This window comes from Paenibacillus solani, from assembly GCF_050475945.1.
Taxonomy (GTDB): Bacteria; Bacillota; Bacilli; order Paenibacillales; family Paenibacillaceae; genus Paenibacillus_AQ; species Paenibacillus_AQ solani_A.
Window position 1 is genome coordinate 1 of sequence record NZ_JBCMXJ010000007.1, and the last position, 115,343, is coordinate 115,343.

At 46.3% G+C, this 115,343-nt stretch carries 113 protein-coding genes, 1 tRNA gene, 1 rRNA gene and 4 pseudogenes (1 of these 119 running past the window's edge); 78 read left to right on the plus strand and 41 right to left on the minus strand.

Annotated elements, in window-relative coordinates; genetic code table 11:
• From ABEQ74_RS08175 to gyrA, 3 genes are all read right to left on the minus strand, one after another.
• Window positions 1-105, minus strand: a 16S ribosomal RNA gene (locus ABEQ74_RS08175); the annotation flags it as partial.
• Between the two features lie 297 nt (window positions 106-402).
• Entirely contained in the window at window positions 403-1,515 is a 1,113-nt protein-coding gene (locus ABEQ74_RS08180) for an HD-GYP domain-containing protein (RefSeq protein ID WP_430121325.1), read from the minus strand.
• Window positions 1,516-1,687: 172 nt separating this feature from the next.
• Window positions 1,688-4,198, minus strand: a complete 2,511-nt coding sequence (gyrA, locus tag ABEQ74_RS08185) for a DNA gyrase subunit A (protein WP_430121327.1) — start codon at window positions 4,196-4,198, stop codon at window positions 1,688-1,690.
• Between the two features lie 408 nt (window positions 4,199-4,606).
• Here gyrA and ABEQ74_RS08190 point away from each other — a divergent pair, with 408 nt between their 5' ends.
• On the plus strand, window positions 4,607-5,419 hold the full coding sequence (locus tag ABEQ74_RS08190; protein ID WP_430121329.1) for a YheC/YheD family protein: 813 nt from the start codon (window positions 4,607-4,609) through the stop codon (window positions 5,417-5,419).
• 131 nt (window positions 5,420-5,550) lie between these two features.
• On the opposite strand, the gene gyrB is transcribed toward ABEQ74_RS08190, so the two are convergent.
• The 6 genes from gyrB to dnaA all read right to left on the minus strand — a co-directional run bounded on the left by gyrB (window position 5,551) and on the right by dnaA (window position 11,869).
• Window positions 5,551-7,461: a DNA topoisomerase (ATP-hydrolyzing) subunit B gene (gene gyrB, locus ABEQ74_RS08195; RefSeq protein ID WP_430121331.1), complete on the minus strand. Its 1,911-nt coding sequence runs from the start codon at window positions 7,459-7,461 to the stop codon at window positions 5,551-5,553.
• Window positions 7,462-7,488: 27 nt separating this feature from the next.
• Window positions 7,489-7,740: an extracellular matrix regulator RemB gene (remB, locus tag ABEQ74_RS08200; protein WP_430121333.1), complete on the minus strand. Its 252-nt coding sequence runs from the start codon at window positions 7,738-7,740 to the stop codon at window positions 7,489-7,491.
• Between the two features lie 14 nt (window positions 7,741-7,754).
• Window positions 7,755-8,867, minus strand: a complete 1,113-nt coding sequence (gene recF, locus ABEQ74_RS08205) for a DNA replication/repair protein RecF (RefSeq protein ID WP_430121335.1) — start codon at window positions 8,865-8,867, stop codon at window positions 7,755-7,757.
• A 56-nt stretch (window positions 8,868-8,923) separates the two neighbouring features.
• On the minus strand, window positions 8,924-9,139 hold the full coding sequence (gene yaaA / locus ABEQ74_RS08210) for a S4 domain-containing protein YaaA (RefSeq protein ID WP_076326305.1): 216 nt from the start codon (window positions 9,137-9,139) through the stop codon (window positions 8,924-8,926).
• Between the two features lie 38 nt (window positions 9,140-9,177).
• A complete protein-coding gene (dnaN, locus tag ABEQ74_RS08215) occupies window positions 9,178-10,320 on the minus strand; it encodes a DNA polymerase III subunit beta (protein ID WP_430121338.1) in 1,143 nt (380 codons plus the stop codon).
• Window positions 10,321-10,522: 202 nt separating this feature from the next.
• Window positions 10,523-11,869 (minus strand): chromosomal replication initiator protein DnaA, encoded by a 1,347-nt coding sequence (dnaA, locus tag ABEQ74_RS08220; RefSeq protein WP_053490739.1) that lies wholly within the window; start codon window positions 11,867-11,869, stop codon window positions 10,523-10,525.
• An 828-nt stretch (window positions 11,870-12,697) separates the two neighbouring features.
• On the opposite strand from dnaA, the gene ABEQ74_RS08225 reads away from it, so the two are divergent.
• On the plus strand, window positions 12,698-13,435 hold the full coding sequence (locus ABEQ74_RS08225; protein WP_430121340.1) for a hypothetical protein: 738 nt from the start codon (window positions 12,698-12,700) through the stop codon (window positions 13,433-13,435).
• Window positions 13,436-13,512: 77 nt separating this feature from the next.
• Here ABEQ74_RS08225 and gntK read toward each other — a convergent pair whose 3' ends face one another.
• From gntK to gnd, 4 genes are all read right to left on the minus strand, one after another.
• Complete coding sequence (gntK, locus tag ABEQ74_RS08230; protein WP_430122139.1) at window positions 13,513-15,042, minus strand: gluconokinase; 1,530 nt, start codon at window positions 15,040-15,042, stop codon at window positions 13,513-13,515.
• A 101-nt stretch (window positions 15,043-15,143) separates the two neighbouring features.
• The gene (locus ABEQ74_RS08235; RefSeq protein ID WP_430121342.1) at window positions 15,144-16,505 is read right to left on the minus strand and encodes a GntP family permease; all 1,362 of its coding nucleotides are present in this window, start codon (window positions 16,503-16,505) and stop codon (window positions 15,144-15,146) included.
• A gap of 167 nt (window positions 16,506-16,672) precedes the next feature.
• Complete coding sequence (locus tag ABEQ74_RS08240; protein ID WP_430121344.1) at window positions 16,673-17,350, minus strand: GntR family transcriptional regulator; 678 nt, start codon at window positions 17,348-17,350, stop codon at window positions 16,673-16,675.
• Window positions 17,351-17,396: 46 nt separating this feature from the next.
• Window positions 17,397-18,296, minus strand: coding sequence for a phosphogluconate dehydrogenase (NAD(+)-dependent, decarboxylating) (gene gnd / locus ABEQ74_RS08245; RefSeq protein WP_430121346.1), 900 nt, complete (start codon window positions 18,294-18,296; stop codon window positions 17,397-17,399).
• 454 nt (window positions 18,297-18,750) lie between these two features.
• Here gnd and rpmH point away from each other — a divergent pair, with 454 nt between their 5' ends.
• The 12 genes from rpmH (at window position 18,751) to ABEQ74_RS08305 (ending at window position 31,313) form a co-directional block, all read left to right on the plus strand.
• Entirely contained in the window at window positions 18,751-18,885 is a 135-nt protein-coding gene (rpmH, locus tag ABEQ74_RS08250) for a 50S ribosomal protein L34 (RefSeq protein ID WP_007129231.1), read from the plus strand.
• 227 nt (window positions 18,886-19,112) lie between these two features.
• Entirely contained in the window at window positions 19,113-19,463 is a 351-nt protein-coding gene (gene rnpA, locus ABEQ74_RS08255) for a ribonuclease P protein component (RefSeq protein WP_009591465.1), read from the plus strand.
• 75 nt (window positions 19,464-19,538) lie between these two features.
• The gene (locus tag ABEQ74_RS08260; protein WP_430121349.1) at window positions 19,539-20,423 is read left to right on the plus strand and encodes a YidC/Oxa1 family membrane protein insertase; all 885 of its coding nucleotides are present in this window, start codon (window positions 19,539-19,541) and stop codon (window positions 20,421-20,423) included.
• On the plus strand, window positions 20,420-21,211 hold the full coding sequence (gene jag / locus ABEQ74_RS08265) for an RNA-binding cell elongation regulator Jag/EloR (protein ID WP_430121351.1): 792 nt from the start codon (window positions 20,420-20,422) through the stop codon (window positions 21,209-21,211). Before ABEQ74_RS08260 ends, jag begins: the two co-directional genes overlap by 4 nt.
• A gap of 200 nt (window positions 21,212-21,411) precedes the next feature.
• Entirely contained in the window at window positions 21,412-22,788 is a 1,377-nt protein-coding gene (gene mnmE / locus ABEQ74_RS08270; RefSeq protein ID WP_430121353.1) for a tRNA uridine-5-carboxymethylaminomethyl(34) synthesis GTPase MnmE, read from the plus strand.
• 115 nt (window positions 22,789-22,903) lie between these two features.
• The gene (mnmG, locus tag ABEQ74_RS08275) at window positions 22,904-24,790 is read left to right on the plus strand and encodes a tRNA uridine-5-carboxymethylaminomethyl(34) synthesis enzyme MnmG (protein ID WP_430121355.1); all 1,887 of its coding nucleotides are present in this window, start codon (window positions 22,904-22,906) and stop codon (window positions 24,788-24,790) included.
• Between the two features lie 3 nt (window positions 24,791-24,793).
• The gene (gene rsmG, locus ABEQ74_RS08280) at window positions 24,794-25,516 is read left to right on the plus strand and encodes a 16S rRNA (guanine(527)-N(7))-methyltransferase RsmG (protein WP_430121357.1); all 723 of its coding nucleotides are present in this window, start codon (window positions 24,794-24,796) and stop codon (window positions 25,514-25,516) included.
• 1,193 nt (window positions 25,517-26,709) lie between these two features.
• The gene (gene noc / locus ABEQ74_RS08285; protein ID WP_430121359.1) at window positions 26,710-27,528 is read left to right on the plus strand and encodes a nucleoid occlusion protein; all 819 of its coding nucleotides are present in this window, start codon (window positions 26,710-26,712) and stop codon (window positions 27,526-27,528) included.
• A 271-nt stretch (window positions 27,529-27,799) separates the two neighbouring features.
• Entirely contained in the window at window positions 27,800-28,561 is a 762-nt protein-coding gene (locus ABEQ74_RS08290; protein ID WP_430121361.1) for a ParA family protein, read from the plus strand.
• Entirely contained in the window at window positions 28,554-29,393 is an 840-nt protein-coding gene (locus ABEQ74_RS08295) for a ParB/RepB/Spo0J family partition protein (protein WP_430121363.1), read from the plus strand. Before ABEQ74_RS08290 ends, ABEQ74_RS08295 begins: the two co-directional genes overlap by 8 nt.
• A gap of 232 nt (window positions 29,394-29,625) precedes the next feature.
• A complete protein-coding gene (locus ABEQ74_RS08300) occupies window positions 29,626-30,774 on the plus strand; it encodes an aminotransferase class V-fold PLP-dependent enzyme (RefSeq protein WP_430121365.1) in 1,149 nt (382 codons plus the stop codon).
• Window positions 30,775-30,812: 38 nt separating this feature from the next.
• On the plus strand, window positions 30,813-31,313 hold the full coding sequence (locus tag ABEQ74_RS08305) for a DUF4446 family protein (protein WP_430121367.1): 501 nt from the start codon (window positions 30,813-30,815) through the stop codon (window positions 31,311-31,313).
• On the opposite strand, the gene yyaC is transcribed toward ABEQ74_RS08305, so the two are convergent.
• Window positions 31,288-31,893: a spore protease YyaC gene (gene yyaC / locus ABEQ74_RS08310; RefSeq protein ID WP_430121369.1), complete on the minus strand. Its 606-nt coding sequence runs from the start codon at window positions 31,891-31,893 to the stop codon at window positions 31,288-31,290. The two genes, ABEQ74_RS08305 and yyaC, sit on opposite strands and share 26 nt — an antisense overlap.
• Before the next feature lie 208 nt (window positions 31,894-32,101).
• Here yyaC and ABEQ74_RS08315 point away from each other — a divergent pair, with 208 nt between their 5' ends.
• From ABEQ74_RS08315 to ABEQ74_RS08330, 4 genes are all read left to right on the plus strand, one after another.
• Window positions 32,102-32,344, plus strand: coding sequence for a DUF3343 domain-containing protein (locus tag ABEQ74_RS08315; RefSeq protein WP_430122140.1), 243 nt, complete (start codon window positions 32,102-32,104; stop codon window positions 32,342-32,344).
• Window positions 32,345-32,359: 15 nt separating this feature from the next.
• The gene (locus ABEQ74_RS08320) at window positions 32,360-33,256 is read left to right on the plus strand and encodes a mechanosensitive ion channel family protein (RefSeq protein ID WP_430121371.1); all 897 of its coding nucleotides are present in this window, start codon (window positions 32,360-32,362) and stop codon (window positions 33,254-33,256) included.
• A gap of 65 nt (window positions 33,257-33,321) precedes the next feature.
• Window positions 33,322-33,543, plus strand: coding sequence for a DUF951 domain-containing protein (locus ABEQ74_RS08325; protein ID WP_053490754.1), 222 nt, complete (start codon window positions 33,322-33,324; stop codon window positions 33,541-33,543).
• 218 nt (window positions 33,544-33,761) lie between these two features.
• A tRNA-Ser gene (locus ABEQ74_RS08330) sits at window positions 33,762-33,852 on the plus strand.
• A 583-nt stretch (window positions 33,853-34,435) separates the two neighbouring features.
• Here the strand turns inward: ABEQ74_RS08330 and ABEQ74_RS08335 are convergent.
• Entirely contained in the window at window positions 34,436-34,630 is a 195-nt protein-coding gene (locus ABEQ74_RS08335; protein WP_015738119.1) for a YjzC family protein, read from the minus strand.
• 239 nt (window positions 34,631-34,869) lie between these two features.
• Between ABEQ74_RS08335 and rpsF the strand changes: the two genes are divergently transcribed.
• The 18 genes from rpsF to ABEQ74_RS08425 all read left to right on the plus strand — a co-directional run bounded on the left by rpsF (window position 34,870) and on the right by ABEQ74_RS08425 (window position 53,839).
• Window positions 34,870-35,154 (plus strand): 30S ribosomal protein S6, encoded by a 285-nt coding sequence (gene rpsF / locus ABEQ74_RS08340; protein WP_009591503.1) that lies wholly within the window; start codon window positions 34,870-34,872, stop codon window positions 35,152-35,154.
• A gap of 47 nt (window positions 35,155-35,201) precedes the next feature.
• On the plus strand, window positions 35,202-35,696 hold the full coding sequence (gene ssb, locus ABEQ74_RS08345) for a single-stranded DNA-binding protein (protein WP_430121374.1): 495 nt from the start codon (window positions 35,202-35,204) through the stop codon (window positions 35,694-35,696).
• Between the two features lie 21 nt (window positions 35,697-35,717).
• The gene (gene rpsR, locus ABEQ74_RS08350) at window positions 35,718-35,990 is read left to right on the plus strand and encodes a 30S ribosomal protein S18 (protein ID WP_006207333.1); all 273 of its coding nucleotides are present in this window, start codon (window positions 35,718-35,720) and stop codon (window positions 35,988-35,990) included.
• Window positions 35,991-36,648: 658 nt separating this feature from the next.
• On the plus strand, window positions 36,649-37,323 hold the full coding sequence (locus tag ABEQ74_RS08355) for an SOS response-associated peptidase (protein WP_430121376.1): 675 nt from the start codon (window positions 36,649-36,651) through the stop codon (window positions 37,321-37,323).
• Window positions 37,324-38,149: 826 nt separating this feature from the next.
• A complete protein-coding gene (locus ABEQ74_RS08360; RefSeq protein ID WP_430121378.1) occupies window positions 38,150-39,919 on the plus strand; it encodes an ABC transporter substrate-binding protein in 1,770 nt (589 codons plus the stop codon).
• A gap of 66 nt (window positions 39,920-39,985) precedes the next feature.
• Window positions 39,986-40,948, plus strand: coding sequence for an ABC transporter permease (locus tag ABEQ74_RS08365; RefSeq protein WP_430121380.1), 963 nt, complete (start codon window positions 39,986-39,988; stop codon window positions 40,946-40,948).
• A 12-nt stretch (window positions 40,949-40,960) separates the two neighbouring features.
• On the plus strand, window positions 40,961-41,884 hold the full coding sequence (gene opp4C / locus ABEQ74_RS08370; protein ID WP_430121382.1) for an oligopeptide ABC transporter permease: 924 nt from the start codon (window positions 40,961-40,963) through the stop codon (window positions 41,882-41,884).
• A gap of 11 nt (window positions 41,885-41,895) precedes the next feature.
• On the plus strand, window positions 41,896-42,870 hold the full coding sequence (locus tag ABEQ74_RS08375; RefSeq protein ID WP_430121384.1) for an ABC transporter ATP-binding protein: 975 nt from the start codon (window positions 41,896-41,898) through the stop codon (window positions 42,868-42,870).
• Window positions 42,870-43,835 (plus strand): ABC transporter ATP-binding protein, encoded by a 966-nt coding sequence (locus ABEQ74_RS08380; protein WP_430121386.1) that lies wholly within the window; start codon window positions 42,870-42,872, stop codon window positions 43,833-43,835. The genes ABEQ74_RS08375 and ABEQ74_RS08380 overlap by 1 nt, the downstream gene beginning before the upstream one ends.
• 217 nt (window positions 43,836-44,052) lie before the next feature.
• Window positions 44,053-45,012, plus strand: a complete 960-nt coding sequence (locus ABEQ74_RS08385) for a D-alanyl-D-alanine carboxypeptidase family protein (RefSeq protein WP_430121388.1) — start codon at window positions 44,053-44,055, stop codon at window positions 45,010-45,012.
• Between the two features lie 255 nt (window positions 45,013-45,267).
• Window positions 45,268-46,254, plus strand: coding sequence for an LCP family protein (locus tag ABEQ74_RS08390; RefSeq protein WP_430121390.1), 987 nt, complete (start codon window positions 45,268-45,270; stop codon window positions 46,252-46,254).
• Window positions 46,255-46,485: 231 nt separating this feature from the next.
• On the plus strand, window positions 46,486-46,920 hold the full coding sequence (locus ABEQ74_RS08395; protein WP_053490767.1) for a CBS domain-containing protein: 435 nt from the start codon (window positions 46,486-46,488) through the stop codon (window positions 46,918-46,920).
• Window positions 46,921-47,152: 232 nt separating this feature from the next.
• Window positions 47,153-47,455, plus strand: coding sequence for a MazG-like family protein (locus ABEQ74_RS08400; RefSeq protein ID WP_174819218.1), 303 nt, complete (start codon window positions 47,153-47,155; stop codon window positions 47,453-47,455).
• Window positions 47,452-48,378 (plus strand): DUF2232 domain-containing protein, encoded by a 927-nt coding sequence (locus tag ABEQ74_RS08405; RefSeq protein WP_430121392.1) that lies wholly within the window; start codon window positions 47,452-47,454, stop codon window positions 48,376-48,378. Before ABEQ74_RS08400 ends, ABEQ74_RS08405 begins: the two co-directional genes overlap by 4 nt.
• Window positions 48,379-48,389: 11 nt before the next feature.
• A complete protein-coding gene (locus ABEQ74_RS08410; protein WP_430121394.1) occupies window positions 48,390-50,390 on the plus strand; it encodes a DHH family phosphoesterase in 2,001 nt (666 codons plus the stop codon).
• Entirely contained in the window at window positions 50,387-50,830 is a 444-nt protein-coding gene (gene rplI, locus ABEQ74_RS08415; RefSeq protein WP_053490770.1) for a 50S ribosomal protein L9, read from the plus strand. Before ABEQ74_RS08410 ends, rplI begins: the two co-directional genes overlap by 4 nt.
• 1 nt (window position 50,831) lies before the next feature.
• A complete protein-coding gene (gene dnaB, locus ABEQ74_RS08420) occupies window positions 50,832-52,196 on the plus strand; it encodes a replicative DNA helicase (RefSeq protein WP_430121396.1) in 1,365 nt (454 codons plus the stop codon).
• 353 nt (window positions 52,197-52,549) lie between these two features.
• The gene (locus ABEQ74_RS08425; RefSeq protein WP_430121398.1) at window positions 52,550-53,839 is read left to right on the plus strand and encodes an adenylosuccinate synthase; all 1,290 of its coding nucleotides are present in this window, start codon (window positions 52,550-52,552) and stop codon (window positions 53,837-53,839) included.
• 406 nt (window positions 53,840-54,245) lie between these two features.
• On the opposite strand, the gene ABEQ74_RS08430 is transcribed toward ABEQ74_RS08425, so the two are convergent.
• The 4 genes from ABEQ74_RS08430 to ABEQ74_RS08445 all read right to left on the minus strand — a co-directional run bounded on the left by ABEQ74_RS08430 (window position 54,246) and on the right by ABEQ74_RS08445 (window position 58,215).
• A complete protein-coding gene (locus ABEQ74_RS08430) occupies window positions 54,246-54,944 on the minus strand; it encodes an ABC transporter ATP-binding protein (protein WP_430121400.1) in 699 nt (232 codons plus the stop codon).
• The gene (locus tag ABEQ74_RS08435) at window positions 54,944-56,044 is read right to left on the minus strand and encodes an ABC transporter permease (RefSeq protein ID WP_430121402.1); all 1,101 of its coding nucleotides are present in this window, start codon (window positions 56,042-56,044) and stop codon (window positions 54,944-54,946) included. Before ABEQ74_RS08435 ends, ABEQ74_RS08430 begins: the two co-directional genes overlap by 1 nt.
• A gap of 117 nt (window positions 56,045-56,161) precedes the next feature.
• Window positions 56,162-57,541: a sensor histidine kinase gene (locus tag ABEQ74_RS08440; RefSeq protein WP_430121404.1), complete on the minus strand. Its 1,380-nt coding sequence runs from the start codon at window positions 57,539-57,541 to the stop codon at window positions 56,162-56,164.
• The gene (locus tag ABEQ74_RS08445; RefSeq protein ID WP_430121406.1) at window positions 57,538-58,215 is read right to left on the minus strand and encodes a response regulator transcription factor; all 678 of its coding nucleotides are present in this window, start codon (window positions 58,213-58,215) and stop codon (window positions 57,538-57,540) included. The genes ABEQ74_RS08440 and ABEQ74_RS08445 overlap by 4 nt, the downstream gene beginning before the upstream one ends.
• A 257-nt stretch (window positions 58,216-58,472) precedes the next feature.
• Here ABEQ74_RS08445 and ABEQ74_RS08450 point away from each other — a divergent pair, with 257 nt between their 5' ends.
• Window positions 58,473-59,147 carry a hypothetical protein gene (locus ABEQ74_RS08450; protein WP_430121408.1) on the plus strand — a complete coding sequence of 225 codons (675 nt, stop codon included), beginning with the start codon at window positions 58,473-58,475 and terminating at the stop codon, window positions 59,145-59,147.
• Between the two features lie 269 nt (window positions 59,148-59,416).
• The gene (locus ABEQ74_RS08455; RefSeq protein ID WP_430121410.1) at window positions 59,417-60,991 is read left to right on the plus strand and encodes a peptidoglycan DD-metalloendopeptidase family protein; all 1,575 of its coding nucleotides are present in this window, start codon (window positions 59,417-59,419) and stop codon (window positions 60,989-60,991) included.
• Between the two features lie 214 nt (window positions 60,992-61,205).
• On the opposite strand, the gene ABEQ74_RS08460 is transcribed toward ABEQ74_RS08455, so the two are convergent.
• Window positions 61,206-61,502, minus strand: a complete 297-nt coding sequence (locus tag ABEQ74_RS08460; RefSeq protein ID WP_430121412.1) for a hypothetical protein — start codon at window positions 61,500-61,502, stop codon at window positions 61,206-61,208.
• A 416-nt stretch (window positions 61,503-61,918) separates the two neighbouring features.
• Between ABEQ74_RS08460 and yycF the strand changes: the two genes are divergently transcribed.
• From yycF to ABEQ74_RS08485, 5 genes are read left to right on the plus strand one after another with little or no spacing between them, the layout of a single operon-like run.
• Window positions 61,919-62,650 (plus strand): response regulator YycF, encoded by a 732-nt coding sequence (yycF, locus tag ABEQ74_RS08465; protein WP_430121414.1) that lies wholly within the window; start codon window positions 61,919-61,921, stop codon window positions 62,648-62,650.
• Entirely contained in the window at window positions 62,650-64,479 is a 1,830-nt protein-coding gene (gene walK, locus ABEQ74_RS08470) for a cell wall metabolism sensor histidine kinase WalK (RefSeq protein WP_430121416.1), read from the plus strand. Before yycF ends, walK begins: the two co-directional genes overlap by 1 nt.
• On the plus strand, window positions 64,476-65,753 hold the full coding sequence (locus ABEQ74_RS08475) for a YycH family regulatory protein (protein ID WP_430121418.1): 1,278 nt from the start codon (window positions 64,476-64,478) through the stop codon (window positions 65,751-65,753). Before walK ends, ABEQ74_RS08475 begins: the two co-directional genes overlap by 4 nt.
• Before the next feature lie 44 nt (window positions 65,754-65,797).
• On the plus strand, window positions 65,798-66,547 hold the full coding sequence (yycI, locus tag ABEQ74_RS08480; protein WP_430121420.1) for a two-component system regulatory protein YycI: 750 nt from the start codon (window positions 65,798-65,800) through the stop codon (window positions 66,545-66,547).
• Between the two features lie 7 nt (window positions 66,548-66,554).
• Window positions 66,555-67,358 (plus strand): MBL fold metallo-hydrolase, encoded by an 804-nt coding sequence (locus ABEQ74_RS08485; RefSeq protein ID WP_430121422.1) that lies wholly within the window; start codon window positions 66,555-66,557, stop codon window positions 67,356-67,358.
• 125 nt (window positions 67,359-67,483) lie between these two features.
• Here ABEQ74_RS08485 and ABEQ74_RS08490 read toward each other — a convergent pair whose 3' ends face one another.
• Window positions 67,484-67,747 carry an alpha/beta-type small acid-soluble spore protein gene (locus ABEQ74_RS08490; protein ID WP_430121424.1) on the minus strand — a complete coding sequence of 88 codons (264 nt, stop codon included), beginning with the start codon at window positions 67,745-67,747 and terminating at the stop codon, window positions 67,484-67,486.
• Window positions 67,748-68,031: 284 nt separating this feature from the next.
• Complete coding sequence (locus ABEQ74_RS08495) at window positions 68,032-68,787, minus strand: helix-turn-helix domain-containing protein (RefSeq protein WP_430121426.1); 756 nt, start codon at window positions 68,785-68,787, stop codon at window positions 68,032-68,034.
• Between the two features lie 274 nt (window positions 68,788-69,061).
• Here ABEQ74_RS08495 and ABEQ74_RS08500 point away from each other — a divergent pair, with 274 nt between their 5' ends.
• From ABEQ74_RS08500 to ABEQ74_RS08535, 8 genes are all read left to right on the plus strand, one after another.
• The gene (locus tag ABEQ74_RS08500) at window positions 69,062-70,387 is read left to right on the plus strand and encodes an ABC transporter substrate-binding protein (protein WP_430121428.1); all 1,326 of its coding nucleotides are present in this window, start codon (window positions 69,062-69,064) and stop codon (window positions 70,385-70,387) included.
• A 97-nt stretch (window positions 70,388-70,484) separates the two neighbouring features.
• Window positions 70,485-71,366: a carbohydrate ABC transporter permease gene (locus tag ABEQ74_RS08505; protein ID WP_430121430.1), complete on the plus strand. Its 882-nt coding sequence runs from the start codon at window positions 70,485-70,487 to the stop codon at window positions 71,364-71,366.
• Window positions 71,363-72,196 (plus strand): carbohydrate ABC transporter permease, encoded by an 834-nt coding sequence (locus ABEQ74_RS08510; RefSeq protein WP_430121432.1) that lies wholly within the window; start codon window positions 71,363-71,365, stop codon window positions 72,194-72,196. Before ABEQ74_RS08505 ends, ABEQ74_RS08510 begins: the two co-directional genes overlap by 4 nt.
• A 33-nt stretch (window positions 72,197-72,229) precedes the next feature.
• Complete coding sequence (locus ABEQ74_RS08515; protein WP_430121434.1) at window positions 72,230-73,177, plus strand: nucleoside hydrolase; 948 nt, start codon at window positions 72,230-72,232, stop codon at window positions 73,175-73,177.
• A 185-nt stretch (window positions 73,178-73,362) separates the two neighbouring features.
• Entirely contained in the window at window positions 73,363-73,488 is a 126-nt protein-coding gene (locus ABEQ74_RS08520) for a hypothetical protein (protein WP_430121436.1), read from the plus strand.
• Window positions 73,489-74,062: 574 nt separating this feature from the next.
• Window positions 74,063-75,430 carry a S1C family serine protease gene (locus tag ABEQ74_RS08525; RefSeq protein ID WP_430122141.1) on the plus strand — a complete coding sequence of 456 codons (1,368 nt, stop codon included), beginning with the start codon at window positions 74,063-74,065 and terminating at the stop codon, window positions 75,428-75,430.
• A 440-nt stretch (window positions 75,431-75,870) separates the two neighbouring features.
• A complete protein-coding gene (locus ABEQ74_RS08530) occupies window positions 75,871-76,038 on the plus strand; it encodes a CxxH/CxxC protein (protein ID WP_007129186.1) in 168 nt (55 codons plus the stop codon).
• Between the two features lie 187 nt (window positions 76,039-76,225).
• Window positions 76,226-77,266 carry a GTPase gene (locus tag ABEQ74_RS08535; protein ID WP_430121438.1) on the plus strand — a complete coding sequence of 347 codons (1,041 nt, stop codon included), beginning with the start codon at window positions 76,226-76,228 and terminating at the stop codon, window positions 77,264-77,266.
• A gap of 93 nt (window positions 77,267-77,359) precedes the next feature.
• Here ABEQ74_RS08535 and ABEQ74_RS08540 read toward each other — a convergent pair whose 3' ends face one another.
• From ABEQ74_RS08540 to ABEQ74_RS08550, 3 genes are all read right to left on the minus strand, one after another.
• Window positions 77,360-77,653 (minus strand): hypothetical protein, encoded by a 294-nt coding sequence (locus ABEQ74_RS08540; protein WP_054405102.1) that lies wholly within the window; start codon window positions 77,651-77,653, stop codon window positions 77,360-77,362.
• Between the two features lie 111 nt (window positions 77,654-77,764).
• Window positions 77,765-78,208 carry a HEAT repeat domain-containing protein gene (locus ABEQ74_RS08545; protein WP_430121441.1) on the minus strand — a complete coding sequence of 148 codons (444 nt, stop codon included), beginning with the start codon at window positions 78,206-78,208 and terminating at the stop codon, window positions 77,765-77,767.
• Between the two features lie 50 nt (window positions 78,209-78,258).
• On the minus strand, window positions 78,259-78,432 hold the full coding sequence (locus tag ABEQ74_RS08550; protein WP_430121443.1) for a DUF3934 family protein: 174 nt from the start codon (window positions 78,430-78,432) through the stop codon (window positions 78,259-78,261).
• Between the two features lie 292 nt (window positions 78,433-78,724).
• Here ABEQ74_RS08550 and ABEQ74_RS08555 point away from each other — a divergent pair, with 292 nt between their 5' ends.
• From ABEQ74_RS08555 to ABEQ74_RS08575, 5 genes are all read left to right on the plus strand, one after another.
• Window positions 78,725-79,306, plus strand: coding sequence for a TetR/AcrR family transcriptional regulator (locus ABEQ74_RS08555; protein ID WP_430121445.1), 582 nt, complete (start codon window positions 78,725-78,727; stop codon window positions 79,304-79,306).
• Between the two features lie 75 nt (window positions 79,307-79,381).
• Window positions 79,382-80,506, plus strand: coding sequence for a cytochrome P450 (locus ABEQ74_RS08560; protein WP_430121447.1), 1,125 nt, complete (start codon window positions 79,382-79,384; stop codon window positions 80,504-80,506).
• 211 nt (window positions 80,507-80,717) lie between these two features.
• Window positions 80,718-81,197, plus strand: a complete 480-nt coding sequence (gene rlmH / locus ABEQ74_RS08565) for a 23S rRNA (pseudouridine(1915)-N(3))-methyltransferase RlmH (protein ID WP_430122142.1) — start codon at window positions 80,718-80,720, stop codon at window positions 81,195-81,197.
• A gap of 409 nt (window positions 81,198-81,606) precedes the next feature.
• Entirely contained in the window at window positions 81,607-84,765 is a 3,159-nt protein-coding gene (locus tag ABEQ74_RS08570; RefSeq protein ID WP_430121449.1) for an ATP-binding protein, read from the plus strand.
• Window positions 84,766-85,078: 313 nt separating this feature from the next.
• A complete protein-coding gene (locus ABEQ74_RS08575) occupies window positions 85,079-85,501 on the plus strand; it encodes a hypothetical protein (RefSeq protein WP_430121451.1) in 423 nt (140 codons plus the stop codon).
• Between the two features lie 100 nt (window positions 85,502-85,601).
• Here the strand turns inward: ABEQ74_RS08575 and ABEQ74_RS08580 are convergent, their stop codons facing one another.
• The gene (locus ABEQ74_RS08580) at window positions 85,602-85,733 is read right to left on the minus strand and encodes a hypothetical protein (RefSeq protein ID WP_430121453.1); all 132 of its coding nucleotides are present in this window, start codon (window positions 85,731-85,733) and stop codon (window positions 85,602-85,604) included.
• A 19-nt stretch (window positions 85,734-85,752) separates the two neighbouring features.
• Here ABEQ74_RS08580 and ABEQ74_RS08585 point away from each other — a divergent pair, with 19 nt between their 5' ends.
• Together ABEQ74_RS08585 and ABEQ74_RS08590 are read left to right on the plus strand one after the other, a co-directional pair.
• Window positions 85,753-85,842 (plus strand): hypothetical protein, encoded by a 90-nt coding sequence (locus tag ABEQ74_RS08585; protein ID WP_430121455.1) that lies wholly within the window; start codon window positions 85,753-85,755, stop codon window positions 85,840-85,842.
• Window positions 85,843-85,928: 86 nt separating this feature from the next.
• Window positions 85,929-86,099, plus strand: coding sequence for a hypothetical protein (locus ABEQ74_RS08590; RefSeq protein ID WP_430121457.1), 171 nt, complete (start codon window positions 85,929-85,931; stop codon window positions 86,097-86,099).
• A 528-nt stretch (window positions 86,100-86,627) separates the two neighbouring features.
• Here the strand turns inward: ABEQ74_RS08590 and ABEQ74_RS08595 are convergent.
• The 3 genes and pseudogenes from ABEQ74_RS08595 to ABEQ74_RS08605 form a co-directional block, all read right to left on the minus strand.
• Window positions 86,628-86,741 carry a recombinase zinc beta ribbon domain-containing protein gene (locus tag ABEQ74_RS08595; RefSeq protein WP_430122143.1) on the minus strand — a complete coding sequence of 38 codons (114 nt, stop codon included), beginning with the start codon at window positions 86,739-86,741 and terminating at the stop codon, window positions 86,628-86,630.
• Window positions 86,742-86,792: 51 nt separating this feature from the next.
• Window positions 86,793-86,903: pseudogene (locus ABEQ74_RS08600) on the minus strand (recombinase family protein); the annotation flags it as partial.
• Window positions 86,904-86,924: 21 nt separating this feature from the next.
• A complete protein-coding gene (locus ABEQ74_RS08605) occupies window positions 86,925-87,854 on the minus strand; it encodes a ketopantoate reductase family protein (RefSeq protein ID WP_430121459.1) in 930 nt (309 codons plus the stop codon).
• Between the two features lie 149 nt (window positions 87,855-88,003).
• On the opposite strand from ABEQ74_RS08605, the gene ABEQ74_RS08610 reads away from it, so the two are divergent.
• The 3 genes and pseudogenes from ABEQ74_RS08610 (at window position 88,004) to ABEQ74_RS08620 (ending at window position 90,078) form a co-directional block, all read left to right on the plus strand.
• On the plus strand, window positions 88,004-88,564 hold the full coding sequence (locus ABEQ74_RS08610; protein WP_430121461.1) for a TetR/AcrR family transcriptional regulator: 561 nt from the start codon (window positions 88,004-88,006) through the stop codon (window positions 88,562-88,564).
• A gap of 1 nt (window position 88,565) precedes the next feature.
• Window positions 88,566-89,388: pseudogene (locus ABEQ74_RS08615) on the plus strand (hypothetical protein); the annotation flags it as partial.
• A gap of 246 nt (window positions 89,389-89,634) precedes the next feature.
• Complete coding sequence (locus ABEQ74_RS08620) at window positions 89,635-90,078, plus strand: GNAT family N-acetyltransferase (RefSeq protein WP_430121463.1); 444 nt, start codon at window positions 89,635-89,637, stop codon at window positions 90,076-90,078.
• 220 nt (window positions 90,079-90,298) lie between these two features.
• Here the strand turns inward: ABEQ74_RS08620 and ABEQ74_RS08625 are convergent.
• The 3 genes and pseudogenes from ABEQ74_RS08625 to ABEQ74_RS08635 all read right to left on the minus strand — a co-directional run.
• A pseudogene (locus ABEQ74_RS08625) lies at window positions 90,299-90,607 on the minus strand (hypothetical protein); the annotation flags it as partial.
• 77 nt (window positions 90,608-90,684) lie between these two features.
• Window positions 90,685-91,356 carry a type A chloramphenicol O-acetyltransferase gene (gene catA, locus ABEQ74_RS08630; RefSeq protein ID WP_430121465.1) on the minus strand — a complete coding sequence of 224 codons (672 nt, stop codon included), beginning with the start codon at window positions 91,354-91,356 and terminating at the stop codon, window positions 90,685-90,687.
• A gap of 850 nt (window positions 91,357-92,206) precedes the next feature.
• Complete coding sequence (locus tag ABEQ74_RS08635) at window positions 92,207-92,845, minus strand: nitroreductase family protein (protein WP_430121467.1); 639 nt, start codon at window positions 92,843-92,845, stop codon at window positions 92,207-92,209.
• A gap of 119 nt (window positions 92,846-92,964) precedes the next feature.
• Between ABEQ74_RS08635 and ABEQ74_RS08640 the strand changes: the two genes are divergently transcribed.
• The 9 genes and pseudogenes from ABEQ74_RS08640 (at window position 92,965) to ABEQ74_RS08680 (ending at window position 98,773) form a co-directional block, all read left to right on the plus strand.
• On the plus strand, window positions 92,965-93,324 hold the full coding sequence (locus tag ABEQ74_RS08640; RefSeq protein ID WP_430121469.1) for a MerR family DNA-binding transcriptional regulator: 360 nt from the start codon (window positions 92,965-92,967) through the stop codon (window positions 93,322-93,324).
• Window positions 93,325-93,366: 42 nt separating this feature from the next.
• Window positions 93,367-94,002 carry a hypothetical protein gene (locus ABEQ74_RS08645; RefSeq protein WP_430121471.1) on the plus strand — a complete coding sequence of 212 codons (636 nt, stop codon included), beginning with the start codon at window positions 93,367-93,369 and terminating at the stop codon, window positions 94,000-94,002.
• Window positions 94,003-94,471: 469 nt separating this feature from the next.
• Entirely contained in the window at window positions 94,472-94,978 is a 507-nt protein-coding gene (locus ABEQ74_RS08650) for a MerR family transcriptional regulator (protein WP_430121473.1), read from the plus strand.
• The gene (locus tag ABEQ74_RS08655; RefSeq protein ID WP_430121475.1) at window positions 94,975-95,424 is read left to right on the plus strand and encodes an SRPBCC family protein; all 450 of its coding nucleotides are present in this window, start codon (window positions 94,975-94,977) and stop codon (window positions 95,422-95,424) included. The genes ABEQ74_RS08650 and ABEQ74_RS08655 overlap by 4 nt, the downstream gene beginning before the upstream one ends.
• Window positions 95,421-95,546 carry a hypothetical protein gene (locus ABEQ74_RS08660; protein ID WP_430121477.1) on the plus strand — a complete coding sequence of 42 codons (126 nt, stop codon included), beginning with the start codon at window positions 95,421-95,423 and terminating at the stop codon, window positions 95,544-95,546. Before ABEQ74_RS08655 ends, ABEQ74_RS08660 begins: the two co-directional genes overlap by 4 nt.
• Window positions 95,492-95,995 (plus strand): dihydrofolate reductase family protein, encoded by a 504-nt coding sequence (locus tag ABEQ74_RS08665; protein WP_430121479.1) that lies wholly within the window; start codon window positions 95,492-95,494, stop codon window positions 95,993-95,995. Before ABEQ74_RS08660 ends, ABEQ74_RS08665 begins: the two co-directional genes overlap by 55 nt.
• A gap of 358 nt (window positions 95,996-96,353) precedes the next feature.
• Window positions 96,354-96,832 (plus strand): annotated as a pseudogene (locus ABEQ74_RS08670) (GyrI-like domain-containing protein).
• Window positions 96,833-96,856: 24 nt separating this feature from the next.
• Window positions 96,857-97,279: a DoxX family protein gene (locus ABEQ74_RS08675; protein WP_430121481.1), complete on the plus strand. Its 423-nt coding sequence runs from the start codon at window positions 96,857-96,859 to the stop codon at window positions 97,277-97,279.
• A gap of 480 nt (window positions 97,280-97,759) precedes the next feature.
• Entirely contained in the window at window positions 97,760-98,773 is a 1,014-nt protein-coding gene (locus tag ABEQ74_RS08680; protein ID WP_430121483.1) for a carbohydrate-binding protein, read from the plus strand.
• Window positions 98,774-99,062: 289 nt separating this feature from the next.
• On the opposite strand, the gene ABEQ74_RS08685 is transcribed toward ABEQ74_RS08680, so the two are convergent.
• On the minus strand, window positions 99,063-100,253 hold the full coding sequence (locus ABEQ74_RS08685; protein ID WP_430121485.1) for a coenzyme F420-0:L-glutamate ligase: 1,191 nt from the start codon (window positions 100,251-100,253) through the stop codon (window positions 99,063-99,065).
• A gap of 289 nt (window positions 100,254-100,542) precedes the next feature.
• On the opposite strand from ABEQ74_RS08685, the gene ABEQ74_RS08690 reads away from it, so the two are divergent.
• From ABEQ74_RS08690 to splB, 5 genes are all read left to right on the plus strand, one after another.
• The gene (locus tag ABEQ74_RS08690) at window positions 100,543-101,739 is read left to right on the plus strand and encodes a winged helix-turn-helix domain-containing protein (RefSeq protein WP_430121487.1); all 1,197 of its coding nucleotides are present in this window, start codon (window positions 100,543-100,545) and stop codon (window positions 101,737-101,739) included.
• A 51-nt stretch (window positions 101,740-101,790) separates the two neighbouring features.
• Complete coding sequence (locus ABEQ74_RS08695; protein ID WP_430121489.1) at window positions 101,791-102,651, plus strand: DUF4261 domain-containing protein; 861 nt, start codon at window positions 101,791-101,793, stop codon at window positions 102,649-102,651.
• 19 nt (window positions 102,652-102,670) lie between these two features.
• Window positions 102,671-103,078: a DUF7668 domain-containing protein gene (locus ABEQ74_RS08700; protein WP_430121491.1), complete on the plus strand. Its 408-nt coding sequence runs from the start codon at window positions 102,671-102,673 to the stop codon at window positions 103,076-103,078.
• A 99-nt stretch (window positions 103,079-103,177) separates the two neighbouring features.
• Window positions 103,178-103,426: a transcriptional regulator SplA domain-containing protein gene (locus ABEQ74_RS08705; protein WP_430121493.1), complete on the plus strand. Its 249-nt coding sequence runs from the start codon at window positions 103,178-103,180 to the stop codon at window positions 103,424-103,426.
• Window positions 103,419-104,447 (plus strand): spore photoproduct lyase, encoded by a 1,029-nt coding sequence (gene splB / locus ABEQ74_RS08710; protein ID WP_430121495.1) that lies wholly within the window; start codon window positions 103,419-103,421, stop codon window positions 104,445-104,447. Before ABEQ74_RS08705 ends, splB begins: the two co-directional genes overlap by 8 nt.
• Before the next feature lie 85 nt (window positions 104,448-104,532).
• On the opposite strand, the gene ABEQ74_RS08715 is transcribed toward splB, so the two are convergent.
• A complete protein-coding gene (locus ABEQ74_RS08715; protein WP_430121497.1) occupies window positions 104,533-104,892 on the minus strand; it encodes a hypothetical protein in 360 nt (119 codons plus the stop codon).
• 239 nt (window positions 104,893-105,131) lie between these two features.
• Here ABEQ74_RS08715 and ABEQ74_RS08720 point away from each other — a divergent pair, with 239 nt between their 5' ends.
• Window positions 105,132-105,380 (plus strand): hypothetical protein, encoded by a 249-nt coding sequence (locus tag ABEQ74_RS08720; RefSeq protein ID WP_430121499.1) that lies wholly within the window; start codon window positions 105,132-105,134, stop codon window positions 105,378-105,380.
• Window positions 105,381-105,609: 229 nt separating this feature from the next.
• On the opposite strand, the gene ABEQ74_RS08725 is transcribed toward ABEQ74_RS08720, so the two are convergent.
• The 6 genes from ABEQ74_RS08725 to ABEQ74_RS08750 all read right to left on the minus strand — a co-directional run bounded on the left by ABEQ74_RS08725 (window position 105,610) and on the right by ABEQ74_RS08750 (window position 112,434).
• Entirely contained in the window at window positions 105,610-105,984 is a 375-nt protein-coding gene (locus ABEQ74_RS08725) for a hypothetical protein (protein ID WP_430121501.1), read from the minus strand.
• A 280-nt stretch (window positions 105,985-106,264) separates the two neighbouring features.
• Complete coding sequence (locus ABEQ74_RS08730; RefSeq protein WP_430121503.1) at window positions 106,265-107,407, minus strand: ABC transporter permease; 1,143 nt, start codon at window positions 107,405-107,407, stop codon at window positions 106,265-106,267.
• Between the two features lie 19 nt (window positions 107,408-107,426).
• Complete coding sequence (locus ABEQ74_RS08735) at window positions 107,427-108,206, minus strand: ABC transporter ATP-binding protein (protein ID WP_430121505.1); 780 nt, start codon at window positions 108,204-108,206, stop codon at window positions 107,427-107,429.
• A gap of 32 nt (window positions 108,207-108,238) precedes the next feature.
• On the minus strand, window positions 108,239-109,033 hold the full coding sequence (locus ABEQ74_RS08740; protein WP_430121507.1) for an HlyD family secretion protein: 795 nt from the start codon (window positions 109,031-109,033) through the stop codon (window positions 108,239-108,241).
• Window positions 109,030-111,819, minus strand: coding sequence for a PEP/pyruvate-binding domain-containing protein (locus ABEQ74_RS08745; RefSeq protein ID WP_430121509.1), 2,790 nt, complete (start codon window positions 111,817-111,819; stop codon window positions 109,030-109,032). The genes ABEQ74_RS08740 and ABEQ74_RS08745 overlap by 4 nt, the downstream gene beginning before the upstream one ends.
• 27 nt (window positions 111,820-111,846) lie before the next feature.
• A complete protein-coding gene (locus ABEQ74_RS08750) occupies window positions 111,847-112,434 on the minus strand; it encodes a TetR/AcrR family transcriptional regulator (protein ID WP_430121511.1) in 588 nt (195 codons plus the stop codon).
• A gap of 228 nt (window positions 112,435-112,662) precedes the next feature.
• Between ABEQ74_RS08750 and ABEQ74_RS08755 the strand changes: the two genes are divergently transcribed.
• Window positions 112,663-113,658 carry a beta-ketoacyl-ACP synthase III gene (locus ABEQ74_RS08755; RefSeq protein ID WP_430121513.1) on the plus strand — a complete coding sequence of 332 codons (996 nt, stop codon included), beginning with the start codon at window positions 112,663-112,665 and terminating at the stop codon, window positions 113,656-113,658.
• A 207-nt stretch (window positions 113,659-113,865) separates the two neighbouring features.
• Here ABEQ74_RS08755 and ABEQ74_RS08760 read toward each other — a convergent pair whose 3' ends face one another.
• The gene (locus tag ABEQ74_RS08760; RefSeq protein WP_430121515.1) at window positions 113,866-114,975 is read right to left on the minus strand and encodes a PRK06851 family protein; all 1,110 of its coding nucleotides are present in this window, start codon (window positions 114,973-114,975) and stop codon (window positions 113,866-113,868) included.
• A 329-nt stretch (window positions 114,976-115,304) separates the two neighbouring features.
• Between ABEQ74_RS08760 and ABEQ74_RS08765 the strand changes: the two genes are divergently transcribed.
• Window positions 115,305-115,343, plus strand: the 5' portion of a protein-coding gene (locus ABEQ74_RS08765) for a sensor domain-containing diguanylate cyclase (RefSeq protein ID WP_430121517.1). The gene runs 2,103 nt beyond the window's last position; 39 of the gene's 2,142 nt are visible here — the first part of the coding sequence; its start codon is at window positions 115,305-115,307; its stop codon lies off the right edge, out of view.

Genomic DNA, 115,343 nt, shown 5'->3' on the forward strand with positions numbered 1-115,343 from the left:
CCGCTAACTCTCAGGAGAGCAAGCTCTCCATCAAGTCCGCTCGACTTGCATGTATTAGGCACGCCGCCAGCGTTCGTCCTGAGCCAGGATCAAACTCTCCAATAAAGTGTTTGACTTGCTCATTTCAAAACTGACGAGAATGTGTTCATTCTCTATTTCAACGTCCCGCCTAAGCGGTCCGTTTTACTCACTCGTTGTTCAGTTTTCAAAGATCAACTTCTTCGTCGCTAGCGAATCTCGTTCGCATCAGCAACTCTTATAATATAACACACTCTCAATTACTTAGCAAGCTTTATTTTTCAAAAACTATTTTTTAATTGAAAGCTGTGATATATTCGCCTCCAAGAAGCGACAAGAAATAATATATCACAGCTATCTAGCTTAAGTCAATCCTTTTTTGAATTAAGAAATGACTTCTTCTATATAGAGTTGTCGCTGCTGCATTAAATTGATGATCTCACCTTGTACAGACACCATCGGCCTGGTGGGATGCTGGCTGTCAGTAAATATAATCTCCCCTGAAGTGCCGTTATTTAATCGCACCCGTGTACCCGAGTGGAGGGCCGTCACTTTCTGGATGAAAGTCTGAACAATCTTGGGGTCCAGTTTGCCAAAAGCCTCTAACTGAATCTGTTCCAACACCACATAAGGAGACTGGGCGCTGCGATAGAACTTGTCCAGTGTCATGGCATGAAAGATATCGGTAATGGCGACGATCTTGGCGTAAATGTGGATTTTGTTCCCTTCCAGTCGCAATGGGTACCCTGAACCGTCCACCTTCTCATGATGCTGCAGTGCCGCAAGACGAACGCCTTCATTGACTGCCGCTACATTCTTAAGTATCTGATAACCATAGGTCGTATGCTGACGTACCTCTTCATTCTCTTCTTCTGTCAGTTTGGAAGGTTTGTTTAGCAGAATCGGATCGATCTTGGCATTACCGATATCATGAAGCAGCCCGGCAAAAGCTACCTGCATCCAATCCTTCTGCGGAAGTCCCACCCACTGCGCCAGCTTATATGAAGACAGAGCACACAGCACTGCATTATGATAGCGATAATCGTGGCGATTCGTCATACGGGGATTAAATTTAAGCACATGATACTCTTGTTGATGCTCTAACAATTTATTCAGTTGATTACGAACCTCATACATCCGAAGCTCGCCTGTTATGGCAGCTTGATAACAGTTCTTAATTAAGATCATGGTTTTATCGTATTCTTCGTGCAGGACTAAGTCTTTTCGGGCAGGGACCTCTTCGCTTCCACTTCCTTGTTGACTCCCTGCAAAAATAAGTGATGGCTTCTCGCCGGCAGATTTTATGGTCGGTATTCTCGTGCTGTCTGCTTCAACGACTTCTATAGTAACATGCTCGACCATGAACGCTTTCAGCACTTCCAGATCGCGCGGAAGCAAGACCTTCCCTTTTTGGAACAAAAGGCCTCCAAGAGACGTTCGCACATCTTTGGCCAACTTCACACCGGCCTCCATTTCATTCACGGCTTTGATCGTCATGATCAACCCTCTCCATCTATAGGCTGTACTAAGACAGCAAGCTCCTTGTAATATACATATTATAGTTCGACTTCGTCAGCCTGTACAATACCATTTCCCTGAATTTGTAATCTGAGTGAAACAAAAATAGGGCACGGATGAAAATCCTCATCCATGCCCCTCTTTAACTTCTCTACTCTTCCGTTGGCTCTGTTGGCTCCGACGATTCTATTGAGTCTACGCCTTCCTGGCCTTCTTCCTCTTCATCCGTTTCCGGCTCATCACTCTTATCCGCCCGGCACACGGTACCTACGGAATCATCCTCACGGATGTTGATCAGCTTGACGCCTTGAGCATAGCGGCCCATGGTAGAAATTCCTTCCATGCTCGTACGGATGATTGTGCCGCTTGCCGTAATGATCATCAGATCTTCTTCGGACTTCACGACCTTCAGCGCCACGACAGGCCCATTCTTCTCGGTGATATTAATGGTCTTAATCCCTTTACCGCCGCGAGTCTGGCTCCGGTAGTCGCTAGCAGGCGTCCGTTTGCCATAGCCTTTCGTGGTTACAATCAGGATGTCGAGCTCTTGATCGACCACATCCATCCCGATCACTTCATCATTATCATCCAGCGTAATCCCTTTTACCCCCGTCGCGCTTCTTCCCATGGAGCGAACATCGCTCTCCTTGAAGCGGATGGACATGCCTTGAGCCGTTCCCATGATGATCTCTTGCTGACCATCTGTCAGCTTCACCTCGATCAGGGAATCGTCCTCACGCAGATTAATCGCAATCAGACCACCCTTGCGGATATTTACATAATCCTCAAGCGGAGTCTTCTTCACGACACCTTGGCGTGTGGCAAAGAACAGGAAATTATCGCTGTCAAAATTCTCTACCGGAATCACGGCGTTGATCGATTCACCCTGTTCAATCTGAATCAGGTTGATAATCGGCGTGCCTCGGGCCGTACGGCTGAGCTCTGGAATCTCATAAGCTTTCAACCGGTACGCTTTCCCTTTGTCCGTAAAGAACATGAGATAGTGGTGTGAGTTCGTGACGAAGAGATGTTCGACAAAGTCTTCACTCTTCGTATCCATCCCCACAACGCCGCGTCCACCGCGCTTCTGGCTGCGATAGGTGTTCGCAGGCAGACGCTTGATGTATCCCGTATGCGTAATGGTGATGATCACTTCTTCACGCGGAATCAGATCCTCATCGAGGATGCTGTCTTCCCCGACCGTAATTTCGGTGCGGCGTTCATCCGCGAAGCGCTCCTTGATCTCTTGCAGCTCATCATTGATGATCTGCAGCACAAGATGCTCATTAGCCAAGATTTCACGAAGTTCCGCGATTCTGGCAAGCAACTCCTGGTATTCGTTCTCGATCTTCTCTCGTTCGAGTCCGGTCAGGCGCTGCAGACGCATATCCAGAATGGCCTGTGCCTGCTCATGACTGAGACCGAAGCGCTCCATCAAGCCCTCGCGAGCAGCTTCTGTCGTCTGGGAAGCACGAATGAGGGCAATAACCTCATCGAGATGATCCAGTGCGACACGCAAACCTTCGAGAATATGAGCGCGAGCCTCTGCCTTCCTCAGTTCAAACTCGGTCCGGCGACGGATAACGGTAACCTGATGCTCCAAATAGTAGAACAGTACGTCGCGCAGATTTAATATTTTCGGCTCGTTGTTCACGATAGCCAGCATATTAATACCGAAATTAGACTGCATAGCTGTATGCTTGTACAGGTTATTCAGCACGACATTCGGGTTAACGTCCCGGCGCAGTTCGATGACAATCCGCATACCGTTACGGTCGGACTCATCTCGAAGATCCGTAATACCGTCAATCCGCTTATCGCGTACCAATTCCGCGATTTTCTCAACCAAACGAGCCTTGTTCACCTGATATGGAATCTCGTGAACGACGATGCGCGCTTTATTGTTGTTCTCTTCAATCGTTGCCTTCGCCCGCATCGTGACAGATCCACGGCCTGTACGATAAGCCTGGCGAATGCCTTCGCGTCCCAGAATATAACCCGCTGTCGGGAAATCCGGTCCTTGAATATATTCCATCAGCTCCATCGGTGTGATGTCGGGGTTGCGGATCATAGCCTGAACTCCATCAATGACCTCACCCAGATTGTGTGGCGGAATATTGGTCGCCATTCCTACCGCGATCCCGGAAACGCCGTTGACCAGCAAGTTGGGATAACGCGCAGGTAGAACGACCGGTTCCTGTTCCTCACCGTCATAGTTTGGAGCAAAATCGATCGTCTCTTTATTAATATCACGCAGCATTTCCATGGCAATCTTCGATAAACGAGCCTCGGTATACCGCATAGCCGCTGCCATATCGCCGTCAATGGAGCCGAAGTTTCCGTGTCCATCCACAAGCATATAGCGCATGGAGAAGTCCTGCGCCATCCGAACCATGGATTCATAAACTGCGGAATCACCATGAGGATGGTACTTACCGATAACTTCGCCAACGATTCTTGCCGATTTCTTATGCGGTTTATCCGGAGCCATTCCGAGTTCGGACATCGCATATAAAATACGACGGTGTACTGGCTTCATTCCGTCCCGTACATCCGGCAAAGCCCGGCTGACAATGATGCTCATCGCGTAATCCATAAAGGATTCGCGCATCTCAGTACCAATGTCCCGATCTTTGATTTGGGAGAAATTTTCTTCAGCCATGCTGGACCTCCTTCATTTTCCTATCAACCATGCCTTGATCTATGTGAAAAAAGCAGAATAGTGATCAGAAACCTAGAAATGCACTAACCTTAATTATATTACTTTCACAAACCGCGCACAATTAAACACGCGTAAAATGAGTGAAAGCATGATTTTTGCCCGAAAGCCGGGACATACGCCCTGTCCTCCGTGCCCCTTTTCACATACAATGCATTGCAAGAGTTTTTCGTATCATCACATCTTTATATTATACCACTGTTTGTCATACTTGTCCTATGTTTTCGGGGCACAGCCTCCGCTATCAGGGTGTACCGAATCTTTCGAATCCACCGGAACCTCATGGATTGATGTTACGAGACAGGCATCGCCCTGTCATTCCCATCATACCGCTGGAAAGGATGAAAATGGTTGACTATCCAACGCGTTGCAAGCAAATGGGCGAAAACGAAAATTTTGCTGAAAAATAAAGGCCTCGCCTCTTATGTTCCTCCAACCCGTGAGTATACGTTTGAAGCGCTGCAAGACATGCTTAGTACCTATACGCTTGTGTATATTAAGCCTGATCGAGGGACCTACGGCATCGGCGTTATGTCGGTCGAGCAGTTCCATCCTCCAACTACCGATCCGACGGAGACCCCTGCTGCTTCCTACAAACTTCGTTATGAGCAAGAGACCCGAGTGTTTACCTCAGTTGAGAGCCTCCATAAAACACTGAGCACATTATTCCAGAATCAGCAATATCTGATCCAGCAAGGCATTAATCTGCTGCATTATAAGGGTCATCCCTTTGATCTTCGGGTACTAACTCAGAAGAGCCCCTCCGGTCAGTGGGTGAGCACAGGCATTATTGGCCGGGTCGCAGCCAAAAATAAAATTATTACGAATCATCACAGCGGCGGCACAGTTAAGCACTATAAACCGCTCATGCTTGAGCATATGACAGCACAGGAAGCCGAAAACATCCGTAAAGAATTGAATACGCTAGGAGTAAATGTTGCATCCCAGCTACAAAAGTCATATCCCAATCTGAAAGAAATCGGCTTGGATGTAGCCATTGATGAACGCTGGAGTATTTGGATCCTAGAGGTAAATACCAAGCCTGCCTTATTTCCATTCAAGAAATTCTTCAAAGATCCCAGCATCTATAAACAGGTGAAAAAATATGCTTCTGCCTATGGACGCAATTTGTCGAGTAAGAAAAAAGCCAAGAAAACGGGTTAACCAGCCATGAGCTGTCTTCCTCTCAATCGAGGTGAAGCCCACACCCTGCATTTGCCGCAAAAAAATAAAGGGGCATCCCTGAGGCCTTCTCAGGCCTAGGAATGCTCCCTGCTTGGCTTTACTCGAATTGATTACACATCCAAATTGCGGACCGTCTTCGCATGCTCTTGAATAAAATCACGTCTTGGCTCTACATTGTCACCCATGAGGGTATCAAATAACGTATCTGCCAGGATGGCGTCTTCAATCGTCACTTGAAGCATGGTCCGGCTCTCCGGATCCATGGTCGTCTCCCACAATTGCCCAGCATTCATCTCGCCAAGACCTTTGTAGCGCTGTACATTGATTTTGACGTTCTCACCGAATTCCTTGATGATCTCATCGCGCTCTCTCTCACTGCCTGCATAACGGACCACTTTATTGCGCTCGATCTTAAAGAGCGGCGGCTGAGCGATATAGATATATCCCGCTTCTACCAACTTGCGCATGTAACGATAGAAGAACGTCAGCAGCAAGGTCCGAATATGTGCACCATCCACATCGGCATCGGTCATGATGATGATTTTGTGATACCGTGCTTTGGACAAGTCGAAATCTTCGGCTATCCCTGTACCCAAAGCTGTAATGATCGCCCGGATCTCCGCGTTGGAGAGAATACGGTCAAGCCGTGCCTTCTCCACGTTGAGGATCTTACCTCTAAGCGGCAAAATAGCCTGGAAATGCCGGTCGCGTCCCTGCTTGGCAGAACCGCCAGCAGAGTCACCTTCGACGATGTACAATTCACTGATGGAGGCATCCTTGGAGGAGCAATCCGCCAGTTTACCTGGCAGAGCGCTGACTTCAAGCGCGCTCTTCCGGCGCGTCATCTCGCGGGCTTTACGCGCAGCTTCACGAGCACGCGACGCCTGGAGTGCTTTCTCCAGGATGCGGCGAGAAACTGATGGATTCTCCTGCAGGAATTCCTGCAGCTTCTCAGCAAACAAGGATTCCACGATGCCGCGCACTTCACTGTTTCCGAGCTTGGTTTTGGTCTGGCCTTCAAACTGCGGCTCTGGTACCTTAACGGAGATAATGGCCGTCAAGCCTTCACGCACATCGTCACCCGACAGATTGCTACTATTATCTTTGATCATTCCCGTTTTACGGGCATAGTCGTTAATAATCCGAGTGAGCGCACTCTTAAAGCCGGATTCATGCGTTCCGCCTTCATGCGTGTTGATATTATTGGCAAAGGAATAGATATTCTCGGTATAGCTGTCGTTATACTGAAGCGATACTTCAACCTGAATATTATCGCGGGAACCCTCGACATAGATCGGGTCTTCATGCAAAGCTTCCTTCTTCTCATTCAGGAACTTAACGTATTCGATGATGCCGCCCTCGTATTTGAAATAGTCGGAGGCTCCTGTACGTTCATCGGTCAATGTAAGGGCTATGCCCTTGTTTAGAAACGCCAGCTCACGGATCCGCGTAAGCAGCGTGGTGTAATCATACTCTGTCGTTTCCGTGAAAATTTCCGGATCGGGCAGGAAGGTTACCGTTGTTCCATGATCATCGGAATCGCCGATGATTTTGATGTCATACTGAGGAACACCACGGTGATACTCCTGTTGATAAATATGTCCGTCACGACGGACTTGAACTACTACTTTAGCAGACAGTGCATTCACAACCGAAACGCCGACACCATGCAGACCACCGGATACTTTATACCCGCCGCCGCCGAATTTACCGCCGGCATGCAGAACGGTCATAACGACTTCCAGCGTCGATTTCTTCAGCTTGGTGTTCTCGCCTACCGGTATTCCACGACCGTTATCGACAACGGTTATACTGTTATCCTTATGGACAACGATCTCAATATGGTCGCATATTCCCGCCATCGCTTCGTCAATACTATTGTCCACAACTTCCCATACCAAATGATGCAGACCCTTGGCACTGGTAGATCCGATGTACATCCCCGGACGCTTACGAACGGCTTCCAATCCTTCCAGTACCTGAATCTGATTCTCATCATATGCCGGTTGATTCATAGACATGCGTTCACCTACTTCTACAGATTCTGTTTATGCCTGAGCTACAAAATGATTTGCTCGTTTCTTAAGCGTTGCAGAGGAGATTGGAGAATAATACACGATCGATTTTGTCACCACGATAGATTTGGGATCCTCTTCCCCTATCAACTCCACGACTTTATGCTGCAGGGCATGCGTGACGAACTGCTTGGAGATTTTTGAAGACTTCTCAATCGAAATATCGAAAATCCCTACCAGCTCTGATGAACGGATGATCTTTTCTCCGCCCAAGTGTATATACATTATGGATTCACTCCTTAAGAGCCCACCTGTCCGTCATGGACATGAAAAATGCTGGCACCCTTCAATTTGTCGGTATTCAAACTCTCAATGCCCGTCGCCGTGATGAATGTCTGCACTTTGCTCTGGAATGTTTCGATCAACTGTGTCTGCCGGTACGGATCCAATTCAGAGAGCACATCATCCAGAAGCAGCACCGGATATTCACCGATCTCTTCCTGTATCAGCTCGATTTCAGCCAGTTTCAAAGATAGCGCCGTTGTCCGCTGCTGACCTTGGGACCCATACGTTTGGACTTCTTTGCCATTAATATAAAAAGCCAGATCATCTCGATGAGGACCTGCCAATGTCATACCACGCCGTATTTCTTGCTCTTTCATTTGTGATAATTTTATCATAAATGTCTCAAATAAGACAGCTTCATCTTCTTCCTCCGCTTCCGCAAAGGACGGAAGGTAATGTAAAGAGAGCTGTTCCAGGCCATTGGTGATCCCCTGATGGATGCCTTCAGCCCACTTTTGCAGTTTTTTTATAAATTGTTTCCTCTTCTTGACGATTTTAACACCATGCTCTACCAATTGGCTGTTCCATATGTCCAGCATCGCTAACTCCGCGCTGTCTTTTCCCCATAGCTGCTTCAGCAGATTGTTGCGCTGCACAAGCACCTTCTGGTATTGCTGCAGGTGAAACAGGTAGCTTGGCGCTACCTGCCCGATCTCCATGTCAAGGAACCGGCGGCGAACCCCCGGCGTTCCTTTGACAATCTCCAGATCCTCAGGCGCAAACATCACGACATTGAGCGAACCGATAAAATCGCTAAGTTTACGCTGCTCAAGTCCATTGATTTTAGCCTTCTTCCCCTGTTGAGACAAACTCAGCTCCAGCTTTAAGGCACCGTACTTGCGATCGACCTCAGCTGATATATAGGCACTGGACCGATCGAAGCCAATCAATTCGCGATCCTTGGAGGTCCGGTGGCTCTTCGTTAAGGCGAGCACAAAGAGCGCCTCCATCAGATTCGTCTTGCCCTGGGCATTGCGTCCAATAATCAAATTAACATCGCCAAACGACTCAAGCTGCAGATTTTCATAGTTTCGGTAATGCTGCAGACTGACATTTTTGACAAACAAGCTTATCCTCTCCCTCGTCTTCCGCGCTTAGCGCCAAAGCGGCTGCGGGAGGCTGTCTATTGGGCTGCTACCTGAAATGTCCCGCAGTCCTCCACCTTCACGATATCACCAGGAACCAGCTTGCGTCCCCGACGCTCTTCCTTCTCATCATTGACCAGAACGGCTCCTTCTTGCAGCAGTGCCTTCGCCATTCCACCTGTGGATACGCAATCTGAAAGCTTCAAGAACTGATCCAGCTTGATATATTCACTGTGGATAAATATTTGTTTCATGACTTCATCCTTTCATCCCTATCAACATGGGGATAACTTTAATTGGCCGTACGATACGGCAGAATAATATATTGGCTCTTGCTGTCGTCGAGCGGTTTCAGAATGATCGGGCTCATGACGCCCATGAATGCAATCATCAGCTGTTCACTTTCAACCACCTTCAGCACATCCAGCATATATTTCGAGTTAAACGAGATACGCAGCGGCTCTCCTTTGAAATCAACCAGATCCAATTCTTCGCGCACTTTACCAAGCTCGGAAGAGCTGGAAGAGATCTCGATGCCGCCATGCTCCATCGTTTGCAGGAGAACAATATTCGTTTTCTCCTCCTTGGAGAGCAAATAGGCGCGGTCGATCGACTCGCTTAATTTTTTTGTGTCCAAAACAAGTTCTGTTTTATGCGTTGTTGGAATAATTCTAGAAGTATCGGGATAAATGCCGTCCAATATACGGGAATAGAACAGAACACGATCGATTTTAAATAATACCTGATTATCGGCAACAACGATATCAACAAGCGTATTTTGGTCCGGAATGATTTTGCTGAGCTCATTCAGCGTTTTACCGGCAATAACCACATTGTTAAACGAGACATCCTGCGTATTGTCAATCTGCGCAGAGCGGGTAGCCAGACGATGGCGGTCCGTAGCGGTAAATTTCAGTTCATTGTCGTTCAGACTCCACAAAACTCCTGTCAGTATAGGTGTTGTTTCATGAGTGGAGATGGAGAACACCGTTTGCTTGATCATGTTCTTCAGCAGATCTCCCGGTAAGGAAACGGTTTGGCTATCTTCGATATTCGGCAGCACCGGGAATTCTTCGGGATCCAAGCCAACCATTTGGATTTCCGTAGCTCCTGAAGAAATAAAGGTCTGGAAGTTCTCTTTAACCTCCATCTGGATTTCTTGGGAAGGGAGCTTCTTGATGATTTCAACGAAAAACTTCGCCGGAAGGACAACACTGCCAGGCTGTTCTACCTGAACAATGGTATGCTTCTCATCTTCCGCAGGAATAAACGATTGAATGGAAATATCGGTATCGCTGGCTGTTAAGGTGACACCTGAATAGGTGACATCCAGTTTAATGCCGCTGAGGATCGGAATTGTTGTTCGACTGGAGATCGCCTTCGATACGTGTTGGATGGATTCGTTTAATACATTTTTTAATATGCTGATTTTCATCAATGTCACTCCTTACGGAAAAATGAGAGGGTTATTTCAACTTGGCGAAAGCCAAGAGAATGCCCCTCTTTATGGTTAAATTACTTATTAATTATTTATAGTAATAGTAATAGGGGCACTGAATATGTGGATAAGCCCCTGAAAAGGCATAAAATTAAGCCTATCCACATGTGTATAGATTGTGCATAGGCTTTGAACTTGTTCAGGTTGGATTTTTGATTTTCTCTGTAAGATTATTGACCACTTTGAAAAGCTCTTGGTCATTTTTCAGAGATTGGGTAATCTTCTCATGAGCATGAATGACCGTAGTATGATCCCGGCCTCCGAATGCCTCTCCGATCTTGGGCAGGGAGTAATCGGTTAATTCGCGGGATAAATACATGGCAATTTGCCGCGGAAACGCGACGGCCTTGGTCCGTTTGCGGGCTTTGAAGTCTTCCAATCTCAGATTGTAATACTCGCCGACTTTCTGCTGGATATCCTGAATCGTAATAATTCTCGGCCGGCTGGACGGGATGATATCCTTCAGGGCTTCGGCTGCCAAATGTGTTGTAACGTCCTGATTGGTCAGGGAGGAATAAGCGACGACACGGATAAGGGCACCTTCGAGCTCACGAATATTCGTATCGATCTGATTGGCGATATACATCATGGCTTCGTTCGGGATATCGAGATTCTCGGCCTTGGCCTTCTTGCGAAGGATGGCGATCCTTGTCTCCAGATCCGGCGGTTGAATATCGGTGATCAAACCCCATTCGAACCGGGAACGCAGCCGTTCTTCCAGCGTTGGTATCTCCTTAGGAGGACGGTCACTGGAAATAATAATCTGCTTTCGTTCTTCGTGCAGGGCATTAAACGTATGGAAGAACTCTTCCTGCGTTGACTCCTTGCCTGCCAAGAACTGAATATCGTCAATCAGCAGAATATCGACGCTGCGGTACTTGTTGCGGAAGCTTTCAGCGCGGTTGTCCCGGATCGAATTAATGAACTCGTTGGTGAATTTCTCGGAGGAAATGTACACGACTTTGCTGCTGGGATTGTGCTCTAAAATGTAATGACCGATGGCATGCATCAAGTGCGTTTTTCCAAGCCCTACTCCACCATATAAGAATAATGGGTTATACGCTTTAGCTGGTGCTTCAGCGACAGCGAGTGAGGCGGCATGGGCAAAACGGTTGCCTGAACCGATGACAAACGTGTCGAACGTGTACTTGGGATTCAGCATATGGGATTGAATTTCTTCCCCGGATATTTCAAGCGGCGGCGATGGCTGCTGCGGAGCAGGTTCTTGTCCTTTCGCCTCCTCAATCACGAAGCGAACATCAACCTGCTTGCCCACCACTTCCAATACCGTTGCGCTAACCAGCTTGGTGTATCGGCTCTCCAGCCATTCCACAGCAAACGTGGTCGGTGCGGAAATGACGACGGAGTGATCGTTGATGGTCAATGCCTTGGTAGCTTTGAACCAAGTGTCAAAACTCGGTTTACTCAGCTTGGTTTGTATGATCGATAAAATTTCTTGCCATAATTCGGAAGTATGGCTTTCCAAAACTGTCACTCCTTTAAATCTTCCAAATGTGGCTAGAGCCATGTGTGGAATGTCGAAAAAAAATGAATGGTGTCTAAATTATCCCCAGAACTCACGCCCGTGGAAACAAAAAAATATGGATAAATTGAAATTGTTCACAACTTTATCCACAGCCTGTTGATAATTTTATAACATCATTCACATATTCACAACCAAAAGTAATATCATCATAGCAAAAGAAGGCCTTATTTTCAATGTATGTCGCTAATTTATCCACAAATTCAATACGTTGTGCATAATTATTATTCACACCACTAGATATTGTTTATAATTTGTTCGACATTCGACATCATCGGTCTTATTACGAGAAAAACTATTCACAGGTTGTCCGATTCGCCAGCAGAATTTTCTTCTCTCACCAGCTGTTCATAACTTCTGGTTGAATGTTCTAGCAGCCGATTCTTCGGCTGAAGCTAAATATGAGCTGTGGATAGTTCTCCTTTGGAGCCGGTCGGCTTCCAAATGGAGGACTTTTTTGGATGCAATGTTACCGGCCGAACCTTATTCAATTTTCCTTCCTCGCAACCCCATACGGCCCACCAGCCATCCAAATAAGCTGAACCACGCATGGTGGAGCAGGGCTCACGATGAAGAAGATGTTAATAAGAGGTCATACTTAGATATCAGTACGATCAGGAAAATGATTGTCAGCAGGGTCTAGATCGATCATTAAAGTCGTATTAGGACTGAGACCGAATAATGAATTCAAGGCATAACCGGTATGCCTGAGCTGCAACCTTCCTAGAACGGGTCCGTATTATAAGAAAACTCGGAACGGGGGAATGGTGGATGAGGACAGAAGGGAAGGCCTTGTCATGGAAAACCATAGGGGGGCTGTTCGCACTGATTGCCGTACTCGTTCTGGTCACGGTTTGGGCGCAAGCCTATTATTCGAAGAAAGTGTTCTATGTGGAGGGGATAAAATACACCCAATATGCCGATTTCGGACAGGGAAAGCTCGAATACAGAGCCTTTCTTAACCGCGGAGAGCCCATTTATGTTCAGACTGGGGAAGACGTTAAGCGCATTGTGATTTCTGGTGAAGTGTTTGACATTCGGCCACGTGGAGTCGATTCAGGGCAGCGGTCTTCATATGAAGTCATTTTTCCTGAAGGCAAGACCTACCTTGTAAAGCCGTTTGGGGACCGGGAATTTCTCACTTATGATGAGAAGGGGGAAATGGTGCTTCCCGGCTTCAGATTCAGCAGCGGGGGTATAGGACAAGATGGCCGCTCCGATCCAGCGGAACCTCGTTATGATCCCTCAGAGCTTGTTCAGGCAGCCGATGCGTGGTTTCATGTTCCAAACGGCAGTATTGGATTCTTCCTGTTGGCACTTGGGATCGGGATCATGAACGGGTGCTTTTTCAAATATGAGCCTTTCCAGCGTTTTATGTTTCATATGTTGCCCTCGAATCTGATGATTGATAATCCAGAGCCCAGCGATTTCTACTTCTTTATGTGCAAAGTAGGGGGGATATTCGGTATGGGATTCTCGCTGTGGATATTTTTTGCGCATGCACTATAACAAAAAAAGCCCGTTTTCGCCGTGGATCGGATCCATCGAAAACGGGATTTTCTCTACTGTTTTCTTCTATAGTAAGTTTACGATTGCTCAAAACGCTGCTGGAAAGCGGTAATGGCTTCATAATCCTCTTCCAGCTTTCTTGAGATGCGGATGAAAATAGGCAGCAGTGCTTTATAAATATCCGCGCTTTCCTCTACCGGATGGTGTTCATAGGTTCCGCCGACCATTGTTTCGACAATGTCGAGCGATTCCGCTCTGCCAGTGGCATACAATCCCAGTACAACAGCGCCTAGGCAAGAGCTCTCATAGCTCTCGGGAACGATTACCTGCTGGTCAAAAATATCCGCCATCATCTGTCGCCAAATCGGAGAACGGGCGAAGCCGCCAGTGGCGTGGATTTTGGCCGGTCGGCCGATCTGTTCCTCCATCGCCAGCAATACGGTATACATATTAAAGATCACGCCCTCTAATACCGAGCGGATCATATGCTCTTTTTTATGGTTGAGGGTCAACCCAAAGAACGATCCGCGGGCATTTGGATCCCACAGCGGCGCACGTTCTCCGGTCAGGTACGGATGGAATAGAAGGCCGTTCGAGCCTGGCGGAATACGGTCCGCAATTTTGGTCAGGACATCATAAGGATTGATTCCAAGCCGCTTGGCCGTTTCAATCTCGGAAGCGGCAAATTCATCGCGAACCCAGCGGAAAATCATACCGCCGTTGTTGACGGCCCCGCCGATGACCCAGTGTTTCTCGGTTAACGCGTAGCAGAAAATGCGGCCTTTCGGATCGGTCATCGGCTTGTCGACGACCGTACGGATCGCGCCGCTCGTACCGATCGTAGCGGCAACGACGCCCGGCTTTATAGCGTTCACTCCGAGATTGGAGAGAACGCCGTCGGCAGCCCCAAGCACGAATGGCGTCGAGGCGGAGAGTCCCATGGCCGCGGCATATTCGCTTTTTAACCCTTCCATGATATGCGTAGTGGGCACAATGGTCGATAGATGGTCCTCGGTGATGCCGGCAAGCTCCAGCGCCTGTGGATCCCATGCCAGTGTGTTAAGGTTCATCATTCCAGTGCTGGAGGCAATGGAATGGTCTACAACATAGGTGCCGAACAGCTTGAAATAGACATATTCTTTGATGGAAATGAACTTGGCTGTTTGTTGAAATACAGACGGCAGCTCATGACGCATCCACATCAGCTTGGTAACAGGTGACATCGGATGAATCGGGGTTCCGGTTCGGAGATACAATTCCATGCCGCCGAGTTCCTTTTTGAGCTTGGCAGACCATGCCGCACTGCGGTTGTCCGCCCAGGTAATACAGCGAGTCAGTGGGATGCCGCTGCTGTCTACAGCAATGACGCTGTGCATGGCCGCGCTGAATGAAACGAACAGCACTTGAGCCGGATCAATTCCGCTCTCCACCATGACCCCTTGGACCGAGGCAATGACGGTCTGAAAGATCTGCTCGGGATCTTGTTCAGCCGTAGAGGGAGTAGGGGTAAGGAGGGGGTATTCCCCGCCCGCTTTGGCTACAACCTCGCCATTCTCTTTAAACAGCACCGCCTTGGTGCTTGTGGTTCCGATATCCACACCGATCATATAATTTTGTGTACTCAAGAGACCTACCTTCTTTCTACGTAAAGGCACCCGGTTGCTGACAAGGTCAACTTTCGGGGGCCTTCATGTGTCCTATGGCTATATTATACAATTACGTTCAGAACCAGAGCCAACACCAGTCCGGTTACGGACAGGAGTGTCTCCAGCACAGTCCATGATTTCAGTGTTTGGGCTACGCTCATATTAAAAAATTCCTTAACCATCCAGAAGCCGGCATCGTTGACATGAGACAAAACGATGGAGCCTGCGCCGGTAGCGAGTACGACCAGCTCTACATTAGCGCCTGGCGTCATGGCCAGTACAGGAGCGACAATACCTGCCGCGGTGGTCATTGCTACGGTTGCAGAGCCTGTTGCGACCCGAATTAGCGCAGCGACAAGCCATGCAAACAGGATCACGTTAATATGGGCACCAGTGGCGATTTCGGCAATCGCATTCCCTACGCCGCTGTTGATGAGAACCTGTTTGAATGCACCGCCTGCCCCGATGATCAGTACGATCGTAGCAATTGGAGCGAGACATTCACTGGTGAAGCGAGAGATATCATGTTTATTGAAACCGCGGGCAAATCCCAGCGAGAAGAAGGAGAAGACCGCAGCAATGAGCAGAGCAATAATTTCATGGCCGATGAACTTGCAGAACACCGACAACGGGCTGGTGGATTCGGGATCAATGATATCCGCTGCAGATCCAATGAGCATCAAGATGACGGGCAGCAAGATCGTAAACAGTGTGATGCCGAAGCCGGGCAATCCACGCTCGGCTTTGCTGGAGAACTGTTCAGCTAGTTCCTCAGGCGGCTCGGTTTTGATACGCTTACCGATGAATTTACCGAACACGGGGCCAGCTAGTATCGCAGCGGGAATCCCAATCAGGAACGAGTAGAACAGAGTCTTGCCCAGATTTGCATCATAAGCTTCGATGGCAATCATCGGAGCGGGATGCGGTGGCACTAATCCGTGCACGGTAGACAATCCAGCCAGAATAGGAATGCCGATGTGCAGTAGAGACATCTTGGTTTTGCGGGCGACGGTAAATACGATAGGAATCAACAGGATGACGCCAACCTCGAAAAATACGGGAATGCCGACAATAAAGCCGACAATCATCATCGCCCAGTGGACGCGCTTCTCGCCAAAGCGATCAACAAGAGTTGTGGCAATCTGCTCAGCTCCGCCTGATTCGGCCATCATTTTTCCGAGCATGGTTCCCAGAGCGATTACGATGGCTATCGTTCCAAGTGTTCCACCCAAGCCGGTAGTAATGGAAGTGATAACATCTGCGGGCTGCATGCCTGTCAACAGACCAAGGATCAGCGCAGAGATCAACAGGGTTACGAAAGGATTCCATTTATATTTAGATATCAGTACGATCAGGAAAACGATCGTCAGCAGGGTCCAGATCATTAAAGTTGCATTAGGACTGAGACCGAATAATGAATTCATATGTGTAGCTTCCTCCTATACATGTACCCGTTTTTGTGTGGGGAGAATGGTAAATATCTGCTGTTCTGCGGTAGTATGCCCAAAACAAAAGCGAATTTCATAGTATACTTGTCGACAACTTAGAGCGTGCATAGGCCGCTTATAAGACAGAGGAAGGGAGGATTGTACTAACCCTCCGGAAAACTAAGATGCAGCGTCTGACGGGAATCATCGAAATAACGCTGTACAGCCGTTTGAATCCTTGCCTCATCCAGAGATTCCATCTCCCCAATGAGCTGCAGATGCTTGTCCATCACATGGCGGACTCTGGTGCCTCCGCCACTGAACACCTGCTTTGTTGTAATAAACATAACCGTGATAACAATGGGACGAATGCTCTTCCATAAATGAAGAATTCGTTTATGCTTCGCTTCCGTGATGATTCGTTCATGAAACGTTAAATCCTGATAAGAAAATTCAATTGGATCCCCATGCTTGGCAGCAAGCTCCATCCGATCGACAATTTGTCTTAAATGCTGGATGAGTTCCGGCTGCGGATTCATAAATACATACCCCTGCACAAAGCTCTCAATCAGATAACGTACATCGTACAATTCCTCAACATCTTTGAGCGACAAGCCCATGACAACAGCTCCCATGCGCTCCAATTGAATCAATCCTTCTCCGGACAGCGTTTTCATCGCCTCGCGCACAGGGGATCGGCTGGTGCCGAATTCACCTGCGATCCGATTCTCGGAGAGGATTTCTCCCCGTTTTATGGTGCCGCTAATAATCTGCAATCTCAATTCACTGGCGATGGCTTCTCCAAGAGAAGCCCCCTGAAGCCAGATTGATGGAAATTTCATAGCTTAATTCTCCCATCCGGGGTACGGATTCCCCGATTCGTTGTGCTTATTCCGATTTATTCACTTCGTGGCCGCCGAATTCATTACGAAGCGCAGCCACGACTTTGCCATGGAACGTATCCTGGTCAAGGGAGCGATAACGCATGAACAGCGACATGGCGATGACTGGTGCGCTGGCTTGAACCTCTAGTGCCGTTTCGACGGTCCATTTTCCCTCTCCGGAGGAATTCATCACACCTTTGATGCCTTCGAGCTTCGGATCTTTGGAAAAAGCATTCTGCGTCAGTTCCATGAGCCAGCTGCGAATGACCGAACCATTGGACCATACTCTTGCTACGTCCTCATAGTTAAAATCAAATGCGCTTTTCTCCAATACTTCGAATCCTTCCGCAATGGATTGCATCATGCCGTACTCGATTCCGTTATGAACCATCTTCAGAAAATGACCGCTGCCGTTTGCGCCGGCATACAAATAACCGTTCTCAACCGCCATATCCTTAAACAGAGGCTCGATGGTGTTAAAGATGTCGCGGTTGCCACCGATCATGAAGCAGCCTCCGTTGTGCGCGCCCTCCATGCCGCCGGAAGTACCGGCATCGAAATAATGAATACCTTGCTCTGTCAAGCGTGCTGCACGGGCGATGGAATCTTTATAATGTGAATTCCCCCCGTCGATCAATATATCACCCGGCTCAAGCAAAGGGGTAAGCGAGTCAATGACTGAATCCACGATTTTGCCGGCAGGCACCATCATCCATACGATGCGGGGTTTATCCAGTTTAGCAACGAGCTCCTCCGTTGATGTTGCTGCCTCGGCACCAGATGCAGCAGCTTGAGCGACCAATTCCGAATTTAAATCGTAAGCTACGACCTGATGTTCATGATGAATCAAATTCTGGACGAGATTAAGACCCATCTTCCCTAGTCCGATCATGCCTATTTTCATAACATAATGCAGCTCCTTCATAGATGTATACTTGTATACAAGTTAAATTCAATTTTTATACTACTCTTTTATAAGGCTGGTGTAAATACGAGGGGTTCTAATGGGCTGAATGGGCTAGAATACAGTGAAAAAAGACATCCACAGACTGTATCAATAGGTTATCCCCATGTGGATAATTCAAAACTTGCAATAATGACTACTTGTGGAAAACTTATGAGGCGAGTAGAGTGAAGTTTGGATTGACTTTTGGGCTTGAACGTGATTAAATGTATAAAGGCATTTTCTGTGAAGATGAGAACATTATCCGCTGGACATTAGCGGTCTGTTTACAAGAGATACGTCCGTAGACGTCGGTTCAACAAATCGCGGTCTATTCTTCCGTGAAAGTGCGTCGATTGACGTTTCGTCTTAAAATACGAGTAAGCGAGATTCCTGTAAGGGGGTGCATTAATTCATGAGACCGACTTTCAAACCGAATGTGAGCAAACGCAAAAAGGTACATGGCTTCCGTAAAAGAATGAGCACGAAGAACGGACGCAAAGTATTGGCTAGCCGCCGTCAAAAAGGCAGAAAAGTACTGAGCGCTTAATATTGTGCCACGAAGACCACCGAGGTGGTCTTTTTTTCGTAATATCTCCTGGGAGTGTGAGGGGTTTCCTATAAAATGGCGGTTTAAGCGTGCATGATGATCTTATAAAATCATCCCCAATTGAGGTGTTTATCGCAGTTTCGGCATGACTATACTATTATAATGGAAGAGATGCCAGGCATGCGTAGGAGTATTGAACTTGATTAACGGCAGGGCGGGAGAAACTTGTGCATAGAAAACTTCGTTTACGGAATCGTGCTGACTTCAGCCGAGTATATCGACACGGCAAATCCTTCGCCAATCATCAGTTTGTTGTCTACTGGTCACGCAAAAAAGAGGTAGAGCAATTTCGCGTTGGCGTTTCATGCAGCAAAAAGATCGGCAATGCGGTGGTCCGCAACCGAATGAGAAGGCTTGTTAAGGAGATTGTCAGGCATCACCAGCATCAAATTATCGAGCATATCGATCTGATCTTTATCGTCAGAAAAGGAGCGCTCGATAAGTCCTATCAGGAGCTGGAGAAAAGCGTGCTGCATGTATTGAGAAAATCGTCTCTTTTGAAAGCGAAGAGGGGCTGAACCATGTGTTTATTTGTCCATATAAATATGTTATGATTTACCGTGGAATGGAATGGCGAAGAGAGGGGTTTTGAAGTGTCGTTCATGAAGACAAGACGAGGAAAATGGTTCCTCCTCGCCGCTGTAATTCTTGCAGTGGCCGTTATATCAGGTTGTGCGCCTGGAGCCGACCAAACGCGCACCATTGAAGATTTGAAAAATGGGGGCTTTTGGCAGAGCAACGTTGTTTATTATTTTACTTTGGCACTTGATACCTTTGCTACATGGTTCAACGGGGAATACGGATTGTCCGTACTCGTCATGGTGCTTATCGTTCGTACCTTAATTTTACCGCTGACTCTGAAACAGGTCAGAAGTTCTAAGGCAATGCAGGCCATTCAGCCTGAAATTCAGAAAATCCGCGAGAAATATAAAGACCAACCCGAGAAAGTTCAAATGGAGACGATGAAGCTCTTCCAGGAGAACAAGGTTAATCCGATGGCGGGATGTTTGCCGCTGATCGTACAAATGCCAATATTTATCGCACTCTATCATTCGATTTACTACAACGGACTCCTTCGTGAGCATGAGTTCCTGTGGCTGCAATTAGGCCAACCGGACAAGCTGTTTATCTTGCCGGTGCTGGCTGCTATTACCACGTTCTTGCAAACGAAGATGATGATGAAGATGAATCCATCTCCGCAAATGGGGATGATGCAGTTCATGATGTTCGTTTACCCGATTTTGATCTTTGTAATGGCCTTCCAGTTCCCATCCGCACTTCCGTTGTACTGGTTCTACAGTAACCTGTACACAATCGTGCAGAACTACTTCTTGTACCGCAACAATGACAAGACTGCTGTCGTAGCGAACGTAGCAAGTGCAACCGATAGTCAGAAGGGGAATAAAAGCGGTAATAAGAGCGGGAAGAAGAGCAAAGGCGGGAAAAAAGGTTCGAAGGGAGCCAAAAAATCGAGATGAGTAAAATCGTCGCAACAGGAAAAACCATTGAAGATGCTGTCGCACAAGGGCTGGCCCGATGGGGTGTAAGTCAAGACCGTGTATCGGTTCAAGTATTGAGTCAGCCATCAAGAGGATTCCTGGGCCTGTTCGGGGTCAAGGAAGCGAAAGTTGAACTAACGCTCCTGCCTGACGGTGCTGGCGGCGAACCACCTGGCAAGGAAGTTCCACCTGCAGGCATGCATGGTGCCCCCGCTAAAGAGGTTCAGATCGCTCATGCTCCTATAATGACTCAGGAGCCTGCAGCTACGAGCATGGAAGCGGTGGATGCTGAAGTAGATGCCTTGGAAGGTAAGGACCCTTACCAGGAAGCCATCGCCTTTCTTATTGAAACCGGACAAGCCATGGGGCTTGATATCTCCGTGGAGATCGAGAAGGGAAAAGATTTTACGACGCTTCAAATATCCGGTGCTGGACTTGGCCTAATGATCGGCCGCAGAGGTCAGACCCTGGATGCATTACAGTATTTAACGAATATCGTAGCGAATCGGTATTCTAACAGCTATCTTCGTATTATCCTTGATGCTGAGAACTTCCGTGACCGCCGTAGGAAGACGCTGGAGGATCTGGCGGACCGCTTGGCGGGACGGGTGCAGAAGACCCGGAAAGAGATTGTGCTGGAGCCTATGCCTGCTGCTGAACGGAAGGTGATTCACGCCAAACTCCAATCCCATGGAGCCGTGAAGACTTACAGCAAGGGCGAAGAGCCGAATCGCCGGGTTGTCATTACGCCAAGCCGCGCTAAATGAGTTGAAGAGATAAATAATCAATGACTCCTTATGTTTCAAGAGGGAGTCATTGTTTTTTACAAAGACCTATAGATCTATCCGATATAATGTTTGGATGAAATGTCTTTTAATATAGTCACACGAAAAGTTACATCAGCGCCTTATGTTTTTGAGCGATTATATATCCACGGTGGTTTTTAATGAAAGAGGTGAATGAACCCATGTTTAGTGATACAATTGCTGCGATTTCAACGGCTGTCGGTGAAGGCGGAATAGCGATCATTCGCGTGAGTGGTCCCGATGCTGTTCAGGAAGTGGAGCGTATATTTAAAAGTAAAAACAAATTAACACAAGTGCCTTCGCATACCGTTCATTATGGACATATTGTTGATCCGGACACTAGAGAGAATTTGGAGGAAGTACTTGTCACCGTGATGCGTGCCCCTCGTTCCTTCACAACGGAGGATGTGGTCGAGATTAGCGCCCATGGCGGCGTTATCTCTGTGAAGCGGGTCATGGATCTGCTGCTTCAATTGAACATTCGCCTCGCGGAGCCGGGGGAATTTACGAAGCGCGCCTTCTTGAATGGCCGTATCGATCTGTCCCAGGCCGAAGGCGTCATGGACTTGATCCGCTCGAAATCCGATCGGGCCTTCTCTGTTGCCCTCAAGCAAGTGGAGGGTTCGTTATCCCGCAAGATCAACGAGCTTCGTCATATTTTGGTGGAAACCCTGGCTCATATCGAAGTCAACATTGATTATCCCGAGCATGATGTGGAATCACTGACCTCAGCTTTTATTCGCGAGAAAAGCAAGCTTGTGATGGATGAGATCGATAAGCTGTTAAAGACGGCCCAAGAAGGGAAAATTCTTCGTGAAGGGATTACAACCGCCATTGTCGGTCGGCCTAACGTGGGTAAATCCTCGTTGCTTAATACGCTCGCTCAGGATAACCGGGCCATTGTTACGGATATTCCCGGGACAACACGCGATGTGATTGAGGAATTTGTCACGATTAATAATATTCCATTAAAGCTGCTTGATACTGCAGGCATCCGGGAGACGATGGATGTGGTCGAACAGATCGGTGTTGAGCGATCAAAACATGCCGTAAATGAGGCAGATCTGATTCTTCTGGTGCTCAATGCCAGCGAGCCGCTGCATCAGGACGAATTGGAATTGATGGAACAAATACGCGGTAGACAATGCATCGTCATAATGAATAAAATGGACTTACCGTCCCAGCTCGATCTGGATATTCTGCATCGGTATTACCCCGATGAATTGATCGTTCCGATGTCAGTGAAAGCTGAGGAAGGTATTGATCGGCTGGAAGAGGCGATATCGAACTTGTTCTTCAGCGGCCAGATCGAAGGCGGAGATTTAACCTATGTGAGTAATGTCCGGCATATCGCCCTCCTGAAGAAATCCAAGCAGTCGCTTCAAGATGCTTACGATGCGGCTGAGCAGTTCATTCCGATCGATATGATCCAAATCGATGTGAGATTGGCTTGGGAACAGCTAAGTGAGATTTTGGGCGAAGCGGTTGGCGATTCGCTGATCGATCAGATTTTTTCACAATTTTGCTTGGGTAAATAAGCTCAAGGGATTACTATATATAGTAGGAACCAGTTTGCAATGACAAGGTTATCCCAAGAAGAGGGATGCCTTATGGTGACATATAGAACATAATAATAGAACAGGATGGTGAGCTATGAGTTATATGGGTGGCACTTATGACGTCATTGTCGTCGGTGCAGGTCATGCCGGCTGCGAAGCGGCGCTTGCATCAGCACGTATGGGTGCCGAGACGTTAATGGTAACAATCAATCTGGATATGGTCGCTTTTATGCCATGTAATCCGTCAATCGGAGGTCCGGCAAAAGGACATGTTGTACGGGAAATTGACGCATTAGGCGGAGAAATGGGACGTAATATCGATAAAACCTTTATCCAGATGCGGATGCTGAATACGGGTAAAGGACCAGCCGTTCATGCGCTGCGCGCCCAAGCCGATAAGTTCTTGTACCAACATACAATGAAGGAAATGCTGGAGAAGGAAGATAAGCTGACGCTGCGCCAAGGGATGGTTGATGAGATTATCGTTGAGGATGGCGTATGCGTAGGGATTGTCACACAGACAGGTGCAGAATATCGTGCCAAAGCGGTCGTGCTTACGACAGGTACCTACTTGCGCGGCAAGATTATTATGGGTGAACTCACCTATGAGAGCGGTCCGAACAATCAGCAGCCATCGGTCAAACTGGCACAAAATCTGCGTGAGCTTGGTTTTGATCTGGTTCGCTTCAAGACTGGCACGCCGCCGCGTGTGCATAAGGATACCATTGATTTTTCCAAAACGGAGATTCAGCCTGGGGATGAACATCCTAAGTTTTTCTCTTATGAAACCAAATCATCAGATAATGAGCAGCTTCCATGCTGGTTGACTTATACATCGATCGATACACATCAGATTATTAATGATAATCTTCATCGTGCACCGATGTTCTCCGGTATTATTGAAGGTACAGGGCCGCGCTACTGCCCATCCATCGAGGATAAAATCGTTCGTTTTGCCGACAAGCCGAAACATCAGATTTTCCTTGAACCTGAAGGTAAAGATACGAAAGAGTATTATGTACAGGGGCTGTCTACCAGCATGCCTGAGGACGTTCAGATCAAGATGCTTCGCTCCATTCCAGGCCTTGAAAAGGTTGAAATGATGCGTAACGGCTATGCGATCGAGTATGATGCGATGATGCCAACCCAGTTGTGGCCTTCTCTGGAAACAAAGAAACTGCCAGGACTATTCACAGCGGGTCAGATTAATGGTACCTCGGGTTACGAAGAAGCAGCTGCTCAAGGGATTATGGCAGGAATTAATGCAGCACGTAAAGTACAGAACAAAGAGATGGTGGTTCTTGACCGTTCCCAGGGTTATATTGGAGTATTGATTGATGACCTGGTAACGAAGGGAACGAATGAGCCTTATCGTCTGCTTACCTCCCGTGCAGAATACCGTCTGCTCCTTCGCCATGACAATGCCGATCTGCGTCTTACGGAAATTGGTCATGACATCGGACTGATCTCGGAAGAGCGCTATGCCAAATTCGTTCTGAAAAAGCAGCTCGTCGAGCAGGAGATCGAACGTCTTCGCCAAGCGAAGGTGAAACCCGTTGAGGTCAATCCTATGCTTGAAGCAGCAGGCTCTGCACCGATCGTGGATGGAAGCAATCTGCTGACGATTCTACGCCGTCCGGAAGTTACGTTTGCGATGATTGATGCATTCTCGCCTTCCCCTTATGATCTGGATGAGGATATGAGAGAACAGGTTGAAATTCAAATCAAATATGCGGGATATATCGAGAAACAGCTGGGGCATGTAGAGAAGCTCCAGAAGATGGAGAAGAAGCGGATTCCGGAAGATATCGTGTATGACGGGATCAACGGGCTGGCCATGGAAGCGCGGCAGAAGCTGAATAAAATCCGCCCGATCTCGATCGGTCAAGCATCGCGTATCGCTGGGGTAACACCAGCTGACATTTCAATACTTCTCGTGTACTTGGAACACTATAACCGGGTGACCGCAGCGAAAGGATAAGGAATGGATAACATTCAGAAGGCTTTTGTAGACAGGCTTCAAGAACATGGGATAACCGTGACTGAGGAGCAGCTCCACCAATTCGAGTCGTATTATGAAATCCTGGTGGAGTGGAATGAGAAGATGAATCTGACCGGTATTACCGAGCGTGAACAGGTGTATACAAAGCATTTTTACGACTCGATCACACTTGCCTTTTACGTTGATATGGCAGAGGTCAGTACGATGGCTGATATCGGTTCCGGTGCTGGGTTTCCAGGAATTCCGCTGAAAATATGCTTTCCTCACTTGAAATTAACAATTGTCGATTCACTCAATAAGCGGATTAACTTTCTAAAGCATGTCGTCGATTCCATCGGGCTTTCGGGTGTTGAGCTGATTCATGGACGTGCAGAAGAGGTAGCTCGCAAACAAGGCTATCGTGACGGCTTTGATTTGGTTACCGCAAGAGCAGTTGCGAGGATGGCAGTGCTGAACGAGTTCTGTCTGCCTTTTACCAAAGTAGGAGGGAGATTCGCTGCTATGAAAGGCAGTGACCCTGCGCCAGAGGTGAAAGAGGCGGGTCGGAGCTTGAAGGAGCTGCGCGGAGAATTGGACACCATTCATTCCTTCTCTTTGCCTATTGAGGAATCTGACCGACATATTGTGATTATTGGCAAAAAGGGAGCTACACCTTCCAAGTATCCTCGCAAAGCAGGTACAGCGACTAAAACTCCAATTATATAAACATTTGAACAGGACTCTACGGAGTCCTTTTTTTATTTGGGTAGAAAATATTAGGAAGCAGTGAAGAGCAAAAAGTAGACTGAACCTCTCTGATCTGAAAAATAGCATGTATATGTTCATCTCTAACTTGTTATATAGCCATATATGCTTTGTTCTATTTTATTCTTATGCGCCAGTTACGTTATAACCGAATCCACTTTTATTTTATCTACATAATAATAGATTTGTCTTAAAGGATGAGCTGATCTGTTAAGTTGAAATGTTTCACGTGAAACATTTGATGCTTGTCAGAGATTAATCATAAAGAGAGAGGCTGCCGATGTGTGATTATTTTTCTGGACGAACTTCTCTAATATGTGAAGAATTATTACCTGTCATAAACATAGTGGAGTAAAGGCTTCATGCTGTATAAACGAGATATTTTACAAGGTTCAATTGCTGCTTCAGCACATTCGCATGGATAATCAATGAATTGGCATTTTCCACAACGATTGGACATGCTTATCTATATTGATTGAGAAAACGATGCTTATTCCTGATATTTAAGGCAATAACTTTGGAGCTATGCACAAATCAGATATAAACCAAGCGAGAAATGCAGGAAAAAAGGTGATATTGGAGAATAGAGTTATAGGACAAAAAGTGGTAGAATAGAAACGTAGTATCCACTCGAATCTATCGGGCATTACACCCGGATCTTTCAGGGAATTAGAGAGAGGATACATCTTGGCAAGGCGACCTGTTCACCCTTGCTTCATGACAGTCAACCACTAGATTTATTGGGTGGGGTGCTGTTGGTGGAGGATGCCATGCTTAACAGAGGTTGTGGCTCTTGCAAGAAATTGCAAACATATATACCACTTGTGAGATATCGATGTTTATTAAACATCATGATAGGATCTCCAGTTATATCTCTCAAGAAGCAACCGTTTCATGCAGCGGTTTATAAAATTAGAGAAGATACGATGATCATCAACGGGTGATGTTCTCTAACTGCATGAATATGTTTTTGCAGGGAAATGCCTGGCCCCACAGAGGATTTCAGCACGAATGCTGCTTAATATATTTGGATTTTATTGGATGACGATATATCCATGAAATACTCCTCTTGTGGTCAGCCAATCGCTGATACCGATTCCGGGCATTCCGGAGGCTTATCCGTGCTATCATGAAATTAGGTGGTAATATACGGAATGAAAGAACAATTTTCGAGATTGTTTGGCTTAGCTGCAGAGCGGAACCAAGGGGATGAAGTGAAACAGATCCCCGTAGACGAGGTTGTCAGCAGCCCATACCAGCCACGAACGATATTTGATGATGAGAAGATTGATGAACTGCTCCAGACGATTAAAACGCATGGAGTCATTCAACCGATCGTCGTTCGTGTCCGCAATGGCGTATATGAGATCATTGCAGGGGAGCGTCGCTGGCGTGCGGTTAAGAAGCTGGGTCTGGACACGATTCCGGCCATTGTTCGGGAATTCAATGATTCACAGGCAGCTTCGATTGCATTGATCGAGAATTTGCAGCGTGAAGGCCTTACTTCGATAGAAGAGGCTGTAGCTTATCAGAAGCTGATCGATCTTCACCAGTTAACACAGGAAAGTTTGGCACAGAGACTAGGCAAAAGCCAGTCAACAATAGCTAATAAAATCCGTCTGCTGCAGCTGCCTGAAGCTGCCAAGGTTGCATTGATGGAACGCAAAGTGACAGAACGACATGCTCGTGCACTCCTTTCATTGGATAATGAGGAAACTCAGCTCAAGGTGCTGGATGAGATTATTACCAAAGAATTGAATGTGAAACAGACGGAAGCACGTATTGCCTTCTATAAAGAAGTAACAACCATGAAGAAGTCCAAACGAATCTCTTACAGCAAGGATGTTCGGTTGGCTCTGAATACGATTCGTCAATCCATTGATATGGTATCCGGTTCGGGAATGGCTATCAAAACCACGGAGAATGATCACGAAGACCATTATGAAATCGTTATAAAGATACCTAAACGTTAACACATGGTGTAAAGCGGTATACATCGTACCGCTTTTTCTGATGAGTATGAGATGAGAATGCACGTATTCTATAGTCTTGATTCTTAAGCTGCAGGAATCGCTTGGAATAGAGAAAAAGCATGTAATTGTAAGATTACTCATTTTCATCGGCGGTAATCCTGGTCATCCCATTCATATTCCAGGAATCTTACTTAAATTCATACACAGATCATCGCTGTATGTCATCTATTGCGACTACTTAGAAGAGTCTTCCTACATTGAGGTGAAATGAGTGTCAAAGATAATTGCCATAGCTAATCAAAAGGGCGGGGTCGGGAAAACAACGACATCCGTCAATCTGGGAGCTGGATTGGCTTCGCTAGGCAAACGGGTGCTTTTGGTGGATATAGACCCCCAAGGAAACACGACGAGCGGGGTAGGCATTAACAAAGCAGATGTTGCAAATTGCATTTATGATATTATCATCAACGAGGTGCACCCGAAAGACGCCATTTGCGGGACAAAAGTGGACGGACTGGATATCATTCCGGCAACCATTCAATTGGCGGGAGCTGAGATTGAATTGGTTCCTACGATTTCCCGTGAGGTGCGATTGAAAAAATCACTCCAATTAATCAAGCCCCAGTACGATTATATTTTGATTGACTGTCCTCCATCGCTTGGTATTTTAACCATCAACTCATTGACTGCCGCCGATTCGGTTATTATTCCAATTCAATGCGAATATTACGCTCTCGAAGGTTTGAGTCAGCTGTTGAATACGGTTCGGCTCGTTCAGAAACACCTGAACACCTCTCTCAAAATTGAGGGTGTGCTGCTGACGATGCTGGATGCGCGTACCAATCTTGGCATACAGGTGATTGAGGAAGTGAAGAAGTATTTTCAGGAAAAGGTATACCGAACGATTATCCCAAGAAATGTTCGTTTAAGTGAAGCACCATCCCATGGACAGTCGATTATTACATATGATCCTCGTTCCAAGGGAGCGGAAGTATACTTGGAGTTGGCAAAGGAAGTGATCTCGTATGAGTAAACGTTTGGGAAAAGGGCTTGATGCGCTTATTCCTTCTTTGTCTATTCATGATGATGACAAGGTAGTGGAAATTCCGCTCAGCCAATTGCGAGCGAATCCGTATCAGCCGCGTAAGACCTTTAATGATGAGGCGATTCAGGAGTTGGCCGAATCGATCCGCCAGCATGGAGTTATTCAGCCGATTATCGTCCGTAGTGTGCTGAAAGGCTATGAAATCATTGCCGGGGAGCGTCGATTCCGGGCATCTCAATATTGTGGCAAAGCAACTGTTCCAGCGGTGGTTCGCTCATTCAGCGATCAACAAGTGATGGAAATCGCCCTTATTGAGAACCTTCAGCGTGAAAATCTCAATGCTATGGAAATCGCTGTAGCTTATCAAGGGTTGATGGAACAATTTTCCTTAACCCAGGAAGAGTTATCTCTGAAGGTGGGTAAGTCTCGATCCCATATCGCTAATTTTCTACGGCTCTTGTCTCTGCCGGAAGAAGTGAAGGAAAATGTTTCACGTGGAACATTGTCTATGGGACATGCCCGTGCCATCGTAGGGATTAAAGATCCAATTCTTGTGAAGCAACTGGCTAAGCAATGTGTAGAACAAGAATGGAGCGTTCGCGAGTTGGAGGAAGCGGTCAAGAATCTTGATCGCAAGCCGGCCGATAAAGCCAAGGTGAAGGTTAAGAAAAGAGACCCTTATATCGACCATCTGGAAGAGGACCTGAGGGAACGTTTCAAAACGACCGTGAAGATTAAGCACAATAAAGACAAGGGTAAAATTGAGCTTAACTACTATAGTAAACAGGATTTGGAGCGGTTGTTGGAACTTCTTCAATGAGTTTTTTGGAAGGTTGATGGATCATAGAAGAGCTAATTGGAATGAAGGGTTGGATAGTAAGTTTCAGTAATTAAAAACAAAAGACATGTCGACGTCCTTGTAAAAGGAATAAGATATGTCTTTATTTAACTGGATAGACTTGGATCCTCCAGGAATGGGAGTTACAACAGACGTTATTCACCTGGAATTCATTAGACCATATTCATTACGAAGAAGATGAAGGGGAAACAACATGGAACCGATCATTTATCTGGACCACGCAGCTACTTCATGGCCAAAGCCGCCCAAGGTATTGGAAGCTATGAGGAAGGCGATGGATGAGGCAGGGGCGAACCCTGGTCGTGGGAGTCATCGAATGGCTGTGGAAGCATCCCGTGTCCTCTATGGCACTCGAAAGGTACTCGCCGATTTGTTCGGAGTGAATAATCCTAATGATATCGCCCTGACGTCCAATACAACCGAAGCTCTCAATTTAGCGATCAAAGGGTATCTGCGTGAGGGAGATCATGTGATTGCCACGATGATTGAACATAATTCAGTGCGCAGGCCTTTGGAATACTTGAAACGCACACGAGGAATCCAGGTGGAGTATGTGGCAGTGGATGAAGAGGGACAGCTTGATTTGGAACTCATTGAGCGTGCTTTTTGTCCTAACACCAGATTGGTTGTGTGTAGTCATAGTTCCAATCTGCTAGGCTCGATTATCCCGCTTATGGAGTTGGGGAGAATCGTCAAGGAGAAGGGGGCTGTGCTGCTCGTAGATGCTGCTCAGAGTGCCGGTATGCTGGATGTTCACGTAGAAGATATGCATGTGGGTATGCTGGCTTTTCCCGGTCATAAAGGTCTCTTGGGGCCTCAGGGGACTGGTGGTTTATATATCTCACCCCATATAGAACTGGAACCTCTCATGCATGGAGGCACAGGAAGTCAATCAGAGGCGATTGAACAGCCTACAGTTCGTCCTGATCGATACGAGGCAGGAACGCCGAATACGGTTGGGTTTGCGGGGCTTCGGGCCGGAGTTGAGCAGGTGCTTGAATGGACACCGCAGCAGATCTACCAGCATGAATGGGAACTGACGCAATATTTGATGGAGGGTCTGCAACAGATAAGAGACCTTCGGTTGCTCGGACCAGGACTTGGAGTAGCTCGGACGGGCATCGTGGCTTTTGTGTCAGAGAGATATAACGCATCGGAACTGGCTTTCCGATTAGACCGGGAATATGGAATTGCCGTAAGGGCAGGGTTTCATTGTACGCCGCTTGCGCATATGGCTTCAGGAACGGCGCAGACAGGTGCAGTGAGAGCAAGCGTAGGAATGTCTACTCGCCGTGATGAAGTTGAACGGATGATAGAGGCGATGGTAGAAATTCATAGTTAAACAAACTGATCAAGATGGGGAAGAGAAAGGAAGAAAGCATGACTGAATTAAATGAATTGATCATGGAACAGCTTCATTGGTTTGTCGTCGGAATGGTCATTATCATCTTGATCTTATGGTTAACATTGATAGTTCAAGGGGCTAAACTTCGCAAAATGAGACGTCGTTACGATGCGATGATGGCAGGCAGCGGGGTAGAGGATATCGAATCGCTGTTGGTTCAGCTAAAGCTTCAAATGGATGAGATTGAAGAAGGGCATGCCAATCATCAACAAATGCTGGACAATATCAGCGGCCGTTTAAAAGGAATGAAATCAAAGGTTGGTATTGTCCGTTATAATGCGTTTGGTGAGCGGGGGAATGAAATGAGCTTCTCCCTGGCTATTCTTAGTGAACAAGAGGAAGGGGTCATTCTAACCGGTCTTCATAACCGGGAGAGCTCTTATGTGTATGCGAAACCGCTGAAGGATGGTCAATCGAAATATCCGTTGTCTCCAGAAGAAAAAGAAGCTGTTACTCTTGCGCTGCAAGAAGGGTAGAACGATTCCATTCTTTTATGCCTGCGAATAGACAGGTTGCAATAATATCAGATAACCGCATGACCAAGCTCAAGCGAGTGTTCTGCAATACAAAGTATTCCATAAAGCCGCCGACATTGACGATACCTGTTACATGGATATCGCCGACCGGCGGTAATTCTTTATGTACGCCAGCTCCAGGCTTTAGAGGTCCATCAGAAACTTGAATAGAACCTACACTTGATGATTGGCCCAGACAAGCATCAATCCCGATGACAAAAGGATTATCGAATGTTTCATTTATAGTAGTTAACGTATCTTTAAGATTCATGGCGTGGACAGGCTCGTCCAGTGTTCCGTAGAGATGAAACAGGGAACTGTTATAACGAGCAAGTGAGGTGCCAACCAGTGGACCCAGACAGTCGCCCGTAGAACGGTCGGTACCGATGCAGACAATGACAAGCGGCCGATGCTGAATACGAGCGTCAGATAGATGGAAGAGCAGGCGATGTATAATAGCAGAATGGATATTCGGATCGGTGTGTGGTAATTTTAAGCTTGAGGCTTCAGGACGCGACGTGATTTTAGTTAGACGGTTCATAGAATCTTCCTTTCGTCTGCATTTGGTAGTATCAGTATATGGATGAAAGACTGTTTTTATACTCGGGGATTTGCCTAAATAGCGATGAAACATTTATTACAAAGGAATATTTGATATAAAACTCAGAGTTGATAGTTAGGAAATGAATAGAGATAGATATAAAAGGATGATAGGCATGTTAGAGGAGGATGGAGCAGTGGAGGGAGCGATGCTAATCGCATTTGATTCAACCCAGCAGGCGCTGCGTGCAGAGATGCTGCTGGAGTACGCGGATATCGAAATTGATCTTTTTCCTACACCGAAGGAGATTACCGCAGGTTGTGCATTATCGATTCAATTCCCACCTGATGCGTTAAAAGATGTTCAAGGGATTATCCGGCAGGAACAAGTGGAGATCCGTGGCATCTTTGCGCTAGACCACAACAAGAGATATATCAGCATCGAAGAGTAAGGGAGGGCAATAGGAATGATAGGTTTTGGCTACTTATCCGGCGATACGGACCCGGGTAATTTGAGTGATTTGCCGAAGGAGGCTAAAGAGGTGAAGGACAAGTTCTGGGGCTGGTTCACGAATGAAGATATGTGGATGAACGTCCTGAGTTCTGGCATTCGGGTTATCATTATTTTTATCCTGACGCGAATCGTTATACGAGTTGTGTATAAAATGATTGATCAGTTTCTGGGCCGGGAGGAGAAGAGCCGGGTTCAAGTTAATGTGCGACGGGCTGCTACTTTAGGCGGATTGTTAAAAAATGTAACATCTGTCACATGTAACTTTGTCATGCTCTTGATCATTCTGTCTGAGCTCGACTTTGACCTAGGACCCTTGCTGGCCAGTGCGGGAGTTCTTGGGCTGGCGATTGGTTTTGGGGCGCAGAGCTTGGTAAAGGACGTGATTACCGGTTTCTTCATTATATTTGAAGATCAGTTTGCCGTAGGCGACGTCATCAAGAGTGGCGAGTACCGGGGGACAGTCGAGATGATCGGGATTCGCACATCGCGTATCAGAGGATTGAATGGGGAAATTTACATTGTTCCTAACGGAATGATTACCAGTGTCACTAACTATTCTCTTTCAAATTCCATAGCCATCGTGGATCTGCCCGTAAAAAATGATCAGCAGGTCAAGGACACGGTAGCGCTGATTCAATCGGCCCTTAGTGATATACAAGAACGTCGGCCGGAGGTAAACCGGACACCTGATGTGTTGGGAGTTCAAACCCTGAATACATCGGAGTATACGGTACGCATCGTGGCTGAATGCAATCCGAATGCAAGGGAAGATGTGGAGCGTCAAATTTTTACGGATATCAAACAAGCCTTAGAAGCGCAGCAAGCGCTCAAAGAACAAGCTGAGGGTTGATCTTACCTTAGACGCAATGATATATAATAGGTAAGAGGAAGCGATTAGGAAAAGGGAGCGGTCACATGGAACGCAAGGTATTTCAGTTAGGGGACATCGTGCAGATGAAGAAACCCCATCCTTGTGGGAATAATGAAATGGAAATTATCCGCATGGGGATGGATATTCGGATTAAGTGCACCAAATGCCAGCATAGCGTGTTGATTCCAAGGTTGAAATTTGAGAAGAACATGAAAAAGGTGCTGCGATCGGCTCAGGAATCGGAAGGGGCAGGAGATGTACAATAATATCTCCTCTCCGGAAGGTTAGAGAAGGCGGCAGGCATTAGAAGGCTCAAGAAAGACAGCTTTTCTTTTTCTTACGATCTGAAGATGATGTATTGATGGGTCATTAACCAGAGCAAGTGGGGGATTGAACGTTAGAAGTTCACCTGAATGCCAAGAGCAGACGAGTAGGGCAAGCTATTGACTGAATAGCTTATTCGTGCTATAATCAATTCTGCTGTGGAAAGGTACCCAAGAGGTCCAAGGGGGCTGACTCGAAATCAGTTAGGCGTCGCAAGGCGTGCGTGGGTTCGAATCCCACCCTTTCCGCCACCAATCGTTTAAAGTTCCGCTGTTATGGATATAGACGATATCGTTACATAGCATAAGCTAAGGCACTCCATAGTGCCCGGAATAAGACACCCTCATGGCAGACAATCTCTGCGGGGGTGTTTTTGTTTGTTATAAGATTGAATGGATCAGCAAGAAACACCAATAGCAGCACATAAATAAAGAAGGACCCAATCGGGTCCTTCCTTCTGGTTAGGCGGTGCTTGTGAATTGGAATCATTTTATCAACACTTCTGCGAACCTTGTCAAAAGCTTCACTTGTCCTAGAGGTCAAGCATTCGGCTCATTCCTCAGCTTGCAATTCGTGTGATGATCTGAAACCTCATGCGTCGTTCAACTATAACGTTCAACGGAACCACACCTCTCTCATGCACCGCCTAATTATAATGTGCGCATTAAGGTCTGTTTATATACATGCTAATTTTAATGGATGACGTATCCAAGGTTAAATGAAATGAAGCATTCATTGGACGGCAACCATTTTAGCAATACTTGGACCTATGCACAGAGTACAGCAGATACGCAGAACGCCAAATAATCTATGGAGCCCAGATTGCTTCACACTTTATTTAGGTTGCACCCGCCGCTTATTCAACCACACACGATCATCATTCTGAGTTTCGGGGAAAGTATCGCCCTTGCTCATCTTAATTTGCCTTGGGTTCTCGATGCCCATAATATGATCTCGGACGCCCACTTCCATATAAATGCCGTTGTTGGGCGCTTTGTCGCCTGCACGAAATTCGGTTTGTTCTCCCATTGTCGAATGCCTCCTCAGGATGATGGATGGATTGCATGTATTATCGTGCCCTATGGGACCTTAAATCATCGCAGGAAATGTGAGAAAGGCACGGGAATAAAGGGAAGAGGGACATTTCGATCAAGGAAAAGAAACTTGCATCGGATCACCCGTTCTGATATAGTATTATGGTGCGAGTTAGACTCGCTCCTTGCTCTCAACTGAGATTGAGGGCCGAAGTCCATAAGGAGGTGAAACATATGCGCAAATATGAAGTGATGTACATTATTCGTCCTGACATTGAACAAGAAGCTGTTCAAGCTGCAGTCGATAAATTCCAAGGCATCATCTCCAACGGCGGAGAAATTACAAAGCATGACGTAATGGGTAAACGCCGTCTTGCGTATGAGATCAAGAAATTCCGTGATGGCGTCTACGTTCTGGTAAACTTCAACGCAACACCTGAAGTTGTAGCTGAACTTGAGCGTCTCATGAAGATTTCTGACGAAGTTATTCGTTATCTCATCACGAACGACGTTGCTTAATACAGTCTAAACTTTGTAATTGATTTCGTTCTAAGGAGGGGATTGGATTGTTGAACCGTGTCATTTTGATTGGCCGACTGACTAAGGATCCCGAGCTGCGATATACTCCTTCTGGTGTTGCTGTAACGCAATTCACACTTGCTGTCGATCGTCCGTTTACTGGACAAGGCGGGGAGCGCGAAGCGGATTTCATTCCGGTCGTGACCTGGAGACAGCTTGCGGAGACATGTGCGAACTATCTGCGTAAAGGCCGTCTGACGGCTGTAGAAGGGCGCATTCAAGTGCGGAATTACGAGAATAACGAAGGTAAACGTGTATACGTCACCGAAGTCATTGCCGATAATGTTCGTTTCTTGGAGTCAAACCGTGATTCAAGCGGTGGCGGAGGAAATCGTGAGGAATCATCATTCAGCGGAGGAAGCAACAGCAATAACAGTGGCGGAAACCGTGGAAATAATAACTACTCGCGAAACAACAATCAGGATCCTTTTTCCGACGAAGGAAAACCGATCGATATATCGGATGATGATTTGCCATTTTAATACGGAAAGGACTGACAACGCATGGCTTTTAAACAAAGAGAAGGCGGAGACAACGACAAAAGACCGGCACGCCGTGGCGGCCGCAACAAGCGTCGTAAAGTATGTTTCTTCACTGTGAACAAAATTACTCACATTGACTATAAAGATACAGATCTGCTCAAAAAATTCATCAGCGAGCGCGGAAAAATCTTGCCTCGTCGTGTAACAGGTACTAGCGCGAAATATCAGCGTGCTCTGACGATTGCGATCAAACGCTCCCGTCAAATTGCATTGCTTCCATACACAACGGAGTAATCCTTGTGTGCAAGCAGCCCAGCCTTTTATGGCTGGGCTGTTTTTTGTTTCATTCCAATGCTGAATTGGAGTGTCTCTACAGAAGAATCATGTCTCCTCCTATTGGACAATTACAGAGCTTATAAATCATACATAATACGATATTAGAGTAAAGCTTTCCAGTTTTAAAGTCATGAATTCTTGTCTGTATAAAGTGGACATTGTCTATTGTAAGCAATACAAGAGGGAATTTTATGCAGGGCATTTTTGAGTTGAAAATAATGCTAACTCGATCTTAAAACGAGGTGGCTTAAAATAGTTTCTTCTATTATATATAGGTACTTATTAGAAAGGCCTTGGAAGGAAGGAAGGGCTGTTCCTTCTATAATCAATATAGATGAAGTAAGCATTTAATAATAAGATGGTTTGCCTAGCCTGAACGATCCTTTCCTTAAGAAAGACGATGTCTATCTGATACACACATAATGAACGGCCGCGATAATGCCAGAGGCACCACAGAGAACAAGCAAATAAGAAAAAAGGATAAAATTCTGAAAAGTAGTTGTGTCCACCCCTGACATACATTTATTAACCTAATCTCACTCTGACAGTTGGACTTCATATGATGCATATTCCTCATCCATTATCCAAACGATAAAGGGAAAAGGAGGAAGTTTGTATGTGCAGAAGATTCTCGCTGTCCGCACCACTCGAGGAAGTAAATGAGCGTTTTCAAATTAACCGGGTGATGTATTACTATAAGAGCCGGTACAACATCAGTCCAACTCAAACCATGCCTGTAATCATTCAGCAACAGGGAGAGCGAGTACTCGATGAATATCGCTGGGGGCTTGTTCCCTATTGGGGAAAAAATTCGGTTAATGCGGATATTACAACAGTTGATCAGAATCCTACCTACCGAAAAGCGATTGACAGAAGACGCTGTGTAATTCCTTGTAACGGTCTTTACTACTGGAGAACGGTTGGTAAACGGAGTTATGCTGTAAGGACCATGATTGGAGATAATGAAATATTCGGGATGGCGGGATTGTATGAGACTTGGCGGGATGCCAGAGGAAACGAGATGAGAACCTGTACCGTGCTTATGACAGAAGCGAATGAGGCGATTCGGGAATTCGAAACTCGGATGCCAGCCATTCTGTCCGAAGACCAGGTGAATAAATGGCTGGACCCTGAGCTTCAGGGGATAGGATCGCTTTATTCACTGCTTAACCCTTACCAGGGGCAAATGAAGATCTATCCGGTGACCCCGTTAGTAGCAGATGACTCTCATGATCATCAGCAGTGCATTGAAGAAATGGATTTAAAACTTGCCTGGGTCAAGAGTCTGTAGCCCACCGCAGTTAAGGGAACCTGATTGATCATTATGAGATGAATCGAACAAGAAAGCAATCCGGAACGGTAATCTGGATTGCTTTTTTTGTTGGAGTGAGAAGAGAGGAGAGTTCTGCAGAGGACTCTGTTTTCTCCTGGGAAGAACAGCAAAACGAGGCGATCGACTTATTTTAAAAAATGCAGCAGCAAGTGATATGGGGCTGTAGATAGAACCTGCAAAAAACAGGTATAGCAGAAAATACGTCATCTCTGAACTAGAGCAGGCATATGGTTAAGATAATATATTACATTAATAAAACGATCCGACTCCTAATCAAGGAATCAGGCAGTCTTCGCGTTATGTTTTATTACATGGATGCTGCGTTTTAAGCCGTTTTGAGATGAAATCCAAACAAAATGCTTGTATAATGTGATTGATTATTACATAATTGTGGCAATGGATTGAGCCTTTATGGAAATAAATTGTTAATATTTATGAATATTACATACATTTTCAGTAAACAGTGGATATCCCACGGAAAGAAACTAAATAATTAACCACGAAAACGATATTAAAAACATAATTTTTGAGAAAAACGAAAAAAAGTAATTGACGTTACCTAAATTTACACGTATCATAACATTAATTTTATAGGCAAGTAGATAATGCTAGAGACTTTGGCACTAATTGACCAATGGTATATTTTCTGTAAAACTTTCAAGTTCTTTCATCATGCGATGACACCCGAGAAGTTTTAGAACAAGTACCGAAATTATTTAAGGATGATTTCAATATTCGTCCTGATAATTTATATGCAACAACACTTTTTAAGAGGAGGATTTGCATGAAGAAAAGAATGTCACTCCTGCTGGCTCTCATGCTTCTGACCATCACGGTTCTAGCAGCATGCGGCGGCGGGAAAACAGCAGAACAGCCACCAAGTCAAGGGGAACAGCAAGAAACAACACCACCAGCTGAAGGCAATGGCGAAGAGACTACAGAACCGCCGGCTGAAGGCCAAGACGAAAGCCAAGGTTATTTCGAAGCAGAAGATCCATCTGCTAACCCATCAGCAGCGTTAAATCGTAAAGATACGCTCGTTGTGGGTATGACAGCACCTAAAGGGGTATTTAACCCATTCTACTGGCAGACAGCATATGATCGTTTTGTTGTAGACGCTATCTTTGATTCTTTCTTCTCTCTGAACGGGGATGGAACTTACAATAATCGCCTCGCTGAGAGTGTAGAAGTATCGGAAGACAAATTGAAGTACACGTTCAAACTGAAGCCGGGTGTGACTTATTCTAACGGTGATCCAGTTACTGTAAAAGACTATGCTTTTGCAATGAAAGTTTTACATGACAAGAGCTATGACGGTCAATCCGACATTATGTCCGTCAACATTAAAGGCGGAAAAGAATACCACGATGGTAAAGCTAACGAGATTTCCGGTATTAAAGTTATCGACGACAATACCATTGAAATTGAAGTTACTGAAGCGAATGCTATGACTAAGGATAATCTGGGTACTATCTTCTTCGTTCCAGAATCCGTTTATGGCAAAGACTACAAGCAGGGCGACCTGGAGTACATGAAAAATCTGCATGCTAAACCTATCGGCAGCGGTCAATATGTGCTGAAGAGCTTCTCTCCTGGACAAGAGGTAGTATTGGAAGCTAATCCTAACTATTTCTTGGGCGCACCAAAAATCAAGAACGTCATCTACAAGACTACAACCGATGAAACCAAATTGGCGATGTTCCAATCCGGTGAAATCGATATGGATATGGTTACCGTGAACGAAGATAACGTAGAAGCTTTGAAAGAGATGGGCTTCCTGGATATTAACATCTTCCCAACGAATGGTTACGGCTATGTTGCACTGAACCATAAAGATCCTAAATTCCAAGATGTTAAAGTTCGTCAGGCTCTGCTCTACGGTTTGAACCGTGCTGAAATTGTTGAAATCATTTATGGTCCATATGCGAACGTAATCAATGTTCCACAATCCAGTGAATCATGGGCTTACACGAACGAAGGTATTGAACCGTATGAATTTGATATCGAGAAAGCAAAGCAGCTTCTTGATGAAGCAGGCTGGGTACCAGGTGCTGACGGCATTCGCGAGAAAGACGGCAAGAAACTCGATATTCACTTCTCTGCAACGGCTGACAACCCGGTAATTGATGCGTTGATTCCAATTATGACGCAGAACTATCAAGAACTGGGTATTAAATTGACAACAGAGACTCTGGACTTTAATGCGATCATGGATAAGAAGGATAAAGGCGAGTTTGAAATGTTCTTTGCTGCTTGGGGCTTGACTCCAGATCCAGACTCCACCGTATACATTACGGACGGACAGCAAAACGACATCGGATTCTCCAATCCAGAATATGATGCAGCTATGAAAAAAGGTCTGAATGCCTTTGATTTGGAAGAGCGTAAAGCAGCTTATGCTGAAGCATATCAAGCGTTGAACAAGAACGTTCCGGATCTTCCGATCTATCAAAGACGTGACGCATGGGCGATCAACTCCAGATTGAACGGTGTTGACATCACACCTTACAAAAACTTTGCAATTGATCTGTACAAAGCAGAAATTCAACAATAGCATCAGGAACCATATGCTCAGCTCACAAGAGCTGGGCATATGCACTTATAAGCCGGGAGGAATATTATGAAGCAGTACATTATCCGGAGGCTGCTGCAGATCATCCCGACCTTGATCGGGATTTCGATTATCATATTTGCTATATCATCTTTAGTGCCAGGTGATTATATCACTGCAGTGGATAACCCGACGATGACTGCTGAAAAAGCAGCTCAGCTTCGGGAAATTTATGGTTTAGATAAGCCCCCTGTAGAGCGTTACCTTACATGGGTCGGCAATATGTTAAAGGGCAATCTCGGAGATTCCCTTGTGCACAAGCAACCAGTTACAACCGTAATGAATAATTACGTATGGAATTCATTTTTTGTTGCGATTTTCGCTTTAATATTCAGTTGGATTATAGCTACTTTTGCTGGTGTCTTCTCAGCGAAGTTCCAGTACTCATTATTCGATAAGATCGTAACCCTGGTCATCTTCTTGTGTATGTCACTGCCTTCTTTCTTTATCGGACTCCTCTTCATCAAGTTTTTTGCCTTGGATTTAGGATGGTTCCCTGTTGGCAGCATGAAGACTTCAGGATTGAATGGAAGCACATGGGATCAACTGGTTGATATTGCATGGCATATGGTCATGCCAGTTACCGTGCTTACGATGCTGAGCACAGGCAGTTTGACACGATATTTCCGAACAAGCATGCTGGAGGTTATCCGTCAGGATTACATCCGTACAGCGCGTGCAAAGGGATTGAAAGAACGTACGGTAATATTCAAGCATGCACTTCGTAATGCGATGCTGCCTGCTATAACTCTCATGGGCTTTGAGCTCCCGTCCCTGTTTGGCGGAGCCATTATCATGGAGAAGATTTTCATCTGGCCCGGGGTCGGTCAAGTTTATCTGGAATCGATCAATATGCGGGACTATCCGTTCATGCTTGGTTTCACAGTATTCATATCCGTACTGACACTTCTGGGCAACCTGTTGTCTGACGTTCTGTATGGAGCTGCTGATCCAAGAATTCGCTTAAAGTAGGAGGAGATTCAATTGTCCGCAGAGACTGCACCATTAAAAACGAATCTACCAGTTCCGAAGAAGCGGCCGGATTCCCCGTGGCGAATTGCGATTCGCCGTTTTGCCAGAAACCGTCTTGCTGTTATCGGACTTTTTATTGTTGTATTTATGTTTTTGCTCTGTTTTATTGGCCCACATTTTTCACCTTATGATCTGTACGATTACAATAAGCTCGATAAGAACTTGCCTCCTAGCTCGAAATATTGGCTGGGCACCGATAAGCTGGGGCGCGACATCCTGCTGCGCATGATGCTTGCAGGCCAGATATCTCTTTTGGTTGGACTAGTTGCGACAAGCATTTCGGTCATCATCGGAGCAACCATGGGAGCTCTAGCAGGATTTTATCGTAAATGGGTGGACACGCTGATTATGCGTATTGCTGATATTTTTATGGCACTGCCTACACTGCCGATCCTGATCATTCTTGGTGCGATTTTGTCGGACCTGAAGGTAGAGCCATCGGATCGTATCTATTACCTAATGTTAATCATCGGGATACTCGGCTGGAGTAGTATATCCCGTCTCGTTCGCGGTCAAATCCTGGGACTCCGCGAGCAGGAATTCATGCAAGCGACCGAAGCTTTAGGGCTCAAAGATCGCCGGAAAATCTTCCGTCATCTGCTTCCTAACACGATTCCGATCATTATCGTATCGGCAACATTAGGGGTAGCAGGGGCCATTATCTTTGAATCTTCACTAAGCTTTCTTGGAATCGGTGTGGTTCCACCGACGCCGTCATGGGGAAATATGATCTCTGCCGCCAACAATCTCATTGACTTCCGCAAACGGCCATGGCTATGGATTCCGCCAGGGACGTGTATTCTGGTGACCGTTGTTGCGATTAACTTAATCGGTGACGGGCTTCGCGACGCACTTGACCCGAAAATGAAGAAGTAGGAGATGCGAATATGGCAAAAGATTTAGTAGAATTCCGCAACTTAAAAACGCATTTTCAAACCTCCGCAGGCACCGTAAAAGCCGTCGACGATGTAAGCTTCACCATTCGTGAAGGTGAGACACTGTGCGTGGTAGGCGAGTCAGGCTGTGGTAAGAGTGTGACAGCCATGTCTCTTATGCGTTTAATTGATACGCCTCCGGTAGGAGGAGAGATACTGTACGAAGGCAAAGACCTGCTCAAGATGAGTAAGCGCGAGATGAGTTTTATCCGCGGTAATGATATTGCTATGATATTCCAGGAGCCAATGACCTCGCTCAACCCGGTATTAACGATCGGAGAGCAGATTGTTGAGCCTATTCTGCTGCATCAGCTTGTCGATCGGAAAGAGGCCAAAAAACGCGCCATCGAATTGATCAATATGGTCGGCATTCCGCGTGCAGAGAAGATTTTCGATTCTTATCCGCATGAGCTCAGTGGCGGTATGCGCCAACGGATCATGATCGCCATCGCGCTCAGCTGTAATCCAAAGCTTCTGATTGCCGACGAGCCGACGACAGCGCTTGATGTTACGATTCAGGCTCAGATTCTGGATTTGATGCGTGATATTAAGGAAAAGCTGAATACGTCCATCATGCTGATTACGCATGATCTCGGTGTGGTAGCCGAGATGGCGGATTATGTAGTTGTTATGTATGCAGGGAAGGTTATTGAAGAAGCACCTGTTATTGAGCTCTTCAAGCAGCCGAAGCATCCATACACGAAAGGACTATTAAAAGCGAAGCCGGTTATTAATCAGACGCAGGAACGACTGTATTCCATTCCCGGTCAGGTACCAAACCCGGTGGATCTTGGAGACAACTGTCATTTCCATGATCGCTGCGAGTTCTGTATGCAGATCTGTAAAGAGAAAACGCCTCCGCTCGGTACTGATCCTAACGGCCACAAGGTCGCTTGCTGGTTGTATGAAGAGGAGGGGAAAGCATAATGAGTCAGGCATTAATCGAAGTTGACGGTTTGAAAAAATACTTTCCCATCACTGGCGGCGTCTTTCAACGGACGGTTGGGAATGTCAGAGCGGTTGATGGGGTCAGCTTTACCATCAACAAGGGAGAGTCCTTCGGTCTTGTAGGTGAATCCGGCTGCGGCAAGAGCACCATCGGACGGACAATCCTTCGCTTGCTGGAGAAGACGGAAGGTAAAGTGATCTTTAACGGTCAGGATATTCATTCATTATCCAAGACCAAAATGCGCGAAATGCGTCCCAAGATGCAGATTGTATTCCAGGATCCATTCAGTTCCCTAAACCCGAGAATTAAGGTGGGCGAGGCTATCGGTGAAGCATTAATCGACCATGGCTTGGTTAACCGCCGGGAACTTAAAGAGCGTGTGATCGAAACACTTGAGATTTGTGGTCTTGCCGCTTATCACTATGATCGTTATCCGCATGAGTTCTCCGGTGGACAGCGCCAACGGATCGGGATTGCCCGTGCGTTGATTCTAAACCCTGAATTTATCGTAGCGGATGAGCCAGTATCTGCATTGGATGTTTCGATCCAAGCACAGATTATCAACTTGCTCAGTGATTTGCAGCGTGAGAAGCAGCTGACCTACTTGTTCATTTCTCATGACCTCAGCGTGGTTGAGCATTTGTGCAACCGAATTGGGGTAATGTATCTGGGCTCGATGGTAGAAATGGCTAGCAAGGAAGAATTGTTCCGCAATCCGCTGCATCCATATACCAAAGCACTGTTGTCAGCAGTCCCGGTACCGGATCCAACCTTAAAGCGCGATCGGATCGTACTCAAGGGCGACATTCCTAGCCCGGCAAATCCACCATCCGGCTGCAAGTTCCACACTCGCTGCCCATTGGCTTCAGATCTCTGTAAACAGCAAGTACCGGAATACCGCGATGTAGGCAATAACCACTTTGTGGCTTGTCACTACGCTTAATAGGACTCTTATATCCAGATTGTTAACCGGGATAAGAGAGTAACTAGATTTACCGTATTCATAATAGGACTTCCTCCGTCTGCGGACGGGTGGGGTCCTTTTTCGTTATTTTGACGTGCCATAATCGAACTTACAGAAATTTCTAGAAAAATATTTTCGAAAAAAAGCAGACCAAAAGCCCTTTTCATCCGTCTATTATTATGGAGGGCTAAATTCTATGCGAAAACGGTGGCTTTGGTTGATCATGTTGTTGCTAATTACCGTACCCGTAGGGGCGGTTATCATAGGAAATGTTGAACGAGCGGGGTTTAAGCCAAGGGTAGACGCGCGAGCGGTTGTCTTGATGGACTTAAACACCGGGCGTATTTTGCTCAGCGAGAATGGCGATGTGCCTTTGCCGCCTGCAAGCATGTCCAAGCTGATGACTGAACTGGTTATATTGGACGAAATTAAGACCGGAAAGGGATCCTGGGACGATGAAGTGAAAATAAGCGATTACGCTACGAATGTAAGTGGTGTGAAGCTCGCCCTGAAATCAGGCGATACGCTGACCGTTCGCGAATTGTTTCAGAGCATAACGGTCTATTCAGCCAATGATGCAGCTGTTGCCCTCGCTGAGCATTTTGCCGGCTCGGAAGAGGCCTTCGTCCGGAAGATGAATGCCAAGGCACAAGAGATTGGCTTATCCCATGGGACTCACTTTGTGAACGCTTCGGGTGTAGAGAATAGAACGTCCAACAATGAAGAGTGGACATCCGATGGAGAAACCGTAATGACTGCTGCAGATACGGCTAAGCTGGCAGCGCATCTGATCAAGAGCCACCCGGATATTCTGAATACCTCGAGCAAGACGCAGACGAAGATCAATGGACGAAATATATATATAAGCAATACGAATTGGATGCTCCCCTCGCTGGGAGGCCCCTATTCCTACGAAGGAACCGATGGATTAAAGACAGGGTATACGGCAAGCGCAGGATACTGCTTCACGGGAACAGCGGAGAAGCAAGGCAGCAGACTTATTGCTGTCGTCATGGGGACAGAGTCCAGAGAAGCAAGATTTGAAGAGACGCGAAAGCTGTTTGACTACGGATTCGCCAAAACATTAACATTAAAAGAGCGGCTGGATGACTGGTTTCAATTCTCGGAAACCGCAGCTGCTCTTTTGTATAATTAGCTGGCATAACCGCTAGCCTTAAAAATGGTAGTTTTATAGAACTGTACGTGAAGGGTTCACATTTGGCAATCATCTGGTTTACAATAGATCATGGGTTAAACTGGCCTTCGAGGCGGAAGTGAGTCAACAGGGCAGCTTCCCGTTTAATAAGGAAAGGAGGGTGAGCCAAGTAGCTTCAGGTACATGCACGTACTTTTGACGATCTGACTTATCCCAACATTTATTAAATTTTATAATAAAGAAGGAATTGAACTCATGAAGAGGAAATCAATATATATTACTCTTGCCGTTGTCATATTGCTGGGTTCATGCGCATTCTTGTTTAGAACGCAGCTTGCTATCGTGGCATTTGACCTGTTTATGGCAAAGGATGTAGAGGAATCATTACAAAAATCATATAAGCCGCTTCAGGGCGACAAGGCGCCTGAACCGGTCGTACTTCAAAGCAAGCCGTTCTCGGTTATGCTGCTAGGCAGTGACCAGCGGAAGGATGAACCTGCGCGTTCGGATACATTGATCTATGCGGTTGTACGTCCCATGGAATCCAAAGTGCTCTTGATTTCGGTTCCGAGGGATACGTATGTCGACATTATCGGCAAGGACCGTAAAGACAAGATTAACCATGCGTATGCATTTGGCGGCCACCAAATGGCCAAAGATACGATGGAGGCCTTTTTCGATGAAGAAATTGATTATTATGCCTCTATTAACTTTCAGGGACTGAAGGATGTTGTTGACGCTATTGGCGGGGTAGAGCTGCCGATCGGCAAGGATATCGTCAATAAAGGCAAAGACCATGAGAAGTTTACGATTAAGGCGAACAAGCCAATATACAATGGGGAAGAAGCCTTGAATTATGTTCGTTATCGGGAAGATAGCGACTTTAATCGAGCGAAGAGACAACAGGTGTTCCTGGATGTAGCGGCCAAACGGGTGATGAAGCTGGATCAGATCGGCAAGGTGCCGGAACTGATTGAGATCATGGGAGATAATTTCCAAACGGATATGCCGCCCAAGTTCATCATTGACCTGGCGAAGCAGATGCTGACCGGCGGCAAGGTGGATATGACCAGCTACACGATTATGGGGAAAGACATGAAGATTCGCGGCATTTATTATAGCGATCCTGACATGGAAGACGTGCAGGAAGCCCGTGATCTAATTGACAACTGGATGAATCCCGATACGCCGGCAGACCAGCTGCTGCAGCCTCAAGATGCAGAGAAGCAGAAGTTGCAATAAGTAAACCCGGCACAGCCCGGATGTTGTCATAGTACGTTGCTTCATCTCAATCAGCAGTCCGGAATGCCAGGCTGCTGATTTTGTGCCCTATACAAGGGAATCAGAATGATGATGTCAACGTATGTATGAGTATGGATAGGGGAAGGAGTAACCTATACACTTAAGGCCTAAAATCAGAGGGTTACTTAACATGACTGCATAACGATGGAGTCATAAGGAGGATAATGCATTATGAATATCGCTTTTTTTCTATTGCCGAAACAGGAAGTGATCTGTTTAACGCTGGATTCAACGCTTAGGCAGACGCTGGAACGGATGGAATTTCACCGGTATACGGCTGTGCCGGTACTCGACAAGAACGGTCAGTATGCAGGGACGGTGACCGAGGGTGATCTGTTGTGGCATATGAAGAATTCGGAAGGCAAAATCACTTTTGAGAACGCTTCTAAATTTTTGTTAAAGGATGTCCCATTTCGCATGGATATCAAGCCGGTGTCGATTGATGCCCGGATGGAGGATCTCATTAATCTGGCCAAGGTGCAAAACTTTGTCCCTGTCGTAGACGACATGAACCGTTTTATCGGTATTGTACGCAGAAGCCTGATTATTGAGTATTGTGAACGGTTTGTTTCCAAGGAGACGATGGAGTCGCACGGGGCATCATAATTCATAATTCATATTAAGATGTAAAGATACAGGGCATGGGACCACGAGAATTACGGGGTAACATGCCCTGTTCTTAAGATCATAGGATGTAGCGAGTTCTAGCAAAGATCAGCTCTTATTCCACTGGGTCTTAAGGGGGAGGCCGGGTCCCCCTGGCCTTTGTGTGAGCGGCTTTTTTTTATGCTATAATGGAGAATAAAGCTGTTTTCAGGGAGAGATGGGAATGCCAAATATGCCGAAGGACTTGGACGTAGCTAAACGCGCCAAAGTAATTGAATGGCTCAAAACCGAAGTAATTGACAATGTATCCCGGTTATTCAAAGCTCTATGGGAAGGCAGCACTACAAAGGTTGGAGACAGTTTGGTAAGCCTGATGATGAGCTCTTACATACTGGGCCGAAGGCTCGGCTTGACCTATCGGGATTTGGATGATCTCTTGTTAGAGAAATTGAAGAAGCATAAGCAGGAAGGACATCAACTGGAAGATTGGTACCAGGATATTTCCGCGCTCGAAGAACATTTGCGTAAGAGGTGAACCTATTGAAATTTCGCTGGACTACAGCGGCATGGAGCGTCATATATTTGCTTCTGCTGCTATCACTGCTCACACCCTTTTCGATCGTAACGGCATTCTTGTTGGTTGTACCGGTTGCGGTTCTATTTACGGCTTTGAATACAAAGTCTTTTATCATTCATATTGTGCCAGTATGGCTGATCGCACTTCTGATTCATCCCATATATTTGCTGCTCGCAATCTATTTTGCGATTCCGGGGATCGTTATGGGGTATTTATATCGAAAGCGGAAGGCAGCCATGCAAGTGTTGAAGTATGGAATGGCTGTTATGCTGGTGGAAATGCTCGTTCTGCTGATGGTCAGCACCGTTTTCTTCCAAATGAATCTGTCGGAGTATGTGGATGAAATTGTGCAGATGACGACGGCACCGCTTAGCGGCATGGGCGTTGAAGGAGGCCTTGGCAGCCAGTTTCTTGGCGCTGAGCTGGATACACAGTTAATCAAAGACCAGACGATGCGCTTGGTTCCATTTGCGATGATTATCAGTTCGTTCCTCATGACTGTGGTGACCCATGCAATAGCACGGCCTACACTCAATAGCATGGGGTTGTCTGTACCACGGCTGAAGCCAGCCAGAGAGTGGATGCTGCCGCGCTCCCTGTTCTGGTACTATCTGCTGATATTCTTCATCAATATAGCTACCTACAAATCGGACAATACCTTCATGAAGATGATCACCGCTAATGCCACACCATTGCTTCAGATTTGTTTTATGATCCAAGCGCTGGGATTCTTCTACTATCTCGCTCATGAGCGGAAATGGAATCCCATTGTACCTCTATTGACAGCAATACCGATTGTTTTGTTTCCGCCGGCTATGATTATCGGAATCCTGGATCTGGCGTTTCCGCTTCGCCAGGCATTTAGTAAAAACAAAAGATAGGGTGAGAAGTCATGCCTAAATTCCTGCAGAAACGCTGGCACGGCTATCATACCGTCTGGGCGTTTGCGCTGGTGCTTCTGCTAGTTATTTTCCTGTCGTATTACAATACGACTCTCGGACTGGTCGGACTGCTGCTTGCGGTGGTAGGCGGCTATGCCATGCTGAGGGCAGAGATGAGATTCCGCCGCGATCTGGTGGATTATATCGGGGATTTGTCGTTTCGGATTCAGCGGGTTGAAGGTGAAGCGGTCAGCGTGCTTCCATTCGGAATTGTGCTGTACAGTGAAGACAAGACGGTCGAATGGCATAACCGCTTCGTGGTCAACATGTTTCCGCATCAGTCGCTGGTAGGCATGTCCTTACAGGAGCTGTTCCCTCAATTGGTGGCAGCGATGAAGGAAGGCCAGGAGAAAAAGGACCCCAAGGATAAGCTGCCGAAGGAAATTCGGCTTGAAATCTCCCATGAGGATAAGTTTTATGGAGCTACGGTCATCCCGGATGAGCGGTTGATCTATCTGGATGAGATTACCGAACTGGCGGTGCTGCGACAGCGCTATGAAGATGAGCGATTGGCCCTGGGCATTATCATGATGGATAACATCGATGAAGCCTCACAGGGCATGGATGATCAGCAGCGTACGGCATTGATCGCAAAAGTGACCAGTGAGATCACCAATTGGGCTCGTGAATTCAATGTCTATTTAAGGAGGCTTTCTTCCGATCGCTATTTGATGATGTTGAATCACAGGTCGCTTGAAGCACTGGAGAACAGCCGTTTTCTCATCTTGGATGAAGTTCGGGAAATGACCGCGGATTTGAAGGTGCCGCTAACGCTCAGCGTAGGGCTAGCCTTCGGTTCAGACGACATTAACGAGCTTGGTCAACTGGCACAATCCAGTCTCGACATGGCCCTCGGCCGTGGCGGCGATCAGGCAGCTGTGAAGGCAGGTCAGAGGCTCTCCTTCTATGGCGGTAAATCCAATGCAGTGGAGAAGCGGACGCGCGTAAGAGCACGCGTCATCTCTCATGCGCTGCGTGATTTGATGCAGGAGAGCGACAATGTGATTATTATGGGTCACAAGCTGCCGGATATGGATGTCGTCGGCGCAGCAATCGGCATATTGAAAGCAGCCCGCATGTATAAGGTGGAAGCTTATATCGTGATGGAGGGAATGAATCCGTCCATTTCTAGAATCATGGAAGAGGTCCGTAAGGACGAGGCCTTGATCAGCCGATTCATATCGACAGAGCAGGCGATGCAGATGATGACAGAGCATACGCTGCTGGTGGTGGTGGATACCCATAAAGCCTCCATGACAATGGAACCAAGGCTGGTGCAGCGTGCAAGCCGGGTCGTTGTCATGGATCATCACCGACGCGGCGAAGAGTTTATCAATGACGCGGTGCTGATCTATCTTGAACCGTATGCTTCCTCCACCTGCGAGCTGGTGACCGAGGTGCTGCAATATATTCATGAGCGGGTATCTCTTTCTCCGGTGGAGGCCACGGCATTATTGGCTGGTATTACGGTGGACACCAAGCACTTTGCCTTGCATACAGGATCAAGAACGTTTGAGGCGGCTGGCTTCCTGCGGCGTCACGGAGCCGATACGATGATGATTCAGCGGGTGCTGAAGGAAGATCTGACAGAATTTATAGCTAAGGCAGAAATCGTGAAACATGCTAAAATGGTATATGATCATATCGCTATTGCGGTATCAAAGAGCGGGGAGCCTATGCCGCAGCTGCTCATCGCTCAAGTAGCGGATATGCTGCTGAATATGACGGATGTGCAGGCATCATTTGTTATTGGTCAACGCACGGACGGCAAGATTGGCATTAGCGCCCGTTCCATGGGCAAGATGAATGTTCAGATGATTATGGAACGTCTCGGGGGAGGCGGACATTTGACGAATGCCGCAGTACAACTTGACACAACGCCTGAGAAGGCGGAAGAGATGTTGATGGAGGTACTGAAGGACATTGAAGCGAAAGAGGGGTTATTCGAATGAAGGTAATTTTCATTAAAGATATGAAGGGTCAAGGTAAGAAAGGTGAAGTGAAGGAAGTATCAGAAGGGTATGCAACAAACTTTCTGTTTCCACGAGGCGTTGCTCGCCCGGCAACGGACGGCAATATGAAGACGCTCGAACAACAGCAGGCTTCAGAGGATAAGCGTAAGGCGCAAGAGAAGGAAGATGCACAGGCATTAGGTAAAAAGCTGGAAGAGATGACGGTAGTCCTCAAAGCTAAAGCCGGAGAGGGCGGCCGCTTATTTGGGGCCATCACCAGCAAACAAATTGCTGAAGCATTGGCCGCACAGAAAATCAAAATCGACAAACGCAAAATTGAACTTAGCGATCCGATCCGCAGCCTGGGCGTAACCCAGATTCCGGTGAAGCTCCACCCTGACGTCAAGGCGACGCTCAAGGTTCAAATTACGGAGGAGTAATATGGGAGGAGAACTCTATTTCGATCGGGTCCCACCACAGAATCTTGAAGCAGAACAGGCGGTGCTGGGTGCCATTCTGCTGCAAAGTGAAGCGCTGATCACAGCGATGGAGCGGGTACAGTCCGAGGACTTCTACGACAAGTCGCATCAGATGATTTATGAAGTCATGGTGCAGCTCGGGGAAGGCAATCAGCCGATCGATCTGGTGACCCTTACATCTCTTCTGCAAGATAAAGGGCAGCTGGAAGAGATCGGTGGAGTCAGCTATTTAGCGAAGCTGGCCCATGCCGTTCCGACGGCTGCGAACGTGGATTATTACGCTCAAATCATCGAAGAGAAATCGATGCTGCGGCGTTTGATCCGAACCGCAACACAGATTGTCAGTGAAGGATATACCGGAGGAGAAGATGTGTCCGGTATGCTCAGCGAGGCGGAGCGCCGCATTCTGGAGATCTCTAATCGACGTACAGGCAGCGGATTTATTGCGATCCGCGATGTGTTGATGGAAGTATTCGAGAAGGTGGAGGTCCTGCACCAGAACCGGGGGAATACAACGGGGATTCCTTCCGGCTTTGTGGATCTGGACAAAATGACAAGCGGATTTCAGCGCAACGACTTGATCATCGTGGCTGCCCGTCCTTCTGTAGGTAAAACAGCCTTCGCGTTGAATATTGCCCAGAATGTGGCCATACGCGCTAAGGAAACAGTAGCCATCTTCAGTCTGGAGATGTCCGCACCGCAGCTCGTTCAGCGTATGATCTGTGCGGAGGCTAACCTGGATGCCGGCGTAATGCGTAACGGTGACTTTAAGGGCGATGAGGATTGGTCCAAGCTGACGATGGGCATCGCTGCTCTATCCGAAGCGGAGATTTATATTGATGATACTCCGGGTGTGACGGTAGCCGATATTCGTGCGAAGTGTCGCCGTCTGAAGAAAGAGAAGGGGCTCGGCATGATTCTGATCGATTACCTCCAGCTCATTCATGGGCGCGGTAAACCCGGGGAGAACCGGCAGCAGGAGGTATCCGAGATTTCGCGTACACTGAAGCAGATTGCCCGTGAGCTCGAGGTGCCGGTTATTGCGCTGTCACAGCTCAGCCGGGGTGTGGAGCAGCGTCAGGACAAGCGTCCGATGATGAGTGACCTGCGGGAATCCGGTTCGATCGAGCAGGATGCCGATATCGTTGCGTTCTTATACCGGGATGATTACTACAATCAGGAAACGGAGAAGAAAAACATCATCGAGATCATCATTGCTAAACAGCGTAATGGTCCGGTAGGTACAGTAGAACTGGTCTTCCTGAAGAACTTCAATAAATTCGTCAATTATGAGCGAACGCATGCCGATGCCTTTGCTGCTGGATAGCAGCAGTATTCATCATCAGCGGGGTTTTTCCATAATTACTTAAAGTAACAGGAAACCCACTATAGTGAAGTTCGAAGATCACTCCAAGATTTGCCGCTGACTGTAAATATAGGCATTCTTATGGCAAATCTCCGAATATGACAGTGATCATTCTATAATCTCGTCCTATTTCCGAACAATTGTACACATAGGTGTGCAATTGTTCGTTTTTGCATTTGACTTTAAAAAAAGGGACTGTTACACTTTAGTTGCTGCTTTTTGCAGCGGATATTGGTGAGTCAACATGTACAGACTTATCTAAAAGTGTTTGATGAAATCTAAAGGGTGTAACAAGCCCGGGCGGAGGAATGAATATGTCAACGGTAGTCGTTGTGGGAACGCAATGGGGAGATGAAGGGAAAGGGAAGATCACGGATTATTTGGCGGAAAGTGCTGACGTGGTAGCCCGTTACCAAGGCGGCAACAATGCCGGCCACACCATTCTGATTGACGGTAAAAAATTCAAGCTTAGCTTGATTCCATCCGGAGTATTCTATAAAGATAAAACTTGTGTAATCGGAAACGGTATGGTCGTTAATCCGGCTGCACTTATTGAAGAGATTAATTATATTCATGATAACGGGTTCAGCACAGATAATCTGGTGATCAGCGACCGTGCCCATGTTATCATGCCCTATCATATGGTATTGGATGCCCTGGAAGAGGACCGCAAGGGTCCGAACAAAATTGGTACAACGCGCAAGGGAATCGGTCCTTGCTACATGGATAAAGCAGCACGTAACGGCATCCGGATCGCAGATCTGATGGATGCGGAGGAGTTCGAGCTTAAACTTCGCCATCTGGTGAAGGAGAAGAACCAAGTGATTACCCAGGTATATGAGGGAGAAGCACTGGATGTTGAAGAGATTCTGAAGCAATACCTGGAGTACGCTGAGGTTATTCGTAAATATGTGCGTGATACTTCCGTTGTCCTGAATGATGCGATTGATGACAATCAAAAAGTTCTATTCGAAGGCGCACAGGGCGTTATGCTGGATATCGACCAAGGTACGTATCCGTTCGTAACCTCTTCGAATCCTTCGGCTGGCGGCGTATGTATCGGCTCCGGAGTGGGACCTTCGAAGATTCAGCAGGTCATCGGTGTGGCTAAGTCCTATACGACGCGTGTCGGAGACGGACCTTTCCCGACAGAGCTGGATAATGAAATCGGCGAATATATCCGTGAAAAAGGACATGAATATGGTACGGTAACAGGGCGTGCCCGCCGCGTTGGCTGGTTCGATAGCGTCGTTGTTCGCCATGCCCGCCGCGTAAGCGGAATTACAGGCTTGTCCCTGAACTCGCTGGATGTGCTCAGCGGACTTGAGACGGTTAAGATCTGTACCGCATATAAATTCCGCGGTGAGGAAATTACGCACTACCCAGCCAGCTTGAAAATGCTCGCCGAGTGCGAAGCAATCTATGAAGAGCTGCCAGGCTGGAGTGAAGATATTACTGGAGCGAAGACACTGGAGGACCTGCCAGAGAATACGCGTCGCTATGTAGAACGTGTATCCGAACTGACCGGCATTCCAATTGCTATCTTCTCCGTTGGCCGTAACCGGGAGCAGACTAATCAGGTGCTTCCGATCTATGAGCAATAATTCGATTTAAGATACAAGGATAAGAAGGGGACAATCCCTTGACCTATATCCTAAGCTTTGCGTTCAACCTGCTGACTATGGAGTCGGCAGGTTTCTTTTTTTGGATGAATTTGTCCCCGCTCCTGACAATATTATCCCTAAGTTAACCTTCCATGAACCCTATAATGGAGAGAGACATATAAGACAGCACGCTGAACATTTGGAATTGGGGCTAAAGACAGCGGAGGATGCAGTCAGATTTACTTAGGAGGGACAGAAGCCATACCGTTTATATGGTAGCTTCGCTTGCGATTATCGAATGAGTTCAGCTTTGCTGGCAAGGTATAAATTCTATAATCATGAATAAAGACCGGATTCATCCGCTTAGGTACTCAGGTACCCGGGATAAATCCGGTCTTTCCTGTTGTTATAGCTGAATCGGCCGCGGCTGCTCGGAGAGCTTGCCGTCTTCGATATAGATGATTCGGTCACACAGATCAAGCATACGCTGGTCATGCGTAACCATGACAGCGGCTTTCTGGCGCAGCTTTACCTCATCGGCGAGCATTTGGACCACAGTTCGGCCCCGTTCGGAATCCAGACTTGCGGTAGGCTCATCTGCCAGAATAAGCTCGGGATCGTTCATCCATGCACGGGCAATGGCAACGCGTTGACGCTCGCCGCCGGACAGGCTCTCAGGGTAGTGAGATTTGCGATGGGATAGACCCAGCCGGTGGAGCAGATCATCTGCCCGCTGCTTCGGCTCCGGACCATGCTGGTCTGCAAGCTTGGCCATTAAGAGCAGCTGATCCCGGACGGTTAAGTACGGGATGAGGTTTGAAGATTGGAAGATAAACCCGATATGGCTCAGACGCAGCTGATTCATTTTTTTGGCGGATAACTTGGTGATCTCCTGATCATTCATCCATATACGCCCCTGGGAAGGGGATAACAGCGCTCCCGCAATGGAGAGAAAGGTACTCTTACCCGAGCCTGAAGGCCCGACAACCGCGACAAACTCCCCACTTTTGATATCCAGCGATATATGATCCAGCACTTTTACTGACGTATCGCCATCCCCGAATTCTTTACTTACCTGATCAATCAACAGTTTGGATTGTGTCATTATGCAGCCCTCCCGATAGCTTCAATTGCATCGATCTTGATGACCCGATAGAGCGACAATAGCGATCCCAATAGGGATACTGCTAGGAACAGTAAAGAACAGAGCAGGACAATGGACGGGGTTAGCGAGAACGGCACAACGCCGGCTAACAGGTAGGAAACCCCATACGTCAGACCGATGCTGATCGCAAGACTAACCAGGGTAAGGGACAGGACTTGAAATATTAGATTCCTTGCCAGATAGCCGGTTCCGGCTCCAATTGCTTTCAGGACGCCGAACTGGTTCATTTTTTGAATCGTAATGACGTAGAAGAACACAGCCAGCACAAAAGCCGCGATGACAAATAAGAAAACAATCATCATGATGAGCGAGCCTTGTTCTTCTTTAAAACCGGGGATACCCTGCAGCGCTTCCTTCTTAGTTATGAGCTCGATGCCGGGTATGTCCGAAGCGAGGACTTCCATCTGCTCCGTGCTGCCATTCAAAGCAATTGCATTATAGATGGTGCCGTGCTTCGATCCGCCGGGCTGAAGGGATTTCCAGCCCTCAAAATTCATATGGATGACCGGTGCATGACTGAAGGACTGTCCTTCCGTAAATGCCGCAATCTCGAAAGACGCACCCGAAGCCTGATCGACAATCCGATCGCCCAGACGGTAGCCGTCATCCTTCAAGGAGCGATCCGCCATGACAACACCTACATCTGTATTGCTAATCCGGGAGCCTTCCACAACCTTGGGAGCTAGAATGCTCTCCATGTCGATGGCAAAAAAGGCTGCATCGAATTTGCCTGAGGAGCCCTCCTTGGTCAAGGTGCTCATATGAACGCCCAGCTGAGCAGCATCGCTTCCTCCGGGGTGGTTTCGGACTTCGTTCCATAGTTCATCTGTAAGCACCGATCGGTTGATCCGATGGTCGGAATCTTCTTGAAGCACGAGGTAGTCGGCTTTCATATTTTGGACGGAAGAGGCGTTATCGGAGGATAGTCCCTGAGCCAGTCCCGTCACGAACAAGACGAGCCAGGCGATCAGCACCATAATAAAACCGATCAACAGATAACGCAGCTTCGCATGTCGAAATTCACGCAATGCAAGAAACATGGTTCTCAACTCCATTCCTGTAATGGTTGCAAATTATCCCTTTGGTTTTATATCTAACGGGACATGCCTCAAGTATAGGAATGGAATATGAACAGAGCATGAACTAGAGCAGCGGTATTAGATGATTGGCAGGATCACCGTAAAGGTGGCGCCCATGCCCGGCTCACTCGTCACATCGATGCGTCCGCCATGCAGCTCTACAATCTTCAGTGTGATGGATAAGCCTAGTCCGCTGCTGCCCTCGGAGCGGTCCCTAGCCTCATCTACACGATAGAAGCGATTGAAGATATGGGGCAGATGCTCTTGCGGAATCCCGATGCCGGTATCCGAAACTTCAATACGGCAATGTTTGTTTTGCTCGGTGATACGCAGTGAGATGACGCCTTCTGCAGGTGTGTATTTAATGCTGTTGGTGATGAGGTTTGTCCATACCTGATGCAGCAGCCGTTGATCACCATAGATATAGGTGGAGGGCAGTGACATATCGATCGTGAGGTCCTTGCTGCGCCAGCTCCATTCGGTATGGAATAATACCTGCTTGATTTGCTCGGCAACGTCGAAGGTGGTCTTCTCCAGAATGTTCTCTTCCTTATCAAGGGATGCCAGCATAAGCAGCTGTTTGCTGAGCTGGGACATCCGGCGGCTCTCGGCCTCAATGATAGATAAGTAATGCTGCTGCTGCTCCTCGGACAAGTGCTTGGTTTGCAGGGTCTGCGAGAAGCCTTGAATCGAGGCAAGCGGCGACTGGATCTCATGCGATACATTGGACACAAACTCCTGGCGCATCTGCTCAAGCTGTGCCAGGCTTTTGGCCATTTGGGAGAAACGATCCGCGAGCTGCCCCAGCTCATCGCGCCGCGACACATTCAGCTCGATATTGTATTGGCCCTGTGCAACACTCTGGGTAGCCTCGGTTAACTTCACGATCGGTTTCACAATAAAGCGCGTAATGACACCGACAAGCAGAATGCTCAGCAGGATAGCAATCACCATGATAATGGAGAAGAAGATGCGCATTTCCCCGAACTGAACAGTGATATCGGGCCTGATGAAGAGCGCATGCGGAGTGCCGCCAACCTGCAGTGGAATACCGATGGAGTTGCTTAACACATTGTCGAAAAAACCGGTAATGAACAGCCCCGACGGGAACGCGGCGATCCCATGGTAGACGCTGCCGCCCAGCACCTGCTGGACCGTTTCGGAGGGGAGATCCTGCTTACGGAAAATGCCCCCATAAAGCCACTCCTTCCCTTGGTCGTTCACCAGATAGAATTGATAGCCGAGCTGCCCGAGATGATGGAGGTATTCATGAATATTGATCTCAGGGTGGCTGTCATAAAAATTCCCGATGTCCTTGGCCATCGCGGATACTTTTTGATCATTGAAAGGCTTGAGATTGAATTGATAGTAGAGATTTGACAGGACAAAAGCAATAAAGCTGCTAATCACCATGATGGCAATCGTTGTGAGGACGATTCGTGAATAGAGGGTTTTCACTGCGGTCCCGCCTCCAGTTTATACCCCACTCCACGGACGGTGCGGATGTGAAAATCTCCAGTGCGGTCAGCGAAACGCTCCCGCAGTCGTTTAATATGAACGTCCACAGTCCGATCATCTCCGTCAAAGTCGGTACCCCAGATGAGCTCAATCAATTCTTCACGTGAGAAAGTTCGGTCGGGATAGCTTGCAAGCTGGGAGAGCAGCTCGAATTCCTTCATCGGCAGCATCAGGACTTTGCCGTGTCCCTGGATTTCATAGCTTTTGCGGTCGATGATGGTTTCGTTTAGATGGATCTTATCGGCGCTCACCATCTGATATCTCCGCAGCAGCGCCTTGATCCGAAACAGCAGCTCCCTTGGTTCAAAAGGTTTGGTCAAGTAGTCATCGGTGCCTACCGCAAAGCCCCGTTCCTTATCCACGAGCTGATCCTTGGCCGTCAGCAGGATGACGGGGAAATCATAATAACGGCGAATTTCTTCACAAAGCTGATAACCGTCCTTATTCGGCATCATCACATCCACGACAGCCAGGTGAATCTGTTCCTTCGTCAAGCGGGCAGAAGCTTCCTCTCCGTCGGCAGCTGTGTACACCGTATAGCCTTCAGATTGAAGATGGTATTGCAGTAATTCCCGAATATGCGGATCATCATCGGCGATTAATATATGAATCATGAGTGGAATGAACCTCCTTCATAAGCAGTCCCAATGACTATATATGTATCATATATCTCCCTCTCTGGTCGATTGCGGACGTCATAGCCTGGAAGTATTGTGGCCTAAAACCGGGAGAATCATGAACTATATCAATGCAACCATGAAAAAATATAGAATCAGCGATTGAAGTGATAGAGTACGGTCAATACTGGAAGAAGGAAGCAATTATGATCTTGTATATGAGACATAGATATGTGATAGGAGGAGAGTTGGAAGTGAATTGGATGAAATGGCTGCTGAAAGTCAGCCTGACCACGCTCCTGGTGAGCACGCTTACGATAGTGACGACAGGCTTCGTAGTGAACGCTTATATTCAATCGGTGCTGTCCAGTTTTAATATTCAGTTGGAGACGGAGTCCATGGGTGTGGGTGGCATGATGAAGGCGATGCTGGGGATCGGCTCCGGTTCAAAGCAGGATAGTGTAAATGCCGCCAAGGAAAGCGGTCAGACAGAAAATAAGGGGTCTACTGCCAAAGATTCGATATCGGGCGCAGGGAAGGACGCTAATGCTGGCCAAACCGAGGATGATGAGCCGAGTACGAAACCATCAGAAACGACGGTTGAGTCACCAGAGAACGAGACACCAGATAATTCATTGCCTGTGATGAGCATGAATACGACTGAGTCCGGAAACTCCTCCCTGGAAGACCAAGAGATTGTGATGACCCCAGGGGATATCGTGGATCGGAAAGGTAGTTTGTCTACAGAGGACAAGGAAGAGATTTTTACGATCCTGATGAATAAGCTGCCCCAATCTGAAATGCAGAAAATATCCGAAGCGATGGAAGATGGGCTAACTGCGGCGGAGCTTGAAGAAATCGAGCAGGGCATCTCCAAATATTTGAATCCTGAAGAATTCGATAAACTGATCTCCATGCTTAAAGATTAAGGCAACGATGGGGGCGAGGGCCCATTCTGTCACGATATTGTCAATGGCTTGTCAGAACAGTGCATTGGAAAAAACAAGGAAACCCGCGTCCGGCGCGGGTTTTTGATCGTTTTCGCAAACTTGAAATGATTGTTATGGCTATGTTAAAGTAGACAAAGATCGAAAAGGTTAAAATTTTGAAACCTTTTGACGAATGATTTCGCAAGTGAAAACTAGTTAGCTTTACTATATAAATTTTTACATAGGATAAGGCTTTAAAGGAGAGGGACATGAAAGGTTTTAACGGAAAACGGTGGATAGAGCGTCTGAAAAGCAAGCCAACAGTCAAGCATTCCACCTCGGATAACACCACCAATCGCGAATCCTCGGAGCCGATGCATCCAGAACAATCGAGATGGGCATCACCCCGCCGGTGGATTTGGTTGTCGGCCGGAGCAATTCTCATTGCAGGATCGATTTATACAGGCAGTAAAGCTTATGTGAATGCGAATACGATTCCATTTTATCAAGTATATGTAGATGGGAAAGCGATCGGCGCTATCCAGGATGATGCCCAGCTTGACCAGCTTCTCACAGCGAAACAGAAGGAATATCAGAAGAAATATCCGGATGTGCTCATGGTGCTTCATACGGAAGGGATTACAACCAAGGCTGAACGCTCCTTTAAGCCGGAAGTGAACAGCGAGGAGACATTGGATAAGCTGGACGGCATGCTTAAGGCCTATGCCCGTGGCGTGGAGCTGAAGGTGAACGGCGAGACGGTGGCGATCATGAAGGATCAGCAGTCAGCCAAGGCTGCCGTAGAAGCAGCGAAATTAAAATTTGCTCCCACTGCTGCCCAGAAGGATAAAACGCAGAAGGCGGCGCTGACGAAGACATCCGCATCGGCATCTAAGAAGAAGAGCGATAACGAAAGCGGGCTTAAGTCCGTAGCTATCAAAGAGGACATCTCGCTGGCCAACACTAAGGCGGACCCCAACAAGGTGTTGAATGTGGATGAAGCAGTGAAGGTGCTAACGGGTACAAAGGAGAAGCCGGTCGTATACACAGTGAAAGAGGGAGACACTATCTCCTCGATCGCACAGCATTATGACATGAAGTCGGCTGATGTGATGGCGCTCAATCCCGAGTTGAAGGAGAAATACGTTCAAATCGGGGCCGAGCTGCAGGTGACGAAGCCGGAAGCACCGCTGACGGTAAGAACGGTAGAGACGGTATCGGAGAAACAGCCGAGCAAACCGGAGACGATCGTCCGCAAGAGCAGCGAGCTTCCGCTCGGCAAGCGAAAGGTTGTACGTCCCGGACGGGATGGCGTCAAAACGGTGGATTATATTGTAACGAAGGAAAATGGGAAGGTTGTTTCCAAGCAATGGACAGGTCAGCAGGTGGTTCAGGAAGCTCTGCCGGAGGTTGTGTACAAAGGCACCAAGGTAGCGCCTAAGAAAAAGGCTGTCGCCAAAGTGACGACCAAGAAGTCCGACGGCACCATGTTCGCATGGCCAGTCAGCAGCCCGCGCATTACAAGTCCATACGGTCATCGCTGGGGAAGAACCCATGAGGGAATCGATATGGTTGGCGGAAGCTCCATTAAGGCAGCTGCCTCTGGAAGAGTTGTCTTTGCAGGCCGGCAGAACGGTTACGGCAATGTCGTGATTGTCGATCATGGCAATGGCTACCGTACCTTGTATGGACATATGAGCAAGATTTCCGTTCGTAACGGACAGTCGGTTGGACAAGGCTCCCAGCTGGGTGTCATGGGTAGTACAGGCCGTTCCACCGGAACGCATCTACATTTTGAAGTGCAAAAAAATGGAGTTGCCAAAAATCCGATGAAATATCTGTAGTTCTGTGTTATACTAGGAAAACCAATGCGACATAAGCCATTATTGGTTCATATATCATAATTGTGAAGATGGCCGCTCCTTTACGGGGCGGCCATCTTTGCGTTTTGGCAAACGGTCTTGGGTGAGACTCTCTCTCATCCCCTTGTAGGACAAGCTGCATGAAGTGAGAGTATAGTCTTCTAAGCTGTTGGGGATGAAGGGAACAGAAAATACGTTACTTTTTGAAGAGATAAACTAGAAGATTCACCAGCGATAGCATCACGATTGCTATAAACATGTAAAAGGAGACGGCATCGCCACCTATTCCCAATTCATCCGAAAGTATGCCTATTTGATAGGTCAGATAAGCGGATACGGCGACACTACTAGATGTGACGACTCCTATAGTAAAACCATTGATCAAGAGCTGACGATTCTTCTGGATCATTAGGATTAACAACGAGATGATCAGAATCATAATGAACAGAATATAGATAGGCCTGAAGTTAAGGAAGACATCTGTGCTTTCCATCCCAAATATAACCTCCTTGATATCATTAGGTATGCTCCCATCTCATTTGCATGGAAATCGGATAGATTCGGCTTGTGAACAACAGGATTGAAGAAACTCTATATAAAGTCAATAATTTCCATGGTAGGGCACAGTCCTAACCATACCATGCACTTGTTATTTCAACAATTCAATTACAAAGCATCCCAAGAGGAAGGTTTGTCCATTCACCATCCAATATGTTATTCAATCAATAGGATTTTGACAGAGTAAGGCTTCCTTAAATAGGGATGTGAAATAGGGGGTGCGGGTTCAGGAACGGTTGGTGTTTAGTGACAGCAGGTGTGGTAAAATGAGAGGAAGACCGTTTAAGTGTGAGTTCAAAGAGGGGCTTTTTGAACATCCTCTTTAAGTGAAGGTATGAGGTGAACAGGAAGATGCAGGGGACCATTCTGGTGGTGGATGATGAACAGCCCATCGCCGATATTTTAAAGTTTAACTTGGAAAAAGAGGGCTATGAGGTCATCTGTGCATTTGACGGCATCAGCGCCGTGGACATTGCGCTCACGCAGCGGCCGGATTTAATGCTGCTTGATTTGATGCTGCCCGGCAAAGACGGAATGGATGTGTGCCGCGAGGTTCGAGCAGCTAACCTGCAAATCCCGATCATCATGCTGACGGCAAAAGACGGGGAGATTGACAAGGTGCTCGGACTTGAGCTTGGCGCGGATGATTACGTAACGAAGCCGTTCAGCACAAGAGAAATATTGGCTCGCGTGAAGGCGCATCTGCGCCGTCAGCAGAAGCCGGATAGCCCGGCAGATAACATAGGCGGCGCAAGTGCAGACGGACAAGGCCTACGGCTGTTTGAGCTGTTTATCGATACGGATATGTACATGGTGTACAAGAGCGGGGAAGCACTGGATTTAACGCACCGCGAATATGAATTGGTCTATTATTTGGCCCGTAATGCCGGCAAAGTGATGACGCGAGAGCATCTGCTTCAGGCCGTGTGGGGTTTTGAATATTTTGGCGATGTGCGGACCGTGGATGTTACCATCCGCCGCCTTCGCGAGAAGATTGAAGAGAATCCGAGCAAGCCGGAATATATCCTGACTCGGCGCGGCCTAGGGTACCTGATGCGCAGCGCTAAAAACGGAGGCCTGTAATGAAGTGGCTGTCCTTCTTCCGCACGATCCAGGCGAAGGTCATCATTATTTATGTCCTTCTCATTCTGATCGCGATGCAGCTGATCGGGGTGTATTTTGTGAGTGCGATGAAGAACTCGCTGACCAGCAACTTCACGAAGGACTTGCAGGAGCGCGCCGAGCTGATGTCGGTGCTGGCAGCCAAGACCCTTGGTGGAGAGAATGATTCGGAAGAGGATTCGATCGACAGCCTGCGTATTATGGTGAACAATCTGTTCAATCTGAACGGAGCTGAGATTCAGGTGCTGAATTCCACGGGGCAGGTTCTGACTACTTCGCTGCCTTCCCATGCGGACTACGTGAACACCAAGAATACACAGACGGTTGTCAGCCGGGCCTTGCAGGGAATACAGGATAATGAAGAATACATTATTGATGATGATAATATCCGTAAAAAAGTGGTGGCCAAGCCTGTCATGTATAACGGGAAAATCGTTGGTGCCATCTACATTGTAGCCAGCATGAGCGAGCTGTACAGCACGATGCAGCGGATCAACAATATTTTTATCTCGGGCATTCTGCTCGCACTCGGCTTGACTGCGGTGCTAGGCGTGATTCTGTCGCATACGATCACCCACCCGATCAAGGAGCTGACGAAGCATGCCCGGGCCGTCGCGGACGGCAAGTTCACCGAGTCGACGCCAGTCTTCGGCAGCGATGAAATCGGCCAGCTCAGCCAGGCGTTCAATTATATGACCAGCCGTTTGCGCGAAGCCCTCTCCCAGAACGAAGAAGAGAAGGAGAAACTCGCCTCGATTCTGACGAATATGAGTGACGGGGTCATCGCAACCGATGAATCGGGTAGAGTCATCCTGATGAATCGGCGCGCCAGTGAGATGCTGGGCGTAGAGGGTGAAGATCTGGCGGGGTATGGCATAGGCTCCTTGCTGGGGCTTGGGGAATCCGAATTGGAAGCTCTGGCTCGTGGTGAAGGCCATGACTCCAAGCTGCTGGAAATTATCCCGCGGGAGGACGGCGATCCGTTCATGATGCGCGTGACGTTTACTCCCATACATCGGCGCGAGATCGGCATTACAGGTACGATTGCCGTGCTGCAGGACGTTACCGAACAGGAGAAGCTGGAAGCCTCCCGGCGGGAATTCGTAGCGAATGTATCGCATGAGCTGCGTACACCGCTGACAACAATCAAGAGCTACACGGAAGCGCTGGAAGACGGGGCTCTGGAAGATAAGCAGATGGGGCCGCGATTTGTCGGCGTCATACAGAACGAGACGGGCCGGATGATCCGTCTTGTTACAGATCTGCTCCATCTATCACGTCTTGACTCCAAGGAGGCAGCGCTCCATAAGGAAAGAACAGACATTGTGGAGATGCTGGAGGATGTAGAAGACCGTTTCTCTTTCCAAATGAAGCAGAAGCATATTCGTACGATTATTGAGGTAAGGCCGGGCGTGTCGACAGCTATGCTGGACCGGGACGGCATCGATCAGGTTCTGGATAACCTGATATCCAATGCGCTGAAATATACGCCGGACGGGGGCACCATCACCTTGGATGCAAGCGTTACGGAAGATGGCATGCTGTCCTTATCGGTGAAAGATACCGGGATCGGTATACCGAAGAAGGATCTGGATCGGATCTTTGAGCGCTTCTACCGGGTTGATAAGGCCCGAACACGTAATTTAGGCGGGACCGGTCTCGGTCTGTCCATTGCCCGGGAAATTGTCAGGGCACACGGAGGCTTTATTACGCTGCAATCCGAGCTGGAGAAAGGGACCACCGTAGCCTTTACGATACCCCTGGATGATGAGGGGAGGGCTTTGACGTGAAGGAGCGCATGAAAACGATACTGCTGGTCGTGCTAGTCGTTGGCAGTTTGCTGCAGAGTTATGTTTTGATCTTCCGTTTTCCGGGCAGTGATTCGGTTGTCCAATCGAAGAACGCGTATATTCGAACCGAAAAGATGGGCCCGGAGGAGAAACCCGAGAATTTGCTCTTTCCTGATAAGATGATCATTCATTTAGGTGAAGACCAGCATACGGTCTTCTATCCCAATGACACCTTCTACAATCTCGTATTTAACCGGCTTAAAGGCCGGACGTTTGATCATTTTCAACGGCGGATGGTCAGCAACATCGATTGGACCAAGGTTCGGTCGGAAAACCGGGGCATTGAGCTCAGCTTTGATTCGGGAATTCCGGTTACCTTGCTGCAAAAGATCATGCAGATCGTGCCGGATCCCCTGTTTGAAGGGGAAAGCATCAACAAGATGTGGCTGTACAGCGTCGAGGGCGAGGGCAAAATCCATGTCATGTTCTTCAGTACGGAGGGTGATGTCGTTTATGAAGCGGCACAGGCCGATTTGACCGTGCAGGACGTAGATCAACTGGTAGATTTCGGGTTAAGCTGGACGCCGTATAAGATGGTGGATGGCCGATATTATATCCCGGTGAAAGAGCTGAGCCTGCTCAGCGTTGAGCTGCCGATTGGCGAATATACGGTGGAACAAATGCAGCGGAGCTTGTTTTCTGACCCTAGCCTCACCCGTAACATCCGGGAAAAAGACGGATCCGAAATTTATACGGACAGCAAGCGGAGTCTGCAGGTGGATCAGGGGCAACAATGGATCAGCTATACCGACCCAGCTGCACCGCCATCGAACGAGAACAGCCCTGGCAAGGATGTGCTGGCCGCTATCGATTTTGTGAACCAGCATGGAGGCTGGAACGGCATGTACAGGCTGTGGAAGGCAGGTAAATCCGAGGATCGGACCCTGGTCAAGTTCCAGCAGTACTATGGCGGGTTCCCGATTCTTAACACACCGGGCTTCCATTATGGCATGATGGAATTGGACCTGCAGCAAGGAACGGTAACGTCCTATGAGCGCTCATTGCTATACCTAGAATCAGGGACCATCCAAAAACAGATGGCAAAGCTGTCAGGAGGCGAGACTTTGGAGACGAAGCTGATGCCATATATTAAGAATAATTCAGTTGCTGACCTGGATCCTGCGTATTTGCCAGTGCTAACGGATGATGGTTTAAGACTGAAGCCTGTGTGGGCCATTGAACTTCGGAACGGAACTGTCGTAACCATCGAATAAGAAGCGGACCACCGTTCGCAAAAAATAGTAAAGGAGGAAAAATCGTGGATTGGGGCCGTGCCAAAAATGTACTGATATACGCGTTTTTGCTGCTGAATCTGGTGCTGGGCTATCAGCTGTGGATGGATTACCGAGAGCAGGTCGGCTCCAATCTCGATGTTACCTCGCTTTCTGAGAGTACGCAGCAGCTGATGGAGGAGAATGGGATACAAGTGTTAAGTCCTATTCCCACGGATACACCGCAGCTGCCCAAAATCAATTATATTTACAGCGCTGAGGCTCAGGGAGAGCCAGTTAGTTTAGAGCAGCCTGTCGACACGAAGCTGGTCTATTCGGATATGAAAGAATTTAGGGCGGCGCTGGAGGGCAAGATCACAGACTTGGGTAACTATCGCCATGATGAGCCATCGGACAAGGAGAATATCTTTATTTTCCGGCCGCTCGTGCAGAAGGAATGGCCAATGTTTAATGTACAGCTGGAGTTTATTCATGAATCTCAGAAAATTCATGCGTTTCGTGCCCCTGTGTTCGAGATTCTGCAGAGCAGCGATATGGAGGAACAGAAGGTTCTGCCCGCATCGAAGGCTTTGGAAACACTTATTGAACGTAACTTTATTCCGCCGGATTCGGCGGTGCGCGATATTCAGCTTGGCTACTATGGGCAATTATTTAATACGGAGGATCAGTTGGCAGCACCAACCTGGCGGTTTACACTGGATCATGGCGAGATGATCTATGTGCAGGGCATTAGCGGGGATGTGCTTACGCCAAAAAGCGATACAACAAAGGAGTAACAAGACTATGGGGATATCATTTTCCGTGCTGTCGAGCGGCTCAACGGGCAATGCAACCATTGTCCGCAATGAGGATACGACACTGCTGATTGATGCGGGACTGAGTGCGCGTCGCATTGATGAACTGCTGAAAGAACGCGAAATGATGGGGGAAGAAATCGACGGTATTCTGGTCACACATGAGCATTCTGACCATATTCGGGGACTTGGCGCCGTAGCGCGCAAATACAATCTGCCGATATACGCGAATGAGAAGACATGGGAAGCGATGAGCAAATCGCTGGGAAAGATTGCGGAGGAGAACCGAATTGTGCTGGAGAGTCATGAAGTCAAGGATTTCGGCACGCTGCGTGTAGAGCCGTTTGAAATCTCTCACGATGCGGCAGCACCGGTCGGTTATTGCTTCTATGATGGTGACGAGAAGCTGGGCGTAGCTACAGACCTGGGCTATGTGAGCGATAAAGTGAAGAAAGCGTTGGAAGGATCCGATGTGCTGGTGCTCGAAGCCAATCATGATATCGAGATGCTCCGAATGGGGCGGTATCCTTGGAATACCAAACGCCGGATTCTCGGCGACATGGGGCATTTGTCCAATAACTCGGCAGGCGATGCATTAAGCGAGCTGCTGACAGGAGATACCAAGCGGACTTATCTTGCGCATCTCAGCCTCGATCATAACATGATGGATCTGGCGAAAATGACTGTCCGCGATACGATGGAGGACCGCGGCTGCTTCTTCAAGGATAGTGAGTTCAAATTATGCGATACGTATTATAACCGTCCGACGCCTTGGGATAAGGTGGGAGAATAGATTAGCCATCATATACGAGTCTATCTTAATAGAACAGCCCCGTAATCATGGATCTATGATTATGGGGCTATTATGCCGTCTTTTGGCAACACCGGGAAGCCTCGAGAGCTGAGTTGTTTGAAGGCTTAACGCTTGCTGAGACTCTCTTGCGCCATACGAACCATCTCCCGGACCATGGAACCGCCGATCGCGCCGCCGACTTTACCAGCCTGTTCGGTGGTGAGGTCGCTGTTGTCGCCTGGCTTCAAGGGTACCCCGAGAGTTCGGGCTACCTCGTATTTGAGGTCCTCTTGTCTCTGCGGGTCGACTTGATAGCCTTCGTTACGCATAACTTTTGTCATAAATTGCTGCATCTCGGGACTGCGGTGCCGCCTTGATCTTCTTGCCATATCGATCACCCTCCTTGCAGTTTGGTTTCCCCTACATAACATTCCCTGCGGGTAAACCGCAAATGTATGGATAACCTGACCAACTAAACAATACCAGGGGAAGAGAAATAGGAATGATCAGCGGTCGCGCTTCAGGTGCTGATAGGACGATAGGCGTGCGCATTGCTCCCTGTGCGTACAATGCTCGGTTTGGGCACGCTTGGAATGGCTGTCGGCCACAGTAATAGATGTTGGACAGCACTTGCACTCTTGAACTGACGATAGTCCTTTGAACCTCAGTTAATTCAGAGGCTGGGGTGTTTGCGGAAGGTCATCGGAGTAACCCCCATTTCCCGCTTGAATACGGCGCAGAATTGGGAGTCTTTGGCGAATCCCGATTCACTAGCCACCTGTGAAATGGTCATTTCTGTATGCAGCAGCAGGGACTTGGCATGATCCAGCCGTTTGCGCAGCAAATAATGCTGGGGAGAGACGCCGGTTGTTTCCTTAAACAAATGGCGGAAGCGCTCATAACTGTATCCGGACATGCTGGCTAACGTTTCGCCGGCTATTTTTTGCTGAAAATGCTCGTCCATATAATTGATAGCGTATTTAAGCCGTCCTTCATCAGGCTGGAGATGCTTGTTCAGCCCAACCAGGCGCTGGATTTGCGTGGTCAATTCGCTTACAAGCAGATTGAGCATTTCGTAATATCCCTCCTGCTGGGAGGTAAACTCATATTCCATGCGAAGAATCAACTGCTGAATGGTATGCTTATCGTCATCTTCAATGACTCTGTTAATATTGCGGATGGCCTCTTCCTGTTCGCAGAGAAAGCCGATGAAGAGCAGCTCCGAATCGGAGGTATGCTTCTCATCGTGTAGGGTATGCGGAGAAACAAGGGCAAACGTATGCGGTTTGAAGGTGAAATTGGTCGTACCGATCCGCGTATTTCCGCTTCCGCCGAAATAATAAACAAGTTCATAGCATTTATGCTGATGAAGATGAATGTAGGTGTCTTTTGGATGGTGAGTATGAAAAAGAAACAGCAATCGGTCCATTGTTCCCTCCTTGTGGCTAACATTAGCCGATTATTATAAAAAGATGACCGAAAACGGGTAATATCCCGTCCATATTATTGGTATTATCCTATCAGTTAGTTCCTATTATGACAATTCACAAGGCGTGTCAGCTTAAGCATGAGGATACGTCTCTATATGTATTGTCGGAATTTTTTGTGATTTTCGTTACTTGCTTCAGCTTAGGGACCAACACAAAAGAGAAAAACGGGGGATTCAGCTTATCATGGTATTTTCTAAAAAGAGAAGCTTTACAATGTTAGCGGCCTTACTCATGGTGTCACTATTGCTCTCCGCATGTTCCGGGTCTAAGGCGGACAACAGCACCGCCGGTGGAGCGGATAAGGCTTCAAGTTCGAAGACTTTGACGATTATGGCAGAAACCAGTTCCCATGCCGACGCATTCAAGAGCATCATTCCTGACTTCGAGGAAAAGTACGGCGTGAAAGTAAATGTTGTGGAAATGCCTTATGACCAGTATCAGCAACATCTTAAATTAAAATTTATCTCGGATCAGGCCGAGTTCGATCTGGCTTATGTACCGATCGGCTGGGTACCTGAATTTCAGCTTGCTAACTATATCACTCCGATTGCCACAGAGCAGGCTAAGCTGGACGAGCTCGAGCTGGATGACTTTCCAGGGATCGACAATGCCTATTTCGGAGAGGACAAGCAGCTCTATTTCCTTCCTTATATGAATGAAACGCACGGTATTCTGTACCGGACCGATCTGTTTGAGGATGCGGCTGAGAAGAAAGCGTTCCAGAACAAGTACGGTTATGAACTGCAGCCACCACAAACGATGCAGCAGTATAAGGACATTGCAGCGTTCTTTACCCGTCCGGATGACAATCTGTATGGCGTGACCTTGATGGGCGAGAACAGCATTTTGTCCGGTTTTGGGTTCTACAACCGTCTGTTTAACTATGGCGGAGACTTATATGATAACAATTATAAGCAGCAATTCAACAATGAAGCAGGTGTGAATGCGCTGAATGACTTCAAGGAGTTGTTCCAGTATGCGTCTCCTGCTGCTAAACAATATGGTTGGTCCGATGCTTCCTCCGAGTTCCTGCAAGGGCGCAGTGCGATGGCGGAAATGGCTACCACAGTTGCTCAAATGGCACAGGATCCGAACCAGTCCACCATTGTCGGCAAAGTCGGATTTACGGCTATTCCAGCAAATGACGCGAATACGAGCGACATTAAGCGGTTCTATCTGCCATATGGCTTTGTCATGACGAAGAATTCCGACAATCAGGAAGCTGCATTCCAATGGCTGGAGTTTGCAACTAGCCAGGAGATGATGGAGAAGGCAGCGCCAGTAGGAAACATTCCTGCCCGTACTTCGGCACTTACTGGAAAACTGGCTTCCGAATACAGCTTCTATAAGCCGCATGCAGACATCATGAATTCATTCCGTCTGGAGACACTGCCGCTCATTCCGGAAGGATCGACAATTACAGGCGAAATTCTGCCGAATGCTGTCGTGAAATATCTGTTTGGCGAGCGTTCCGCTGAGGATGCTCTGAAAGAAGCGGCAACCGAATTTAATGAATTGATGAAATCGCGAGGATATTAAGATCTTACATGTATGACAGCAGCTTGCTGCGATGAGGAAAGGAAGGGGCACCCTTCCTTTTCTCTATATTCTCTAACATAAGGGCGGTTAATGAACAATGCCATCTCAACCACGTGAAAGACTATGGTTCGTTTTGCCGGGCGTTCTGATCATCGTTCTGGTTCTGCTGATTCCGATATTGGCAGCACTGGGACTCAGTTTCTTCTCTTACCCGCTGCAGCGACCGGATCTGGGCATCCATTTCATTGGACTCGATAATTTCAAAAGACTTCTGGCGGACACCACATTCATGAATTCGCTATGGAGAAGCGTTCAGTTTACGGTGGGCGCCGTTGCTGCCGAAATGATCGTGGGCACCGTGCTTGCCTTATTGCTGAAGAGTCATGTGTGGGGGAAGTCATTTTTCAAAGTTGCTTTTATGGTTCCGATGATGATGGTTCCCGTCGTCGTCGGGGTAGCATGGAGATTGTTCCTGCTGCCGGATTTTACACCGTTAGGTCCGATATTTCAATTTTTACATATACCATTTGATACCTCGAAGCTGCTAACCGATCCGGGCTGGGCGATGTTCTCGGTCATTCTGGCGGATGTGTGGCAGTGGAGTCCGTTTGTCATGATTATGATGCTCGCGAACCTTCAAGGGATTCCGGACGATGTGTACGAGGCTGCTCAGATGGATGGGGCTTCCAGATGGAAGACCTTCTGGACGATGACCTTGCCTTTGGTTGCTCCGGCCCTGCTGTCTGTAGCAGTGCTGCGGGCAATGGATGCTGTACGGACCTTCGATTTGGTCTATATTCTGACGAGCGGCGGACCGGGTACGGCAACTGAGCTGGTGTCTGTATACAATTATAAAATCGCGTTTAGCCGTTATGACATGGGCTATGCTTCGGCAGTCTCCACCGCGGTGATGATCGTGCTGGCCGTGGTTATATTCAGTGCGCTCTATATGCTTAGCCGGGGAGGGAAGAAGCGATGAACAGCCGAAAACTGAAGGGCCATTTGTTTACGGGATTTAAAACAGGGATACTTCTACTGTTTTTCATTTTCTTCATGCTGCCGATCGTATGGGTGGCACTAACATCAATTAAACGCCCGGTTGAGCAAATGGCCATTCCGCCGATCTGGTTTCCCGAGCAGCCGGTCTTTGATAGTTACCTGACACTGTTTAAGAACCCGGATTTCACGACAAGCCTGGTAAACAGCCTGCTGATATCTGGTCTGGCTACGCTGATCACCATCGTCATTGGGGCCATTGCAGCCTATTCGATCGAACGCTTCCGTACCGGAGGCAGTATGCTGCCGAATCTGCTCCTCATGACGCGGATGATTCCGCCTGTGGTCGTGATTGTGCCAATCTTCCTGCTGGCTTACCGCGTAAATCTGCTGGATACGTATGTTCTGCTTATCATTACCTATTCTGCGCTGAATATGGCGCTAATTATATGGCTGCTCCGTTCCTTCTTCGCCCAGCTTCCTGTGGAGATGGAGGAGGCGGCGATGATAGATGGCTGTTCCCGCATCGGGTTATTCTTCCGCATCGTGCTGCCGGTGGTCATGCCGGGCATTGCGGCAGCAGGGCTGATCTGTTTCATCTTCTGCTGGAATGAGTTCCTGTTTGCAGTGACGCTGACAGGATCCCATACGAAGACGATGCCGGTTCTAACCAGTACCTTCGTGAGCGAGCGCGGCCTGGACCGGGGGTTAATGTCAGCTAGCGGTTTGGTATCCAGCTTGCCTGTAATTGTTTTGACGATTGTGTTCCAGCGCTATCTGGTGAGCGGACTCACCCAGGGAAGCGTGAAGTAATATTTTGTCGTATGAAGAGAGGGAGAATTTTATATGAAAAAGGTAATTATTGACTGCGATCCGGGGATGGACGATTCCCTGGCCCTCATATTGGCGATCAAATCGCCTGCGTTAAAGGTGGAGGCTATTACGACGGTAGCCGGTAACTATCCGATCGATGTGACCAGCATGAACGCCCTGAAGGTGCTTGAGCTGCTCGGGGAGAGCGACATCCCGGTGTCCAAGGGTATGGGAAAACCGCTGGTACGGGCACTGGCGTCCGATCCGTTCAGCCACGGCTCTGACGGACAGGCCGAATACCATCTGCCGGCGCCGAAGCTGGAACTGTCGAGCACACATGGCGCTGACATGATCATCGAGACGGTCAAGAAGAATGCGGGAGATATTCATATCCTGGCGCTTGGGCCGCTGACTAATGTGGCGCTTGCCCTGATGATTGAGCCGGAAATCAAGCCGATGATTAGCTCGATCACCGCCATTGCCGGCTCTTATGGCCTCAATAAATATGCAACGGCCAACGCTACCGGTGATAATCCGCAGAGCGAGTGGAACGTGTATGTGGACCCTGAAGCCGCAGAGATCGTGTTCAACTCGGGCGTGCCGCTGCATGCCATTGGACTGGACGTGGCAACCCATTTTGACGTGAACTTTACGGAGTCGGAGCTGGCTGAGCTGAAGCAGTCACCAAACCGTGAAGCTGACTTCTTGCACAACATGATTCAATTCGTGCTGGGACGCGGCTTTGAATCCTATTGCGTACTCATCGATTCGATGGCGGTCGCAGCCGTGATTGACCCATCATTGATTCAATACCTCACAGGCAAGGTCGGAATCGAGACGAAAGGGAAATTAACCCTGGGCATGACGATTCTGGATACGCGCCATCATCATACATGGGATCATTTACCCGAGGTTAATATCGCCTATGAAGCGGACTATCGCCGTTTCCTGCGCCTCGTAATGGATACCGTGCTCGCTTAATTGCAGAAAAGCCTATTACCATAAACCGATATCATTCTAATAGTTTCATTTCAATTAGCCAGAGCCCCTATCACAAGTGTTAGGGGTTCTGGCTTTTTAGTAGGGGACAGAAAGTATTTATATCAAGGCACCTTAAAGAAGAATAAGCTGTGGGAAAATCAAATAGGATATGGAGAATGCCCTAGGTGCTGGAGCTGGTTGGATTCGGGTATATGCCGGAAGAGTCAGGGTTAGGAGACGGAATTCCCGAAATTATGGAACCATTTGACTTCTGGCACGTATACAACATTAACGTGTTTACCCGGGCTTGAAAATCGAGTTGAAAATCCATCAAATTGGCATTTATTTTTAACAAAGATAGCTGACGTGAACCTCTGTTCGTGTGGTACAATAGGGGCACTGGAATTTCCGAATGCTTGTACTGAGCGAAAGCATTCAGTTTTCGGTAAAGAGATTTCATGATGAGAATGAAACCTGTCCAGTTATTCCCATATTCTTTTAGATAAATCGGATGTCTCGCGCTTAAAATGCCCTGTTTGTGGTAATAGAAGAATACAGGGTTTTTTTTGAATGGTTCGGTTCCAATCTCTGCACGATATGGGTTTTTATTTCAAAATATAAGGAGTGATACGCCCTCTATAGGGTGGTAGAGGTTCTTAAAGCAAAGAGAATGCTCAAGGATGCAACTTTTTGGGCTTCAAAAGAGTTATTACATAGAGAGATTAATTTAACAGGTGGCACGCTGCCGATTCATAGAGACAGATATAGCGCTGCAAGAGCGGGTTGTTATGACGACAAGATGTAATGGATTAGTCGGTAATGACGGAAGGTCTGAAGCTGGTAAGTGTCTTGACGCGTAGCAACCAAGGGGAGAGAGGGATCGCAATGGGATTGTTTGACGATGATTTCTATTCAACTAAAATTTCCAGGCAGAGCAAAAATACCAGCGAGGACCGATCTGAGCGAACGAAGTGGCGTACAACCCGCCGCAAGAGAGGATTATCCACATTCCAAATCTCCGCGATCAGTTCGTTATGCAGTGCCCTGATTGCGGTCATGTTGTTTAGTTTTATCGCAGGGCATCCTTCAACATCGTCGCGGGTAACTTTAATCAATGGTAGTCACCAGCTGTCCACGTCCGATGGAGACCCTTATGAACGCATTATTAGCGCTGCCCAGAAGGTGCGTCCTGCCGTGGTCAGCGTGCTGACACATAAAAAAGAGGCGGTGCAGCCGGATACGGAAGGCACGGATAGCAAGGGAATGGATGAGGGACCGGGTCTTGAGCCGGGAGATGAAGATTTTGAACTTCCGGAAGGTTTCGATTTTGGCGAGGACTTTGATTTCGGAAACGATTTCGGCAGCTCGCAGGAGGATGCACTAGGTTCCGGTGTAATCTTCAAGAAGCTCGAAGGCAAAGCCTACGTTATCACCAATAACCATGTGGTGGAAGGCGCCGATTCCCTGGAGGTTGTGCTGGTCGGGGGAGAGAAGAAGAAAGCGACCCTCGTCGGAACGGACAATGTCAGCGATATCGCAGTCTTGTCTATCGACAGCAAAGGGATTGGTGAGGTTGCGGAATTCGGTGATTCCTCCAAGCTCCGCCTCGGAGAAACCGTGATTGCCATAGGCAATCCGCTGGGACTGGGCGATACGCTCACCTCCGGAATTGTCAGCTATACCAACCGGATCATTCCGGTGTCGCTCAATCAGGATGGCATCTATGACTGGGAGCAGGAAGTGATTCAGACCGACGCTGCCATTAACGAAGGCAACAGCGGCGGTGCCCTGGTGGACCTGAACGGCAGAGTCATCGGCATCAACACGATGAAGATCGCGGATACCGGTGTAGAAGGACTTGGATTTGCTATTCCAGTTAATGAAATTACGGAGGTTGTGACCGAGCTGATGCTGAAAGGTCATATTGCCCGTCCATATCTTGGTGTATATACCGTTGATTTGAGTAATCCGTATGCTCCGCTGAGCAAGAAGGAGAAGGAGGACCTCAAGCTGCCGAAGTCGATCACCGAAGGCGTGGTCGTGCTCGATGCACTGGGCCCTGCGCTGGATGCAGGATTGAAGCTGAACGACGTGATCGTCAAGCTGGACGGCAAACCCATCAATACGACGCTGGAGCTGCGCAAGCACCTTTATCGTAATACGAAGGTGGGTAATGACCTGAACGTAACTTTCTACCGCGGAGGCAAGCTGCAATCGCTGAAGGTTAAGCTGGAAGAGAAGCCGGAAGAATAATCGATGGATAGCTCGTCTAAACTCGGGTCTTGTCTCCTTCACTTAACGCGCATGCCACAACTGAACGATGCTGCATTTCCCCTGTTTCGCAAGTGGGTATATATTATCGTTCAAGTTGAATAGGATACAGTATAGAGAGATTTGAAAAAGGTTAGATACGAGCCGTGAAACGGCCGCAAAAGAGAGCGTGCATTCCGCGCTCTTTTTTGTTGCTCTCATCTTGATCAAGAGAGGCCTTATGGAGCCTATTAGGGAATGACTGTGGAAATCATGGAAAGCCTGGAAGCCTTTTAGGGATGGAGCTATCCGAGAGATTGGGTAATTGGGTTAAAAACATTTCTTTTTCTCTTAGAGTGTGGTAGAACAGAAGAGTGGCTATACTTGTTTGAAGAGATGAAGATCAACACAACATGAGGCGAAAGATAGAAAGGATGCTTAGAATGTACGTCGTATGCAAGGAACATGTGGAACTAGCGATCGAAAATTTCGTGGATGAATATGAGGATGCCCCGGATATTGTTGATCTGAAGGAGACCGAGTTTTCGGACTGGGATCCACCGGTGAAGTGCGCGGAGTGCGAGAAGCATGCTGAGTTTTTAATTGTGTAAAATGGACTTTTTGATGAAATAGATAATTGTGGGTGGGAAAGCGTGATGAATTCACGCTTTTTTTGTTTATAAAGATCATGAGAGGATGAGGAAGCGACAGCTTCGAAAGACAATCCTGAATCGTGTATGATGAGTGTATAAAGGGTATCAAAGCGCGGGTAACCTATCGTGATTGGAGACGATACGAATGGATGATTACGGAAGAGGATGGGAAGAGGAGATCAAGCGGGCAGCCGATGAGGCTTATGAGCAGGAAATGGATGAAATTAACCGTCAGCTGAAGCAAGAGATTCTCATTGCTCTGATTGGTGACGTAAATACAGGCAAGTCCTCTACGATGAACCAGATCGTGGGTGAAGAGGTTGCCGGCGTCGGGGCCGAGCCTGGGGAAACGACAGAGATCCGGCCGCACAAGTACAAGGAGCATATTTATTTCATGGATACGCCTGGGCTCAATGATGTGAACACGGCCAACTCGGAAGTGACCCTGAATTACTATAAGCAAGCGGACATCGTACTGTTCTTCTTGAATGCTGCCGGTACCGTGTTCTCTGAGGCCGAGAAGAAGTCGTTTGAGAAGATTCAAAGCGTCAATACCAACCTTCTGATTGTACTGAACAAAATCGACGCTGCAGATGAGATCGACCGCCTGGTGGCCCGCATCAAGAAGGAGACCGGTGGACTCTATGAGGTTGTGCCGGTATCCTCACGTACCGGTGAGAACATCGACCGACTGCGGAGCAGCATTCTGGAGATGCTTAAAAAAAAGTCTAAAGACATTCTCTTTGCCAAAAGCATTAAGGCTAAGTCAGCCACGGCGAATGGATGGATCATAGGAGCCTCGATCTCTGCTGGAGCCGTTGGCGCATCACCCATTCCGGGCTCGGATATCATTCCGATAACCGGCATTCAGGTGAGTCTGCTAACACGGCTTGCCGTGCTGTACAATAAACCAATCAGCAAGGAAACGGCCAAGGAGCTCGTCATTGCCACGATATTTGGCAATATCGGCAAGAGTATTTTTCGGCAGATCTTGAAGGTGTTCCCTGGAGCAGGATCGGTAGCCGGAGCGACGGTAGCCGGGGCCACGACACTGGCGCTGGGATACGCGATGAAATATGCCTATGAGCATAACATCGAGATCAATGCGGCGAATATCACAAGGCTCTATAAGAAGTTCAGGGATAAAGCGGAGAGTGAATCGGACTCAAGGTCGGAACTGAAGTAGGGGTGTGCTGAAGCTGGCGATTGTAAGGGGATAGAAAAAGGGGCCGCAGGCCCCTGATCATAGCTGCGTTATGGCAGCGAAATATATCTTCAATTACTTCGTGGCCGCAGCGTGATCAGCTTTGGCTTGCTCCAGCATCGATTTCCAATCCGGGAAATCAGTCTCTCTGGAAACATGACGGTCGAACAGTTCATCGGGAATGTTGTTGATATCCTCATGCGTTTCAACCTGGAAGTTCCCTTTGGTTACAAAATCTCCAAAGCTGTGATGAGATGAATGTTTACGCATAAACGACTCATTAAACAGCTTTTCCAGGGAGACGTTGTCCGGATCCTCCTGGACCGATTTTTGGCCTTGTAATTCTTTCAACAGATCGTCAAATGACATAGGTTTTTGCTTTCTCAGAGTACCACTCCTATAACTAAGATTTGTTTTCAGTATAACATAACCCGATTTCTCATATGCATAACAGCATCCAAGAAAGGGCATGAGGATATCTTATCTTTTGGATAAGGAAGTCCACTTCTGCTCCAGCCATTGATCGAATTCTTCGCCTTTGGCACCTTCGTACGTGTCATAGATATCGATTCTCATTTTTTTCAGTTTCTCTTTGAAGTCTTCGAACGTATGATCACGGGGAAGACTTTTTTTGATGCGTACCATGACCTTGGTAAGATCTTTCATTAGCTCGCCTTTGTGTTCCTCAGGCATCTGCACATCTTCACCCAAAGCCAGGAGGCTGCGATAAGCGGCTTCGCGCACTTGATGAACCGCATCCGTATTCAGTCTATGCTTCAAAATATCAATGGATTTCTGATTTTTCCATTTTCCTAATTCTTCTACGGCGCTTAAACGTTCTCTCCAGTTCGCATTCCGGTTAGCGGAGCTTCTAAGCTCCTCATAATTAGACGGCATATCAGCCAAAACTTCTTGATTGTCCAATCCGTTCATCTCCTCTATGGTTGTGCTAGGTCCTGCTTGTACCCTATTGTTCATTCGGGGGTGCTTTTATGACTGCTGGCGTCCTTTGTGCTATCCGCCTGCTTAGTTCCTTTGCTGGTATAAGGCTTGGGTTTACTCTTGGCTCTGCGCGCACTTGCATCCCAGCGGCTCCAGCCCTTCTTACCTGTGCCTCTGCCTGTTCCGCCTTTTTTGGATTTACTCAAGCCTATCACTCCGTTACGGTAAATTGTTATCTCTATATGCTGATTCTTTACCAGCACTGTTGAAATATACACTGTATTTGTCCATATGTATAGGATACTACGGAAATTAACATAAAATCGATATGGTTGGGGTCGATTACGGCTTTATAGAGAGATTTTTATGGATAATGAGGTGTCACAACGTGTCCAAGGTTGATTTAACTATTGCTGGCATGTTATGTTATTTTTGTACTGACCAGTCAGAATAGAAATGGTAAACTGAAATATATTGATGAAAGGGGCTGATTATCGGATGTTGAGTAAAGATAAAATTATCCAGGCAGCCATTGAAGTATTCTCCGAGAATGGGTATCACCGCGCAAGCATGGACGAGATTGCCGCCAGGGCACAGGTTGCGAAGGGAACTCTTTATTACAACTTTCCGGGCAAATCCCAGCTCTTCAAGACGGTTGTAAAGCAAGGGATCGAAGAAATCATGCAGCAGACGGAGGCGGAGCTGAATTCCTCCTTGCCGATGAAGGAGAAGATGGAGCGGGTCATTGGTCATCATCTGAATTTATTCCTCGAATCGCGCCATTTCTCGCACATCGTTTTTAATGAGATTTCGAATGGGATCGAGCAGGATGTACTGGATGAGTTAAAGGAAATGAAACGGACGTATATCAGCTTTTTGGCAGGGATGATTAAGGAAGGACAATGCGAGGAGAATCTGTGTCGTGACGTTGATCCTAATCTGGCTGCAGCCAGCATCGTCGGCACGCTAGAGAGCACCTGCAATTATTATCTGAGCCATCAGGATATGTATTCACGCGAGGATCTGGAGCGCTTTGCATTCACGATGATTACCCAAGGCCTGTTTATATCGCTGGATTAGATAAGGCCTTTTTTTCTATATGTGTAGTACTTACCAGTCAGTTACAAATACCGATGGAAAGGGAAGGTGTTAAGCATGGAATGGGATACAAACGGATTACTCCCGCTGGAATGGTTTCGCAAGATGAGGACAGAATCGCCGGTGGCTGGATCGGAAGGCAATGGAGTATGGAATGTTTATAAATACGAGGATGTCAAAGCCGTCTTTACGAATTATGAGGTATTCTCTTCCCAAGGCCTCTCTTCTAGTGAGGAACCGATTGAATCCAGCATTCTGCGGCAGGATCCGCCGAAGCACCGCCAGCTGCGGAAGCTGGTGTCCCATGCTTTTACCCCCCGGATGATCGAGTCGCTTGCCCCGAAGATTCAGGAGATTACGTCATCGCTCCTGGATGAGGCTGAGAAGAAAGGGAAGATGGATATCGTGGCTGATCTCGCAAGTCCGCTTCCGATCACGGTCATCGCGGAGATGCTCGGCGTATCGATGGAGGATCGGGAACGATTCAAGGCGTGGTCGGACGCACTGGTCGGTGACGATGGAGATGCTTATTATCAGTGTCAGCGGGAGATGAGCGAATATTTCTCCGAGATCGCGGATGATCGTCGTCGTCATCCGCAGGATGATCTGATTACCAAGCTGGTGGAAGCGCGCATCGACAATGAGCACCTGACGGACATAGAGATTATCGGGTTCTGCATTCTGCTTCTCGTCGCCGGCAACGAAACGACAACGAATCTGATCTCTTCGGCCGTATTGGCTATTGACAGCCTGCCGGAGGTACGGTCAGAGCTTCTCGCAGACCGGTCACTTATACCAGGTGCACTGGAGGAGGTATTTCGCTACTTCTCGCCTGTGCAGACGATGTTCCGCCTTGTGAAGGAGGATACGGTGCTGCGGGGGCAGGAGCTGAAGCAGGGACAGATCGTCAATATATGGATGGCTTCGGCCAATCATGATGAGGACATATTCGAGCAGCCGGATGTCTTCAACATCCATCGGAATCCGAACCCCCATCTGGGGCTGGGGAGCGGGATTCACTACTGTTTGGGCTCTCAGCTGGCGCGGATGGAGTCCCGAATCGTCATCGAGGCGCTTCTGGATCGATTCCCTGAGTACCGGCGTGATCGTTCTGTAGAACTGGAGCGGATGGATAGCAGGATGATGTTCGCGCTGAAGGAGCTGCCGATCATTCTGCGTTGAGGTAACAACAATTGAATTCAATTGTCTTGGAAGCATAGATGAATGGGAGCCGTGGTATACGGTTCCTTTTTTCATGCATGGAGGACGATGGCGGCGAACCGGAAGGGACCAGTGCAGAGATGCTTAGTCTAGAGGGTTTGCCTTTCCGTGCAGGGGTTACCATGATAGAATGGACGGCAGAATAGCAACAGATAAGGAGCGAATCATCGCCATGAATATACAGATCGTATGCGTAGGAAAGCTGAAGGAGAAATATCTGGTGCAGGGTATAGCGGAGTACAGCAAGCGCCTTGCGCCCTATGTGCGCTTGTCCGTGCACGAGGTGCCGGATGAGAAAGCACCGGAGAACATGAGCGAGGCGGAGATGCGCCAAGTGCAGGAGAAGGAGGGGGCGGGTATCCTCGGCCACATCAAGCAGGACGCCCACGTCATCGCTCTCGCGATCGGCGGTCAGCTGTGGTCCAGCGAGGACTTGGCGGCCCATATCGATAAGCTGGGCACCTATGGGACCAGCACGGTAGCCTTTGTCATCGGAGGCTCTAACGGCCTCTCTGAGGACGTGCTGAAGCGCGCCCAGACGAAGCTGAGCTTCGGGCGCATGACCCTGCCCCACCAGCTGATGCGACTGGTGCTGGTGGAGCAGGTGTACCGGGCGGTGAAGATTAATCGGGGGGAACCGTATCATAAATAGAGCGAATTAATTGACTTAATCCCCCAAGGTGTGTGGTTATACTTATCATAACAGCAGTAGTGAGTGATGCAGGAGAGATTGCAAGGTTGTCGCTCTTCATATCTATGCTCCGATAGGTGTTGTACAAAGGAAGTCACAACATATAATCGATAAGGAACTTCATTAGTAGTAAAAAGGAGTGTGCAGCACGGTTTCTGGGAGGCTCGCTTGCGCGCTCGGGGCCCTCGGTTTGACAGCACCTTGAAATTACCTTTGAACAACAAACTCGCGAAATTCCAAGAAGGTATTTCTATATAATAGACATAAAGTTATCTCTATGGTCCGTTTCTCTGCTATATTAACTGTGATAAATTATGGAGAGTACTTATTTAAATTTCTTAGAAGAAAATGACTAGGGGAGAAATACTTCTTGGAAACTCACTTATCCAAATATCAAACAAAAAAGAGCTATATTATATTATTGCTAGTGTCCATATTAGTTGTTTTAACCGGTTTGCGCATTTTGTGGATGGAAACGATTCATGTTCCCAAACAGGCGTCAATTTATAATGGGCAGTCCGATTTGCGTAATTGGAATGCAGAAGATGGCAGCATTCTCTTACTTGATGGCGAATGGGAGTTTTATCCTTCGCAATGGTTGATAGATGGTAGTCGGCAACAATTGTTAGGCGAGATTGCGCCAAGGCATATTCAGGTACCGGGAGGATGGAATGAAGCTTTGCATGCTGACAAGCCATCTCCATACGGGTATGGCTCGTATCGTTTGCGTCTTTTTGTAGACCCGGCAAAGAACCTTAATTATAGTATTCGTGTACTCAGCGTACGCACTGCATCAGAATTATATGTAAACGGTCGATTGCTTACTAAATCAGGACAGGTGGCGACAACAAAGGATGAATATATTTCGAAGGACCTACCTTATTCTACAACCTTTACAGCAGACGAAAACGGTGTAATCGAACTCGTCATTCAGGCGGCAAATTATGTGGATAGTCGAAGCGGGGGCATTGACCGATCCATTAAATTTGGTTCAGAAGAAGCCATTGCTAAAGAGATGAAAGCTTCCGTTTATATGCAGTTTTTGGCAGCGATTATATTTATTATGCATGCTGTCTATGCACTTATTTTGTATTTACTAGGAAATAAGGAAAAGAAGCTGCTCTATTTCAGTTTGCTTGCATTATGTGTAACAATCATGAGTGTATTTAGTGTTGATGAGAAGTTGTTCCACCAAATATTTTATATTGGCAGTGTTTGGGATTTCCGGATAGCGAACATTGCCCTCGTTATGGCAGCCTATGCTTTGCTCCAGTGTACGAATCATCGCGAGCTTCCATATTGGCGTAGGATGTACCCTGTCTATAAAGTATTGAATCTAGGGACTGCCGGCATCACTTTGTTTTTAGATCCACCTCAAGTGATTATGCTCTTTCCGGTTTATTATCTATTGGTTGGTATTGCTGCAGTTATCACGTTGATTACAATGTTTAAAAAAGTAATCACAGGTTTAAAGAGCAATCTTTTACTGCTTTTCTCTTTTCTTGCGTTGATGAACCATCTTCTTTGGTCGTTAATCTTGCTGGATAGCGGATTAAGTCTTGTCTACTATCCGTTCGATATGATTATTGCGATGGGTTGTTTAGCCTCTGAATGGTTTAAGGGTTACTTTATCATGCATGCGAACACCAAAGAGCTTGCTGCAACCTTGCAAAGAATGAATGACCATAAAGATCAATTCCTAGCAAATACTTCGCATGAATTTAAAAATCCGCTTCATAGTATTCTTAATATGTCACAATCCGTTTTAAAACGGGAGCGGCATTTGTTGCAGGAAAGGAGTATCAAAGAGCTTGAAACGGTTTTATCTGTAGGACGTCGAATGACATTGATATTAAACGATTTGATTGATGTGATGAGTTTACGGGAAGGCAATCCGCGTATACAGAAAAGAGTCATATTTATTCAGCCAATTGTGACCGGAGTACTTGATATGCTGCAATTAAATGCAGAAGTGAAGTCTGTAAAAATTGCAAATCAAATTCCTGAAGATTTTCCTCCAGTAAATGCGGATGAGAACCGGGTTGTTCAAATCGTTTTCAATTTACTTCATAATGCTGTGAAATATACGAATGATGGGGTCATTTCGATTCAAGCTTTTGTAAAGGATGGACGAGCCTATATCGTTATTGCTGATACCGGGATCGGAATGGATGAGAACATGCTTAAGCGCCTATTCCGTCCGTACGAGCAAGCCAGCACGAGTGAGACTATGATTGATGGTGGCTTTGGGTTGGGTTTAAGTATAAGCAAGCAACTGGTTGAGCTTCATGGAGGTACGTTAGTTGTGTCCTCTGTTTTAGGAGAGGGCTCAAAATTCACATTTTCATTAAGGTTAGCAGGTTTGGGAGCGGAGGAAGAGAATGATGTGACCAACTCATTTGAACCATTACCATTACAATCCATGCCGATTCAAGAAATAGCCTCCTCAGTGTATATGGAAAAAGTGAAAATTCCGCCAGCTACGAATCAAACAACTTTAATAGAAATGAATCGTGAACGTCCGATTCTATTAGTTGTTGATGATGATCCTGTCAACCTTCAAGTACTTGAAGCCATACTACCACCAGACGAATATGATTTAACGATGGTAACGAGCGGTAAAGAGGCATTAGCTATACTGGACACTAAGGAATGGGATCTGGTCATCTCCGATATTATGATGCCACAGATGTCCGGTTATGAGCTGACACGAATGATTCGTGAGCGATTTACACTCACGGAGCTCCCTGTATTGCTCCTTACCGCAAGAAGCCAACCGAAAGATATTCAGAGTGGTTTTATAGCGGGGGCAAACGATTATGTGACGAAGCCAGTGGAAGCAATAGAAATAAAATCGCGGATCGAGGCGTTAACTACGATTAAACAATCCGTTCGGGAACAACTGCGATTAGAAGCTGCATGGCTGCAAGCGCAAATCCAGCCTCATTTTATATTTAATGCGTTGAATGCTGTAGCAGCTTTAAGCGATATTGATTTGGATAAGATGCGTAATTTGCTCGATGAATTCAGCAATTTTTTGAGGAGTAAATTTAAATTTCAAAATATGGATAGGCTTATTCCAATCGAAGAGGAGTTAAGTCTAGTGCGTTCTTATCTATATATTGAAAAGGCTCGGTTTGAAGAAAGGTTACAGGTTATTTGGGAAATAGATGGCTACGGGGACTTAAAAGTCCCATTTCTTACGATCCAGCCTCTCGTTGAAAATGCGATAAGACATGGCATAATGAAGCGCAATCGTGGAGGAACGATTCTTATTCGGATTTTTGTCTATGAGACGCATGCAGAGATAACCGTTGAAGACGATGGGGACGGAATAGACGAGGTTCAATTGCAACGAATATTAGAAAGAAAAGCGGATAGTCGTTCAGGTGTCGGATTGATTAATACGGATCAGCGATTAAAACGGCACTTCGGAACAGGACTTCATATCACAAGTACGTTAGGTACAGGGACAAAGGTAACTTTTCATGTACATAACAGGTTGAATAGCGGGGATAAAGCTAGGTGATAAATAAGTGATTACATGAGGAGCATCATTGGCTGCTCCTTTCTTAACTTTCGCCGATAGCCCCGTTAAGCTGAACCGTATCATAAGTGACGGCGAAAAATTAGTGTGCCCGCATTATGTCATGGACACTGTAAATGGTATGGACATGTATTGAGGTTAAGATTAATCTAAACTCGCTCCTTTGTTGGCTGATTCTGAAAATCAGTGGACAGGGCGTTTTTTGTTGTGTTGGCTTGACTATATATAATAAGCAGGATTAGATTTATAAATTTCGAAGAAGCGTATGAACAGAAAGAAAGCAGTAGGTTACGTAATGAGCAAAATTGTGAAGAACAATAAAGGATCAAAAGTTGTTAAAGTACGTTACAGCACTATGGAAGTAGAACTGGCAGATAAACGAATTGTAAAAGTAAAGGTAGGTTTATCTAGAGACTATCATGATGCAAGCTACAATCCGCAAAAACAATGCTGCTCGTGGCATAAGGAAGATGACCAGCATATTACTCAATTTGATTATCATATCTACTTAGTCGAAAACGGAGAATCCTATAAAGGACTGATTTTTAATACTAATGAGATACAGCAACACTTGAGTAAAAAATCATATAATGGTCATTTTGCAAACTACTATTTCCACTGGAATCCAGATGGAAGCGTGACGGACGAACGTGACATAACGACACCTATAGATGTTACTAACTATGATACCGAAAAAATTCATTGGCAACTTAAATAAAGGTTTTATAGTTTGAATTCAAAGCGATGTTTTATAGAAGAGGCTATTTCGGACAAGGAGAAGCCCCTTCCGCTATTGATTCAGCAGAAGGGGGCTACGCTTAAAAATGCTTCTCGGTCTCCTCGTTGAAGTTGAAGGCGAACTCGACGTTGTTGACGCGTTTTCTGTCGTCCAGCTGATCCTCTTTACGACCAATTTGGGAATCGCCCGCCGTTCTACCCCGCGCCGACAAGAAGCTCACCTTCGGCCGCATGACCTATCCGCACCAATTGATGCATGTGCTCTGCTGGGGCAGATTATATCGGGGGATGAAGGTGTCGTGCATTTTGAGGGCAAGGTAAGGGTCACCCCTATGATTGATGTCTGATTTCGATAGTTGTATTAAATGCGATTTATAATAAGGCGATGATATAGGAGTGAAATAATAATGACTGTAGCAGAATTGATTGAAATACTTAAGACAATAGAACATCCAGAGAAAGCAACAATTTTAATAAATGATACTGCCGCTGGATTTAGGGAGATTGATTACATTGAAGACATCTTAGAGAGTGGCCAATATGTAATAAAAACGAAGAAACTTAAACGCTCTAAATAGCAGATTTTTACAACATATCTACATCGAGCTAATGATCGTGGGGCTATCCAGATATCCGTTTTCAGCGGCTTCCCTGAATAGCCCCACACACGCCCCACCCAGCCAAAATAAGCCTACAAAGTGGAGAACGTCCATTACAGGCGTTCTCCTTTTCATTACACACGATCTTCCATTGCCTCCCTTGCTACTTGTTGCGCGTAGGCTTCACCTAAGCCGTTGGATTCTTAATACTCCCGCGTCACCGTTTCCATAAGCTCGATCACTGCCGATAAAATACACCCATCCACTACAAACCTTTAGAATTAAGGTTTAGCACTTTAACAGCACGTGAGCCATACAAACGGTGCGGGGGAATCTATTATTTCTTCATACACCATCTACCATAGACCGAAAATTTAAGGTTCCCTCACTTTAACAGCACATGCGTCATACAGGCAGTGTGATTGATGAATTGCTTTCTATGCGCTGTCCCCATAAAAAGAACTGCCCACCCCACAATCGTTAAGGTGAGCAGTTTTGAATGCGTTTTTATGATTTCAGATAGCGATTTCTATTTTCTCCCGTCTTCGTCTTCTTGCTCCGGGTACGACTAGCAACCATCGCTGCGCCACACCTCGGACAGCGGATCAGCCCGGACAGCAGGAACTCACCGTCAAAGAAGCGAGATGGCGTGAACGACTTCTTCTGGAGAAGGAACTGGACTCTCTCCCATAATGTATCATGGATAATGGCTTCATGTTCTCCATCGGATATAATCGGCTCATCACTTTTGCCTCGTCTTCGCTTGTTGCTCCAGTTCTCATAGCGGTTATATCGAAGGCTTCTTTATATTTCTTTTGCATATTCAGTATTTTCAAATGCCATCGTAAGACGTGGCAAAGGTATGCCTGCCTGTTTTGCTTCTCTCACAACTTCAAGTACCGCAAAACCTGCTTTACTATTGTTGTATTCCACAAAAAGCCGCGGTAAGCTGCCTTTTGCAAAAATAACCTTGTTAAAAAGTGTGCCGAGAAGTCCCGGTGGAATTTTAGTCAGCAGGAGAGAAATGGTATCAAGCTTTGCACCTCTTGCTTTAAGTACAGGAATCATTTCCCTTATATTCAACCCAAGATTGGAAAATGAGTCACTATGGTTCATGAGCGCTGGAAAACTTCCCCGTTTTAACACCTCGGCTTCCATCGCTGCATTCATGGCAAAGTGATTCCATAGCCAGTTTTGCATATCCTTTACCCAGCTAATTTTAAAATGGACACTTTCAAAACATTCCTTGACCAATTGGTTAATAGGTTCAGTGCCTGTCCGTGGTTTTTCTAGAAATACCATTTTCAAAAAGCCGCCTCTAAGCTTATTGTCCGCTATGCCGCCTCCTGCTCCGGGGAAGCCAAAGACAACATTGTTCATAGACAATGGTGCGATCGATGACTTTAGGTCTTGCCAAATGTTATTGAATATGAGGATAGGGGTATTTCCTGCGGCAGTTGATAGGAATTGTGCTACTTCTGGGAGTTGTTCCGTGTTGACGCTCACAATAATGAGATCATAATTTGGAAGGATCTCCTCATGCAGTTTGACGTTCCAGCTTTCTTTTATTAGCTTTTTCCCTTTTCGTGCGTCCCACATTTCAAGCTCGATACTGCTTCCGAAGGTTTCTTTCCTCCCCTTTCTAACATAAAACTCAACTGTATGACCTGCCTGTTCGAAAGCCCACGCATATTGGGTCGATATTACACCTCTACCAAAGAATAAAATTTTCATGTTAGACTCCCCCAAAGAGTTGATATTCCTTATTGATGATCAAACAACGTGTTGTATAATAATATTGTATGGATTCACTATACGGTCATCAACCATCAGATTTTCAATATCTGTCGGATCATCTATTGAACCGGAAATGGAGACGAAGCATGAACAAGCAACCTGAAATTACGGACAAAACCAGGCAGACCTTTATAAATGTGTTCTGTGATTTATATAGCCAAAAGCCAATTGAAAAAATATCCATTCAAGAGATTGCCAACAAGTCAGGATATAACCGCAGTACATTTTATCAATACTTTACAGATATTTATGAGTTGTTGGACTATGTTGAAGAGAAGGTTTTGAAATCCATTAACGAGGAAATGGCAAACAGGGAGCTTTCAACGCATACTTTCCAAGATGCGCTTCAATGCTTGGAAAGTACAGAAGATATTTCTGTCCTAAAAGCCCTTCTGGGTGACTATGGTTCTGTTCATTTTGTTGAACGCCTGAAAAGAGAAATTCCCTTTGAGCGATTAATTGTGAATCTTCCAACAAATGATATCTTATCTCCATACCTGATTGAGTTTTATATATCAACATTGCTATCTTTGTTTCGCCTTTGGATACGCAACGGCAAAGATTTATCGTCGGAAGAATTGGTCAAGCTGATAGATAGCCTATTCGCAAATGGGATAACGCCGTTTCACACGGTTACGAAAGAGTAAAATGTCAAAAGATAACCAAGCTCGTCCTCCCGTTGGTTCGATCAGAGAAGATGGTTGTTATCCCATCGACCTGACAGGTCCGGGCAGTCACACACTTGTTAGACAAAACGGTGTAGGCAGTCTATCGGTTGGGCCGTCGCAGCTGAGGAAGAAGGCTGACCTTCATGTTGCGCCTGATGCGAAAATCGATTGGACCGTATTCGATGCCCTTTCTACGCCGGCGGGTTCACCCTGGTCGCGATATCTGCATTATACGGGAAGTGACGCAGGCTTCTTCGATTGGGCGCAGAAGCGTCCCATTGAAGAGATGACGTGGGCTCCAGTCCTGTCTGCTGACACTGTGGTGGATGCCAGCCGCTCCAATTTGAATAGCTTGCATATCGAGATGAATTCGTCTGGCGGGCGACTAACCCTGAAGCTTCCGAAGCTATGTTTCCTTCTGGGCGTGTCCGGCAATTTATCACGTTTCTCGGGCACAGGCGATATGCCATCTTCTCTGACACTGGCGCCGCGTACCGGTAGACGCAAGAATGACACCCCATTCTTGATGCCGACCTGGGTGAGCTGCACCAAGTGACGAGCCTTGCCCTACATAATGCACCGCTGGGCAGCCCATCTCGCTAGCATTTCTGAGCCGCTTCCCAAACCTAAACTCACTACATTTGCGGGGGAACTTCTGCGATATGGACTTGTTGGCTCGGCATAGCCGGTTAACGGATTTGGAGCTGCGCTTCATGCCGGATCTAGAGAGTTCGGACGCCCGTTCTCGTCCTGGCCTAAACATCTGGCCAAGCTGGATAACGAAGTTTTTGATAAATAATTTGGGAAAAAAGTAAAAAAGAGGTAATGTGAACCTGCCGTACAAGAGAGGAACAGATACTGAATGGCATCAACTAAATATGATAGGATAAATATTAAAGTGAAATATGTTTGATTGCAAATCGATTAATATAATTCCGAAAAGAGTGGTAAGCATGAAGTCATATATCAATTGGAGATATACGATCACCATCTACAAAAAAGTGATGAAAGGAGCGTGATAAATTAAAAAGAAAAAGGAGCAGAACGAAATGATACAAAACAGAAAAGCAACTGTTAATGACTATGTTATGATAATAAATCTTTGGGAAAGATCGGTAATGGCCACTCATCATTTTTTGAGTTTCAAGGATAAAGAGGAAATCAAAAAAGAATTACCCATGTATTTTCCTCATCTTGATGTACGTCTCTGGTATACCGAAGACTCTATCATTGGTTTTACCGCCATCAATGAAAATCACTTGGAAGCACTATTTCTCGATCCCGATAAAATTGGCAAAGGGTATGGGAAACAAATTATGCAAATATGCATCAATGGTTTTGGGATCACGTCCGTTGATGTGAATAAACAAAATGAGAATGCGACAAGGTTTTACTTAAAAAGCGGTTTCGGAATAACCGGTGAAGATTTGACGGATGGATCAGGCCGCCCTTACCCCATTTTACATTTGAAATACAATGAACAGCAGAAGTAATTCTTCTGTCCAGGCTGTCGAGAAATCGACAGCCTTTTAAATAACTATTGAATATCTTTTTTTGACAGCACACAGAAGTTTAATGATGGGGACTTTGTCTGGGTGAATGCTACAATGTTTTCCAATTTAGTAGTTGATTGAGTTAAGATAAAAGGGTTTGGCAATGAGCATACCGGTATTTGTATTCGGCGGGGTATAAAATTTCTCCAAGATGTACTCAGCGATGCTTATAGCGCAGCATATCTTCTACGATATTGCCGCACCGTCTCAGCAGTCCCAGAAGCAAGCGCCGTTCGGCACGCTTGAATTTGCAGAACTTCATGTTTGCCGCAATGAGATTGCGGATCGTTTGATCGAAATCTTCTTGGCTTCCCAAATCGATGATTTTCAGATCTACTTGATCCAGCAACGGGAGTCTCTTGATGGCTTCGTGCTCGGGCAGCTCAAGGGTGATATAGTGATAAATGGCGTTCAGATACAGCTGGGCACAGGGCGAAAGTATTACGACAGTGGGATTGGGGAGCGGGGGGAAAGTAAGATTGTTGGGGGGAGGTACAATAAAAAGAGGGGCCCCTCTTTACATAGCTGGAATGGTAGTCATTCGTCTTACGAAGCAGCAGGATCAGGAAGCAGCCATTGTTCGCAATGATTAGCCATCTCCTGCAATTCATTTATAAAAATACTGGCATGGTATCCGTCGCAAACTGCATGATGGACCTGCAAAGAAACGGGTAGCAAAATTTCGCCAGCTTGTTCAAAATATTTGCCGCACGTCGTAATCGGTAGCAAATACCGTCCATCCGTATAAACATTCAGGTTGAACCCGGTAAAGCTAACCCAGGGAATACTTGAAACATTGATCGTATTCGGCGGCTCATTTCCTTTTACAAATAAGCCCTTCACTTCGCCATACTTACTCATATCATCCAGATAGTTTTGATGAAACACACCGAAGTCGTTCGAAAAATCGGTCCACAGGCCAGAAAACGTGTTGTCATCTTTATGAAAAAAGGTAAAGCTGGGCAGCATCTTTTCCCAATACCCCAACTCCCCTGCTTCATTGAAACAAACCCGGAATTCGCGGTGCGCATTCACCGTTTTTGTAACCATATAAAGAAACGCAGGATATAGCTTGAACCCTTTTGCCCGAAGGACTGGGAGCATTTTTGTGATGTTCAGGTTGGCTGTCATGCTGAAGGTACATCTGGTCACATTCATATAATGCTCGAAGTACGCACGTCGTTCCCATGTGTTCATATCGATTACTGTAAAGTTCAATTGGATAACCTCCTAAAATAGTAAATTGCATTCTTTTGGGAGGCTGACTCGATTGCTCGGTTCATATAACCATTCCCTTTCTCGCTTTAGGGCTACTTCCATGCCCATAACCTAAGTATATAGTTACATTCGATGGATGGAAACAGGCTAAGTTGAAATAGAAAAGTACCAGCTCAATACCAAGATGATTACGATTATGGTTGTGGTTTTGGATCACTATATATTTTCTCTCTCATAGGGGCGACCGAGATACAACACCACCCTGTAGCAGGTCTTTGGCAATTCTCTTGATTTCGCTCTATAGATGTTACGGAGAGCCCTACCATAAGTGACGGCGAAATTACACTAAAAGTGCTTACTAGTCTCAGTAAGTTGCTATTCAATTTTTGGGGGGCACTTATATTCGTGAGGAAAGAAGGTGATTCCGATGGCGAAATGGGATAACTTGCTGGCATCGGGGAATCGCATAACATTACGATATCGGAACCAATTGAACTTCACTGACGGTACATGTCAGTGAAGTTGTTTATTATTAAAAAAAGAACACAAATCAATATGGGACGACGGGGAGTTCAGTGGTAACTTCGTCCCGCTCGAACATCTTTTTCAGCTTCCAGAGAATCAGGTTAGACAGCGGACAAGCGAAATGTCGGTAAGCCAGAACCACCAACACCTTCTCTGGTTGCTGGCAGTTCTGGCTTTTCTGGATTCATTAATGATTAAGGTCTTCACAACCTCGCGTTATCCCTAAATCCCATATTCCCCTTTGGACACCTGCCGATCGCATGAATCACCGGAGGGGAGTTTTAGCCTCGTATAAGGGAGGAGTCAGAATAATTATGTTTGGAGATTATCTCCAAAATGTAATCTTGTCCGAGCTTAATCGAACGGATTCATACCCGCCTTCCTTGGCTTTTCCTATAGAGATCATCATCACCGGAGCATAGCGTTCTTCATCCAAATCAAATGCTTTGGCTACCTGATGGACTTCAAAGCCTGCCATTGGGTTCGTATCATACCCATGCGCACGAGCTACCAGCATGAACTGCATGGCAAACAGGCTGCTATCGATTTTTGCAACTTCAACTTTTATTTCTTGAGGGAGAGTCGGGTACATCGATAGGATGGTTTTGAGTTGGCTGTCTCGCACTTCAGCCGGCATTTTCCCTTGTTCCACTGCTGTATTATAGATTTCTTCAGCATTTAAGTAGCTTTGGGTATCCCCGAAAATTAACAGCATGGCCGATGAAGTGTCGTTTTGTAACGTATTGAACCGCACAAGTGGCCTTAGCTTTTCTTTTCCTTCCGGCGTGTCGACCACGACTACGCGCCAAGGCTGCAGATTGGCTGAGGACGGAGCCAAGCTGGCTTCCGAGATTATCTCGTGAATCTCTTCTTTCGATATTTTAAAGTTCTCATCATAATGACGAACGGAACGTCGTCCCTTGACGATACGGGTGAAATCGTTATTTTGGATAGAGTTGAACATAGAATCTCTCCTTTAGATAACCTTAATATTTTTGACATGGCTTATGTCATTCGTTATCCTGTTTTTTATTATGAACTATGAACTTAGGTTTATAGCAACAAATAAAATGAGGTCTCATGATGAAAATAAATGACGTTTCAAAATTAACGGGTCTGCCAATATCCACCTTGAGATTCTATGAACGCAAAAATCTCATTCCGGACGTATTTGTTCAAAGAGATGCGAATAATTATCGGATTTACTCTGAAGAGGTTGTTGAATATCTAAATGATGTGAAGGCACTTTTGTTCGTAGAATTCTCTATTGAAGAGCTAAGTTTGCTGGTCAATCAACAACTTCATTTAACCTATGAGGAAAAAAAGAAGATAGTGGAGCAGAAAATTAAAGAAATTGAAGATATTCAGAAGCAGTTGAGAAAGTCGAAAAAATTCCTGAAGGCCATCTTGGAAGGAAAAGTGAATTTCCAAACCAAATGTTAAGCTAAGTTTGCTGGCTAAATTAAAAAGACGAGGTGTAGGATTATGAATGCGTTAGAACACTTGCCAGAACCGGAAAGCTTAAAAAAGCTAATGATCGTTCAAGCAGCTCTGAATACGATTCTTTGTGAGACGGAATGGCTTCGTTATCATAGCTTTGTTCAAGAATGGGATGAAGGAGTTTGTATGGCAAAAATAGATAATGGGGCAGGGGATCATCTTATCATGTTGTTTTCCGTTGAAGGCTCCATCATCAAGGGTTTTGATCATGAATCCCAATTAAGCCCGTATGCACAAGACGAACATAGAGTATGGCCAGGCATCTATGATAACGTTCCAAGCGAATTATTATCTCATCTGGAGCATGAAGGAATTGAAAAAGAAGATGTGACTTTTTGTATATGGCGTAAAAATAGTGATTCGAGCTGGCAGAAGGGAAAGGTTAAAATGCCAAAAGGAGCAGACGATGGGTCTGCTTTTCTAATAGGTGCGATTTACCGGACACCCGAAGAGTTCGTGCAATTTGCGAAAGATTATTATGAATTGGCCCTGCCAGTAAAAGTTGTTGAAAAAGTTTACGAAGGTGTCCCTGTTACTATAGAGATGATTCAAATGCTAAACCCCGACTGTGCTGTAGAGGAAGTTTATCGGGAGTTGGAGTCAATAAGGTTAATTAAATGAAGGGCTGGTTGTGCCAGCCGTATATGCTAGTTCATTCCGCTAACGGGAGTGATAGTTAAACTTACCTACTTCCAAGCCGCCGAGTATATGCATTTTATGTAAGTTTGAATCATAGTCGTTGGATCGGGTAAGAGGTTGGAAATCATGCGCCGCGGCAGCTCCTTTCGTATTTTTCGCCGATAGGCCCGTTAAGTTGAGCCGTATCATAAATAACGGCAAGTTTTCAATGAGTTGTTCTATAAATATATCACCATGTGATATATTGGTAATATAACTAGGTAAAGATCCGGAAGTGCAGCAATGGCAAACCGTCTTTCGCTCCGCCAACAACATGGCCTCCTGTTCACGGAATGGACAGGAGGTTAACTTTTGCCGTGGAACTTCATGTAACTTAAAATTTTGCTTGCACCTTACGTTACGTCATCTTTTATATTGAAAATACCGGTAGACAACAAATGAAGGAGTTGTTATGAAACGATACTGGAAGGTAGGAGACATCGCCAAACTGACGGGATTGACCGTACGGACTCTGCGATTTTACGATCAAATCGAATTGTTTTCACCGTCCGGTCAGACGGAGTCCGGTCACAGGCTATACGATGAATCCGACCTAGTGCGCCTACAGCAGCTTCTGTCGCTAAAGGAACTTGGCTTATCCCTTGATGAAATCAAGTCAGTTCTAGCCGGCGAGCAGATCAGTCCGCTTGAGATCGTCAATCTGCAAATGGCCAAGCTCAAGGAGCGAATCAAGCTTCAGCAAAAGCTCCTTGAACAACTCCAACATGTATCTAAGTTGATGCAAGGAACAGCGCCAATTACGGTTGAAGACTTTACTCAGCTCCTGCAAGCGATGAAAAAGAACGACGAGAAGCTAGTCATCGCGCGACAGATGAGCTGGGAACGGCATTTAGATGTTTTGGGCCATTTTCTTACCGAGGTAAATGAAGAAACGAAATTAAAGGAGGACAACTCATGACCGAACGTTTCGTCAAACACGCTACTTTTGTCGTCGAGCGGACCTATCCGGCTTCGCCTCATAAGGTATACCAGGCTTGGGCGGATCCCATTGCCAAATCAAAATGGTTTTCCAAGCCCGATATTTTTGAATTCCGTGTCGGAGGGCGCGAATACAGCAGAGGAGGCCCGCCGGAGGGACCGGTCTTCACTTTCGACGTCTTCTATCAAGAGATTGTGCCAGAGCAACGTATTGTTTATAGCTATACCTTAGATTCCGACGACATACGAATTTCTGTTTCCATCACAACGATCGAGCTCATCCCGACCGACGGAGGTACAAAGCTGATTTTCACCGAGCAAGGGGCCTTTTTCGATGGGTATGATACACCGGAAGTACGGGAGCACGGAACGAATGAAATGCTTAATGCACTTGGCAAAGCACTCTTGGAGGAGGAGCGGATATGAGAAAACTCGTATTGTTCATGCATGTCTCGCTTGACGGGTATGCGACGGATTCGAACGGAGGATTGGATTGGATTGGATTCCGTACAACGAGGAAATGGAGAAATATGCCGAGGAGGTCGTAGCCGAAGTCGGCTCTCCCGTTTACGGACGCACAACGTATCAGTTAATGGAGAGCTACTGGCCCACGATGCTGGACAATCCGAATGCGTCGAAGCATGATATGGATCATGCCAATTGGCTGCAGGATGTAAAGAAAATCGTCATTTCCGGCACGATGGACAAGGCGGAATGGAATAATACAATGCTGATCAAGGACAATATCGCAGAGGAAATCAAGGTACTCAAGGAACAGCCAGGCAAGAATCTGGTCATCTTTGGCAGCCCGGGTGCGGCGAAGACGCTGTTTCAGCTCGGCCTGATCGACGAATTCCTTCTGACGATTTGTCCGGTCATCTTGGGCGGCGGAAAATCGGTTTTTGACTGCGGCGTTGAGAAAACCAGGCTCAAATTGCTCTCCAACCGAACGCTCACGGCAGGCGTTATCGCGACCCGTTACGAGTTGGTAAAGTAGCTGCATCGCACAATCTGAACGGCCTCTCGCGATAAGGTGAGTCATAATAGGCAAACAGACCTCCCGAAAGAAAGGGCCATCCGCAAGGATGGCCCTAAAACTTGCCGTTACAGACAGCGCGGTGAACCGTACCATAAGCATTGATGGAAAATTATGTATTAAAATAGGCGAGAGAACTGTTCGGATAGCGGACACAGATACTGTATATGGTTATCCCCCTAGAGATGGATTCTAGGGGGATTTTTTTGTGATGGAATTGTTTTCTAAAACAGTATCATAATTTGACATGATTAGTGATTATGATAAACACATCAAATAGGAAAAGGCATTTGACCAAATCAAAAAAGGAGTGTTTATGATGGCAGCTTATACCCTTGAAGAAAAAGACAGTTTTATCGTGCTAGGTATTGGAACGGAGTTGAAGAGTGATTACAAGGATTATGCCGGCATGAACAGAGAGAAGGAAAGCTTTTGGCGGGAAGTGGAGCAGGATGGAAGGCTTGATGCTATAAAGGCTATAGCTGCGAACGACTACATTTTTGCAATAAACGAAGCAGTAAATCACAAGAGGATGTACTATGCAGGCGTCATGAAGAAGCATCGGTAACGGAAGAACACAGGTTGATCCAATTTCCTAAAGGGCCATACCTCGTCATTAAAGGAGAAGGGAAGACGGCTGATAAGTTGAGTAGTATGCTTACCGGCATTGCCTTTAGTCAAGTCTTGCCGGAAGCCGAAAATTTCGCCTATGTCGGCGGGCCAAATGCAACGGTTAAGATGGGGCAGCGAGACGGCTTCGTATATGGGGAAATGTGGATTCCGGTTGTTAAAAAATAAATTAGATTCAGAGGAGGAATGAAAATGAGTGCGACCATTGCTCATGAAAAAAACACGAAGGTAGAATCCCTCTCTATTGGACGGAAGGCCGCTTATTGGACCGTTACCATTATACTCGCATTCTCAATGGCATTAAGCGGAATCGGGCAGCTGATGCGATATGGGGGAAATGTCGATTTAGTGACCGATATTGGTTTCCCGTTATATGTCACGAACATTCTTGGAGCTTGGAAGTTGCTTGGAGTCATTGCGATTATAATGCCAGGTTTGCCCCGGCTTAAGGAATGGGCCTATAGCGGTATCTTTTTTCTCATGACGGGTGCGGCTTTATCTCATGCGTTTGCTAATGATTACGGCGATTACGGATTCCATATCATTCTTCCGCTTGTCTATGCTGCGCTGGGCATCGCTTCCTGGGCGTTGCGCCCGAAAAGCCGCAGACTCTAATGGACATAAAGAGATTAGAGGCGAGATGCAAATGCTCTATATCGTTGATTGAGCATCCCATTTCAACTGATATTTTCAGTAGGGAACGATGACCCTCGGAGACAAGAGTTTTCTGATGAATGAGGTTGATGAAATATCCAAATATGGATGAAATTGTGGGACGATTTATTTGAATCGTATAATTGCAACCGTATCTTCAGTGATTTGATAGAGTGGATCTTTTATAAGGGGAATAAACAATAATCTGTTGAATAAGTTAGTATTAATTTATATCCGGGTATAACAGATAACTACGCTTTAGAGTACTAGAATCTTTTTGAACAAATTAAAATAAAGGGGGAATATAATACCATGAATGCTCAACAGAAAATCTGATTGCAGCAATAAAGATATCACTACAAGATCCTGTTTAAGCTTCACTTTAAGTATGGCTCGTCTCAGGATAAGCCGCAGATAAATAAAATATATGGAGGTTTTAAGATGATTATTAAAAAGTTTTCTTTTAAAACCCTATCACTTATGGTGGTCTTTGCATTTATCATATCCACATTTTACGCGGCCTTGCCGGCAAGTGCAGCCGCTAGAGGAGCATGGACTCCTAATACTGCATATGCAGTAAATGATACGGTAACGTATAGCGGAAGCACTTATACCTGTCTTCAGGCACATACTTCCCTTGAAGGCTGGGAACCGTCCAATGTTCCTGCTTTATGGCAGAAAGGCGGTGGCGGTGGAACTACACCTCCAACCACGCCACCAGCAACAAACGGAGCGACATTCTATGCAGATATAAACTATGGTGGAAAAGCAGTAACACTCGGAGTAGGTAATTATACATTGTCCCAGTTGAACGCAGCTGGAATTCCGAATGACTGGATGTCCTCTCTTAAGGTTCCTAGCGGTTGGACGGTTGAAGTATATGAGAACGATAATTTTGGAGGAACAAAGTGGACCTATACCTCGGATTCCTCCTGGGTCGGCAATGCGGTCAACGATAAAATGTCATCGGTTAAGATTTATACGGGCTCACCATCTCCTGGCGTAACAAAGCCTGGCGAGGTGCCGAGTCATATATGGACCTATGTCATGAATGCGGACAATGCCTACGGCAAAGGCGGGGATTTTGCTTTATTGCTAAGTGCGGTTATCAAAAAGGAAAGCAGTTTTGGAGCAGGTTTACCAGGTAGTCCATCGGCCGGCGACGGATTGATGCAGGTAGAACCAAACACACGTAATGCTTATTTATCTCAATTCAACTCAAAATTTGGCCATACCTATAATCATAACAGTGAACAAGATCAGGTATATTTAGGCGCGTTGATTTTAAATGAAAAGATTGTTAAATTCGGCAACATATATAACGGCTTATTACACTATAACGGAGGAGATAACTGGTATCCGGGAGCTACAGATTCTTATGGCCGCCCTATTCTGGCAGATCAATATGCAGATGCAGTTTACGCAACATATAAGGGCTATGGAGGTAAGAATTAAGTCGAATAGGGAAGTTCTCTGGAAAGACGCTGAGCGGATCAGCGTCTTTTTGGTTTCAATAGATGAAGATGGTTACCCTGAAACGTTGGTTCAGCAAGATTACGATTATCCTTGTGGTTTTGGATCACTATATATTTTCTCTCTCATAGGGGCGACCGAGATACAACACCCTGTAGCAGGTCTTTGGCAATTCTCTTGATTTCGCTCTATAGATGTTACGATGAGCTTATTATAAGTAAATGACAAAAAAGGATGTCTCGATTTAGGAGACATCCTATTCATGTTAATCTTATTTTGTATAGTTATCGAAGTAACCTTGGATATAGACCATTGGTGTTCCTTTGTCCCCGCTACCGGACGTCAAATCAGATAATGATCCGATGAGATCTGTTAATCTGCGAGGTGTAGTACCTTGTGCTTCCATCGCACCAACCAGGTCTTCGTTTTTATTCTGGATGTATTCAGAAATTGCTTGTGTTAACTCTTCTCCACGAAGATGAGAGAAGTTGTTATCTGCCAAGTATTTTAATTTTACCTCGTTTGGAGTGCCGTTAAGACCTTGAGTGTAAGCAGGTGATACTACCGGGTCTGCAAGCTCCCAAATTTTACCGACTGGATCTTTGAATGCCCCATCGCCATAAACCATAACTTCAACAATCTTACCTGTTGCTTCTTTGATTTTTGCCTGAATCCCGTCAACGATGGGTTGACAGTTGTTCGGAAATAACTTCACACTGTCTTCCGTTGCTTTGTTTGATCCAAGTAGACCGTAAGCTTCATTAAAGCCGCTGCCATTGATTGATTCTGAAAGAATATCATCAAGTCCATATACTGTTTCAGCACCGCTATTTGTTAAAATGCGTTTGGTTCTGAAACGTGAGTGAATATCACAAGTTAATACAGACTTGGTATAGTCTAAAATGGTTTTTGGATTATTTGAGAAAATAACCTCGCAAGTTACACCCTCAGCCTGGATCAGAGATTTATAGTATTCGATGTAGTCCACACCTGTAAATGGATGCTCTTTATAACCGAAATGTTCACGGAACTGAGCTTCTGATAATACATCCGTCCATGGATTTATGCCTTTAACATCTAGTTCGTCGATGTCTACAAGGTGATTCCCCACTTCATCAGATGGATAGCTAAGCATTAAGACGATACGCTTTGCCCCTTTGGCAATTCCTCGTAAGCAGTTTGCAAACCGATTACGGCTAAGAATTGGGAAAATGACACCAACTGTTTCGTCACCGAATTTTGCCTTTATATCTGTTGCTATATCGTCAATGGACGCATAGTTTCCTTGTGCACGAGCGACAATGGATTCTGTTATGGTTACAATGTCACGATCCTCAATCGAAAACCCTTCACTTTTGGCTGCATTTAATACCGTATCAACAACGATTTGTTCGATATGATCTCCTTGGTTGATAATTGGACCGCGAAGCCCGCGTACTACTGTACCAACTGCTCTTGTCAAAATAATCGCTCCTCTAATCGAGTAGATTTATATAAAATTACCTATTAAAAGTTCAAACACCATAAGTTTACTATACCTTTATAAAGTGATATAAGTAAAATTAATATTTGTTATATCTGATATTAGTACAGGTTATATGATGGGGAAATTGGGACTTATACCGTAGAATCAACATTTACAAATGTACGCATTCCTAATACAAGAACTAGTGTTTGTATTTCTTCTTTTCTTTTGCTCAAATAATTTGTATGATGAATGGAAATGTGAATGAAAGAGGAGCCTTGCAAACATGATCCAATTAACAAACCGCCAGGCACGGCAATTTCTGTTGTTGAAGCATGGACTATTGGGCGAATATAAATTCAGCGGGAAGCAGGGTGTATTGGATTTTGCTCGGCAGGTCAGCTGTATTCAATACGACCCAATTGATGTATGTGGAAAAAACGCCGAATTGGTTCTGCAGTCGCGAATCAAGGATTTTACCAAGGGGATGCTCGCCGAGTTGCTATACGAGGATAGAAGCCTTGTCGATTATCCCGACAAGAATCTGGCCATTATCTCTGTTGAGGACTGGCCGTATTTTGAGCGATACAGGCAAGCAGCACGGGAGCATGCTGAACGATATCCCGAAATGGAAGCGTTGACAGCGCAAGTACGGAATCATATCCAAAACCACGGTGTAATAAGCTCGGATGATTTAAAATTGGATGGAGATTTCTCTTGGCAATCGGCCATCCACTGGAGCGGTGGAAACAATTCGTCTCGATCGGTGCTGGAACAGATGTATTCGACGGGTGAGTTGATTATCCATCATAAAAAAGGAACACGTAAATACTACGATTTAGCCAAGAAATACATACATCCAAATCTGCTGAATGCATCAGAGCCGCTGGAGGATGAGCTTGAGCATCATAAGTGGCGGGTACTGCGCCGGATCGGCGCTGTTGGCCTTCTATGGAATCGCGCATCCGATGCCTGGCTAAACATATGGGGATTGAAGGCGAAGCAGCGCAATGAGGTTTTCCACCAGTTGTTGGGCGAAGCTCGCATTGCTGCTATTGCCGTAGAGCAATTGAAGGAAACGATGTACTGCCGTGCGGAGGACTTACCGCTTATGGATGCGGTTCTACAAAATCCGGATCCGGAATTTCGCTGCGAGCTGATTGCCCCGCTGGACAATCTGATGTGGGACCGAAAGCTGATCAACGAATTGTTTGGCTTCGATTACACCTGGGAGATTTACACGCCTGCAATCAAACGGAAATTCGGCTATTATGTGCTGCCTTTATTATATGGAGAGAGCTTCATTGGACGGGCTGAAATCATCGTGGAACGAAAAACAGGAACGCTCGTTGTTAAAAACATCTGGTACGAGAAGGGTGTGCTGCAAACCATGAAATTGCGCACCGCCTTAAACCGTTGTCTCCAGAGGTTTGCTTTGTTCAACGGGTGCCAGAGTATCACGGCGGAGTCTATGAACGGATAAAGGGAAATAACATATGAAACGGAGCGGTTAGGAGAAATGGAGAACGAAAATGTGCTTCAACAAAATTTAGATGAAAAAAGTGAGTTTCAGCGGTTATTTCAAATGTACCTGCTATTCGAGGAGAATGTGGAACGGCCAAAGGCGGAAGTTGTTCGAAATGCGTTAGAAATCCGATGCGGGAAAACGGATACCGTGTCGCCAGACGACGTATTATCATCGTTTGCCGTAGAGGCTTATAAAGTAGCCTACCAGGAGGGAGAGCTGCCGGCTCAGGTCATGATGGCGGACGTTACTCCTTTTCAACCGGAAATGATTACCGACCTGGAGCGCACCCAGTTTTGGACGATGCCGGATGCGGAGGATGTTCTGCAGGAATGCCGTTATAAGCTGCTGATCAGTGACTTCATGGCGGCAGGACTGGATTATAAATCACGCAGCGCTTTATTGGCGGATTGGCTGGAGGCTGCCGTAAGCCTGTTCCCGACCTGCAAAGCGATCTGGATTCCATCGAGCGGAAAACTGCTGTATCCGGCTGAAATTACGGACAACCCGTATGAAGGAGCCGCGAGGTTCTTGCAGTTCGGCATGAATATCCGCTATTTTAACATTCATGGGACCGAAGACAGCTTAATCGATTCGCTCGGTCTCTATGCGCTTGGACTTCCGGATGTCCAGTATCATTTTCATACCTTGGATCCGAACGACGTGTCACGACATGCATTTAATGTCGCAGCCTACTTGTTTGAAGCGGAGGTGCCAGTGAGCGACGGCGAGACGATCGCCGGCTTGCTGAACGGGGAGATGGCGCCGGACGTGTATTGGCCTTGCAGATATGAAATGGCACTGATCCAGCCTTCCAGAGAAGTGATGGACGTCTGTCCGGGCGAATATGCGGCAGGAGAACGAGAATAAAGATAGGGGAGCAAACGGTATGCTTAAACGGGTATTAGGAAAAGAGGAAGACATCATTCGAGCGTTCGCAAGAGAGCTTGTTGACTCCATCGCAGATGGAAGGTATGAAAAAATTGCTCAGCAAGTTGATGATATGCAGGATTGGAACGTTGAGCTATTAGAAGAGGTGATCGAGAGTTTTAAGGAAGATAATGAGTTGGAACAGATCGATAGGTTTGATGTGGAGTGTACCTTTAGGCCTGTTTATAAAGATGGCAGTGTTTATCAACAGGAATCTTTCTACCACTTTAACGATGGAAGCGGCATTTCCTACGAGTATGCACTGACGACGGATGGCGAACCCAATGATCTGACTTTGAGTGTTGAGTTTCACTTTGAGGGTGAATATTTGAAAGTCATTTTTGAGAGTGGAATTACCGTACTTTAATGACTTCGTATTTTAGGTAATAACTCTTATATGTCGGCATATTCCAGATTGTTTTGTGTGACACTAACCGAAACATGAAGGATAGGGGTCGATGAAGTGATGAACGAATATCAACCGGGACAGATTGTGTATGTAATCATTCGTAACCCGCATGTTCAGGGAGTCGCGAATGTTCAGGAAGCTGCTGTAGTGAATGATCCGAATTCACCGGGAAATGTTGCGCTGTTCATATATGAGACGTATTATCCATTGAACGATGAGGTCGCGGTGTACCCGACGGCGAGTGAAGCTGAACACGCCTATAGTGAGGCATTCGGTATATCCGACATGGAGACATATTATGGTTAAGCCATTTGTACCTCAACTTGTCTATGTAGAGCCAAAAGCAATGGATTATCCGCTCGGCCAAGAATTAGTATCCAAGTTTGAGAAAATGGGCATCGAAATTCGCGAGACAACCTCACATAACCAAATCCGAAACCTGCCTGGAGACAACGACTTTCAAAAATACAGAATAGCCAAGTCCACTTTAGTTGTCGGGGTTAGGAAAACCCTAAAGTTCGATACTTCAAAGCCTTCGGCAGAGTTTGCTATTCCGTTTGCTACAGGGTGCATGGGCCATTGTCATTATTGTTACTTACAAACGACGATGGGAAGTAAGCCGTACATTCGGACTTATGTCAATATTGACGATATCTTTGAAGCTGCGGACCAATATATGAAAGAAAGAGCCCCTGAGATTACAAGGTTTGAAGCATCATGTACATCAGATATAGCTGGTATTGATCACTTAACCCATACGCTCAAGAAGGCTATTGAGTACTTCGGTAAGTCTGAGCTGGGGAAACTACGCTTCGTAACGAAGTTTGCTCATATTGATCATTTACTGGATGCCAAGCATAATGGGCGGACTCGCTTTCGATTTAGTATGAATGACGATTATATTATTAAAAATTTCGAACCGGGTACATCCAGGCAAGCAGAGAGGATCGAAGCTGCCAGTAAAGTTGGGGAGGCCGGATATCCATTAGGCTTCATTATTGCGCCCATCTATTTGCATGACGGATGGAAAGAGGGCTATAAGGATATGTTCGAGAAATTAGAATCCGCACTTCCTCATTCTGCCACTAAAGATTTGACCTTCGAGCTGATTCAGCATCGCTTTACTAAACCAGCCAAGAATGTCATTGAGAAGAACTATCCGATGACGAAGCTGGAGCTTGATGAAACGAAGAGGAAGTGGAAGTGGGGGCGGTATGGGATTGGAAAATACGTGTACACAGATCAAGAGCAGGAGGATATAAAAGATACGCTAGGCAGGTATATTCACACTTATTTTCCTAGTGCAAAAATTGAATATTTTACGTAATGAGATTGTAGTGAGAGGAACGAATAAGACACACCCAAGAAGAGAGGCACCCGATGGGGTGCCTTTTGGCTTCATTCGAACGTCGTCAAACGCGGGCAAGCTTCAAAAGCCAAGAGGAATTGCGGTCCAGTGTACGGGTATTTCGCGCGCTGTTGATAACAGAGATGTTTAGAAAGATACGAACTGTGTCTCCGGTCCGGTTGTTGAAAAGTACTTTGTTTGGTTTAAGTTCGCCGGAGCCGCCACGAACAGTGAACGTTCCGGTTGAGGGCAATGCCTCCACCTTGAAGATGAATGCATCATTGGACAACAGGAAATTCAAACTTTTTAACACGAGCTTTTTCCTGTTAGGTACGTCAATCACAATGGTTTGCACATCAACTCTTTTTCCGGGTAATAATTTAATCGGCTGATTCCCGCCAATAATTCCGTTTAGTTGAAGCATATCAACACCTCCAGATCGAATATACGACAGTATATTTCACAACCAATTGGAAGGGAATGGATGATTGTCCGAATTCATATCGCCAATTTGATGCTAGGAGGCAATCTACTAGCGGTTGTCTCTGATTTATCGCAGGGAATCCGGCTGCGATATGCCGGATTTCACGATGTGCCCAAACCTAGCCACGGGAACAGAATATTATAAGAATCAACAATACTTAAACAGGGGGTGGTATTTCTTTGAGCAATAAAAGCATTCATGGCTGTCCTGCCCCTCAGAACATCACGCTGGCTCAGCGCTTGCAACCAATTGTAGGTCAGACAGTAACGGTATTCCAACCTGGCTTTCCGCAGCTGACAAGAACAACAGGAAAGCTCTCCAATGTGACCTCGTCCTCGTTTACAGTGGGATCTACGGTAGTCAATACCCAAACCTCCTTCTTTAATCAGTTCACTGGAGTCGTTTGCGAACACGAAGAAGAGGAATAGGAACTGCGAACGACCCACAAGTAGTGCGCATGAAGATCGAGCGCCCTCTTACGGGTCGTTTTCATTTGCATCAAGTGTGTGCACATGCTTGTGAAACATCCAACACACATTCGTTGTGCGATGCCGGCAACAACTTGCCGTTGCAGATTCAATCTCAAACGGGGCTCAGCTTGCATTAGACTGCTGAGCCCCGTCTGAATTGAACGCTTTTGGGTTGGTATCCTTATTTTTAAAGCTGAATGGAGCTAATCAGTTCATTCAATTCGGACTGTAATTGCAGATGGATTTTCCCTACGATCGAAAAATCTGTGGCTGCAACGTAGTAGGCCTTAATTTGAGAATCGATGGCTTCTGCTTCCGCCAGATAAGAGGTGGCGTCTTTCATTTTTGCCGAATAGCGTGCTTTGATACCGGCTATTTCGGCCGCATAGGCTTCATCTGTCCCAGGGGCTATAGTCCGTGTATACATATCTAGAATCTCATCCTCGTCCCGATCTGGAAAGTATTCATGCGGAGCGGTACTGTCGAAGATAGCTGTTCGAAGCTTCGGGAATATCAACATATCCAAGCTGTTCGGATCAAAGCCGCAGTGAAATACTTGCACTTCGATTCCAAGTGAAGCTGCTAAAGATCACTATTCGGAAGGGTGAGGGGTGTTGGTACCAGAACAAGGAAAAGGCCCAGTCTACCTTATCGGTGGATAGGGCTGCGACAATCAGACATTGCCGTAGTGTCTCGTCAAAGCCTTTGGCCTTATTGAACTCCTCTTGAAAGCTAGCAATCGGGTTCGTGTCCTAATCATAATCCAGATGACTCTAGTGAACACGGTCATTATTTATATATCAGCACCTGAGATGTAAAATAACGGTCGGCATTGAACTCGCTTAATCCAAGCTCTTTTTAAATCGCATTGAGGCAACCGTCAGCATCACAATCGTAAATCCGCATAATATTACCACGTCGGTCCATAAATGCTCTAACCCAATTCCCTTCACCATAATCCCGCGGGTAATATTAATGAAATAAGTGAGCGGGATGATATCACTAACTAGATTAATAAGCAGAGGCATTGACTCTCTCGGAAAAATAAAACCTGACAACAGCACACTAGGCAGCAGAATGAGAGACGTATAGTTCATAGCCTGTGCCTGCGTTTTTGCAATAGTTGATATAAGGATACCAATGGCAAGCGTACATAGTAAAAACAAGAACCCTAACGATAACAACAGTAGGACGCTTCCTGCAATGGTAACATCGAATAATATCAAGCAGACTGCCAAGGAGAACAGGAATCCGATATATCCGATCACAATATAAGGAACAAGCTTACCGAGAATCATTTCCAAAGATTTAATCGGTGTCACGATTAACTGTTCAATTGTTCCCCGTTCACGCTCTCGAACCAGTGCGAAAGCTGATAACATAATCGTAATATTTTGTACGATTAGAGCGACTAGACCCGGTATACTAAACACCGAGCCCTTCATGGAAGGGTTATACCACACACTAGACTCCATTGATAAATTCCCACTACCCACTGTAGAAGGATCTAAAAGTTGGAGCTGCTCCTGCCCCTTGTTCATAGTATACATGCGCCATATTTGCTCCCCTGTGCTTAATGCTGTCCTAGCAATGGTCGGGTCTGTCCCATCCACAATTAGTTCCACGGTCGATGGTTCGCCGGCATAAATGTCTGAATCATAATTAGGCGGGATGACGATGCCTGCTTTCACCTTCCCACTATCAATCAACTGAGAGATACCATCCTTGCTAAGTACATCATCCTTCAGCACGAAAAAGTCGGACACGACAAATTTATGAATTAATTCTCGACTCATTTCTGTTTTATTCTGATCGAACACAGCCAACGGAATCTGATCTACCTCAGTCTGCACAGAATACCCGAATAGTACAATCCAAACAATCGGAATCACGATTGGAACCTTAATACTAACTGGATCTCGAATAATTTGAAAAAATTCCTTCTTAACAATTGCCCAAAACCTTCCAAAACTAAAGATACCCATATCTCATCGCAACCTTTTCTTATGAGTGCAAGAATTTCATTTCATGGAATGAAGTTCTCACCTTCTCATTGGTCATTGTCTCAACATACCGTATGAAAATATCTTCAAGTCCCTTTACATTTTCTGATTCAATCAAGTCGTTAGGCGGAATTACATCGCAAATGATCTTCCCGTTGTAAATAAATCCAACAAGATCACAGCTCTCGGCCTCATCCATGTAATGGGTCGTAATGAGAAAGGAGATGCCTTGTCTAGCAAGCTCATGGATAATAGCCCAGAACTGCCTTCTGGAAACAGGGTCAACACCAGCGGTAGGCTCATCAAGAATTAGCAGCTTAGGTTTATGAATCAGTGCACAACCCAAGGCCAAGCGCTGCTTCCAGCCGCCTGATAACGTTCCTGCAATCTTCTTTTCTTTGCCTGCCAAATTAGCCATCATGAGCAATTCCTTCTTCCGCTGTTCTCTAACCTCTTTACTAATCCCATAAATTTCAGCGTAGAAGTTCAAGTTTTTCTCTACACTCAAATCCTCATACAGACTGAATTTTTGCGACATATAGCCGATCTCCTGGCGAATCGATTCCCTCTCTTTTATGGCGTTCTTGCCTAATACCTTAATGTCTCCTGAGGACGGGGTCAGTACACCACACAACATCCGGATCGTAGTTGATTTCCCTGAGCCGTTAGGCCCGAGAAATCCGAAAATTTTGCCTTTAGGAATGGCGAAACTGATGTTATCCACTGCGGTAAAGTCGCCAAATCTTTTCGTTAAATCCTTCGCCTCTATAGCAAATTCCATGGATACAACTCCTTTACGCGCTATGCTATGGACTACTTCGTATCAATCACGGTCTCCAACGTCATTCCTGCCTTCAGTTGATCCAACGGCTCTAAAATCTGCAGTTTGATCTGATAAACAGTATTTTCTTTGGCATCTTGTTTCTCAATATTTTTGGGAGTGAATTCCGCTTCATCCGATATAAAAACAACCTTTCCCTTCAGGGTTTGGTTCGGAAGCCCCGGGGATGATAGTACAAGAACTTCATTCAGTTCCACCTTATTCAGGTACTTCTGTGGGATATATAGGCATACTTCCTGATCTTGATCCAACGTAATTGTAGACAATACTGCACCTGCCCCAATCACGTCTCCAACTTCTGCATAGGATTGATAATACAGACCATTCATTTTGGAGGTAATCGTATACTTTGATAACCTAAGTTTAGCCTCTTTTACCTGCGCTTGCGCTACATCGAGTTCTGCTTGAATTTGATTGATGTCAGTGTCTGAATAGGCATCGTTATCCTTTGCACCTGCTAATTTCTCCTTCTTTCCGCGAACGACCGCTTGATATTGCTCCAGTTGCGACCTCATTTCTAAAGAATCCAATACAAACAATCGATCCCCAGTATTTACCAGTTCTCCTTCTTTCTTTAATACCTCTGTAATAACACCCGGCACTTCGCTGCGGATAACGTGTTTGTTCACTTCCATTGTTCCGCTCAGAGTAATTTGACTTTCGTTCGTACAACCACTAAGCGCTAGCAGCACTACAAATCCAGCAATTAGCATCAGTACTGTATGTCTAATGCCAGCTCGGGATTTCTCATTGTTCATCCCTGTCATGGACTTGAATCCTCCTCATTATTGTTACTTTGAATAATTTCAACGGTACCCATTAATCCGTCTATACGTACCCTCTGACCATTTCGTAATCGCGATGTAGCTTCCTTGATTCCAACAACAGCAGGAAGGCCATACTCTCTAGCAATGATAGAGCCGTGCGTCATCATTCCGCCTACTTCCATCACTAGCCCCCCAGCTACTAGGAACAATGGAGTCCAAGCAGGGTCTGTTGCTGAACATACGAGAATTTCACCAGGCGCCAGTTTGTCTTTATACGGATCATGTATAACACATACCGTGCCTTCATAAGTGCCCGGGGACACGGGGTTTCCTCTTATCACCGACCCTGACTGCTTCTCATGATCTATATTAGTCACGTAGTCATCATAGTAAGTAGTACCATCACTTAATAGAACACGCGGTACTTTATTCCTCTTGCTCTCATGAATATAAGTTGTCTTCCGGTGCTCAATTAATTCCTGCCATCTGACAGAATCGGAATCTCCCCTAGATGGTATCGCTTCAGATTCTATTAACTCCTTAACTTCATTTAAATGCAGGAAAAAGATATCTTCTTTACTACTTAAAATTTGGTTGCGTTGCAGCTCCTCTCCAAGGTCCAGTAACGCATGACGAACGAATTGAAAAATACGGATGATCGTAAATTTAGGTGTCTCCCTAATGCCAGCTAGCATGCGCACTTTTCTTGCCAATATCTGTGACGAAGTGGATTTCACAAATCCCAAGGGACTTCTGTTATAGCTCATTCTAAGCTTTTGAATCGCTTGTTCAGCCGATTGAATGCCTTGCTCGTATCTAGCAAGCGGGGACGACAGCTGTGATCCTGCTTCCAAATAGCTCTTAATCACTTGTATAATATGCTCTGGGTCTTCTTCCCAACGTCTGCGTCCAATATCTATTTCTGACAAACCTCTCATGCCATATAAGGACATAAAATGGGATATAGATGTGTGGGCAACATCCGGAAGTGAACCGGTTCGATAACGCTGACATAACTCCTGGGTAGAACACTGTTTAAAGCATTCATTACTGTCAGAATCACTGCTAATCTGCACAGCAACATTCCATAAATTCAAGTCCATCTCTGAAGTAATGTTAAAGGGCAAGCTGCGAGTCAGATCTAACGTATATTGGAACCCATCAGGCAGCTGGTCGGTAAGTTGGATCAAAAAATGAAGAGGAATATGCCCTGACAATGTGCCTGGTAACAAGAACTGAAGCAACAGGTTGGCCGTATCCTGGAAGGTGTGGTTAATATCTTGAAGTCTTGTTTTGTTGTTGCTGCTTGCCATAAGTCGGGACTTGATACTATCAATTTCTATGTCAATACGACGCTGCAAACGTTCGTGCGCAGAGGAGGAGTTGGCTACGTTGTAGAGCGCACGGAGCCATACAGGCAGGATTTTACGTGCTAGCTTAACCTTAGCTCGTAAATGGAGCGGTTTCTTTGCAGCAAGTCTTGGGTCATTCATAATCTTGGTTAGTATTGATAAAATCACTGGGTCAAGAGAAGACATAATGGTTGAGAGTGCCCTTCGTCCGACTGCATTTTGCATTAAAGGGGTAATGTTTACATATAGTCGCTGTGCAGCCTCGTGAAAGGCGTCCTGACCCTTCTGCTCTACAGATAAACCTAGCTTCAAAGCAATTTGGGTAACCATCTGAGAGAGAACACTCTGTCCCATTGGGGTAAGTGGATCCAATACACCTTGCCACGATGCGAACGAGAACCATATTCGCAATGAATCCGTCGATCCCTCAATATCGCTATCCCCAATTCGACGAGGTAGAGGATACAAGGAGGTGATCGGTCTAGTTTGAAGTAGAAACAAACGATTTTGCTCATCGATCGCCCACTCAATATCCTGTGGAGTGCCAAAGCTTGTTTGTACAAGTCGCCCTAACTGCGCTAGCTCCATAATGTGTTCATCATTGATGGCCTGCTGCTGCTCGGCGTCATTTAGCTTAACTTGGTGAGTTCCCCCATGACTCAAGCTTTGCATTATAGCCGATTTCACTCCAAGTTGCTTTGATGCAATCCGTGATTCCGCAAGATCCACCACATAATGGTCCGGCTCTACCCCTCCGGATACAAGAAGTTCACCTAGACCCATCGTTGCATCAATTACAATTTCGTTTCTGCGTCCTGTTACCGGGTTAGCGGTAAACATAACACCTGAAGCCTTACTATTCACCATCCGCTGGACCACTACTGCCAAGGAAATATTATTCTGATCGATATGATTTCTTATTCGATACAATATTGCCCTTGCCGTCCACAAACTGCTCCAACACTTAACAACATGCTCAATTACCTGCTGAGAGCCAACAATATTTAGGTAGGTATCCTGCTGGCCAGCAAACGAAAGATCCGCCAGATCTTCAGCAGTGGCAGAGGACCTGATAGCTACAGGAACATTGTTATTTTCATTGTCGTTGTTATGTTCATACAAGTGATGGTAAGCCTGGGTAATTTCCAGCAACATATTCTGAGACAGTTCAGACTCTTCGAACAACTCCCTAATCCGTTCAGAAGCTTTCTCAGCCGTGGCAAGATCCGCAGGTAGAACAGATCCCAATTGTGCTGCAATATGCTCTCCCAGCTGATTGTGCTGCACGAATTCTAAATAAGCTTTGGTAGTAATACAGAAACCGCTTGGCACAGGGAGCTGGCATTGGACAAGTGTACCTAGATTAATCGTTTTTCCGCCAACTAACTGTAATTCATGAGAATGAATAGCATTCAATTGCTTAACATACTTCAAATTACCAGCTCCAATCATGGCAATAAACTATAGATTTGCTGTATGATTCACAATCCCATTGAAGTAAATGTCAATCATAGATTGAATTGACACATGGATAGAATCTTGGTTCTTTGCCGAGATGGACAGTGACCCATGTGCACCTTGTATCAAATTAAGCAACACGGATGCAGCCAGTTCAGGCGGAATAGGCCGAAAGATTCCGCTCGCCACCCCTTGTTCAATAGATTCTGATAATAGTGATATATATCTTGTGTAGTAAGGTACGAGAAGAACTTTAATCTCAATCCACAACAGTGGCAGTTCTCGTCTTACAATTTGAAACACAGCTGCCACTTTATCGAGAAAATCAATCGTTTTCTCCAAGGCAGCAATTAGTCTAGAGCGAGAATCCTCAATTTCATATAAATCGCTAATCAAACTATTAAACCCGTCGATACTCTGTTCTATTAGTTTAGAAACAATCGCTTCCTTATCCTGAAAATGGTGGTAAATAGTTGCCTTTCCAATCCCTGATTGTTCTGCAATCAGCCTTACAGAGGTGCCCGCATAACCTCGCTCTTGAAACAAACGGCTGGCTGTTCTCAGTATGTCATCGTAGGAAGAGTTGGCCACTTCAATTATAAGCCCCCTATAATTTATATTCCGGAACGTCCGGTCGGTCTGGTTATATAATACCTTATTTTACTTGATTGTCAAATAAAGGTTTAAAACCATAAAATATTAAATTATTGTAAAAATATATTGTTTGATTGGTAAATGTGTAGTATATTGTATGTATTTGATAACATATCCATTTTTATCAAGTGTTGTATTAAATACATATTGTGGGATGGTGGTTTCGTGTCTAGAAAGGTTAAAATTTTGGGGACAGGCAAATACTTGCCAAGACGCATGGTCCATTCTAGTGAACTCGACAAGAAGTTAGGATTAAAAGAAGGCTGGTCAGAGAAGAAATCGGGAGTATCTTATCGGCATTATGTAGACACCGAGACAGCTTCAGAAATGGGAGCCAATGCTGCAAGACAGGCTATTGAAGAGGCTGGCTTGTCCATTCACGATATCGACTGTATTATCTCAGCAAGCGGAACTTATGAACAACCGATTCCATGTACGGCTACACTTATTAAAATCCAACTCGATCTTGTAAATACCAACATCCCCTGCTTCGACATTAACTCTACCTGCCTCAGCTTCGTCACTGGATTAGACACAGTTTCCTACCTTATTGAAGCCAACAAATTTAATAGAGTATTAATCGTATCAAGCGAGATAGCTTCTCCTGGGCTGAATTGGGATCAAAAGGAGAGCTGTATTCTGTTTGGGGATGGCGCTGCTGCGGTGGTGGTGGGTAGAAGTGAAGCTGATGAGGCCTCTGAGATTGTTGCTTCTTTAACTGAAACTTATGTGGAAGGAGCACATTATACCGAAATACGCGGCGGCGGTACAAGTCTTCCAGCCACCTCATATTGTGCAGACAATCATAATGAGTATTTGTTCGATATGAATGGAAAAGCGGTATTTAAGCTGTCATCCAAAGTAATTGGGGGCTTCATGAAAAAACTTTTTGAACAAGTACCGTTCAAAGCAAGTGACGTGCGCATGGTCATTCCACATCAGGCAAGCGGTCTGGCGATGCGCATTATGCGTCAGAAGCTCGGATATACTGAAGATCAGTTCATGAATATTATTGCTACACATGGGAACGTAATTTCTGCATCGATTCCGATGGCGTTGCATGATTGCATCAAACAGGGTAGAATCGCTCGCGGCGAGGAACTAATGCTCATCGGTACATCCGCCGGCCTATCTCTTGGAGCTGTTTTACTTGTATATTAATCCATAAGCTAATATGCTGTTTACTGATCGAATAGAATTTATATTTTCTGTTCAAAAAAATGTGGTCTTCTCTGCAAATTGTGGGAATGAATGAGATTTATTAGGGCACTGAACATGATAAGGCATTGCAAGGCACCCAACTCGGGTGCCTTTTGATTTCACGCTATAGATGTTAAGGTGAACCGTATCGTAAGTAATGTCGTATCCTTATTTTGAAAGCTGAATGGAGCTAATCAGTTCATTCAATTCGGACTGTAATTGCAGATGGATTTTCTCTACGATTGAAAAATCTGTTGCTGCGACATAGTAAGCCTTAATTTGAGAATCGATGACTTCTGCTTCCGCCAGATAAGAGGTGGCGTCTTTCATTTTTGCCGAATAGCGTGCTTTGATACCGGCTATTTCGGCCGCATAGGCTTCATCTGTCCCAGGGGCTATAGTCCGTGTATACATATCTAGAATCTCATCCTCGTCCCGATCTGGAAAGTATTCATGCGGAGCGGTACTGTCGAAGATAGCTGTTTGAAGCTTCGGGAATATCAACATATCCAAGCTGTTCGGATCAAAGCCGCAGTGAAATACTTGCACTTCGATTCCTTTCTCTTCGGCAGCAGAGGCAAGCTTTTTCAGCAGAGTCGATTTGCCAGATCCCGCCCTTCCTTTGAGGAAAATCCGTCTTCCCAGTTGAGCGGTTAAGCTTTGAATAAAATCGAATGCCCCCTTTGGAGTCGCAGCTCCGAAAAATAAGTGACGCGAAACAGTTGGGGTATCGCTTTCATGACCGGCGTATAGTTCTTGAATCAGATCCTGCGCAATCTGGTCGGCCTTCGAGAAATCCATATTTTCGATATAATATTTCTCCCACTCGTCATGAATCCGTAATGCAGCCGCGAACGTTTCATACGCATTTGAATAGGCGCTCTCAAGCTCGCCTCTAAAATCTTCTATCGTTGTGAAGTGTTCCGGTAAGATACGGCTGTTATCAAATGCTTCCCCGAAATCGACAAAGACGATTTCACCAGCCTCGCTATCCGAAATTCCCTTACAGACTCGCCCGTCGACAATACCAATCTTTAATTCCGTTAAAATGATGCCATCCAGCTCGTCGGGACGGAGAGGGGAGTGGAAGTATTGCACGTGTAAGCCTTTATCCTGCAGGCTATCCGCCAAGCTTTGAATAACCGTCGATTTCCCCGTACCTTGGGGCCCCTTAAGGACAAATATCTTGTTTAGCCCAATAAATGCGGATGTATACAAGAAATGAGCTCCATGCGCCGTGTTGCCGTGGGCAAAATAATGAGATGATTTTACTACCAACTTGAAACACTCCTTTGTGCCGATTCCGATTCGCAAACTCCACAGAATAAGCATGATTGGGATAAGTGCCTATTCATCTGTATATTCCGCATTGTAAAAAGTGTTCCAGTAAATAGGCAGAAATACCGAAGTAACGGATTATCTAAAAATATCGCGCTGCCCTACAGGAAAATACTATAACACTACCCACTTATTCACTATAATAGAGTAAACTAAGTCTAGTTCTATTCATGACATTGAACGTCATTTTTTAATTTGTACCTCCTCGTTTCTCCAAGTGAGGAAAGCTGCTTAATAAGAATACAATTGAGAAAATAGGTGATAGTGAAATGTGGCTGGAGGAGTTAAACGGAGAATTGGGCAAGTTG

Coding starts and splice junctions, on each gene's coding strand:
- ABEQ74_RS08180 (WP_430121325.1), bottom strand. CDS start 1,515: ATGACGATCAAAGCCGTGAATGAAATGGAGGCCGGTGTGAAGTTGGCC.
- gyrA (WP_430121327.1), bottom strand. CDS start 4,198: ATGGCTGAAGAAAATTTCTCCCAAATCAAAGATCGGGACATTGGTACT.
- gyrB (WP_430121331.1), bottom strand. CDS start 7,461: ATGTCTATGAATCAACCGGCATATGATGAGAATCAGATTCAGGTACTG.
- remB (WP_430121333.1), bottom strand. CDS start 7,740: ATGTATATACACTTGGGCGGAGAAAAGATCATCCGTTCATCAGAGCTG.
- yaaA (WP_076326305.1), bottom strand. CDS start 9,139: ATGAAACAAATATTTATCCACAGTGAATATATCAAGCTGGATCAGTTC.
- dnaN (WP_430121338.1), bottom strand. CDS start 10,320: ATGAAAATCAGCATATTAAAAAATGTATTAAACGAATCCATCCAACAC.
- ABEQ74_RS08225 (WP_430121340.1), top strand. CDS start 12,698: ATGAGGACAGAAGGGAAGGCCTTGTCATGGAAAACCATAGGGGGGCTG.
- gntK (WP_430122139.1), bottom strand. CDS start 15,042: ATGATCGGTGTGGATATCGGAACCACAAGCACCAAGGCGGTGCTGTTT.
- ABEQ74_RS08235 (WP_430121342.1), bottom strand. CDS start 16,505: ATGAATTCATTATTCGGTCTCAGTCCTAATGCAACTTTAATGATCTGG.
- ABEQ74_RS08240 (WP_430121344.1), bottom strand. CDS start 17,350: ATGAAATTTCCATCAATCTGGCTTCAGGGGGCTTCTCTTGGAGAAGCC.
- gnd (WP_430121346.1), bottom strand. CDS start 18,296: ATGAAAATAGGCATGATCGGACTAGGGAAGATGGGTCTTAATCTCGTC.
- rpmH (WP_007129231.1), top strand. CDS start 18,751: ATGAGACCGACTTTCAAACCGAATGTGAGCAAACGCAAAAAGGTACAT.
- jag (WP_430121351.1), top strand. CDS start 20,420: ATGAGTAAAATCGTCGCAACAGGAAAAACCATTGAAGATGCTGTCGCA.
- mnmE (WP_430121353.1), top strand. CDS start 21,412: ATGTTTAGTGATACAATTGCTGCGATTTCAACGGCTGTCGGTGAAGGC.
- mnmG (WP_430121355.1), top strand. CDS start 22,904: ATGAGTTATATGGGTGGCACTTATGACGTCATTGTCGTCGGTGCAGGT.
- rsmG (WP_430121357.1), top strand. CDS start 24,794: ATGGATAACATTCAGAAGGCTTTTGTAGACAGGCTTCAAGAACATGGG.
- noc (WP_430121359.1), top strand. CDS start 26,710: ATGAAAGAACAATTTTCGAGATTGTTTGGCTTAGCTGCAGAGCGGAAC.
- ABEQ74_RS08295 (WP_430121363.1), top strand. CDS start 28,554: ATGAGTAAACGTTTGGGAAAAGGGCTTGATGCGCTTATTCCTTCTTTG.
- ABEQ74_RS08300 (WP_430121365.1), top strand. CDS start 29,626: ATGGAACCGATCATTTATCTGGACCACGCAGCTACTTCATGGCCAAAG.
- ABEQ74_RS08305 (WP_430121367.1), top strand. CDS start 30,813: ATGACTGAATTAAATGAATTGATCATGGAACAGCTTCATTGGTTTGTC.
- yyaC (WP_430121369.1), bottom strand. CDS start 31,893: ATGAACCGTCTAACTAAAATCACGTCGCGTCCTGAAGCCTCAAGCTTA.
- ABEQ74_RS08315 (WP_430122140.1), top strand. CDS start 32,102: ATGCTAATCGCATTTGATTCAACCCAGCAGGCGCTGCGTGCAGAGATG.
- ABEQ74_RS08320 (WP_430121371.1), top strand. CDS start 32,360: ATGATAGGTTTTGGCTACTTATCCGGCGATACGGACCCGGGTAATTTG.
- ABEQ74_RS08325 (WP_053490754.1), top strand. CDS start 33,322: ATGGAACGCAAGGTATTTCAGTTAGGGGACATCGTGCAGATGAAGAAA.
- ABEQ74_RS08335 (WP_015738119.1), bottom strand. CDS start 34,630: ATGGGAGAACAAACCGAATTTCGTGCAGGCGACAAAGCGCCCAACAAC.
- rpsF (WP_009591503.1), top strand. CDS start 34,870: ATGCGCAAATATGAAGTGATGTACATTATTCGTCCTGACATTGAACAA.
- rpsR (WP_006207333.1), top strand. CDS start 35,718: ATGGCTTTTAAACAAAGAGAAGGCGGAGACAACGACAAAAGACCGGCA.
- ABEQ74_RS08355 (WP_430121376.1), top strand. CDS start 36,649: ATGTGCAGAAGATTCTCGCTGTCCGCACCACTCGAGGAAGTAAATGAG.
- ABEQ74_RS08360 (WP_430121378.1), top strand. CDS start 38,150: ATGAAGAAAAGAATGTCACTCCTGCTGGCTCTCATGCTTCTGACCATC.
- ABEQ74_RS08365 (WP_430121380.1), top strand. CDS start 39,986: ATGAAGCAGTACATTATCCGGAGGCTGCTGCAGATCATCCCGACCTTG.
- ABEQ74_RS08375 (WP_430121384.1), top strand. CDS start 41,896: ATGGCAAAAGATTTAGTAGAATTCCGCAACTTAAAAACGCATTTTCAA.
- ABEQ74_RS08380 (WP_430121386.1), top strand. CDS start 42,870: ATGAGTCAGGCATTAATCGAAGTTGACGGTTTGAAAAAATACTTTCCC.
- ABEQ74_RS08385 (WP_430121388.1), top strand. CDS start 44,053: ATGCGAAAACGGTGGCTTTGGTTGATCATGTTGTTGCTAATTACCGTA.
- ABEQ74_RS08390 (WP_430121390.1), top strand. CDS start 45,268: ATGAAGAGGAAATCAATATATATTACTCTTGCCGTTGTCATATTGCTG.
- ABEQ74_RS08395 (WP_053490767.1), top strand. CDS start 46,486: ATGAATATCGCTTTTTTTCTATTGCCGAAACAGGAAGTGATCTGTTTA.
- ABEQ74_RS08400 (WP_174819218.1), top strand. CDS start 47,153: ATGCCGAAGGACTTGGACGTAGCTAAACGCGCCAAAGTAATTGAATGG.
- ABEQ74_RS08410 (WP_430121394.1), top strand. CDS start 48,390: ATGCCTAAATTCCTGCAGAAACGCTGGCACGGCTATCATACCGTCTGG.
- rplI (WP_053490770.1), top strand. CDS start 50,387: ATGAAGGTAATTTTCATTAAAGATATGAAGGGTCAAGGTAAGAAAGGT.
- dnaB (WP_430121396.1), top strand. CDS start 50,832: ATGGGAGGAGAACTCTATTTCGATCGGGTCCCACCACAGAATCTTGAA.
- ABEQ74_RS08425 (WP_430121398.1), top strand. CDS start 52,550: ATGTCAACGGTAGTCGTTGTGGGAACGCAATGGGGAGATGAAGGGAAA.
- ABEQ74_RS08430 (WP_430121400.1), bottom strand. CDS start 54,944: ATGACACAATCCAAACTGTTGATTGATCAGGTAAGTAAAGAATTCGGG.
- ABEQ74_RS08435 (WP_430121402.1), bottom strand. CDS start 56,044: ATGTTTCTTGCATTGCGTGAATTTCGACATGCGAAGCTGCGTTATCTG.
- ABEQ74_RS08445 (WP_430121406.1), bottom strand. CDS start 58,215: ATGATTCATATATTAATCGCCGATGATGATCCGCATATTCGGGAATTA.
- ABEQ74_RS08455 (WP_430121410.1), top strand. CDS start 59,417: ATGAAAGGTTTTAACGGAAAACGGTGGATAGAGCGTCTGAAAAGCAAG.
- ABEQ74_RS08460 (WP_430121412.1), bottom strand. CDS start 61,502: ATGGAAAGCACAGATGTCTTCCTTAACTTCAGGCCTATCTATATTCTG.
- yycF (WP_430121414.1), top strand. CDS start 61,919: ATGCAGGGGACCATTCTGGTGGTGGATGATGAACAGCCCATCGCCGAT.
- walK (WP_430121416.1), top strand. CDS start 62,650: ATGAAGTGGCTGTCCTTCTTCCGCACGATCCAGGCGAAGGTCATCATT.
- ABEQ74_RS08485 (WP_430121422.1), top strand. CDS start 66,555: ATGGGGATATCATTTTCCGTGCTGTCGAGCGGCTCAACGGGCAATGCA.
- ABEQ74_RS08490 (WP_430121424.1), bottom strand. CDS start 67,747: ATGGCAAGAAGATCAAGGCGGCACCGCAGTCCCGAGATGCAGCAATTT.
- ABEQ74_RS08495 (WP_430121426.1), bottom strand. CDS start 68,787: ATGGACCGATTGCTGTTTCTTTTTCATACTCACCATCCAAAAGACACC.
- ABEQ74_RS08500 (WP_430121428.1), top strand. CDS start 69,062: ATGTTAGCGGCCTTACTCATGGTGTCACTATTGCTCTCCGCATGTTCC.
- ABEQ74_RS08505 (WP_430121430.1), top strand. CDS start 70,485: ATGCCATCTCAACCACGTGAAAGACTATGGTTCGTTTTGCCGGGCGTT.
- ABEQ74_RS08510 (WP_430121432.1), top strand. CDS start 71,363: ATGAACAGCCGAAAACTGAAGGGCCATTTGTTTACGGGATTTAAAACA.
- ABEQ74_RS08515 (WP_430121434.1), top strand. CDS start 72,230: ATGAAAAAGGTAATTATTGACTGCGATCCGGGGATGGACGATTCCCTG.
- ABEQ74_RS08525 (WP_430122141.1), top strand. CDS start 74,063: ATGGGATTGTTTGACGATGATTTCTATTCAACTAAAATTTCCAGGCAG.
- ABEQ74_RS08530 (WP_007129186.1), top strand. CDS start 75,871: ATGTACGTCGTATGCAAGGAACATGTGGAACTAGCGATCGAAAATTTC.
- ABEQ74_RS08535 (WP_430121438.1), top strand. CDS start 76,226: ATGGATGATTACGGAAGAGGATGGGAAGAGGAGATCAAGCGGGCAGCC.
- ABEQ74_RS08540 (WP_054405102.1), bottom strand. CDS start 77,653: ATGTCATTTGACGATCTGTTGAAAGAATTACAAGGCCAAAAATCGGTC.
- ABEQ74_RS08555 (WP_430121445.1), top strand. CDS start 78,725: ATGTTGAGTAAAGATAAAATTATCCAGGCAGCCATTGAAGTATTCTCC.
- ABEQ74_RS08560 (WP_430121447.1), top strand. CDS start 79,382: ATGGAATGGGATACAAACGGATTACTCCCGCTGGAATGGTTTCGCAAG.
- rlmH (WP_430122142.1), top strand. CDS start 80,718: ATGAATATACAGATCGTATGCGTAGGAAAGCTGAAGGAGAAATATCTG.
- ABEQ74_RS08575 (WP_430121451.1), top strand. CDS start 85,079: ATGAGCAAAATTGTGAAGAACAATAAAGGATCAAAAGTTGTTAAAGTA.
- ABEQ74_RS08585 (WP_430121455.1), top strand. CDS start 85,753: ATGACCTATCCGCACCAATTGATGCATGTGCTCTGCTGGGGCAGATTA.
- ABEQ74_RS08590 (WP_430121457.1), top strand. CDS start 85,929: ATGACTGTAGCAGAATTGATTGAAATACTTAAGACAATAGAACATCCA.
- ABEQ74_RS08605 (WP_430121459.1), bottom strand. CDS start 87,854: ATGAAAATTTTATTCTTTGGTAGAGGTGTAATATCGACCCAATATGCG.
- ABEQ74_RS08610 (WP_430121461.1), top strand. CDS start 88,004: ATGAACAAGCAACCTGAAATTACGGACAAAACCAGGCAGACCTTTATA.
- ABEQ74_RS08620 (WP_430121463.1), top strand. CDS start 89,635: ATGATACAAAACAGAAAAGCAACTGTTAATGACTATGTTATGATAATA.
- ABEQ74_RS08635 (WP_430121467.1), bottom strand. CDS start 92,845: ATGTTCAACTCTATCCAAAATAACGATTTCACCCGTATCGTCAAGGGA.
- ABEQ74_RS08640 (WP_430121469.1), top strand. CDS start 92,965: ATGAAAATAAATGACGTTTCAAAATTAACGGGTCTGCCAATATCCACC.
- ABEQ74_RS08645 (WP_430121471.1), top strand. CDS start 93,367: ATGAATGCGTTAGAACACTTGCCAGAACCGGAAAGCTTAAAAAAGCTA.
- ABEQ74_RS08650 (WP_430121473.1), top strand. CDS start 94,472: ATGAAACGATACTGGAAGGTAGGAGACATCGCCAAACTGACGGGATTG.
- ABEQ74_RS08655 (WP_430121475.1), top strand. CDS start 94,975: ATGACCGAACGTTTCGTCAAACACGCTACTTTTGTCGTCGAGCGGACC.
- ABEQ74_RS08660 (WP_430121477.1), top strand. CDS start 95,421: ATGAGAAAACTCGTATTGTTCATGCATGTCTCGCTTGACGGGTATGCG.
- ABEQ74_RS08675 (WP_430121481.1), top strand. CDS start 96,857: ATGAGTGCGACCATTGCTCATGAAAAAAACACGAAGGTAGAATCCCTC.
- ABEQ74_RS08680 (WP_430121483.1), top strand. CDS start 97,760: ATGATTATTAAAAAGTTTTCTTTTAAAACCCTATCACTTATGGTGGTC.
- ABEQ74_RS08690 (WP_430121487.1), top strand. CDS start 100,543: ATGATCCAATTAACAAACCGCCAGGCACGGCAATTTCTGTTGTTGAAG.
- ABEQ74_RS08700 (WP_430121491.1), top strand. CDS start 102,671: ATGCTTAAACGGGTATTAGGAAAAGAGGAAGACATCATTCGAGCGTTC.
- ABEQ74_RS08705 (WP_430121493.1), top strand. CDS start 103,178: ATGAACGAATATCAACCGGGACAGATTGTGTATGTAATCATTCGTAAC.
- splB (WP_430121495.1), top strand. CDS start 103,419: ATGGTTAAGCCATTTGTACCTCAACTTGTCTATGTAGAGCCAAAAGCA.
- ABEQ74_RS08715 (WP_430121497.1), bottom strand. CDS start 104,892: ATGCTTCAACTAAACGGAATTATTGGCGGGAATCAGCCGATTAAATTA.
- ABEQ74_RS08730 (WP_430121503.1), bottom strand. CDS start 107,407: ATGGGTATCTTTAGTTTTGGAAGGTTTTGGGCAATTGTTAAGAAGGAA.
- ABEQ74_RS08735 (WP_430121505.1), bottom strand. CDS start 108,206: ATGGAATTTGCTATAGAGGCGAAGGATTTAACGAAAAGATTTGGCGAC.
- ABEQ74_RS08740 (WP_430121507.1), bottom strand. CDS start 109,033: ATGACAGGGATGAACAATGAGAAATCCCGAGCTGGCATTAGACATACA.